The 89,878-nt window shown below is 62.8% G+C and carries 83 protein-coding genes and 2 tRNA genes; 37 read left to right on the forward strand and 48 right to left on the reverse strand.

Annotated elements, in window-relative coordinates; all coding sequences use genetic code 11:
* From Q0R02_RS09375 to sdhC, 3 genes are all read right to left on the reverse strand, one after another.
* Positions 1-137, reverse strand: a 137-nt coding sequence (locus Q0R02_RS09375) for an FAD-binding protein (protein WP_293882933.1), incomplete at its 3' end; no start/stop codon positions are given.
* Positions 137-523, reverse strand: a complete 387-nt coding sequence (gene sdhD, locus Q0R02_RS09380; RefSeq protein ID WP_293882744.1) for a succinate dehydrogenase, hydrophobic membrane anchor protein — start codon at positions 521-523, stop codon at positions 137-139. The genes Q0R02_RS09375 and sdhD, both read right to left, overlap by 1 nt.
* Complete coding sequence (gene sdhC / locus Q0R02_RS09385) at positions 523-918, reverse strand: succinate dehydrogenase, cytochrome b556 subunit (protein WP_293882745.1); 396 nt, start codon at positions 916-918, stop codon at positions 523-525. Before sdhC ends, sdhD begins: the two co-directional genes overlap by 1 nt.
* A 148-nt stretch (positions 919-1,066) precedes the next feature.
* Between sdhC and Q0R02_RS09390 the strand changes: the two genes are divergently transcribed.
* The 3 genes from Q0R02_RS09390 to Q0R02_RS09400 all read left to right on the forward strand — a co-directional run bounded on the left by Q0R02_RS09390 (position 1,067) and on the right by Q0R02_RS09400 (position 4,128).
* Positions 1,067-2,422 (forward strand): methyl-accepting chemotaxis protein, encoded by a 1,356-nt coding sequence (locus Q0R02_RS09390; RefSeq protein ID WP_293882747.1) that lies wholly within the window; start codon positions 1,067-1,069, stop codon positions 2,420-2,422.
* A gap of 106 nt (positions 2,423-2,528) precedes the next feature.
* The gene (locus Q0R02_RS09395) at positions 2,529-3,218 is read left to right on the forward strand and encodes an SDR family NAD(P)-dependent oxidoreductase (RefSeq protein ID WP_293882750.1); all 690 of its coding nucleotides are present in this window, start codon (positions 2,529-2,531) and stop codon (positions 3,216-3,218) included.
* The gene (locus Q0R02_RS09400; RefSeq protein ID WP_293882751.1) at positions 3,208-4,128 is read left to right on the forward strand and encodes a 50S ribosomal protein L11 methyltransferase; all 921 of its coding nucleotides are present in this window, start codon (positions 3,208-3,210) and stop codon (positions 4,126-4,128) included. The genes Q0R02_RS09395 and Q0R02_RS09400 overlap by 11 nt, the downstream gene beginning before the upstream one ends.
* Here Q0R02_RS09400 and phhA read toward each other — a convergent pair.
* From phhA to Q0R02_RS09420, 4 genes are all read right to left on the reverse strand, one after another.
* Entirely contained in the window at positions 4,070-4,924 is an 855-nt protein-coding gene (gene phhA, locus Q0R02_RS09405; RefSeq protein ID WP_293882754.1) for a phenylalanine 4-monooxygenase, read from the reverse strand. The two genes, Q0R02_RS09400 and phhA, sit on opposite strands and share 59 nt — an antisense overlap.
* A gap of 15 nt (positions 4,925-4,939) precedes the next feature.
* Entirely contained in the window at positions 4,940-6,967 is a 2,028-nt protein-coding gene (gene ligA, locus Q0R02_RS09410) for an NAD-dependent DNA ligase LigA (protein WP_293882756.1), read from the reverse strand.
* Complete coding sequence (recN, locus tag Q0R02_RS09415) at positions 6,964-8,610, reverse strand: DNA repair protein RecN (RefSeq protein ID WP_293882758.1); 1,647 nt, start codon at positions 8,608-8,610, stop codon at positions 6,964-6,966. Before recN ends, ligA begins: the two co-directional genes overlap by 4 nt.
* A gap of 298 nt (positions 8,611-8,908) precedes the next feature.
* A complete protein-coding gene (locus Q0R02_RS09420) occupies positions 8,909-9,694 on the reverse strand; it encodes an outer membrane protein assembly factor BamD (protein ID WP_293882935.1) in 786 nt (261 codons plus the stop codon).
* Positions 9,695-9,910: 216 nt separating this feature from the next.
* Between Q0R02_RS09420 and Q0R02_RS09425 the strand changes: the two genes are divergently transcribed.
* Entirely contained in the window at positions 9,911-10,750 is an 840-nt protein-coding gene (locus Q0R02_RS09425; protein ID WP_293882937.1) for a class I mannose-6-phosphate isomerase, read from the forward strand.
* A gap of 74 nt (positions 10,751-10,824) precedes the next feature.
* Complete coding sequence (locus tag Q0R02_RS09430; RefSeq protein WP_293882761.1) at positions 10,825-12,153, forward strand: glycosyltransferase; 1,329 nt, start codon at positions 10,825-10,827, stop codon at positions 12,151-12,153.
* On the opposite strand, the gene Q0R02_RS09435 is transcribed toward Q0R02_RS09430, so the two are convergent.
* From Q0R02_RS09435 to yajC, 4 genes are read right to left on the reverse strand one after another with little or no spacing between them, the layout of a single operon-like run.
* On the reverse strand, positions 12,128-12,478 hold the full coding sequence (locus tag Q0R02_RS09435) for an MTH938/NDUFAF3 family protein (RefSeq protein WP_293882764.1): 351 nt from the start codon (positions 12,476-12,478) through the stop codon (positions 12,128-12,130). The genes Q0R02_RS09430 and Q0R02_RS09435 overlap by 26 nt on opposite strands.
* A gap of 1 nt (position 12,479) precedes the next feature.
* On the reverse strand, positions 12,480-13,451 hold the full coding sequence (secF, locus tag Q0R02_RS09440) for a protein translocase subunit SecF (RefSeq protein ID WP_293882767.1): 972 nt from the start codon (positions 13,449-13,451) through the stop codon (positions 12,480-12,482).
* Positions 13,452-13,466: 15 nt separating this feature from the next.
* Positions 13,467-15,068 (reverse strand): protein translocase subunit SecD, encoded by a 1,602-nt coding sequence (gene secD / locus Q0R02_RS09445; protein ID WP_293882770.1) that lies wholly within the window; start codon positions 15,066-15,068, stop codon positions 13,467-13,469.
* A gap of 2 nt (positions 15,069-15,070) precedes the next feature.
* Positions 15,071-15,409 carry a preprotein translocase subunit YajC gene (yajC, locus tag Q0R02_RS09450; RefSeq protein ID WP_293882771.1) on the reverse strand — a complete coding sequence of 113 codons (339 nt, stop codon included), beginning with the start codon at positions 15,407-15,409 and terminating at the stop codon, positions 15,071-15,073.
* A gap of 160 nt (positions 15,410-15,569) precedes the next feature.
* Between yajC and Q0R02_RS09455 the strand changes: the two genes are divergently transcribed.
* Positions 15,570-15,646 (forward strand) — tRNA-Pro (locus Q0R02_RS09455).
* Positions 15,647-15,798: 152 nt separating this feature from the next.
* Here the strand turns inward: Q0R02_RS09455 and Q0R02_RS09460 are convergent.
* Positions 15,799-16,671, reverse strand: coding sequence for a hypothetical protein (locus Q0R02_RS09460; RefSeq protein ID WP_293882773.1), 873 nt, complete (start codon positions 16,669-16,671; stop codon positions 15,799-15,801).
* 410 nt (positions 16,672-17,081) lie between these two features.
* Here Q0R02_RS09460 and Q0R02_RS09465 point away from each other — a divergent pair, with 410 nt between their 5' ends.
* From Q0R02_RS09465 to hslU, 5 genes are all read left to right on the forward strand, one after another.
* Positions 17,082-17,621, forward strand: a complete 540-nt coding sequence (locus tag Q0R02_RS09465; RefSeq protein ID WP_293882775.1) for a glycosyl hydrolase 108 family protein — start codon at positions 17,082-17,084, stop codon at positions 17,619-17,621.
* Between the two features lie 47 nt (positions 17,622-17,668).
* Positions 17,669-18,082, forward strand: a complete 414-nt coding sequence (locus Q0R02_RS09470; RefSeq protein ID WP_293882777.1) for a holin family protein — start codon at positions 17,669-17,671, stop codon at positions 18,080-18,082.
* 85 nt (positions 18,083-18,167) lie between these two features.
* Positions 18,168-19,364, forward strand: coding sequence for a Yip1 family protein (locus tag Q0R02_RS09475; RefSeq protein WP_293882779.1), 1,197 nt, complete (start codon positions 18,168-18,170; stop codon positions 19,362-19,364).
* 38 nt (positions 19,365-19,402) lie between these two features.
* Positions 19,403-19,972, forward strand: coding sequence for an ATP-dependent protease subunit HslV (gene hslV, locus Q0R02_RS09480; RefSeq protein WP_293882782.1), 570 nt, complete (start codon positions 19,403-19,405; stop codon positions 19,970-19,972).
* Positions 19,969-21,270, forward strand: a complete 1,302-nt coding sequence (hslU, locus tag Q0R02_RS09485) for an ATP-dependent protease ATPase subunit HslU (RefSeq protein ID WP_293882783.1) — start codon at positions 19,969-19,971, stop codon at positions 21,268-21,270. The genes hslV and hslU overlap by 4 nt, the downstream gene beginning before the upstream one ends.
* Positions 21,271-21,324: 54 nt before the next feature.
* On the opposite strand, the gene Q0R02_RS09490 is transcribed toward hslU, so the two are convergent.
* The 24 genes from Q0R02_RS09490 to Q0R02_RS09605 form a co-directional block, all read right to left on the reverse strand.
* The gene (locus tag Q0R02_RS09490; protein WP_293882784.1) at positions 21,325-24,192 is read right to left on the reverse strand and encodes a pitrilysin family protein; all 2,868 of its coding nucleotides are present in this window, start codon (positions 24,190-24,192) and stop codon (positions 21,325-21,327) included.
* Positions 24,193-24,231: 39 nt separating this feature from the next.
* Entirely contained in the window at positions 24,232-25,581 is a 1,350-nt protein-coding gene (locus tag Q0R02_RS09495; protein WP_293882786.1) for a HAMP domain-containing sensor histidine kinase, read from the reverse strand.
* Positions 25,578-26,267, reverse strand: coding sequence for a response regulator transcription factor (locus Q0R02_RS09500; RefSeq protein WP_293882788.1), 690 nt, complete (start codon positions 26,265-26,267; stop codon positions 25,578-25,580). The genes Q0R02_RS09495 and Q0R02_RS09500 overlap by 4 nt, the downstream gene beginning before the upstream one ends.
* A 116-nt stretch (positions 26,268-26,383) precedes the next feature.
* Positions 26,384-27,550, reverse strand: coding sequence for a deoxyguanosinetriphosphate triphosphohydrolase (locus tag Q0R02_RS09505; protein WP_293882790.1), 1,167 nt, complete (start codon positions 27,548-27,550; stop codon positions 26,384-26,386).
* Positions 27,547-29,514, reverse strand: coding sequence for an SPOR domain-containing protein (locus tag Q0R02_RS09510; protein WP_293882792.1), 1,968 nt, complete (start codon positions 29,512-29,514; stop codon positions 27,547-27,549). Before Q0R02_RS09510 ends, Q0R02_RS09505 begins: the two co-directional genes overlap by 4 nt.
* A gap of 145 nt (positions 29,515-29,659) precedes the next feature.
* Positions 29,660-31,075 carry a cell division protein FtsZ gene (gene ftsZ / locus Q0R02_RS09515; RefSeq protein ID WP_293882795.1) on the reverse strand — a complete coding sequence of 472 codons (1,416 nt, stop codon included), beginning with the start codon at positions 31,073-31,075 and terminating at the stop codon, positions 29,660-29,662.
* A gap of 158 nt (positions 31,076-31,233) precedes the next feature.
* Positions 31,234-32,496: a cell division protein FtsA gene (gene ftsA, locus Q0R02_RS09520; RefSeq protein ID WP_293882798.1), complete on the reverse strand. Its 1,263-nt coding sequence runs from the start codon at positions 32,494-32,496 to the stop codon at positions 31,234-31,236.
* A complete protein-coding gene (locus Q0R02_RS09525; RefSeq protein ID WP_293882801.1) occupies positions 32,496-33,428 on the reverse strand; it encodes a cell division protein FtsQ/DivIB in 933 nt (310 codons plus the stop codon). The genes ftsA and Q0R02_RS09525 overlap by 1 nt, the downstream gene beginning before the upstream one ends.
* Positions 33,425-34,348, reverse strand: a complete 924-nt coding sequence (locus Q0R02_RS09530) for a D-alanine--D-alanine ligase (RefSeq protein WP_293882804.1) — start codon at positions 34,346-34,348, stop codon at positions 33,425-33,427. The genes Q0R02_RS09525 and Q0R02_RS09530 overlap by 4 nt, the downstream gene beginning before the upstream one ends.
* Positions 34,345-35,241, reverse strand: a complete 897-nt coding sequence (murB, locus tag Q0R02_RS09535) for a UDP-N-acetylmuramate dehydrogenase (protein WP_293882806.1) — start codon at positions 35,239-35,241, stop codon at positions 34,345-34,347. Before murB ends, Q0R02_RS09530 begins: the two co-directional genes overlap by 4 nt.
* Entirely contained in the window at positions 35,238-36,644 is a 1,407-nt protein-coding gene (gene murC / locus Q0R02_RS09540) for a UDP-N-acetylmuramate--L-alanine ligase (protein ID WP_293882809.1), read from the reverse strand. The genes murB and murC overlap by 4 nt, the downstream gene beginning before the upstream one ends.
* A gap of 13 nt (positions 36,645-36,657) precedes the next feature.
* Positions 36,658-37,797, reverse strand: coding sequence for an undecaprenyldiphospho-muramoylpentapeptide beta-N-acetylglucosaminyltransferase (gene murG, locus Q0R02_RS09545; RefSeq protein WP_293882812.1), 1,140 nt, complete (start codon positions 37,795-37,797; stop codon positions 36,658-36,660).
* Positions 37,794-38,990, reverse strand: a complete 1,197-nt coding sequence (locus Q0R02_RS09550) for an FtsW/RodA/SpoVE family cell cycle protein (protein ID WP_293882815.1) — start codon at positions 38,988-38,990, stop codon at positions 37,794-37,796. The genes murG and Q0R02_RS09550 overlap by 4 nt, the downstream gene beginning before the upstream one ends.
* On the reverse strand, positions 38,987-40,204 hold the full coding sequence (gene murD / locus Q0R02_RS09555) for a UDP-N-acetylmuramoyl-L-alanine--D-glutamate ligase (RefSeq protein ID WP_293882817.1): 1,218 nt from the start codon (positions 40,202-40,204) through the stop codon (positions 38,987-38,989). Before murD ends, Q0R02_RS09550 begins: the two co-directional genes overlap by 4 nt.
* Entirely contained in the window at positions 40,201-41,271 is a 1,071-nt protein-coding gene (gene mraY, locus Q0R02_RS09560; RefSeq protein ID WP_293882819.1) for a phospho-N-acetylmuramoyl-pentapeptide-transferase, read from the reverse strand. The genes murD and mraY overlap by 4 nt, the downstream gene beginning before the upstream one ends.
* Complete coding sequence (gene murF, locus Q0R02_RS09565) at positions 41,271-42,638, reverse strand: UDP-N-acetylmuramoyl-tripeptide--D-alanyl-D-alanine ligase (protein ID WP_293882820.1); 1,368 nt, start codon at positions 42,636-42,638, stop codon at positions 41,271-41,273. The genes mraY and murF overlap by 1 nt, the downstream gene beginning before the upstream one ends.
* Positions 42,635-44,062, reverse strand: coding sequence for a UDP-N-acetylmuramoyl-L-alanyl-D-glutamate--2,6-diaminopimelate ligase (locus Q0R02_RS09570; RefSeq protein WP_293882821.1), 1,428 nt, complete (start codon positions 44,060-44,062; stop codon positions 42,635-42,637). The genes murF and Q0R02_RS09570 overlap by 4 nt, the downstream gene beginning before the upstream one ends.
* The gene (locus Q0R02_RS09575; protein WP_293882824.1) at positions 44,062-45,756 is read right to left on the reverse strand and encodes a penicillin-binding protein 2; all 1,695 of its coding nucleotides are present in this window, start codon (positions 45,754-45,756) and stop codon (positions 44,062-44,064) included. The genes Q0R02_RS09570 and Q0R02_RS09575 overlap by 1 nt, the downstream gene beginning before the upstream one ends.
* On the reverse strand, positions 45,753-46,379 hold the full coding sequence (locus tag Q0R02_RS09580) for a hypothetical protein (protein ID WP_293882827.1): 627 nt from the start codon (positions 46,377-46,379) through the stop codon (positions 45,753-45,755). The genes Q0R02_RS09575 and Q0R02_RS09580 overlap by 4 nt, the downstream gene beginning before the upstream one ends.
* 13 nt (positions 46,380-46,392) lie before the next feature.
* Positions 46,393-47,310, reverse strand: a complete 918-nt coding sequence (gene rsmH / locus Q0R02_RS09585; RefSeq protein ID WP_293882830.1) for a 16S rRNA (cytosine(1402)-N(4))-methyltransferase RsmH — start codon at positions 47,308-47,310, stop codon at positions 46,393-46,395.
* Positions 47,307-47,792: a division/cell wall cluster transcriptional repressor MraZ gene (locus Q0R02_RS09590; protein WP_293882833.1), complete on the reverse strand. Its 486-nt coding sequence runs from the start codon at positions 47,790-47,792 to the stop codon at positions 47,307-47,309. Before Q0R02_RS09590 ends, rsmH begins: the two co-directional genes overlap by 4 nt.
* 353 nt (positions 47,793-48,145) lie before the next feature.
* Positions 48,146-48,406, reverse strand: a complete 261-nt coding sequence (locus tag Q0R02_RS09595; protein ID WP_293882835.1) for a hypothetical protein — start codon at positions 48,404-48,406, stop codon at positions 48,146-48,148.
* A gap of 74 nt (positions 48,407-48,480) precedes the next feature.
* On the reverse strand, positions 48,481-49,470 hold the full coding sequence (locus tag Q0R02_RS09600) for a cysteine synthase A (protein WP_293882837.1): 990 nt from the start codon (positions 49,468-49,470) through the stop codon (positions 48,481-48,483).
* A gap of 46 nt (positions 49,471-49,516) precedes the next feature.
* Entirely contained in the window at positions 49,517-50,722 is a 1,206-nt protein-coding gene (locus Q0R02_RS09605) for a glycosyltransferase family 87 protein (protein WP_293882839.1), read from the reverse strand.
* A 103-nt stretch (positions 50,723-50,825) separates the two neighbouring features.
* On the opposite strand from Q0R02_RS09605, the gene Q0R02_RS09610 reads away from it, so the two are divergent.
* The 7 genes from Q0R02_RS09610 to purQ all read left to right on the forward strand — a co-directional run bounded on the left by Q0R02_RS09610 (position 50,826) and on the right by purQ (position 56,809).
* Positions 50,826-51,206, forward strand: coding sequence for a hypothetical protein (locus Q0R02_RS09610; RefSeq protein ID WP_293882841.1), 381 nt, complete (start codon positions 50,826-50,828; stop codon positions 51,204-51,206).
* Positions 51,207-51,347: 141 nt separating this feature from the next.
* Entirely contained in the window at positions 51,348-52,127 is a 780-nt protein-coding gene (purC, locus tag Q0R02_RS09615) for a phosphoribosylaminoimidazolesuccinocarboxamide synthase (RefSeq protein WP_293882844.1), read from the forward strand.
* An 11-nt stretch (positions 52,128-52,138) separates the two neighbouring features.
* The gene (locus tag Q0R02_RS09620; RefSeq protein ID WP_293882847.1) at positions 52,139-53,035 is read left to right on the forward strand and encodes a diacylglycerol kinase family protein; all 897 of its coding nucleotides are present in this window, start codon (positions 52,139-52,141) and stop codon (positions 53,033-53,035) included.
* A 152-nt stretch (positions 53,036-53,187) separates the two neighbouring features.
* Positions 53,188-54,483, forward strand: a complete 1,296-nt coding sequence (locus tag Q0R02_RS09625; protein ID WP_293882850.1) for a transferrin-binding protein-like solute binding protein — start codon at positions 53,188-53,190, stop codon at positions 54,481-54,483.
* Position 54,484: 1 nt separating this feature from the next.
* Positions 54,485-55,843 (forward strand): porin family protein, encoded by a 1,359-nt coding sequence (locus tag Q0R02_RS09630; protein WP_293882852.1) that lies wholly within the window; start codon positions 54,485-54,487, stop codon positions 55,841-55,843.
* A 67-nt stretch (positions 55,844-55,910) separates the two neighbouring features.
* A complete protein-coding gene (gene purS, locus Q0R02_RS09635) occupies positions 55,911-56,147 on the forward strand; it encodes a phosphoribosylformylglycinamidine synthase subunit PurS (protein ID WP_293882855.1) in 237 nt (78 codons plus the stop codon).
* Complete coding sequence (gene purQ, locus Q0R02_RS09640) at positions 56,144-56,809, forward strand: phosphoribosylformylglycinamidine synthase subunit PurQ (protein ID WP_293882858.1); 666 nt, start codon at positions 56,144-56,146, stop codon at positions 56,807-56,809. The genes purS and purQ overlap by 4 nt, the downstream gene beginning before the upstream one ends.
* A gap of 134 nt (positions 56,810-56,943) precedes the next feature.
* Here the strand turns inward: purQ and Q0R02_RS09645 are convergent, their stop codons facing one another.
* Positions 56,944-57,672: a queuosine precursor transporter gene (locus Q0R02_RS09645; RefSeq protein WP_293882861.1), complete on the reverse strand. Its 729-nt coding sequence runs from the start codon at positions 57,670-57,672 to the stop codon at positions 56,944-56,946.
* Between the two features lie 42 nt (positions 57,673-57,714).
* Between Q0R02_RS09645 and Q0R02_RS09650 the strand changes: the two genes are divergently transcribed.
* Positions 57,715-57,791: transfer RNA gene (locus tag Q0R02_RS09650), tRNA-Arg, on the forward strand.
* An 8-nt stretch (positions 57,792-57,799) separates the two neighbouring features.
* Here the strand turns inward: Q0R02_RS09650 and Q0R02_RS09655 are convergent.
* Complete coding sequence (locus Q0R02_RS09655) at positions 57,800-57,991, reverse strand: hypothetical protein (RefSeq protein WP_293882863.1); 192 nt, start codon at positions 57,989-57,991, stop codon at positions 57,800-57,802.
* 128 nt (positions 57,992-58,119) lie between these two features.
* Here Q0R02_RS09655 and Q0R02_RS09660 point away from each other — a divergent pair, with 128 nt between their 5' ends.
* The 6 genes from Q0R02_RS09660 (at position 58,120) to Q0R02_RS09685 (ending at position 65,988) form a co-directional block, all read left to right on the forward strand.
* Positions 58,120-58,746: a PRC-barrel domain-containing protein gene (locus Q0R02_RS09660; protein ID WP_293882866.1), complete on the forward strand. Its 627-nt coding sequence runs from the start codon at positions 58,120-58,122 to the stop codon at positions 58,744-58,746.
* Positions 58,747-58,787: 41 nt separating this feature from the next.
* Positions 58,788-59,402: a TetR/AcrR family transcriptional regulator gene (locus tag Q0R02_RS09665; RefSeq protein ID WP_293882869.1), complete on the forward strand. Its 615-nt coding sequence runs from the start codon at positions 58,788-58,790 to the stop codon at positions 59,400-59,402.
* Positions 59,403-59,680: 278 nt separating this feature from the next.
* Complete coding sequence (locus Q0R02_RS09670; protein ID WP_293882871.1) at positions 59,681-60,088, forward strand: hypothetical protein; 408 nt, start codon at positions 59,681-59,683, stop codon at positions 60,086-60,088.
* A gap of 2 nt (positions 60,089-60,090) precedes the next feature.
* Positions 60,091-61,359 carry an efflux RND transporter periplasmic adaptor subunit gene (locus Q0R02_RS09675; RefSeq protein WP_293882939.1) on the forward strand — a complete coding sequence of 423 codons (1,269 nt, stop codon included), beginning with the start codon at positions 60,091-60,093 and terminating at the stop codon, positions 61,357-61,359.
* A 24-nt stretch (positions 61,360-61,383) separates the two neighbouring features.
* Positions 61,384-64,557: an efflux RND transporter permease subunit gene (locus tag Q0R02_RS09680; RefSeq protein ID WP_293882873.1), complete on the forward strand. Its 3,174-nt coding sequence runs from the start codon at positions 61,384-61,386 to the stop codon at positions 64,555-64,557.
* A 12-nt stretch (positions 64,558-64,569) separates the two neighbouring features.
* Positions 64,570-65,988 (forward strand): TolC family protein, encoded by a 1,419-nt coding sequence (locus tag Q0R02_RS09685; RefSeq protein ID WP_293882875.1) that lies wholly within the window; start codon positions 64,570-64,572, stop codon positions 65,986-65,988.
* Position 65,989: 1 nt separating this feature from the next.
* Here Q0R02_RS09685 and Q0R02_RS09690 read toward each other — a convergent pair whose 3' ends face one another.
* The 3 genes from Q0R02_RS09690 to Q0R02_RS09700 all read right to left on the reverse strand — a co-directional run bounded on the left by Q0R02_RS09690 (position 65,990) and on the right by Q0R02_RS09700 (position 68,096).
* Positions 65,990-66,205, reverse strand: a complete 216-nt coding sequence (locus Q0R02_RS09690; RefSeq protein WP_293882878.1) for a hypothetical protein — start codon at positions 66,203-66,205, stop codon at positions 65,990-65,992.
* Between the two features lie 195 nt (positions 66,206-66,400).
* The gene (locus Q0R02_RS09695) at positions 66,401-67,741 is read right to left on the reverse strand and encodes a CoA transferase (protein WP_293882881.1); all 1,341 of its coding nucleotides are present in this window, start codon (positions 67,739-67,741) and stop codon (positions 66,401-66,403) included.
* A 172-nt stretch (positions 67,742-67,913) separates the two neighbouring features.
* Positions 67,914-68,096 (reverse strand): hypothetical protein, encoded by a 183-nt coding sequence (locus Q0R02_RS09700; RefSeq protein WP_293882884.1) that lies wholly within the window; start codon positions 68,094-68,096, stop codon positions 67,914-67,916.
* A 157-nt stretch (positions 68,097-68,253) separates the two neighbouring features.
* On the opposite strand from Q0R02_RS09700, the gene Q0R02_RS09705 reads away from it, so the two are divergent.
* From Q0R02_RS09705 to Q0R02_RS09720, 4 genes are all read left to right on the forward strand, one after another.
* Positions 68,254-68,841, forward strand: a complete 588-nt coding sequence (locus tag Q0R02_RS09705) for an SRPBCC family protein (protein ID WP_293882887.1) — start codon at positions 68,254-68,256, stop codon at positions 68,839-68,841.
* A 5-nt stretch (positions 68,842-68,846) separates the two neighbouring features.
* Positions 68,847-70,031, forward strand: a complete 1,185-nt coding sequence (locus Q0R02_RS09710; RefSeq protein ID WP_293882889.1) for a zinc-dependent alcohol dehydrogenase — start codon at positions 68,847-68,849, stop codon at positions 70,029-70,031.
* A gap of 14 nt (positions 70,032-70,045) precedes the next feature.
* Positions 70,046-70,831, forward strand: coding sequence for an SDR family oxidoreductase (locus Q0R02_RS09715; protein ID WP_293882891.1), 786 nt, complete (start codon positions 70,046-70,048; stop codon positions 70,829-70,831).
* A gap of 61 nt (positions 70,832-70,892) precedes the next feature.
* A complete protein-coding gene (locus Q0R02_RS09720) occupies positions 70,893-72,011 on the forward strand; it encodes a glycosidase (RefSeq protein WP_293882893.1) in 1,119 nt (372 codons plus the stop codon).
* Here the strand turns inward: Q0R02_RS09720 and Q0R02_RS09725 are convergent.
* A complete protein-coding gene (locus Q0R02_RS09725) occupies positions 72,008-73,807 on the reverse strand; it encodes an aminopeptidase P family protein (protein ID WP_293882896.1) in 1,800 nt (599 codons plus the stop codon). The genes Q0R02_RS09720 and Q0R02_RS09725 overlap by 4 nt on opposite strands.
* Before the next feature lie 55 nt (positions 73,808-73,862).
* Between Q0R02_RS09725 and Q0R02_RS09730 the strand changes: the two genes are divergently transcribed.
* From Q0R02_RS09730 to phoU, 7 genes are all read left to right on the forward strand, one after another.
* Positions 73,863-75,926, forward strand: a complete 2,064-nt coding sequence (locus tag Q0R02_RS09730) for a S9 family peptidase (RefSeq protein WP_293882899.1) — start codon at positions 73,863-73,865, stop codon at positions 75,924-75,926.
* A 116-nt stretch (positions 75,927-76,042) separates the two neighbouring features.
* Positions 76,043-77,503, forward strand: a complete 1,461-nt coding sequence (locus Q0R02_RS09735; RefSeq protein WP_293882902.1) for a hypothetical protein — start codon at positions 76,043-76,045, stop codon at positions 77,501-77,503.
* 53 nt (positions 77,504-77,556) lie between these two features.
* Positions 77,557-78,591 carry a phosphate ABC transporter substrate-binding protein PstS gene (pstS, locus tag Q0R02_RS09740; RefSeq protein WP_293882905.1) on the forward strand — a complete coding sequence of 345 codons (1,035 nt, stop codon included), beginning with the start codon at positions 77,557-77,559 and terminating at the stop codon, positions 78,589-78,591.
* A 61-nt stretch (positions 78,592-78,652) separates the two neighbouring features.
* Positions 78,653-79,618 (forward strand): phosphate ABC transporter permease subunit PstC, encoded by a 966-nt coding sequence (pstC, locus tag Q0R02_RS09745; RefSeq protein ID WP_293882908.1) that lies wholly within the window; start codon positions 78,653-78,655, stop codon positions 79,616-79,618.
* Positions 79,619-79,620: 2 nt separating this feature from the next.
* Positions 79,621-80,475, forward strand: a complete 855-nt coding sequence (gene pstA / locus Q0R02_RS09750; RefSeq protein ID WP_293882911.1) for a phosphate ABC transporter permease PstA — start codon at positions 79,621-79,623, stop codon at positions 80,473-80,475.
* Positions 80,476-80,516: 41 nt separating this feature from the next.
* Entirely contained in the window at positions 80,517-81,344 is an 828-nt protein-coding gene (locus tag Q0R02_RS09755; protein WP_293882940.1) for a phosphate ABC transporter ATP-binding protein, read from the forward strand.
* Between the two features lie 11 nt (positions 81,345-81,355).
* Positions 81,356-82,057, forward strand: a complete 702-nt coding sequence (gene phoU / locus Q0R02_RS09760) for a phosphate signaling complex protein PhoU (RefSeq protein ID WP_293882913.1) — start codon at positions 81,356-81,358, stop codon at positions 82,055-82,057.
* Between the two features lie 70 nt (positions 82,058-82,127).
* On the opposite strand, the gene Q0R02_RS09765 is transcribed toward phoU, so the two are convergent.
* The gene (locus Q0R02_RS09765; protein ID WP_367271452.1) at positions 82,128-82,517 is read right to left on the reverse strand and encodes an RNase H family protein; all 390 of its coding nucleotides are present in this window, start codon (positions 82,515-82,517) and stop codon (positions 82,128-82,130) included.
* Positions 82,511-82,831 carry a hypothetical protein gene (locus Q0R02_RS09770; RefSeq protein ID WP_293882918.1) on the reverse strand — a complete coding sequence of 107 codons (321 nt, stop codon included), beginning with the start codon at positions 82,829-82,831 and terminating at the stop codon, positions 82,511-82,513. The genes Q0R02_RS09765 and Q0R02_RS09770 overlap by 7 nt, the downstream gene beginning before the upstream one ends.
* Positions 82,832-82,931: 100 nt before the next feature.
* On the opposite strand from Q0R02_RS09770, the gene Q0R02_RS09775 reads away from it, so the two are divergent.
* Positions 82,932-84,962, forward strand: a complete 2,031-nt coding sequence (locus Q0R02_RS09775; RefSeq protein WP_293882920.1) for an amidohydrolase family protein — start codon at positions 82,932-82,934, stop codon at positions 84,960-84,962.
* Here Q0R02_RS09775 and Q0R02_RS09780 read toward each other — a convergent pair.
* The 4 genes from Q0R02_RS09780 to Q0R02_RS09795 form a co-directional block, all read right to left on the reverse strand.
* Positions 84,955-85,851 carry a glycosidase gene (locus tag Q0R02_RS09780; protein WP_293882923.1) on the reverse strand — a complete coding sequence of 299 codons (897 nt, stop codon included), beginning with the start codon at positions 85,849-85,851 and terminating at the stop codon, positions 84,955-84,957. The genes Q0R02_RS09775 and Q0R02_RS09780 overlap by 8 nt on opposite strands.
* A 19-nt stretch (positions 85,852-85,870) precedes the next feature.
* Positions 85,871-86,653: an SDR family oxidoreductase gene (locus tag Q0R02_RS09785; RefSeq protein WP_293882926.1), complete on the reverse strand. Its 783-nt coding sequence runs from the start codon at positions 86,651-86,653 to the stop codon at positions 85,871-85,873.
* 82 nt (positions 86,654-86,735) lie between these two features.
* Positions 86,736-87,269, reverse strand: coding sequence for a glycine zipper 2TM domain-containing protein (locus Q0R02_RS09790; protein WP_293882929.1), 534 nt, complete (start codon positions 87,267-87,269; stop codon positions 86,736-86,738).
* A 161-nt stretch (positions 87,270-87,430) separates the two neighbouring features.
* A partial coding sequence (locus Q0R02_RS09795) for a TonB-dependent receptor (RefSeq protein WP_293882931.1) occupies positions 87,431-89,878 on the reverse strand: 2,448 nt, incomplete at its 5' end.

Consider the following 89,878-nt stretch of genomic DNA (forward strand, 5'->3'; position numbering starts at 1 on the left):
GTCGGGAACACCTTGGTGATGCACGCGGTCCGCAAGCCCGCCTCGGCGCAACCCATCGTTGCGCGCAGGCCCGACCCGCCCGCGCCGACAATCACTGCATCATAGCTGTGATCGATGATCTTATAGGCTTCGGCCATCAGCTCGACGTCCCTGTAAATGCGATCTTGAGTATGGAAAACAAGGCGAGCCCGCCCGCACCGAACGTCCAGATGTGCAGCAAGGCCATGGCAATGATGCGGCTTGCATCATGCTGGTAATCCTCGATCACGACTTGAAGCCCCATCTTGAAATGCCAGAAAGTGTTCAACACGATGAGCGCCATCGGCACCGCTGACAGCGGTGACTGCAACCAGCTATGCACCGTCTCATATTCCAGGTTGGGCAACCGGATCAACGACAGGACCAGCCACAACATCAGAAACAGGTTGCCGAACGCCGTAACGCGCTGTGCCCACCAATGGCCCGCCCCGTGTTTTGCCGACCCCAGGCCGCGAACGCGACCGAGTTCCGTACCCGTACCCATCAGTTTTTCCCCAGCAGGATATAGGCCCACATCACGACCGTCAGCAGGACGGCGGCGGCAATCACTACCCGCGCGCCGGTGCGATTGGTCTTCAGTTCATAACCGGCACCAGTATCCAGGACAAAATGCCTGACCCCGTTACACATGTGCAGGAACAGCGCCGCGCTCAGCCCAATTGGAAAGATCATCATCGGCGGCCACTTCGCCCATGTCATGAATGCGGCATAGCTTTCCGCGCCCATTGCCAGCGCCGTCAACCACCAGACAAAGCCGACCACCCCGACCGTAGCCAGCCCCACGCCCATCACCCGGTGCAGGATCGAGACCAGCATGTGCGGCCCCCATTTCCAGATCGACAAATGCGGCGACAGCGGTCGCGCGGTGTTGCGGCTCATAAAACTTCCCCGGTCAGGTGTCGCGCTGTCCATAACCCATCCAAATGCCGATGCAACAGCGCGCAAAACTAACGTGGTATTTACCATTACGACATACAGCAGGCCCGACACGTGAAGCCCAGTTAATCACAACCGAAACGGCACCCAGATGAGCAACGCCCAAACTTCCGGCAAATATCCCGGCCCGGCGCGCCAGCGCGGCGAACGCAATCCTATCCTGATTGCGGACCGGCTCAGGCATTACGATCAGGACGGCGGACTCGCCGCCGACTGCGCGATCGTCTTCAAGGCGATTAATGGCCGCGTCGATGAACTCGCGCTGGCATACTGGCAACGCTATCACGCGCAGAAGAAAGAGACTGTCCCCATCGATATCGAGGAGGGTCGACGTTACGCCATGCTTAAGTTCAGCAATCCGACCGGCCAGGAATGGGCCGACGTGGCGTGCTACCACGCCGAGGGCGCGTATCTTGCCGGCAAGAACATTGAACTCATCCTCGCTTCGTTCGAGTCAAGTCACGAAAAGGCGCTCGAAATCCTGTGCGAATCGTCCAGCGACGATCTCGACTCGATCAGGGCCGGAGCGCGCGCGATCGTCAGATTGTCGGCACTCGAAGCAGAAATCATGACCACCGCAATCAACCAGGTGAAGGCGCAACAGGCGGAACAGGAGCGCGACCACCGGGCCGATCTTTTCCACGATCGCATCGCCACGGGCGTCGCCGAAACATCCAGCCTGGGTGTGCACCTGCGCGCCCAGGCATCGGGAGCTTCGCAGGCGACCCGCGGCATGCTCGGCAAGGCTTCAGAAGTCGCCGCCGCTGCCGAACAGTCCGCCATCGCGATGCGCGATGCTGCGCACACCGCCGCCGGGCTGATCCGCGCGATCGAGGATGCGCGCAACGAAGTCGAAATCGCCGCTGAGGTGGCAACACGCGCTTCGCGCCAGGCCGGGGAAGCCGTGACGGTATCCGAAACACTTTCCGAAACCGCCAAATCGATCGAATCGATCCTCGGCCTGATTCGCGACGTCGCTGGACAGACTAATCTCCTCGCCCTCAACGCCACGATCGAAGCCGCGCGCGCAGGCGACGCCGGGCGCGGGTTTGCCGTCGTGGCGCAGGAGGTCAAGAACCTTGCCAACCAGACCGCAAGAGCGACCGACGACATTGCCGCAAAGATTTCGGCCATTCAGGCCGCGACCCAATCGACGGTCGCCACGAACGGTTCGATCCGCGACACCGTGGCGGAAGTCCAGGCGTCGGCAGTTCGCATCCGCGAGGCGATGGAAATCCAGGCGCAGACGGTCACCATGATTACCGCAGCGGTCGACGAAACGGCTCTGGCGGCCGACACGATGTCGATGACCATCGCCGCAATCCGCGCCGACACCGAAACCGTGGCAACCGAAATCGACGCGCTGGAAACCGGGTTCAACAGCGTGAATAGCAAGCTGGCCTCGCTCAACGATGCGGCGGGCGATTATGTGAAGCTGGTCGCCTGAGGCCATTGTCAAACCGCTCGCCTTAGCGGACACCTTGTCTCTGCACTGAAGTTTCACCGTGGAGCACGCGCCCTAGCCGTCGCCCGTTTTTCCGATATGGGGGCGCATGGCTATCAACATCCTTCTGACCGGGGCAACGCGCGGCATCGGTGCCGCAATTGCCGCCCGGTTCACCCGCGAAGACGTCAATCTGGTCGGCACCGGCAGTGCCGACGGTGATTTTGCCGACCCCGCCACACCGCCACGCCTATGGGCCAACGCGCTCGCCCGACTCGATGGCCGGATCGACGTTCTCATCAACAATGCGGGTGTCTTTGAAGCCGCGCCGATGGACCTGCCCGATTCCGACTGGTCGGCCTCTTGGAACCACACGATGCAGGTCAACCTGACTGCAAGCGCCGAACTCTGCCGACTGGCAGTGCGGCATTTCCTGGGGCGAACTGGCGGGCGCATCGTCAACATCGCCAGCCGCGCCGCCTATCGTGGCGACAGCCCGGATCACTGGCACTACGCCGCATCAAAGGCGGGCATGGTCGCCATGACCAAGACGATTGCGCGTGGCTATGCCGCCCGCGACATCCTTGCCTTTGCAATCTGCCCCGGCTTCACGATGACCGGCATGGCAGAGGATTATCTATCCAGCCGTGGCGGCGCCCAATTGCTCGCCGACATTCCCCTTGGCCGCGTTGCAGACCCCGCCGAAGTGGCCGAGGTCGCTGCCTTTGCCGCGCTGACTGCCCCACCGTCGATGACGGGCGCAATCCTCGACGTGAATGGAGCCAGCTATGTCCGCTGAAAGTTGGAAGCTGACCCTGCCCTGCACCCGCGCAGAGGCCGAGCAATTTGCCGATGACATTCCCGAATTGGCCGACCTCGATCCAGCGCCAGTGATCGTCGCGACCGAACCCGATCCCCAGCGCCCCGACAACTGGCAGGTCGATGCCTATTTCGAGGGCAAGCCGTCGCGCGATATCCTGCGTCGGGTTGCCGCGCTGGTGCCGAGCGCGAAAGTCCGGGATCCCTCTGCCAAGCCGCTGCCAACCGAGGACTGGGTGACGCTCAGCCAGTCGGGCTTTGAACCACTGGAGGCCGGGCGTTTTCATGTCCGAACGCCCGATCACTCGCCGCGCGCCGACCGGATCGACTTCGTGATCCCGGCGGGGCTGGCCTTTGGGACGGGCCAGCACGCGACCACTTCAGGCTGCCTGGCGATGCTCGATGCCCTGAAGCGACGCGGCGCGGTATTTCGCAATGTCCTCGACCTCGGCACTGGCACTGGCTTGCTGGCCTTCGCCGCCATGAAGCTGTGGCGACACGCGCAAGCCACCGCGTCGGACATCGACCCGGTATCGATTGCTGTGGTGCGCGAAAATGCAGTACTGAACGGCGTCGGCAAGCTGCATCTGGTGGTTGCTGACGGACTGTCGCACCGCGACCTGGTGGCGCGCGCTCCCTATGACCTGGTCATCGCCAATATTCTCGCCCAGCCGCTGATCGACATGGCGCCGGGGATCGCTGCCAGCGTTGCCGGGCGTGGGACCCTGGTGCTGGCCGGGCTGCTCGACACGCAGGCCGCAGCGGTCATCCGGGCCTATCGCCGGCAGGGCATGCGATTGGCACAGCAAAGCAGCGGGGAATGGCCGGTGCTCAGGATGGTTGCGCGCCGGCGAGCTGGTCGGCGGCGTAACGCTGCGTCCCGCGCGTGATGACGCGGTCAGCGGCGATCAGGTCCGCTGGCATCAGGTCGGGTTTCCCTTCCAGCGCATCATAGATCGGGGCGAAGTCGGTCTCGACGGTCAGCCTCAGCAGTTCGTCAAAGCCGGGGATGACGAAATAGCTCTGCTGATAATCGTCAATCCGGTATTCGGTTTGCATGACACGGCTTAAGTCAAAGGCGATCCGGTTCGGGCTTAAATCGTCGAGCGCGAACAGCGACTCGCCCCGGCTCGACACAATCCCCGATCCATAGATCCGCAACCCGCCCGCTTCCTCGATCAGCCCGAATTCGACGGTGTACCAATAGAGCCGGGCGAGCCGCTTCAGTGCGCCGAGCGATCCCGCGCGCTGCCCACCGCGACCATAGGCCGCCATGTAATCGGCAAACACCGGGTCGGCGAGCATCGGCACATGGCCGAACACGTCATGGAAAACATCGGGTTCCTGCAGGTAATCGAGCTGGTCGGCGCGGCGGATGAAATTGCCCGCGACGAAGGTGCGATTGGCGAGGTGATCGAAGAACACGGCATCGGGCACCAGCCCGGGCACCGCGACCACGCGCCAGCCGGTCGCCGCCATCAGCCGTTCGGACAATTCTGCGAAATCGGGAATGCCGGGCTTCGACAGGCGCAAGACATCGACGCCGCGCAGGAACGCATCCGACGCGCGGCCCGGCAACATCGCCACCTGCCGCGCGAACAGCGTATCCCAGACCGCATGCTCGGCTGCGGTGTAATCGCTCCAGTGCTGGGGAATCGTGAAATCGTCGGCGCGTTGGTTGGTCATTGCGGATAGATATGATCAAGCGGTGGCGGCGGCAACTATGGCGGCCCAGGCGGGTTCGTCGATCACTTCGATATTCAGCGCGGCAGCCTTTTTCAGGTTCGACCCCGCCCCGGGACCGGCGACCACCAGATCGGTTTTCGCCGACACCGTGCCTGCGGTTTTTGCGCCCAGCATCTCGGCCTGGGCCTTGGCTTCGTCCCGCGAAAGGTTTTCCAGCGATCCGGTGAAGACGATGGTCTTGCCCGTCAGCGCCGACGCCCGGACGTTGGAGACATAGGGTAGCGGGCTGACTTCGCCGAGCAAATCGGCCCACGCCGCGCGATTATGCTCCTCGTGGAAAAAGTCGACCAGCGCCTGTGCGACGACCGGGCCGATACCCTCGATCGCCGCCAATTCGCTCAGCGCATCGGGGTGCCGGGCCACTTCGGCGACGCATTCGACGGTGCCGAAAGCCCTGACCAGATCCTTGGCCGTAACCACGCCGACATGCCGGATGCCGAGCCCGAACAGGAAGCGCGCCGGGTCGGGACTGCGCCGCGCCTCGATCGCGTTCAGCAGGTTGGCGACGGAAGTTTCCTTCCATCCCGCCCGCGCCGTGATCGCCTGGCGGTGAGACTTCAGGCGAAAGATGTCGGCGGGGCTGTGGACCAGGCCGTCGGCAAAGAACTCGATAATGGTCTTTTCGCCAAGCCCGTCGATATCGAGTGCGGCGCGCGACACGAAATGCTTCAGCCGCTCTATCCGCTGCGCCGGGCAGATCAGGCCGCCGGTGCACCGGATGTCGACCTCGTCATCCTCGCGCACCGCGTCGGAGCCGCACTGCGGGCAGGTGTCGGGAAAGACATAGGGTGGGCGGGTGACATCGCGGGTCAGATTGTCGACGATCTGCGGGATGACATCGCCTGCTCGTTGCAGCGTGACGCGGTCACCGGGGCGGACCCCCAGCCGGCCAATCTCGTCGGCATTGTGCAGCGTCGCGTTGGTGACGACGACGCCGCCGACCGTCACCGGTTCCAGCCGCGCCACCGGGGTCAGCTTGCCGGTCCGCCCGACCTGGATGTCGATGGCGAGCAAGGTTGTCTGCGCGCGCTCGGCGGGGAATTTATGTGCGATCGCCCAGCGCGGTGCCTTGGCGACGAAGCCGAGCCGCGCCTGCCAGTCGAGCCGGTCGACCTTGTACACCACGCCGTCGATGTCGAAGGGCAAGTCGGCGCGGCGGGATTCGATGCTGCCGAATTGATTGAGCATCTCGTTTACACCCCTGGCGAGGTGGAGGTCGGGGCTGACGGGGAAGCCCCAGGATTTTATCGCCATCATTACAGCATGTTGCGTCGATCCGGGCAGCGCGGACGTGTCTCCCCAGCCGTAAGCCCAGAACTTCAGCGGGCGGGCGTGTGTGACTTCGGGGTCCTTTTGGCGCAGCGATCCGGCGGCGGCGTTGCGCGGGTTGGCGAAGACCCGCTCGCCCGCAAGTCGCTGGTTCAGGGCGATAAAGTCGGCCTTGCCCATATAGACCTCACCACGAACTTCGAACACGTCGGGGACGCCTGCGGGTAAAACCTGCGGAATGTCGGAAATCGTCGCCACATTGGCCGTTACGTCTTCGCCGACCGCGCCGTCGCCCCGGGTCGCGGCCTGAACCAGCACCCCGTTTTCGTAGCGTAGCGAGCAGCTGAGCCCGTCGATCTTTGGTTCGGCAGTGACCACGACTTCGGTATCCTCGGGCAGCCTCAGGAAACGGCGCACGCGGGCCACGAATTCGGTCACGTCATCGTCTGAAAAAGCGTTGTCGAGCGACAGCATCGCCCTGGCATGGGCGACCTTCGACAGATGCGAGGACGGCGCGGCACCGACCAGGTTGGAGGGCGTGTCGGCGCGGACCAGATGCGGAAACTGTGCCTCCAGCGCGCCATTGAGGTGGATCAGCGCGTCATAGTCGGCGTCGGTAATCTCGGGCGCGTCGTCGGTGTGATAGGCGCGCGCATGGTGCGCGATCTGGCGGGCGAGGCGCATCAGTTCGTTGGCCGCTTCGGCGTCGGTCATGCCGCCTCTACCAGACGGGCGGCCTGGGCGCGGGCTTCGGCGGTGACGTGTGTGCCCGACAGCATTCGCGCGATTTCCTCTTGCCGGGCCTCGGCATCGAGCGTGCGGAGGTTGGTTCGCGTGACCAGCCCGTCGCTGTTCTTGGCGATCAGCAGATGTTCACCCCCGCGTGCGGCCACCTGCGGGCTGTGCGTGACGACCAGCACCTGCCGCGTGTCGGCAAGCCGGGCGAGGCGCTCTCCGATGGCGGAGGCGACCGCGCCGCCGACGCCCCGGTCGATCTCGTCGAAGATCATTGTCCCCGCTCCGCCTTCCTCAGCCAGCGCGACCTTCAGTGCGAGGATGAAACGTGACAATTCGCCGCCGCTGGCGATCTTGGTCAGCGGCGCGAACGGCGCGCCGGGATTGGTCGAGATTTCAAACTCGACCCGGTCGGTGCCCTGTTCGCTGTCGTGTCCGGACGCGACGGCGGTGCGGAACCGCGCAGCATCCAGCTTCAGCGGCGCCAGTTCGCCAGCGACCGCCCGGTCGAGCCGGAGCGCGGCGACGGTGCGGGCCTTGGTCAGCATTTCGGCGGCGGCGCGATAGGCTTCGCGCGCGGCCTTCGCCTGTGCGGCCAGCCGGTCGATCCCGGCCCCGCCCTCCTCGATGGCGTTCAGCCTGGCGCGCAAATCGGTGGCGAGTGCGGCCAGCGCATCGGGCGCGACGCGGTGCTTGCGGGCCAGTGCGCGCAGGTCGAACAGGCGGGTTTCGTCATCCTCGAGCTGCGCCGGATCGAAGACGTGGAGGGCAGCGGCGCGCTGAAGCTGTTCGTCGGCGACCGTCCCCTCGATAATGGCGCGGTCGACGGCGGCGAGTGCTTCGGCCAGGCTGACGTGTTCGCGCGCCACCCGGTCGAGCGCGCGGGCGGCGGCGCGCAATTTGGAAAGCGCGCCATCAGCCCCCTCGACCAGCGCCATGATGTCGCCGAGTTCACCCGACAGCCGCTCGCCGCGTTGCATGGTGGCGCGGCGGTCGGCGAGTTGTTCCTCCTCGCCGGGCTCGGGCGCGAAATCGTCGAGTTCGGCGACGGTATGCGTCAGCCAGTCACGGTCGCGGGTTGCATCGTCGAGCGCGGTTTTTGCGCCGTTCAGCGCGGCGTCGGCAGCGCGCATTGCCGTGAACGCCTGCGCGATGTGTCCGAGATCGATCCGCCCGAAAATATCGAGCAGCGCGCGGTGCCCGGTTGGCGCGAGCAGGCCACGATCGTCATGCTGCCCGTGTATTTCGACCAATCTGGCCCCGAATTCGCGCAATAACGACCCAGAAACGGGCTGATCGTTGACGAATGCGCGGCTTTTGCCGTCCGATTTGAGGGTGCGGCGGACGATCAGCGGCTCGCTGGAGTCGCACTCGATGTCGTTCTGGTAGAGGATCGCGGCGGCAACGGGCTGATAGTCGAAGGTCGCGGTGACGCTGGCCTGCGCCGCGCCCTGCCGGACCAGGCCCGACGCCGCGCGGTCGCCAAGCGCCAGCCCAAGGGCGTCGAGCAGGATCGATTTGCCCGCGCCGGTTTCGCCGGTGATGACGACCAGCCCGGCGCGAAATTCCAGATCGAGCGCCTCGATCAGCACGACGTCGCGGATAGACAGGGAAAGCAGCACGTCCTGTCATTAACGGGATTTTCGTGGAGCGCGAAGCCCCTGTTTTGTTCCGGGGGGGTGGTTCGCCCGCGCCTTTTAATCCGTCACCCCGGCGCAGGCCGGGGCCTATACGGCTGTCGGGCCGGGAGCGCATCTTTCTGACGTCCGTATAGGTCCAGGCCTGCGCCGGTGTGACGGTGATCGCTAATACCTCTCCGGGAAACGCGACCCGGCAAAGCCGTATCGTCGATCGGCGCGTTGGCGCCGTCGGCCGGCCCTGACGCTAAGGCTGGATTTAGCGTCGCTAAATCCTCGCGCGTCAGGCCGCCGGGTGCTTCTGCATCAGTTTATACGCGCGCTCATACCATTTCGAACCTGGATAGTTCGCGCCCAGGACGGCAGCGGCCTTTTTGGCTTCTTCGGGAATGCCCAGCGCCAGATAGCTTTCGGTCAGACGCTCCAGCGCTTCGGGCGTGTGCGTGGTGCTGTCGTATTCGTCGATGACCTTGCGAAAGCGGATGACCGAGGCCAGCCATTGCGAGCGGCGCTGGTAGAAGCGGCCGATTTCCATTTCCTTGCCCGCCAGATGGTCGCGCACCAGGTCGATTTTCAACCGGGCGTCGGCGGCATAACGGGTCTCGGGATAGCGGCGGATCAGTTCACCAAGCGAATCCAGCGCCTGCTGGGTGATCTTTTGGTCGCGCGTCACGTCGCTGATCTGTTCGTAGTAATCGAGCGCGATCAGATAATAGGCGTAGGGCGCGTCCTTGTTACCCGGATGGATCGACAGGAAGCGCTGCGCCGAATCGATCGACTTGTTATAGTCGCGACCCAGATAATAGCTGTAGGCGCTCATCAACTCCGCCCGGCGCGCCCACACCGAATAGGGATGCTGGCGCTCGACTTCATCGAACAGCGCGGCCGCGGTCCGAAAGTCATTGTGGTCCAGTCGCGTCTTTGCCGCAGTGTACAGTGTGTTGACGTCGCGCGCGATATACGGCGTGTCGCCCTTCGATTTGTTACGGGCGCAGCCGCTGGCCGTCACCAGAACGGCGAGAGCGGCGGAAGTGGCGATCAGACGGGGGGTGAGCCGTGGGGAAATCATACGCATGGGCGGGGGTCTTAGCGTTGTTCCCCCGGGTCGCCAAGTGCGGTTGTTGTTGCATTGCCCGGGGGGGTTGGTGACGCTCCCCATGCCGTCACCCCGGCGCAGGCCGCGGCCTATACTGCCGTCGGATCAGGCGCATATCTTTCGGACGCCCGTATAGGCCGCGGCCTGCGCCGGGGTGACGATGGGTTACGGCTCGGCTATTGCGCGGCCATGCCAGCAACCAAACTCACCACCATCCGCGTCGAAAAACCCTGGGGCCGCACGCAGTTGTGGCCGGGGTTCGACAATCCCACCGCAGCGCAAGTCGGCGAAATCTGGTTCGAGGCCCCTGCGGGAACCGATCCCGACCTGATGGTGAAATATCTTTTCACCAGCGAAAAGCTGTCGATCCAGGTTCATGAGGACGACGCATCGGCGCGCGCCGCCGGGCATGACCGTGGCAAGGACGAGGCTTGGGTGATTCTGGATGCCGAACCCGACGCGACGATTGCGCTGGGGCTGAATCATGTCGTCAGCAGCGATACGCTGCGCGCTGCCGCGCTGGACGGCAGTATCGAGACTCTGGTCGACTGGAAATCGGTCCATGCGGGCGACGTCATCTATTCGCCCGCGCGCACCGTCCATGCCATCGGCGCGGGGCTGACGCTGATCGAGGTGCAGCAGAATGTCGACCTGACCTATCGCCTGTATGACTATGGCCGCCCGCGTGAGCTGCATCTGGACAAGGGGATTGCGGTCAGCGACCCCAAGCCGTTCGAGATCGTCGATAGCGGGCATGACGCGGGCGCGGGACGCAAGATCCTGTGCGAGGGCGGCAAGTTTGTCATGGAACGCTGGTCATGGGCGGGCGCGCGGGACGTGACGATGCCCGATGGCGTTCCGGGCTGGCTGATCCCGATCGCGGGCGGCGGCGTGGTCGATGGTGCGCGCTTTGTCGCGGGCGAATGCTGGATGGTCGACGGCGGCGCGGCGCTGGTCGTGGACGCGGGGAGCGACCTGCTGTTCGCCTATCCGCTGGCCGATGTGGCGCCGGTGCTGTCGGCTGGATGAATATTGGTGCTCCGACGGGGAATTTATAACCAAACTTAGGGTTTTTTAGCAGGCCGCCCGCTAAAGCCCTCAGCATGCTCCGCGTCCTGACCCTCTCGACCCTGTTCCCCGACGCAACGCGGCCGCAGTTCGGGACGTTTGTCGAGCGGCAGACGCTGGGGCTGGCCGCGCTGCCCGATGTCACGGTGCGCGTGATTGCGCCGGTCGGGATCGCGCCGCTGGGCGGGATGCTGGCGCGCTATCGGGTGCTGTCGGGACTGCCGCTGCGCGAGGACTGGCGGGGGCTGACGGTGGAACGACCCCGGTTCGTGCATCTGCCGGGCGTCGGCGGGCGGTTCGATCCGGCGATGCTGACACGGGCGCTGGTGCCGGTGATGCGGGCGATCCGTCACGACTTCGCTTTCGACGTGATCGATGCCGAGTTTTTCTTTCCCGATGGACCCGCCGCCATCGCGCTGGGCCGGGCGTTCGACGTGCCGGTGTCCATCAAGGCGCGGGGGGCCGATATTCACGCCTGGGGAACCGCCGGGCCGACGCGACGACAGGTGGTGGATGCCGGGTGTGCAGCCGATGGATTGCTGTGCGTTTCGGCGGCGATGAAGGCCGATATGGTCGCGCTGGGGATGCCAGCGCCGCGGATCGCCGTCCATTACACCGGGGTCGACCCCGCGCGGTTCGCGGTGCGCGATCGGGCGGCAGCAAAGGCTGCGCTGGATGTGTCGGGACCGGTGCTGGTGAGCGTCGGTGCCCTGATCGCGCGCAAGGGGCACGACCTGGCCATCACGGCACTGGCGGAGGTTCCGGGGGCGATGCTGGTTCTGATCGGGGCGGGGCCGGAGCAGGCCGCGCTGGAGGCGCTGGCGGTGCGCGTCGGGGTGGCGGCGCGCGTGCGGTTTATGGGATCGCTGGGCCAGGACGCGATTGCCGACTGGCTGGCGGCGGCGGACGCGATGGTGCTGATGTCAGCGTCGGAGGGGCTGGCGAATGCGTGGGTCGAGGCTCTGGCGTGTGGCACGCCGATCGTGATCGCCGATGTCGGTGGCGCGCGCGAAGTGCTGGAGGGGCAGGATTACGCCGGACAGAAGGTCGCGCGTGAGCCGGGCGCGATTGCAGCGGCAGTGCGAAGCGTGCTGGCCGCTCCGCCCGAACGCGCAGGCGTGGCACGGGCGGCGGCGCGGTTCGGCTGGGCGGCCAATGCGGCGGCGTTGAAGGCGCATCTGGCGGTGCTGGTGGCGGGCGGGACGGCATCGCCCTGCACGCAAATCTGCACCATCGCGGCGGACGGCGAGAACTGTGTCGGCTGTGGGCGGACGATCGACGAGATCGGCGACTGGCCGGGTGCCTCGAACGATCGGAAACGCGCGATACTGGCGCGGATCAGAGCGCGCGGAGAGCGGCGCTGATCCAGCGACCTTCGCCGCGCAACAGGCTCCACGCGCGGGCGGCGGCGCGCGTGTCCATCGCCTCGATCCCGATGCCGCGCGCTTCATAGGCGGCGACCAGTGCCGGAGCCGGGCGGACGAGCGTCGCGCCGGTGCCTAGCAGGATGAATTCAGGAGGCGTGCTGAGGTTGGCGGCGGCGGCAAGGTCATCCCCGTCCCAGTCGATGGCGGTTTCGGGGGTCAGGATAACCCCACCGGGGCGCGGGTTGCCGTCGATCCTGATCTGCCTGCCCGCAAAGCCGGTGATCAACGGCCCGCCCGGATGGCCGACCTGTTCCAGGTCCACCCTAGCGGTCGCGCTTGGTAATGCGTTCGGCGTTGCCACCGGCGGGGCTGGCGGGCTTGCGGTCGAAATTCTCGGCGCGCAGACCCAGCGCCTGCAACAGCGATGACGACACATAGACCGACGAATAGGTCCCGACGACGATCCCCAGCATCATCGCGGCGGTAAAGCCCTGCAGCACATGCCCCCCGAAAATCAGCAGCGAGCCGAGCGCCAGCAGAATCGTGACCGAGGTCATGACGGTGCGCGGCAGCGTTTCGTTAACCGACAGATCGATCAGCGCGCCGATGTCCATCTGGCGGTATTTGCGCATGTTCTCACGGATACGGTCGTCGATGACGATCTTGTCGTTGATCGAATAACCGATGATGGTCAGCACTGCCGCGACGATGTTCAGGTCGAACTCCAGCCGGGTAATCGCAAAGAACCCCAACGTCATCAGCAGATCGTGGACGATCGCAACGAAGGTCGAGACGCCGAACTGCCATTCGTAGCGCAGCCAGCTGAAGATCGCGATGGCCAGGACAGCGATGAACACCGCCAGCAATCCGTTGCGGATCAGCTCGGTCGAAACCTTGCCCGATACGGTGTCGTAGCGTGAGAAGGTGACGTCCGGATTGGTGGCGGCCAATGCCACCTTGACCTTGTTGACCACCGCATTGGTCGCGCCTTCGTCGGTGCTGGCGGGCAACGGCAAGCGGATCGAGACGGTCTTGGGATCGCCGAACTGCTGCAACGAAACCTCGCCGACGTTCAGCGCGTCGACGGTCGTGCGGACTTTGTCGATGACGGGAACCTGCTGGAACTTGGCCTCGATCATCAGGCCGCCGACGAAATCGACGCCGAGGTTCAGGCCGCGCGTCGCGACTGCGCCGATCGCCAGCAGCGTCAGCAGCGCGGTCAGCCCGAACGCCCAGAAGCGCAGGCGCACAAAGCCGATATTGGTGTTGTCGGGGACGAGTTTCAGCAGGCGCATGTGGTCAGACCCCGATCAGATGTGGAGGACGCTGGGACGCTTGCGCCGCAAATAGCTGACCGCGAGCATCCGCGTGAAGAACACGGCGGTGAAATACGACACGAAGATCCCGATCAGCAGCACGACCGCGAAGCCCTTCACCGGCCCCGACCCCAGCAGCAGCATGACCACGCCAGAGATAAAGTGGACGGTGTTCGCCTCAAAGATCGTGCGGCTGGCCTCTTTATAGCCAAGCTCAACCGACTGCACCGGGTTACGCCCGCGCCGCTGTTCCTCGCGAATGCGTTCGTTGATCAGCACGTTGGCGTCGACCGCGGTCCCGATGGTCAGGACGAACCCGGCGATGCCCGGCAATGTCAGCGTCGCATTGAAGAACGCCATCACCGCCAGGATGATGAAGATATTGATGATCACCGCCAGGTTCGCATAGATGCCAAAGCGGCCATAGGTGACCAGCATGAACACCACGACCGCCAGGGCCGCGATGACCGACGCGATTATCCCGGCGCGGATGGAATCAGCCCCCAGTTGTGGGCCGACGGTGCGTTCCTCGATCACTTTCAGCGCGACCGGCAGCTTGCCCGATCGCAGCTGGATCGACATCAGGTTCGCGGTCTGGACGGTGTAGTTCCCGCTGATTTGCGCCGACCCGCCGAGGATCGGTTCGTTGATGTTCGGCGCGGACAGGACCACGTTGTCGAGGATCATCGCGAACGGTTTGCCGACATTGGCCTGCGTCACGCGCGCGAATTTGCGCGCACCGACGCTGTTGAACTTTATGTTCACGACCGGCGCGTTCGATTGCGGTTCGTTGCCGGGATTGGCGTCGGACAATTCATCGCCGTTGATGATCGCGCGGCGTTGCACCGCGATGACCGGCGCGCCTTGGGGATTGCTGGGATAGGGCAGGATCTGACTGCCCGCGGGCGCAATGCCCTTGGCCACCAGGGCCGGATCAGCGGTCAAATCGACCAGTTTGAATTCCAGTTTCGCCGTCTTGCCCAGCAGCGACTTCAGCGCCTCGGGATTTTGCAACCCGGGAACCTGCACGACGATGCGGTCGTCACCCTGGCGGATGATCGTCGGCTCCTTGGTGCCGAGTTCGTCGATGCGGCGGCGGACGACTTCGGTCGCGACCTGCATGGCGTTTTCGACCGCTGCGTTCAGGCCGGCGGTCGTCGGCGTCATCGTCACGCGGGTCGAATCGACGACGGCGACGTTCCAGTCGCGCTGCCCGGTGACCCCGACCGGATTGGTCAGCGCGCGCACCTTTTCCACAGCGGCGTCAAGCTGCCCCGAGTCACGCACGAAGAATGCCAGTGTCCCGTTCGCGCCCGAAATATCACCGATGTCGATGGCGGGCGAAGCGCGGCGCATTTCCTGGCGGACGCTGTCCTCCATCAGGTCGAGGCGCTGTTTGGCGACATCGCCGGTCTGCGCCTCGAGCAGCAGATGGCTGCCGCCTGACAGGTCGAGGCCGAGGTTGATCCGCGGCAAGCCTCCGAGGCCGAAGCGCTCGGCGGTCGTTTCGGGGATCAGGCTGGGGATCGAGAACAGGATGCCGGTGACCAGCACCAGCATGATCGTCCAGATTTTCCAGCGGGGAAAGTCGTTCATCGTCAGTCGTTCGCGGGTTTTGCGCCGCCCAGGGGCGTGACATCGGTCAACGTCGTCTTGACTGCCTTTACCTTCACCCCGGTTGCGATCTCGATTTCGACATGATCGTCCTCGACGCGCGTGACCTTGCCCATCAGACCACCGCCGGTGACCACGCTATCGCCCTTTTTCACAGCGGCGATGCGTTCGCGGTGCAGCTTTGCCTGGCGCTGCTGCGGGCGGAACACCAGCAGGTAGAAGATCGCGATGGTAAAGATCACGGGGATCAGCGGCGAGACGAAAGCGGCAATACCGCCCGACGCGGCGCCAGCGGTTTGTGCGTAAGCGGGAGTGATGAACATGGAAACCTTTAGCCTGTAAATGGCGAAGGCGCGCGCCTATCAGAGGGGCCGGACGTGCGCAACCTGTGGGCGGGCGGGAGGCCATCGGGTATCCGGCCACAACACCCGCGCCGTGCCGCTTGCCTTTGACCGCCCTTCCCCGTATTGGCCCGCCCTCGGTCGGGACGTAGCGCAGCCTGGTAGCGCATCACACTGGGGGTGTGGGGGTCGGAGGTTCGAATCCTCTCGTCCCGACCAGAAAATGAAGCAGTTAGAATGGTTTAGCGGGCAGCGCAGGTTGCGCTAACTGCCATAAGAAGTTGTGTCTAACGTATGTGTAGCAGCGCCGCTGTTACGCATTAAAAGAACGAGTCAGCGGTTGGTTTTCATCCACCGCTCTCATCAAACCCTCATTCAGCAACATCCGCAGTCTGAAATTCTCCCTTTAGTGTCCCGAACCGCTTGATTCCCAGCTTGTGAAATACGGACAATGGAGCTTCCGTATTTACAACCTGATCCGAGTTCAAACTTTCCCGAAGCTCTGCTTGGTTTATGCCAGCCTCCGACAGGTCCTTGAAGATCGTTCCCATGTAACCCCCAATGACTGATGTAATCTGCATTTTCACGAACTGAGCGAGATCTGCCATCACATGCGGTATTGGACCTGCACAATGAGCAACGTCGCCATTATTCACCCGCATCATCGAAGTGCTCATATGGGAAACTCGTCCCCGTTCAATACTGGTAAGGCTTAAGTAAGTGTAATAAACTCCTATCTTCATTTTTGAAAAATGGAGTTCAAATAACCCTATTCCTTCGCCCCTCAGATTTGGAAAATCTTTCTCTAAAGTTGCAACGGTATAGCTTACAATCAGAGTGCATTCCTGCGCAGAATAAGGAGGAATGTAAACTACGTCATACTTACTTTTCACCACAAATGGCTGGCGCTCTCGGCGAAGCGGAATACTCGCCGCAAAGATTGCAGCTGCAAAGTCCCCAGCACTGTTATCAGCCAACGTTGAATGGTCTACCTTCCATGTCTCATCGTTTTTCAAATGATAAGTATGGTGAATTTGAACCTTTTTCGAATGCTCATTCGGCCACGCGGTGACATGTTCTTCACGAATTGGAAGGTTACGATCTCCATCCTCTAGATTTATCGACGAATATGGAGAGAATATGACACCCTTATCCCCTCTATCTTTCGCACCCACAAGTCGGCAAGGAATTCCATCGATTTTTACCATTAGGGCGACTTGGCTTCGTCTCGGCAGGTTGGTCATCCAGTTGATGATATAGTGCTGCTCACGAGATACTAGCCGAATGAACTAGCATCAGACAGATGCTAACGATGCCACACAGCGCAAGCCTCCCACACCCGCAAGGCGGCAACGATAACAATCATGTCCTCGCTGTCCAGTGCCCCGCTTTCAATGCCAGGCAGAACCTGTGTCTCGACCCACGCGTCGAATGAACCGAACCAGATGGTGAACGGGGATGGCGTTGGCTTCGCTCCAATTTCCAATCGCTGCACGCGACGTTTGATGGTGTTGGTATGCGCCGCCCGAATACCCGATCTCGTGACCCGATACGAGTCCCGCGCGCAACCGGCCCCCTTCGCCCGACGACGAAAACGCTGTCCTACAGCAAACCGTATCGGTTAGTTGCGCGCCATCTTCAGGGGAACAGCGCCATGGACATCGACCAACTGATCGACGACGCAATCGGGCGGGAGGGGGGTTATGTGAACCACCCCGCCGACCGGGGTGGGGCAACGCGGTGGGGGATTACCGAGGCGGTCGCGCGCGCGCATGGCTTTCGCGGCGAAATGCGGAGCTTTCCGCGCGCCGATGCGGTTGCGATCTACACGACGGTCTATTGGCTGCGACCGGGCTTTGCCGAAGTTGCGGAATGTGCCCCGTTGGTTGCCGCCGAACTGTTCGACACCGGCATCAACATGGGACCGGCGGCGGCGGTGGCGTTCCTGCAGCGCGCGCTGAACGCGCTGAACCGGGGGGCGTCCGATTATGCGGATATCGTTGCGGGGCCACGTGTCGACGGAGCGACTTTGGTGGCGTTGCGCGCCTTCCTGAAACAGCGTGCCCCTGGCGGCGAGCGCGTGTTGATGAAGGCATTGGAGGCGTTGCAGGGCGAACGCTACCTCGATCTGGCGGAGCGGCGTCCGGCGAACGAGGCCTTTCTTTATGGGTGGCTGGCGAACCGGATTGGATAGCGGATAATTTGCCGTTGAAGTGTGACACAAGGAACAGGAGACATATCATGGCATTGCTGGATTCAATCGTCGGGCCGATCGCCGGGCTGCTCGACAAGATCATCCCCGACCCGCGCGCGCGGGATTTAGCCAAGCTGGAACTGCTGAAGCTGGAAGGATCACAGGAAATGGATGCGGTGCGGGTGCAGATGACCGCCATCGTGGCCGAGGCGCAATCGGTCGATCCCTGGACCAGCCGCGCGCGTCCCAGCTTTCTCTACGTCATGTACACGATGATCCTGTGGGCAATCCCGATGGGGCTGATCGCGGCGGTCCAGCCGACCATCGCACACGACATCGCCGCGGGCATGAACGCCTATCTGGGCAGCATCCCCGATCCGATGTGGACTTTGTTCGGGACGGGATATCTCGGTTATACGGCGGCGCGGAGTTGGGGGAAGTTTAAGGGGGTCGATAAATAGCGGCCTCCCATTGGATGCGAGGCCGGTCCGGCTTGCAAATCGGGCGATACTATGGCGTTCTGCCCCGACAACGGGGAGAATGACGATGAGCGATATCGGACCACCGCCGGTCGGCCGCCAGAATGCGCTGGTCGATCGGGCGAAAGCCATCCTGCTGACACCGAAGACCGAATGGCCGGTGATCGATGCCGAATCCATCACGGTTGCCGAAATATTCAAATCCTATGTCCTGCCACTGGCGGCGATCGGGCCGGTGGCTCAACTGGTCGGGTCGACAGTGTTCGGATATGGCGTGGTAGGGTTCAGCTATCGCCCGACGTTGGCGGCTGCGATCGGCACGGCGATCGTCGGTTATGTGTTCGCGCTAATCGGTGTGTACCTGCTGGCGCTGATCATCGACTATCTGGCGCCGCAGTTCGGCGCGGCCAAGAACCGGACGCAGGCGTTCAAGCTCGCGGCCTATGCGTCGACTGCGGCCTGGGTGACGGGGATATTCGGCCTGTTGCCCGCGCTGACATTCCTGGCGCTGCTGGGCGGCATTTACAGCCTGTATCTCCTGTATCTCGGCCTGCCCGTGCTGATGAAAGTGACGGCGGAAAAGCTGGTGCCCTATTTTGCGGTGATCATCGTGGTCGCCATCGTGATCCGCCTTGTCCTGTTGGCGTTGACGGTGCCGTTGATCGGGACGTTCGCGATGGCCGGCGGGGCAAGTGCTGTGGACACGGCTTCGGGGACGGTCACCATCCCGGGCGGGGGATCGGTCGATCTGGACCGGATGCAGGCGGCGTCCAAGCGCATGGAGGCGTCGGCGGCGGCCATGCAAAATGGGCAGGCCAAACCGCCGACGGCCCCGGCGCTGTTGCAGGCATTGCTGCCCGCGACGCTGCCCGGCGGCTTTACGCGCACCAGCCTGGAAAGCGCGTCGGCGGGGTCCGGCGGCCTGGGCGGGTCGAACGCCAAGGGGGAATATACCAGCGGCGACCAGATCGTCCGGCTGGAGGTGACCGACATGGGCGCGCTCGGCGGGCTGGCGGCGCTGGGCGGGGCCATGAACATCGAATCGACCAAGCAATCGGCAAGCGGCTATGAAAAGACCGGCAAGGTCGATGGACGACTGACCACCGAAAAATGGGACGCGGCGGGCAAGTCGGGCACCTACAACACCATCGTCGCGGACCGTTTCATGGTCGAGGCTTCGGGGACGGCGCCCTCGATTGACGTATTCAAGAGCGCGGTTGCCGCGATCAACATCGCCCAGATCGAGGCACTCGCCAAGCAATAGCCGTTGCGGCGGCGCGGGGCGGCCCCCATATCGCCGTGATGAATGATCGCACCCAGTCGTCTAGCCCCGCGTGGCACGGCACCACCATCGTTTCAGTCCGCAAGTCAGGGAAGGTCGTCATCGCCGGAGATGGTCAGGTGACGATGGGCCAGACCGTGATGAAGCCCAATGCGCGCAAGGTTCGCCGCATCGGGGACGGCACGGTCATCGCCGGGTTCGCGGGCGCGACCGCCGATGCGTTCACGCTGTTCGAGCGGCTGGAACGCAAGCTGGAGGCGCATGCCGGGCAGTTGATGCGCGCCGCCGTCGAACTGGCGAAGGACTGGCGAACCGACAAATACCTCCGCAACCTAGAGGCGATGATGATCGTCGCGGATAAGGACGTGACGCTGATTCTGACGGGCAATGGCGATGTCCTGGAGCCCGAGGCCGGGATCGCGGCCATCGGGTCGGGCGGCAATTATGCATTGGCAGCGGCCAAGGCGCTGGTCGAATACGAACCCGATGCCGAGGTCCTCGCGCGCAAAGCCATGGCCATCGCAGCGGAGGTTTGCGTGTACACCAACGACCGCGTGACGATCGAAGTGATCGAGGGAGCGGCAGCATGAACGACGCCCTGACCCCCAAGGCCATCGTCGCGGCTCTCGACGCGCACATCGTCGGTCAGCAGGATGCCAAGCGCGCGGTGGCGGTTGCGATGCGCAATCGCTGGCGGCGGCAGCAACTGTCGCCCGACCTGCGCGACGAGGTTTCGCCAAAGAACATCTTGATGATCGGGCCGACGGGGTGCGGAAAAACCGAAATCTCGCGGCGGCTGGCGAAACTGGCCGACGCGCCGTTCGTGAAGGTCGAGGCCACCAAGTTTACCGAAGTCGGCTATGTCGGCCGCGACGTCGAACAGATTGCCCGCGATCTGGTCGAGGAAGCGATCCGGCTGGAGAAAGAACGCCGCCGCGTGTCCGTCAAGGACAAGGCCGAGGATGCCGCGATGGCCCGCCTGCTCGACGCGCTGACCGGCAAGGGCGCGTCCGAAGCGACCCGGCTCGCGTTTCGCCAGCGGTTCGAGGAAGGCTCGCTCGACGACAAGGAAATCGAGATCGAGCTGGATGCAGCGCCGCAGATGCCGTTCGAGATCCCCGGCGGCGGCGGCAATGTCGGCATGATCAACCTGTCCGAAATGATGGGCAAGGCGTTCGGCCAGGGCCAGCAGAAGCGGCGCAAGATCAACGTGCGTTCGGCGTGGGAAAAACTGATTGAGGAGGAAGCCGACAAGCGCCTCGATCAGGACGAGGTCAGCCGCGCCGCGCTCGCCGACGCCGAGGCCAATGGCATCGTTTTCCTCGACGAGATCGACAAGATCGCGGTCAGCGACGTGCGGGGCGGTTCGGTCAGTCGCGAAGGTGTCCAGCGCGACCTGCTGCCGCTGATCGAGGGCACGACGGTCGCGACCAAATATGGGCCGATGAAGACCGACCATATCCTGTTCATCGCGAGCGGCGCGTTTCATGTGGCCAAGCCCAGCGACCTGCTGCCCGAGTTGCAGGGCCGCCTGCCGATCCGCGTCGAACTGAAAGCGCTGACCGAAGAGGATTTCGTCCGCATCCTGAAAGACACGCGGGCGAGTCTCGCCGACCAGTATCGCGCGTTGCTGCTGACCGAGGGGGTGACGGTGACCTTCACCGACGACGGGATCGCCGCCATCGCCCACATCGCGGCGGAGGTGAATGCCAGCCTGGAAAACATCGGAGCGCGGCGGCTGTCGACGGTGATGGAAAAGCTGCTGGAGGATGTCAGCTTCGAGGCCGAGGACCGGCAGGGAACGACGCTGATCGTCGATGCAGCTTATGTCGACGCTCAACTGGCAAGCGTCGCGCGGAACACCGACCTGTCGAAATACGTGCTGTAGTTAGCTAAAAATAGAGACGTCACCCGGCGCAGGCCGGGTGACGAGATGCCCTTGTTACTTCCCCGGCAGCACCGTCATCCGGAACTCACGCCCTGGCACTAGCCAGCGTTTGGCGGTCGCCTGTAATTCGGCGGGCGTGATCCGGGCATAGTCGCTGGACATCGTGATAAGCGCGCGCTCCTTTTCGGGAACCCGCGTGATACCGCCAAGCTGGTTCAGCCAGAAAGTATTGCCGCTTGCCGCGCGGGCGATGAGCTGTCGCAAAGGTCCGACCGATCGCGCCAGTTCGTCCGCGGTTACCGGCTGCGACGCGAATTGGGCGGCGATACTGCTGGTCAGCGCAAAGAACCGGTCGACGCCCTGCGGTTTGACTTGCGAGGTGACGACAAAGCTGCCGCCGCTTGTCAGCCCCATCGGCCACTGGCTCGACACATTGGGTGAATAACTTGCCCCCTCCCCTTCGCGGAGCTGGTCGAACAGCCGGTCATTGAAGATCGCCGCCAGAATGTCGAGCTTGCGGCTTTCATAGACGTCGGCAATCCCGCCCGCCGTTGGCCACGCCAACACCGCCGCTGCCTGGTCGGACGGGCCACGATGCGTGCGCATCACTGGCTTGCGGGTTGGCTTGACCGTCGGTGAGTTCGCGCTGCCGGGGGCGATGACCGCCGCCGGGCGCGGGGCAAGCGCGCCGAAGGTCGCCGCGACTGCCGCCGTCGCCTTGGCCGCGTCGAAATCGCCATAGACCGACAATTCGATCGGCCCCTGCGCCAGCAACGGCTCCCACAGTTTTCTGAAGGTTTCAGGGGTTAGTCCCGCAATCTGTTCGCGCGTCGGCGTCGACCAGCGCGGGTCGCCACCGTGCAACAGGCCCTGCAGGTCACGGTTTATGACGGCGTTGGGTGAGGCATCATTGCTTTCATACCCAGTCGTCATCGCGGCCCGCGCGCGCAGCACCGGCGCCGGATCCCAGCCCGGATGCGCCAGCTTGGCCGCCATCAGCTTCAACTGGTCGTCGAGGTCGGCGGCGCGTGTCACCGACCGCAAGGTGAAACTGTCGTCGTCGACGTCGAAACCGAGATTGATCCGCCGGGCGCTGGTCAGCCGGTCGAGTTCGTCCTGTCCCAGGTCACCGATACCGCCGGCGACCAGCGCAATCGGCGCGGCCCATGCGACCGTCGCCGTGCTTGATGGCAACGCCTTCATCCCCGCCCCGAACCTTGCGGTGACCAGCACCTTGCCAACCTCGTTCGGGTCAGGGTGCAGGACCAGTTTCATTCCATTGGCAAATTCGATGACACGCAGGCCGACGGTCTCGATCTGCGTCGTCTTCACGATCGTGCCGGGTGCGCCGAACTTGGGCAGGCGGTCGAAGCTGACGGGCTTTCCTTCTGCCGCTGACGGACCCGCCGTAATCTCGGCGACGAGTGCTGCATTCAGCAAGGCATCGGCCTTGAGATCGGCGGCGGGCAGAGTCAGCAGCGCGCGCGTCGGGGTTCCCGTCATCAGATGCTGGGTTGCCGCCAGAATCGCCGCCGGAGTCAGGCGGTCGTGCATGATCGCAAAGACATCGCGCGCGACTTCGGGACTGGCCACGGTTTCATGGATGTTCACCGCCTCGACCAGATTATCCGACAGTTCGCCGCCGCTGTCATTGGTCGAAGTCTCGACCGCCTGCTGGAGCGCGGACGCGAATTCGGCGGCCTCGCGGTCGATGTCGGCTTGGCTCGACGGGTGCGTCAGGGCGTCGGCGATGACGCCACGAACGTCGCGAATGGCCGCCTGCCAATCCTGCCCCAACGGCACGATTTGGACGAACGTGCCATCGACCGACCGCGAAATGTCCTGCTGGTCGATGCTCGCCGACAGGAAACTGCCGCCCAGCCGGGCGCGCCGTTCCAGCCGTCGGTTGATCAGCCGCGTGGCGACGGTCTCGATCAGCTTGCCACGATTATATTCGATCGTGTCGTTCTTTTCGGCCCATGGTCGCAGCACCGCGATGTTGACCACCGTCGGCAGGCCGGTTTCCACCAGCACCCGGCTACGTGGCGCATTGGGGTCGGGCTTGCCGAAATCGGGCGCTGTCGTCGATGGCGGAGGTGGCGCCCAATCGCTGAAATACCGCTTGATCAGTGTCTCGAAAACTGTCGGGTCGGCATCGCCTGCGATCACGACCAGCGTATGTTCGGGTCGATACCAGCGGTCGTGAAAGGCCCGCAGCGCGGGGACGGTCGCCGCATTCAGCGACGCGATGTCACCGATCGGCGACCCCTGCCCCAGCCGCTGCCCGGCAAAGAACAGCTGGCGGGTGGCATCGCCAACCCGCTGTTGCGCGCCGCTGCCTTCACGCAGTTCGGCCAGCACGGTCCGGCGTTCGGCATCAACCTCGGCCTGTGTCAGTTCGGGCGCGGCCATCATGCCCGACAGAACCTTGACGCTTTCATCCAGTCCCGCCGCCGTCGCGCTCGGCAAGTCGAGCTTGTAGATCGTCTGCGTCGCGGTAGTCGAGGCGTTGGTGTCAGACCCGAATGTCGCACCCAGCCGCTGCCACAGCCGCTTGGCCTCGCCATCGGGAACATAACGCGAGCCACGAAAGCTTAAGTGTTCGTTGAAATGGGCAAATCCGCGCTCGCCTTCCCGCTCCATCAGCGAACCAGCGTCGATGGCGACGCGAATCGAAACCTGGCGCGGGGGCACGCCGTTGCGGCGGACAGCATAGCGAACGCCGTTGGGCAACTCGCCGAAGATCCATGCCTTGTCGGGGGGAATGTCGCTGCCCCGGTATAGCCACGGAACCGGCGCGATGACGGACTGGGCAGCGGCGGGCTTGGCGACTCGAGCCGGTGCACGCGCCTCCGCAATGCCGGTGAACGCAAGGGTAAGGACGAAAACGGAGCGCAGGACGCGCGACAGGACTGGACGCATAAGGGGGCTCCTACCGGGATGGGCAAGTTCACGCCAGTGTTAGCGTGGCAAGATCAGCGTCGCCCGCAGCCCCGGCGCATTGTCCGCCAGTTCCAGCCGCCCGCCGTGAAGATGAGCGACCGCTTCGGCAAGCGAGAGCCCCAGCCCCGCCCCGGGCTTGCCGCGCGACGTGTCGAGCCGCCCGAAGCGCCGCCGCGCCTCGGGCATGTCGCAGGTAGCGATGCCCGGCCCCGAATCGGCGACCGTCAGTCGCACGTTCCCGCCCGCATCGTGCGCCGACAGCGTGACGTCCCCGCCCGCGCCATAGGACAGCGCATTGTCAATCAGGTTGCTCAACGCCTGGGCCAGCAGTTGCCGATGCGCGGCGACCAGCCTCAGCGGTGCGGCGTCGACCAGCAGTGCCATGCCCTTCTCATCGGCCAGCGGCTCGTACATCTCGCCGAGTTCGGCGATCAGCGCAGCGGGATCAAGTTCGGCGAACTGGCTGCGCGCGGTCTGCGCCTCCGACCGTCCGATCTCCAGCACCGTGGTCAGCATCCGTGTCAGATTGTCGGCCTCTGCCAGCACGCCACCCAGCAACTGGTCGCGCTGTCCCTCGTCGGTCACGGTCAGCGCGCGTTCGATACGGGCGCGCAATCGCCCGACCGGCGAACGGAGGTCGTGCGCCAGCGTGTCGGTCAGCATCCGTAGCTCACCCATCAGCAGCGTCAGGCGATCGAGCATCGTGTTGATCCGCGACGACAACTGGTCGAACGCATCGCCGCTTTCGCCAACCGCCGCGCGCAGCGTCAAATGGCCCGCCCCGACTTCATCGACGACGCGGGCAATCGTCTCTACCCGAGAACCGACATAGCGGGCGATCAATCCCCCGCTGACGACGCCCATGCCGATCGACAACAGCAATGCCAACAGCAGCGAACGCTCCAGCGTGTCCTGCAATTCGAGGTGTGGGTCGAACTGGCGCCCGCTGACGATCCAGTCGCCGCTCGGCAGCGGTCGGATCGTATAGCCGACCGACACCGTGTCGCTGCGCGGCAAGCGGCGGACATCGGCACTCCGGAAAGTAACCGCCGCCAGCCGTGCGGGCAACTGGTCGCGGGTGATGTTGCCCACGACGACGCGGCCCGTCGGATCGACCAGCCCGGTAAAGGCGTGCGGATCGTCATGGACGGCGTCGAGCATTGCCCGGGCCAGCGCCGGACGATTTCCCGAGATCGCAGTGTCACGCAGCACGTCGGCGTCGCTGGCCACGCGCTGGCGCATCGTTGCCATCGCGTCGTCCTGCGTGGCGACGCGAATAAAGGCGAGCAGCGCGAAATTGGTGAGCAATGCCAGCAATATGGAAAGGAGCGCGATCCGCGCGGTGGTCGGCAGCCGCAACCGCTTCAACTGGCGGCGAGCCGGTAACCCGCGCCGCGCACAGTATGCAGCAGGCTGCTTTCGAAGCCGTCGTCCAGTTTCTTGCGCAGGCGACTGACATGGACGTCGATGACGTTGGTCGCCGGGTCAAAATGATAATCCCAGACGCTTTCCAGCAGCATCGTCCGGGTGACCACCCGGTCACTGTTGCGCGCGAAATATTCCAGCAGGGCATATTCGCGCGGTTTCAGGTCGATGGCCTGCCCGGCGCGCTTCACCGTTCGCGACAGCAGGTCGATGTCCAGGTCGCCGACCGTCAGCCGGGTCTCGACCGCGCCATTGCCACGCCCATCGGCGCGACGGAGCAGCGCGTTGACGCGCGCCAACAGTTCGGAAAACGCAAAAGGCTTGACCAGATAGTCGTCGGCACCGCTCTCCAGCCCGGCAATGCGATCGTCGACCGTGGCCAGCGCCGACAGCACCAGCACCGGGGTCACCACGCCCGCCGCCCGCAAAGCGCGCAACACGCCCAGCCCATCGAGACCCGGCAGCATCCGGTCGAGTACGATCAGGTCGTAGCTGCCGTCCGAGGCCATGAACAACCCGTCACGCCCGTCCTCCGACTGGTTGACGACATGCCCATGCTCGCTGAGGCCCTTGACGACGAACGCGCGTGTTTCGGCATCGTCCTCGATGATCAGTATTTTCCGGCCCATGGTCGTCCAGCCTAAGTCATCGCGCGGCGTGCGCAAGTCGGGTGGTTGTCGTCTAGCTTTTCAGCCATCACGCACGGGTTTCGCGCGCATGACGAAAAGTTCATACGGTCGTTCGATCAGAACCCGTCGGGCATCTCGATCGGGCCGACGACCGCGCGGTAGCATTTGATGGCGAACCGGTCGGTCATCCCAGCGATGAAATCCCCGATATGACGGCTGCGGCCCGGCTCTGTGGCGGGCAAGCGCGCGCCCCACCCCTCGGGCAGCAGGGCCGGATTGTCGCAGTAAGCGGTGAAGAGCCCTGCCACGACGCGCGTGGCCTGTTCGGCGACCTCCATCTGCTTTGGATGATGATAAAGCTCGGCGTACATGAACCGCTTCAACATGCGCTCGTCCTGCTGCATCGTATCGGAAAACCCCGCCAGCGTGACCCCGGCGCAGCGCACGTCGTCGGCCGTGGCGATTCGGTGTTCGGCAATGCGCGCGCGGGTCGTCACCAGCACGTCGTTGACCATCGCCCCGATCTGCTGGCGCACCAGTTCGGGCATCAGCCGCCCCTCGGCGACGTCGGGGTAGCGGCGGCGCACCTCGTCCCAGCGCCGCGCCACGAACGGTATCGTCATCAGCGCATCCCGGGCCAGCAGCCCGGCCCGCAGGCCATCGTCGATGTCGTGGTTATCATAGGCGATGTCATCGGCAATCGCCGCGACTTGTGCCTCCAGCGAAGCATGGGCCGTCAGTTCGAGCGGGAACGCGGCATCGGCCTCGGCCAGCGCCCATTGAGGACGGGTAACAGGGCCATTGTGCTTGGCCAGCCCCTCCAGCGCCTCCCAACTGAGATTCAGCCCGGCGTAGCGAGGATAAGGCGAATCGATCGTCATCACCGCGCGCAAGGTGTTGCCATTGTGGTCGAACCCGCCCGCCGCCGCCATTACTGTGCGCAGCGCGTCTTCCCCGGCATGGCCAAACGGCGGGTGGCCGATGTCGTGCGCCAGCGCCAGCGCCTCGGTCAGATCCTCGTCCACCCCCAGCGCCCGGGCCATCGTGCGCGCGATCTGCGCAACCTCCAGACTGTGCGTCAGGCGGACGCGGAAATGGTCGCCATCCGGAGCGACGAACACTTGGGTCTTGTGCCGTAACCGTCGGAAGCTGATCGAATGGATGATCCGGTCGCGGTCGCGTTGAAAGACGGTGCGGGGACCACGGGTTTCGCCCAGAACCTCAAAATGCTGCCGTCCGCGACTGAGCAGCGGGTCGCTCGCATAGGGCGCGCGGGGGGTCACTTGCCGCCGACCCGTGTAACCTCCTGACCGGCCTCGCTGCTGAACATATTGGCCGACACGCCGCCCTTGGCCAGCGTATTCACCAGCGCGCGGGCGTCGGCGGGCGACTTCATCGGGCCGACCAGCAGGCGGTTGGTCGCCTTGAACGGCACGCTCCACGCGCTGCGCCCCTTAAGCGCGGTTTCGTTGTCGTCGCGGATACGGTTCCAGGTCGTGGGCAGGCCGCGCTCGTTGTTGCCGGTCGCGACCTGGACCCACAGCCGGGCGGGATTGCGCCGTGCCTCCGCAACCAGCGCCGCCTGCGCCTCTTTCTGGGCCTTCAGGTCGGCGGCTGTCGCGGCGGCTTCAACGGCCTTGCGCTGCGCCACGCGCCGCGCCGCCTTGGCCTCGGCAGCAGTCGGCAGCGCGACTGCGGCGGACTCCATTTCAGGCGTCAAACCCGCCAGGATCGAGGCGAGCCGCGACATCGGCGCGGGTTTCGGCGCGACCTGCGCGGGCGTCGGGATCGGCGCGGGCGCGGGCAATGGTGTCGGGGCGACCGCCAATGCCGCCGGTGCCGACGCTGTCGGGCCAACGACACGCGGCGTAGTGTGGATCGGTGCCGTCTCGAACGCCGGGATCATGTCGGATACCATCGGGGGCGCGACCTGAACGATCACCGGAACAGGCGTGGCGACGGCGGGCGCTGCAGCACTGGGCGGTGGCAACACTCCACCCGGCACCAGCGTCACTCGTGCCATCTGGCGCGCCGCGGGTACAGCGATTGCTTCGGGCGGCAATTTGGTCCGGTCGACCAGCGCCACCCGTGCACCGACCCGCCGGTCGGGCGCTGTCGGTAGCAGGACTTGCGGTAATATCGCGGGCAAAGGCGCGGGCCTGGGCAAAGGCTTCGCCGGGGCGGCTTCTGCTGTTTTCAGCGGCACCGACCAGGGGGCCGCCATGGTCACCGTTTCGCGGCCCGGCCGACGACGTGGTTCGCGCGACAGCGGCACGGCGGCGCGCGCGGTGCGGGCATCGTCGGGACCCGGACCGAACGGGTCGCCGGTCGGGATCAGGCCGTCCGCAGCCGACCCAGGTTGGCCACCCTGACCACCGCCAATGGCATGGAACGGATCACCGATCTCGACCGACGCCATGTTCGTGCCTGCCGACGGCATGGTCCCGAACGCGACCGCGTGCGCCTTGTCCGCCGCGTTCAACTGCGGCAGTCGGGACAGGAATGGTGCCATAGTCGCGGCAAGATTGGCGGGCATGACCTGGCGGGCAATGCCGTTCGCGCCGGCCACGTCTCCGTTCATCGCAAGGATGAACGCCCGCGCCCGCCACGCGCTCTGGTCCTGCTTCTTGATGAGCGGTTCAAGCAGTTTCAATGCCTGCGCGCGATCCCCCGAGATACCCAGCGACAACGCATATCGCCGGGTCGTCTCGTCATCGGGCGCGCGCTTTAGCACCAGCTGATAGTCACGTTGCGCCCGTCGTGAATCACCGCGCAGGTCATAGGCCAGCCCGCGATCCCGCGCGATCTCGGCTTCGGGGATGCCCAGCGAAACCGCCTGCGCAAACAAGGGCAGGGCGTCGTCAGCGCGTTCCATCATCACCAGTGCGGACCCGAGCCCCGCCTTTGCCCGACCGTTGCGGGTATCGACCTGTTCGGCACGCGCGAAAAAACCGACTGCGGCGTTGGGGTCGCCGACCGCAAGCGCCGCCTCCCCCGCGCCCAACAACGCCGACAGGCTGCGCGGCGCGACCGCCAGCGTTCGCAAATGCATCGAAAGAGTATCGACGGGATCGGTGGCACCTGTCCGGATCGGCATCCCCGCCTGCGACGCGGCAGGCGTCTGCGGCAACACCGGACGGGCGTTGCCGATCGTCTGCGCGTCCGCCTGTGCAGGGAGGAACGTCAGCGCCAGCGACGCAGCGCCCGCCCATAAAAAGGCCGGGCGGAAGATGGACGATACTGTCATGATGCCCTGGAGTTACCGGAGCAGGGCCGGTGGGGGCAAGCACCGTCGGATCGCCCGTGCGTCGGGCCGGTTCGCACTAAAGACGAACCGGCCCGAGATGTTGTTCTTTTTGGCCATTCTTACCGGCCAGTCCTGTCGAACGGTCTTACTGGTTATTCTGGCGGTTGAGGAAACGCGGTATGTCGAGGGGGTCCTTCGACGCTTCGGCTGTCGAATCGACCTTTGCCGAACCGCGAGCGATGTTCGACATCCGTTCGAACAGCGTTCCGCCACCGGGGGTCGGCGCCTTGGCTTCGGGCTCGACTTCGGGGGTCGATAGCCAGCGGCTCGTCTTCGGTGTCTCGTCCAGGTCGGCCAGCGGGTCGCCGGTGACCGCTGCATCCAGCATCGTTCCCGAATCCAGCAGCAATTCGTCTTCCGGGGTCAGGCTGCCATCGACGAACGAGGCGGTCTCGGCAGGGGATTCGGTATCGGCAACGGGTGCCGCAACTTCGGCAACGGGCTCGGCTTGTGGAGCGGCAGCGGGTGCCGCCGCTTCAGGCTTTTTGAAACCGGGAAATGCGAACACGCGCGCGGGTTCAGGCATGACCGACGCTTCGGCTTCGATACCCGTCGCGACGACCGAAACGCGGATCTTGCCATCCAGCGCATTATTGAACGCCGAACCCCAGATGATGTTGGCATCGGGATCGACCAGTTCCTTGATGTGGCTGGCCGCTTCGTCGACCTCCATCAGGCGCATATCCTCGCCGCCGGTGATCGAGATGATGACGCCCTTTGCGCCCTTCATCGAAACGCCGTCGAGCAGTGGGTTGGCAATGGCTTTCTCAGCCGCCTCGATGGCGCGGTTTTCACCTTCGGCCTCGCCGGTCCCCATCATCGCCTTGCCCATTTCACCCATGACGGAACGAACGTCGGCAAAGTCGAGGTTGATCAGGCCGGGCATGACCATCAGATCGGTGATGCCACGAACGCCCTGCTGCAGGACTTCATCGGCCATCTTGAACGCGTCCTTGAACGTCGTCGAAGGGTTGGCGATCAGGAACAGATTCTGGTTCGGGATGACGATCAGCGTATCGACGTGCTTCTGCAGTTCGATGATGCCGGCCTCCGCAGCCTTCATCCGCCGCGATCCTTCAAAGCTGAACGGCTTTGTGACGACGCCGACGGTCAGGATGCCGCGATCACGTGCGGCCTTTGCAATGACCGGGGCCGCACCGGTTCCGGTGCCGCCGCCCATGCCCGCTGCAATGAAGCACATGTGCGAACCTTCGAGGGCCTTTTCGACCTGATCGATGGTTTCTTCCGCCGCTGCCTTGCCGATTTCGGGGCGCGATCCGGCACCAAGTCCCTGCGTAATTTTCAGGCCGAGTTGCAACCGGCGTTCGGCGGCGCTGGTGTTCAGTGCCTGCGCGTCGGTGTTGGCGACGATGAAATCGACCCCCTGCACCTGGCTGGCAATCATGTTGGCAATGGCGTTTCCGCCCGCACCGCCGACACCGATTACACAGATCCGTGGACGAAGCTCATCCACTTCTGGTGGCAAGAATTCGATGCTCATCGAAATATCCCCTTCATTTTGCGCGCCAAAATCTGGCCACTGATTTCTTTTGCACTAAGCGACTCGCCGAATCACCTAAAAAGTTAACGAAATGCGATTTATTTGTGAGAGCGTGCCAAATTGAATCAATTGCCGGTTTGTCGCTGCCAAAACGATGGTCAATATCCGCTCCGAAAGGCCGCCATCAGGCGCTGCACCAGTCCGCCCGCGTTGAGCCGGTGGACCGTCTGTCCGGCGGGCACGATCGCGCGCAGGTCGATCGGGTCGGACGCCGCGTAGTGGATCAGCCCTGCCAGCGTCGCAAAGCCCGGCCCGCTATGCGCCTCTGGCAAACCGACAATCCCGCGGGGACGACCGACCCGCACCGCACGACCCAGCGACCCTTGCGCATAATCGGCGATGCCCTTCAATTCGGCACCGCCGCCGGTCAGCACGACCTGCCGCCCGACCGGCCCTGAAAAGCCCAGGTCCTTCAGTGCCTTGGCTACCTCGCCCATCAGATGTTCCAGGCGCTGCCGGATGACCGCGATCAGAGCCGCGCGCGTAATCCGCGCCGTCTCTCCCTGTTCCTCCTCGGTCGACAGCGGCGCGACCTCGATCATGTCGTGATTGTCCTTCGGGCTGGCGGTTGCCGACCCGAAAAAGCACTTCATCCGTTCCGCCTGGTTGCGCCGGGTCCCGAATGCCGACGCGATGTCGTCGGTGATGTCGGACCCGCCGAACGGTATCGACGCCAGCCCGACCAGAACGCCGCCTGCGAACAGCGAGACGTTGGTGACGCCGGCACCCATTTCGACCAGCGCCACGCCCAGTTCGCGCTCCTCGTCCGACAGGCACGCCATGCCCGTCGCGACGGGCGACGCGACGATCGACTTCACCTCCAGATGGGCCGAGCGGACGCAGAGGTCCAGATTGCGGACCGGCGAACCATCCGCCGCGACCACATGAATGTCGACGCCCAATGTATCGGCATGCAGCCCCAGCGGCTTCTTCACGCCCTGCAACCCATCGAGTGTATAGAGTGTCGGCTGTGCATGCAGCACCATGCGCCCATCGGGGTCGATCGAGCTTCGCCCTGCCGCCAGCAGCGCGTCGATGTCGTCCTGTTCGATGCGATGCCCGCCCAGTTCGACCTCGACTGAGGCAATGTCGCTGACCAGCCCGCCCGCCGAAAAGCTGACCCACACGTCCTCAATGTTGGTGCCCGCGATCCGTTCGGCCTGCTCGACCGCCTCGCGCACCGCCTTTTCGGTCAGGTCCATGTCGGCGATATAGCCGCGTCGCACGCCCCGGCTTTCGCGCTGGCCGGTCCCGAGCACGGTCAGGTCACCGCCCTCGCCACGTTCGGCGATCAGCGCGGACACCTTCCACGACCCGATATCGAGTGCGGTAATCAAATTCTCGCGGCGCGACTGTGCCATTATGCGATGCCCCCTTCATTATGCTGATCGTTGCCGTCGGCGACAGGCTTGTCGATCGTCGCCTTGTCGCGACCGACGCGGACGAACATCTTGGCCGGGTCGCGCATGTCGAACCGGACAAACCCGCGCCCCAGCAGCCGGTCCAGCCCGTCCATTGCCGCAAACTTCGCCAGCGCCTTGGCCGACGGCGCATCCCCTTCGGGAAGCGCGAGCACCTCGCCCGACTGGAACCGCAGGTCCCAGCGCCGGTTGCCGACCCAGGTCGCGCCCGCCAGCATCGGTTTCAGGCGGAGCGCATGGCTCATCAGGTCGGTCAGCGCCGTTGCCTGGATATTCGCGTCGGGTCCGATGACGAGCGGCAGGTCGGGCATGGCGTCGAGCGCCACCGGCTCCAGCACCACGCCCTTGTCATCGATCAGGGATAATTGCTGTTCATGCTGCCAGACGGCCGCAGGCTTGCGTTCGACGATGTCCACGACCAGCGTGTCGGGCAGCCGCCGCGAAACGCGCGCGTCGGCGATCCAGCCATATTGCAGCAATTCGCCACGCACCTTGTCCAGGTCGACGAGCGGCATCGCCCGGCTTTTCTGGTCGAGCGCCACGGCATAGACGGTCAGGCGGTCCATCCGGTCGATGCCGGTCACCTCGACGCGCTTGACCGAAAAGCCCGCGTTTCCGACCAATTCGGCAATCTGCGCCGAGGCATAGGCGGGCAACCCCAGCATCATCGCGATGGCAATCAGCGCCGCACCCGCGACGCCGAGGATCGATACGGTGACAATCCGCTGCATCGCCGCCGCGCTGATCGGGACGGCCGCGACCGTCTTGGCCAGCAGCGAAGGTTTCGGCTTGCCCTTGACCTTGCCCTTGATCGTTGCGCGGGGCTTGCGAACCGCGCCACCGCCGCCGCGCTTGATCGACGCCGCGCTCATGACCTTGCCGACATCAGGGCATCCTCCAGAATCGTCGCGACCAGTTGATCGTAGCTCTGGCCCAGGTATTTCGCCTGTTCGGGGACCAGGCTGAGCGGCGTCATCCCCGGCTGGGTGTTGACCTCCAGCAGATACAGGCCCTCGATCCCGCGTTCGTCGTCCCAGCGGAAATCACTGCGAGAAGTACCCCGGCACCCCAGCACGCGATGCGCCTTCAACGCCATCTCCAGGCAGGCGGCGGCGATTTCGGCAGGGATGTTGGCGGGGCAGACGTGTTCGGTCAGGCCGTCGGTATATTTGGAGTCATAGTCGTAGAAACCGCTTTTCGGCTTCAGTTCGGTAACCGCCAGCGCCGTGTCGCCGACCACCGCCGTCGTCAGTTCGCGACCCTGGATGAACGGTTCGGCCAGCAGTTCGTCGAATTCCTGCCACGGCCCCGCCACGTCGCGCCCGATCGGGTTGCCATAATGACCGTGTGCCGTGACGATGGCCACGCCGACCGACGACCCTTCATTGACCGGTTTCAGGACATAGGGGCGCGGCAGCGGGTCGCTGAGATACAGGCTGTCGGACCTGACGATATGCCCGCCCGGCATGCGGATGCCATGCGGCACCAGTGCCTGTTTGGTTAGCACCTTGTCGATCGCCACGACCGAGGTCGCCAGCCCCGAATGGGTATATTTGAGGCCCATCAGGTCCAGCATCCCCTGCACCGAACCATCCTCGCCGGGGGTTCCATGCAGCGCGTTGAAGACCACATCGGGTTTGGCGTCGGTCAGCCGCAGCGCGACATCACGGCCCATGTCGATACGGACGACCTCATGCCCCAGTCGCTCGAGCGCATCGGCACAGCCCGCCCCGCTCACCAGCGAAACTTCGCGCTCGGCCGACCAGCCACCCATCAGCACCGCGACCTTCATGCCGGGTCTCCAACGCGTTGTATTTCCCACTCCAACTGCACGCCCGAGTGGGCGAGAACGCGCGTCCGGACTTCCTCACCCAACGCCTCGATCTCCGCGCTGGTGGCAGACCCGAGGTTCAGCAGGAAATTGCAATGTTTCTCCGATACCTGCGCATCACCACGGCGCAGCCCGCGGCAACCCGCCGCATCGACCAGTGCCCAGGCCTTGTGCCCTTGCGGATTCTTGAACGTCGAACCGCCCGTCCTACTTCTAAGTGGTTGAGAAGCCTCACGTTTTGCTGCGATCCGGTCCATCTCCGCGCCGATGACCGCGGGCGACCCCGGAACCCCCGCAAAAGTCGCTCCAACAACGATCGCCCCTGGAGGAAGTTCAGAGTGCCGATAGGTGTAAACGAGATGGTCAACCAACTTGGTAACCCGCTCCCCCGACCGCAAAACGATGTCGGCGCTAACCAAAACATCCGCCACTTCCCGCCCATAGGCACCCGCGTTCATCCGCACCGCACCGCCGACCGTCCCCGGTATCCCGCGCAGGAATTCCAGCCGGGCGATGGCATTGTCGCGCGCATAGCTGGCCACCGAAATTCCCGGAGCGCCCGCGCCCGCGGTTAGCGTATTCCCCTCCACCGTGATGCCTGCAAATGCCTTGCCCAACCGGACGGTCACGCCGCGCACGCCGCCGTCGCGGACGATCAGGTTGGAGCCCAGCCCGAGTGGCCAGACCGCAACGTCCGAACGAGTTGTCCGCAGGAAATCCTGGAGGTCGGCGACATCGGCAGGCTCGAACAATTCGTCCGCAGGCCCGCCGGCCTTGAACCACACCAGCGGCGCTAGCGGCGCACCGGCGGTCAGGCGACCGCGCACTTCGACGGGGGTGAGCACGTCGGTCACGCCCGCGCACCGGCTATGGCCGCAGCCAGTCCTGCCGCCCATTTTGTAATGTCGCCAGCACCGAGGCACACGACCATGTCACCCGGCTGCGCCTCGACGGCGAGCGCCGCTGCCAGCGCCCCCGCATCTGCAATTTCCGCCGCCGCCCGGTGCCCGCGCTGCTTTAACTTGTCGACCAGAGCGGCCGCATTGACGCCATCGACCGGAGCCTCGCCCGCGGCATAGACTGGTGTCACATAAACAATGTCGGCGTCGTTGAACGCCTGTGCGAACTCATCCATCAGCCCGCCCAGCCTTGAATAACGGTGCGGCTGGACAACCGCGATCACCCGCGCCGTCGCGCCCTCGCGCGCTGCCGACAGCACCGCGCGGATTTCGACCGGATGATGACCATAGTCGTCGATTACGGTCACGCCCCCCGTCTCGCCGACGTTGGTGAACCGCCGCTTGACACCGCCGAACTTGGCAAACCCCTGCTGGATCGTCGCGTCGTCCAGCCCCAGCTCGATCGCGACCGCGATTGCCGCCAGCGCGTTCTGGACGTTGTGGCGGCCCGACATGGGCAACGCGATATCCTCAATGCTGCGGATCGACCCGTCGCGGCTGCGCACCATCGCCTCGAACCGGTTGCCACCGCTGCCGGGCAAGACATTGACGCCGCGCACATCGGCCTGCGCGCTGAACCCGTAGGTGACAATCCGGCGATCGCGGATGCGCGGCAGCAACGCTTGCACTTCGGGATGATCGAGGCACAAGATTGCCGCTCCGTAAAAGGGCACGTTCTCGATAAACTCGACAAACGCATTCTTGACCGCGTCGAACGAACCGTAATGGTCGAGATGTTCGGGATCGATGTTGGTGACGACCGCGATCGTGCCATCGAGCCGAAGGAAGCTGCCGTCGCTTTCGTCGGCCTCGACCACCATCCAGTCGCTCGCACCCAGCCGCGCGTTCGACCCATAGCTGTTGATGATGCCGCCATTGATGACCGTGGGATCGACCCCGCCTGCATCCAGCATCGCCGCGATCATCGACGTCGTCGTGGTCTTGCCGTGCGTCCCCGCGACCGCAACCGTCGATTTCAGGCGCATCAGTTCGGCGAGCATTTCCGCGCGGCGCACGACCGGCACGCGTGTCTCCAAAGCGCGTTCGACTTCTGGATTGCCGCGCTTGATCGCCGTGGACGTGACCACGACCACCGCGTCACCCAGGTTGTCGGCGTGATGCCCGATCTTCACGTCAATCCCGCGCGCGCGTAGCCCCTCGATCACATAGCCTTCGGAAACGTCCGAACCCTGCACCTTGTAGCCAAGGTTGTGCATGACCTCCGCAATGCCCGACATGCCGATGCCGCCGATGCCGATGAAATGGATCGTGCCAATGTCTGTCGCCACGCCTCTCATGTTGCAGCCTTGGTCATGCAAACGCCGGTTTTAGTTTGATCGGCGCAGGCGGGATCGCGGCGGGCGACAGGCTTTCGACCACATCGGCCAGGTCGCGCCCGGCTTCGGGACGCCCACAGGCCCGCGCGCGTCTGGCGGCGTTCGCCAGTGCCGATGGATCGAGGCCCAGCTTCTGCATCTGCTTGGCCAGTTCGACGGGGGTAAAGTCCAGCTCGGCAATCGAACGCGCGCCGCCCGCCGCGACCATCTCGCGCACGTTGGCGGTCTGGTGATCGTCGGTGGCACTCGGCAGGGGGATCAGGATTGCCGGACGGCCTGCTGCGGTCAGTTCGGCAATCGTCGATGCCCCTGCCCGCCCGATAACCAGATGCGACCAGCTCAGCCGGTCGGGCAAATCGGGCAGATAAGTGGCGAGGTCAGCCGGCACCCCGAGCTGTTCATACCGCTGGCGCACTGCCTCGATATCCTCGGCGCGGCACTGCTGCGTTACCTGCAAGCGACGACGAAAGTTCAGAGGCAACATGCCCAGGCCATCGGGCACGACGCGTGACAGGATGCTCGCGCCCTGACTGCCGCCGGTCACCAGCACGCGAAAGATGCCATTGTCGTCCAGCGGCGGAAAGCCCTGCTGGCGGATCGCCAGTATTTCCTCGCGCACCGGATTGCCGACCAGATGCGTCTTGCCGTTCCATTCGGGCTTCATCCGCGTGACGTTGGGATAGGCGGTCGCGATAGCATCGACACGCGCCGCCAGCAGACGGTTCACCCGGCCCAGCACGGCGTTCTGTTCGTGCACCGCACTCGGCACGCCCGCCTTCAACGCCGCCAGCAAAGCGGGAAACGCTGGGTAGCCGCCGAACCCGATCACCGCCGACGGCTCGAAATCATTATACAAGCGCAAGGCCATCGCGCGGCCCTCATAAATGCCCTTTGCCGCACCGGGCCAGCTCAGCGGGTTTTTCGTCAGGCGACCGGCGGGCAGGATATGAACCTGCGCGCCGTCGAACAGCCCCGGTATTTTTGCGCCGCGCGCATCGGTGATCAGCGCCACCCGGTGGCCGCGCGAGATCAGTTCGGCAGCCAGCGCGTGCGCCGGGATCATGTGGCCGCCGGTGCCGCCTGCTGCGAGGACGAAATGCTTTGTGACCGTCACTTCTTGCTCCAGCGCACAACATAGGGTGAGCGCGTCAGATACGGATTTCGCCGGGTAAATGCCAGCAATAGGCCAAATCCCGCCGAAAGCGCGATCATCGACGACCCGCCATAGCTGATGAAGGGCAAGGTCATGCCCTTTGATGGCGCCAGATTGACATTGACCGCCATGTTGATCAGCGCCTGCACCGCGAACTGGGTGGTCAGCCCAGCGGCGGCAAGAACGATGAAACCATCCTCCTCGTCCAGCAATTTCACGAACACGCGAACGACGATCGCCAGGAACAACAGCGCGATCATGATACAGGCGATCAGGCCGAATTCCTCGCCGATCACTGAAAAGATATAGTCGGTATGCGCTTCGGGCAGGTGAAACTTCAATTCGCCGCCACCCGGCCCGGTGCCGAAAAACCCGCCCGCCGTCAGCGTCGCCCGGGCGCTGTCGGTCTGGTAGGTATCGCCCTCGCTGAACAGGAAATTGTCGATGCGCAGTTTAGCGACCGGGTAGAACAGATAGGCCATGACAATGCCGAACACCCCAGCAAGTCCCAGCCCGCCCATTATTTTCGTCGAGACGCCCGACAGCATCAGCAGCGCCAGCCACATCGTCCCGAACACGATGGTCTGGCCGAAATCGGGCTGCTTCATCAGGAATACCGCGACCAGTCCGGTCAAAAGTCCCGACAGCGGAATGACGGGCAAGGTGCGGTCATGCGCCCGCAGCGAAAGCAACCACGCCAGGCTGACGACAAAGAACGGTTTCAGGAATTCGGACGGCTGAAACTGCGCGATGCCAAACCCGATCCAGCGCCGCGCGCCGTTGGTTTCCGATCCGATCAGCGGGACCAGCACCAACATCACGCTGAAGAACAAGGCGCCGCACAACGCAAAGCGGCGGGCGATTTGGGTCGGCAACATCGACACGCCAATCATCACCGGCAGGCCCAGCCCGACCCAGATCAACTGCCGCCAAAAATAGTGCAGCGGCGCGATGGTGACATTGCCGCCCGAATAGCGCGCCGCAGCGGCCGGCGAGGCGGCGGCGACCGCGACCAGTCCGACCGAGATCAGGATGAAAACGAGCAGCAGCAGAAAACGGTCGATCTCCCAGAACCACAGCCCGAACGCCGACCGGTCCGACCGGCCGAGGCGCGCCGAAACCGATGTCTTGATGCGCGCAGCCGGCGTGCTCACAGCCGCTCGACCAAGGCGCGAAAGGCGTCACCGCGCGCTTCGAAATCGGTGAACTGGTCGAACGACGCACAGGCTGGCGACAACAGCACCGTGTCACCGGGGCGCGCGGTCATCGCTGCACGACGCAGCGCGATGTCGAGTGTCTTGCTCTGGTCGACGGGCATGTGCTGCCGCAGGATCGCCGCGAGCATCGGCCCGTCGCGACCGATGGTGAAGGCGGTCTTCACATGGTGGAAATACGGCGCGCAATCGTCGAGGTCGTCGGACTTGGCCTGCCCGCCGAGTATCCACAGGATACGGGGGTAAGCGGCGAGCGCGGGTGCGGTCGAGGTGGCGTTGGTGGCCTTGCTGTCGTTGACAAACAGGACGCCGTGACGCTCGCGGATGCGCTCCATGCGGTGGGGCAGGCCGGGGTAGGAACGCAGGGCGACCTCGATGATGGAGCGGTCCAGACCGAGCGCTTCGCAAACCGCGATTGCCGCCACTGCGTTCTGGGCATTGTGCGGCCCCTGTAGCGCGGGCCATCGCGACTGATCTAGCACGGGCGCCTGCCCACGGATGGCGGCCATGCCCGCCGACTGCATGGCGAACAGGCGCTCTTTCGAAGCGGCATATGCGGCAAAGTCGTCATAGCGATCCAGATGATCCGGCGTAACATTCAGCAACACCGCGACATCGCAATCGAGCATGAAGGTCAGGTCGATCTGGTAACTCGACAGTTCCAGCACATAGACGCCGCCGCTTGGTAAAGGCTCCTGCCCCAGGATCGGCAGTCCAATATTGCCGCCCATCGTAGTCGGCACGTCCGCCGTTTGCAGGATATGATGCACCAGCGCCGTCGTCGTGGATTTGCCGTTGGTACCGGTGATCCCAACGACCTTGTGCGGGGGCAGTTCGGCGCGGGCCTGCGCAAACAGTTCGATGTCGCCGATCACCGGCACGCCGAATGTCGCGGCATAGGCGGCAATGGGATGGCGGTTGAGGGGAACGCCGGGGGACACGACAACGCCTGCGAATCCGGTGAGGTCGATCTCCACCGGGTCGGCAAAACTCAATGCCGCGTTCGGAGCATACGCGTCCCGCGCCGCCTCGTTGCCATCCCACGCAATCACCTCCGCGCCGCTCGCCAGCAGGGCGTCCACAGTCGCGCGGCCGGACCGTGCCAGCCCCAGCACCGCATAACGATTGCCGCGAAAGGCCGAACTCGTGATCACCGCAGCTTCAGGGTCGCGAGACCCGCGAGCGCCAGCACGAAGCTGATGATCCAGAACCGGATGACCACCGTCGCCTCGGCCCAGCCGAGCTGTTCGAAATGATGATGGATCGGTGCCATTCTGAAGACGCGCTTGCCGGTCCGCTTGTAGAAGAACACCTGGATGATGACCGACATCGCCTCGACCACGAACAGGCCTCCGATGATGCCGAGGACGATCTCGTGATGCGCCGTCACCGCGATCGCCCCGAGTGCGCCGCCGAGGGCGAGACTGCCGGTGTCGCCCATGAACACCGCCGCAGGAGGCGCGTTGAACCACAGAAAAGCGAGCCCTGCCCCCACGATGCCGCCGCAAAAGATGGCCAGATCGCCCGCACCAGGAACATGCGGGATGCCCAGATAGACCGCGAATTTGGCGTTGCCCGCCAGATACACGATGACCATGAACGCGACGCTGGCGATGATGACCGGCATCGTCGCCAGCCCGTCGAGGCCATCGGTCAGGTTCACCGCATTGCCGAACGCGACCATCGTGAAGGCAGCGAAGACGATGTAGAAAATACCGAGGTTGGGGTGAAAGCTGCTGAAGAACGGCACGTAAAGTTCGGTGCCGTTGTTTTTGGCGATGATCCATGCGGCAACGAATGCGATGACGAATTCACCAAGCAGGCGGATTCGGCCCGACACCCCGGCGTGGCTGTTCTTTCGAACCTTGTCCCAGTCGTCCATGAAACCGATCGCACCAAAGCCGAACGTCACCAGAATACAGGCCCAGACATAGGGATTTTTCAGGTCCATCCACAACAGGCTGGACACGCCGAGCGAAGTCAGGATCATCAGCCCGCCCATCGTGGGCGTGCCGACCTTGGCCAGGTGCGTTGCGGGGCCGTCGGCCCGGATCGGTTGCCCTTTGCCCTGTCGAACGCGCAGCCAGCCGATGAAGCGCGGGCCGATCAGCAGGCCAAGGATCAGCGCCGTGGTCACGGCCCCGCCCGTCCGGAAACTGAGATAGCGGAGCAGGTTCAGGACGCCGGGGAAGCCCATCATCTCGGCGAGTACATAAAGCATTAGTTGGCCCTCAAGGCATCGACAATCGCAGACAGTCCAACCCCGTTCGATCCCTTGACGAGGATCGCATCGCCGGGAGCGATGACTGATTCGATCAGGTCGCGCGCGGCGGCGGAGTCGGCCACATGGCGGAACTCGACCCGTCCCTCAAGCGCCTTGCCCAGCGCCGCCATGCCCGGTCCGACGAGAAGTGCGAAATCGACGTTGGCCGACACTACAGGTTCGGCGATGGCGGCGTGCAGGCGTTCGCTCTCGCTGCCCAGCTCGCGCATTTCACCCAGCACGGCGATGCGGCGGGTGGCGGTCTCGCGGCCCAGCACGGCGAGCGTCGCGACCATCGACGCGGCGTTCGCATTATAGCTTTCGTCGATCAGCAAGGCGGTGCCATTCCCTGTGCGAATAGTCGACCGCGCGCCGCGCCCTGCCAGCCCTTCCAGTTCGGCGAGCGCCAGCCCCGCTGTCGCCAGGTCTGCACCCAATGCCTGCACGGCCGCGATGACCGCCAGCGCGTTGGACACCCAGTGGTCGCCCTGCTGCCCGACGGTGAAGCACAGTTCGGCACCCGGCAGGACTGCGGTGATCAGCGTGCCGTTGCGCGTCAGCATTGCTTCGCGCGCGCGGACATCGGCGCCGTCACCAATGCCGAAGGTGACGATCGTTACACCCAGATCGCGGGCGTGTCGCATCAGCCGCTCCCGATGCGGGCTGTCGAACGGGATAATCGCGGTGCCGCCGGGTTCGAGTCCCTGGAAGATTTCCGCCTTCGCATCGGCAATGGCGGCTTCCGAGGCGAAAAATTCGATATGGGCAGGGGCGATCGCGGTGACCAGCGCGACGTGCGGGCGCACCATCCGAGTCAGCGCGGCCAGCTCGCCCGCATGGTTCATGCCCATTTCGAACACCCCGAAATCGCTGTCGGCGGGCATCCGCGACAGGCTCAGGGGCACGCCGGTGTGATTGTTGTAACTCTTGACCGACTTGTGAACCCGGGTGTCGGGCCACCGGCAAAGCGCCGCGGCCAGCGCCTCCTTGGTGCCGGTCTTGCCGACCGACCCCGTGACCCCCGCGATTCTCGCTCGGGTCCTTTGCCGGGATGCGACCCCCAGCGCATTCAGTGCAACGGCGGTATCGGCCACCAGAATGTGCGGGTGCGCGATCGGTTGCGAGACGATCGCTCCCGCCGCCCCGCGCGCAAACGCACCATCGATGAAACGGTGGCCGTCGGTCACCTCGCCGGGCATCGCCACGAACAGGTCGCCCACGCCGATCTCACGCGAATCGAACGCCACTCCGGTCGCAGCGAACGACCCAGATGCAACGCCTCCGGTCGCCGCGGCGATTGCCTCTGAAGTCCACAACGGGCTCACGCCGCACATTCGCGGGCAACCTGCACGTCGTCGAACGGCAGCACGCGCTGTTCGTCCCCGGCCCCGACGACCTGCCCGGTCTCGTGCCCCTTGCCCGCGATCAGGACGATATCGCCCGGCCCGGCCTCCGCGATCGCCGCTGCGATCGCCCGCCGTCGGTCGCCGATCTCGGTCGCCTCTGGGGCCCGCGACATGATCGCAAGGCGGATCGCTTGCGGATCTTCGCTACGGGGGTTGTCGTCGGTGACGATGACACGGTCTGCCATGACTTCGGCGATCAAACCCATCTCGGGGCGCTTGCCCGCGTCGCGGTCGCCGCCTGCCCCCATCACGAGGATCAGCCGCCCGACTGCATGCGGTTTCAGCGCGCTGATCGCCGCCGCCAGGGCATCGGGCGTATGCGCATAGTCGACATAGACCGGCGCACCGACCCGTGTGATGACCGCCCGTTCCAGCCGCCCGCGCACCGGTTGCAGTCGCGCCAGATTGCCCAGCGTCGTCGCCGGATCGCCGCCGGTCGCGATCACCAGCCCCGCAGCCATCAGCGCGTTCGCGGCCTGGTATTCGCCGATCAGCGGCAGCACGATCCGGTATTCCTGCTCTTCGTGCACCACGACGAGCGTTTGCCCCAACTGCGTCGGGATTCGGCCGATCAACCGCAGCGTCGCGCCGCGCGTGCCGATCCCCATCAGTTGCAGGCCCCGCTCCCGCGCCAGGTCGATGACGCGATCCGCAGCCTCGTCGTCCTGCCAGATCACCGCGATTCCGGCGGGATCGACCACTTCGGAAAACAGCCGCAGTTTGGCAGTCAGATAGGCTGCCATGTCGCCGTGATAGTCGAGGTGATCGCGGCTGAGGTTGGTGAACGCCGCCGCCGCGACCGGCAATCCCTCGGTCCGGTATTGATGCAGGCCGTGGCTCGAAGCCTCGAACGCGGCATGCGTCACGCCCTCACGCGCCAGCCCCGCCATATTACCCAGGAACGTCACGATGTCGGGCGTCGTCAGCCCCGTCGTTACCGTTTCGTCGCCGGTCGTCACGCCCAGCGTGCCTATGCTCGCGGCATGATGCCCTGCCATCCGCCACAATTGCCGCGTCAGTTCGACCGTCGATGTCTTGCCGTTAGTCCCCGTCACCGCGACCGTTACCGCCGGGAACGGCGCAAAAAACTGCGCTGCCAGCAGGGCAAAGGCGCGGCGCGGTTCGTCGGCGATCACCGCCACGGCACCGTCGACATCGACCCCCGGGCAGGTCACCACCGCAATTGCGCCCGCAGCGATTGCTGCCGGGATATAATCCTCGCCGTTGAACCGCGCGCCTTTGAACGCACCGAACACTGTTCCCGGCGCGACCTTGCGGTGATCGATGGCAAAGCCGGTCACTTGCTGGGGATCGTCAGTGCTGAGCAGGCTGCCGAGCCGCATCAATTCTCGCCCTTCGCTTTCCAGACCAGTGGAACAAGTGCGCTGATGTCGATGTCCTTGCCACTGTCGGGCATGATGCCGAGGAGCGGCCCGATGCGTGAGATGATCTTGTTAGTCGCCGGCGCCACGACCCAGCCCGCGGTGCGCTGGCCCGCCGATGCCGCGCTGCCCTTCGGTTCGTCGAGCATCGTCACGACCACATATTTCGGCGCGTCCATCGGAAAGGCTGCGGCAAAGGTAGATACCGTCAAATGACGATTATATCCGCCCCCCGCCGCCTTGTCGCCAGTGCCGGTCTTGCCGCCAACGCGCAGCCCGTCGACGTCGGCCTTGCGACCCGTGCCATCCAGAACGATCATCCGCAGCATCTGGCGCATCTTGTCGCTCGTCGCTTGCGAAAAGACGCGCGATCCCTGCGGAGCCTTGCCCGGCGCGATTTTCAACAGGGTCGAGGGGCGAAATATACCGCCGTTGACCAACGCTGCATAAGCGGTTGCCAGATGCAGCGGCGTGACCGCCATCCCGTGGCCATAGCCGATCGTCATGACGGTGGTGCGGCCCCAATAGGCCGGCCAGATCGGGCGTCCGCGTTCCTTCAACTCGATATCGGGGGCGGTATCGAAATGCAGTTTGTGAAACAGGCTCTTGGTCCGCGCCTCGCCCAGTTCATCGGCGATCCGGGCCGTCACGATATTGGACGACAGGATCAGCGTCTCGATGACGTTCAGCCAGCGCCCTGCCGAATGCTCGTCGTGAATCTTGTATTTACCGACCTGCAAAGGCGCGGTCGCATCATAGCGTTTTGACAGCGACGGCACGACCCCGCTGTCCAGCGCATTGGCCACGGTCAGCGGCTTGAACGTCGACCCCAGTTCATAGACGCTTTGCGTCACATTGTTGCGCCGTGCCTCATCGGGGCCCTCGCCGGGCTTGTTCGGGTTATAGACAGGCAGCGACACCATCGCGATGACCTCGCCAGTATGGACGTCCAGCACAACGCCGGTCGCGCCCTTTGCCTGCTGGTCGATCATGGCCGCCGACATTTCGCTTTCCATGATCGCCTGCACGCGCGCGTCGATGGCCAGCGCTACCGGATTGGCCCGCGTGTGGGCATTGGACAGCCGGTCGTTCAACACGCGTTCCATGCCCGACACGCCGCGACCGTCGAAATCGGTATAGCCCAGCACGTGCGCGGCCAGTGTCGTTTGCGGATACAGCCGTTCGGGCTCGCGGGCATAGGCCATGGCAGGTTCACCGATGGCATTCACCTGCGCCACCAGGTCGGGCATCGCGCGGCGGCGGAGATAGGTGAAACGCACCCCCGACTTCAGGATCGCCAGATATTGCGCCTCTGACCGTTCGGGCATCAGCGCGGCAAGCTTGGCCGCGACATCCTCGGGGTCGTTCAGCAATTTATTGGTATGGACGCCGATCGACCAGGCATCGATCGTGCGCGCCAGCACTTCGCCGTTGCGGTCGACGATATCGCCGCGATTGGGCAACAGGCTGGAAACGCCCGCAGCCGCCTTTGCATCGCGCACCACCGACAGCCACACCAGCCGCCCCGCGATCAGGACGATCACGGCGGCAAACAGCAGCATCAGCATCATCAGACGCTGATGTGCGACGACCAGCGACGCCTGTCGCTGGTCCTGGTGGCGTATCCGCGGAGGTTGGGCGACCAATGTCGTCACGGACGTTTGCGGCGCTCCTTGTCGGCTGACTTGTCGATGTCGCGCAGGATTCTGGCATCGAGCATGGCCACCCGCTGAACGTGCGAAATTGCGCGCTCGGGTCGCTCATAGATGGCGCGCTGGAACCCCGCACGAATGCTGGCCGATTCAACCGGCACCCGAGGCTTGCTGAGACGAGGCTTTTTCGTCGTGACCACCACTGTTTCCAACGCAGCAGTGCGGATCGTGGCGACCTCGGTCTTGACGGGCGCGAGCGGCAGCACCGTCGACCCGGAGGAGAACGAGGCATTCATGACCGCTGGCGGCGCATTGGGCGTGCCATCGTCGATTGCGCCCGAACCCAGCGAGGCCAGTTCGGCCTCGCCGTGCAAGAATTGCTGCGCCTTCGGAGCCGACAGCGCCAGAACATCGCCATTCCACTTTTCCAGTTGGCGAAGCGAAGCCCGGGTGCCGAGTTCGGTCTGCAACTGGCGCATGTTGCGCTGGGCTAAGGCAATCTGCCGCTCGACCGACTCCAGCTTGCCGCGTTCGGCGGCGACCTGGAGCGAGACCATGTACAGCGAGACTGCGGCCGTCGTAACTCCGGCAACCCAGCCTAGCGAACGAAAACGCTGCGCGATCATGAGATTTGGCCGATCATGAAATCAAACTTTCGTGGGCAGGCCAAGCGGGCGCTGCGGTGCGGCGGGCGGAACGGAGGGTGGCGGAACGGGCACGTGGATTGCGGGCGACTTCGGCTTCGGTGGCGCGAACGGGCTTGCCGACTGCCTCGAAACTGGGCACGCGGACCGCCGCCACGGCGGGCAAGTGGCGCGATCCCGCAGGTTCAGCGCCCGAGCGTCGGCGCAGGAACAGCTTGACCATGCGATCCTCCAGACTGTGGAACGTCACGACCGCCAGCCGACCACCGGGCTTCAGCGCACGTTCCGCGGCGGCGAGGCCGTCTTCCAGTTCGCCGAGTTCGCGATTGACGTGCATCCGGATCGCCTGAAACGTCCGCGTCGCGGGATCCTTTTTTTCGCCGGGCTTGTGTCCGACCGCACGACGAACGGCGCGCGACAGGTCCATCGTCGTCGCCAGCGGGCGCGCGTCGACGATCGCATGCGCAATCCGCCGCGACTTCTTTTCATCGCCCAGAGTATAGATAATGTCGGCAATCTCGGTTTCGTCGGCGGTGTTCAGAAAATCGGCGGCGCTGGGTCCGGCCTGCTCCATCCGCATGTCGAGTGGCCCGTCGGACTGGAACGAAAAGCCACGGCCCGGCTGGTCGATCTGCATCGAGGACACCCCGATATCGAGGACGACGCCATCGACATCGCCCGCCTGGTCGAGTCGTGAGAAACAATCCTGCACCAGTGTCAGCCGGTCATGCGGGCGCGCCGCCGCAATCGCATCGGGATCGCGGTCGAAGGCGACGACGTCGGCCCCCGCCTTAAGCATCGCGGCTGTATATCCGCCCGCACCATAGGTGCCATCGACATGCCGCTCACCCGGCCCGATCGCGAGCGCAGTCAGCACTTCATCCAGCAGGACGGGGAGGTGCGGCGCGGTCATGCCGCACCCCGCTGTTCGAGGCAGAAGCGGACCATATCCTTCAGGTCCTCGTCCACGCCGGGGGTTTCGATCAGAACGCTGGGGTTCCAGATTTCGAATGTGTCGCCAGTGCCGATGAAGAACGCGAGGTCGTCGAGCTTGCCCTTGCTGCGAAAGAACGGCGGTAGGATGAAGCGCCCCGACGCGTCGAACGGCACTTCATCGACCGCGCCGAACGAGCGGCGCGCGATATTATGGGTATCGACGTCCTTGCCGGCGTCCAGCGCGCGGTTTTCGTCGCGGTCGTTCCGGGCGTGGAGCAGGTCGGACCAGCCGCGATCATAACCGCTCAGGCAAGGGTCGGCGTCATGTTTGGCAATCAGGAGAACACGGTCGCCGTTGTTGCGTTCAATGACCGCGCGCAGGGGTGCCGGGATCGCGACGCGGCCTTTGCCGTCGATCGCCTGTAGCGCATAACCTCTGAACAATCCCCGTTCGGCCAAAGCCTGTTTTCCCTGCATCCACCGAGGCAAAGCTCCGCCGCTCATCCCGCCGCATGTTTTTGCGAGATGCTTGAAATGTCAGCGTGCAGAAACGACCCCGCCTCTTAAGACCGAGACGTATCAGGGGATATCGCGGTTCACAACGGTTTTTGACGGGTGAAACGGGGAAATGACGAATAAAACGTGGTGGTTCCGGCTATGTTCTGATTGTGGCTGGCAGTGCCGCTTCCACAAAGCCGTTTAGGCCCCGGCCTTCGCCGGGGTGACGTTAGAAATCGGCCTACGGAAAATCGTCACCCCGGCGAAGGACGGGGCCTATACGGCTCGCAGAAAACGACTCACCGCAAATCCCATCAATTCCCGCGCTTGCCGCCAGCGGTTCGGCCATCCTTGCGATCATTCGCACCGGGCGCCACGCCAAGCTGCGCCAGTGGCTCGGCATCGGGATCGACCGCCTTGGAACTAACCGACTTATTCTCAACCGGCAGCGAGGCGGTTGCTCCCGGAGCATCAAGACCCGCGGTCCGCCGCACGCTGGTCGCAATGGCGGCCGCCAGCAGGACGATCAGTATAACGGCGGCAAGTCCGGTTACACCGACGCGAATCCGCTGCATCGGCTCTTGCCGGTGATCATGCCGCAACGGGCTTTGGGGACGGTCACGGACCATGAAGCGGAAAATAGGAGCCGCTATCGCTGAAGCCAAGGGAGCACGGGCAACCCTTTCGCCTTTAACCACTCCGCATTGTAAAGCGTTGAGAGATAACGAAAGCCCGTATCGCACAGGATCGTGACGATCGTCTTCCCCGGCCCCAGCTTGCGCGCCAACCTGATCGCGCCCGCGACATTGATGCCCGATGACAGGCCAAGGCACAGCCCCTCGTCACGGAGGAGCGCCGCAACCTGTTCCAGCCCCTCCTCATCGGAGATTCGGAATTGTGTGTCGATCGGCGCGCCTTCCAAATTGGCGGTGATGCGCCCCTGCCCGATCCCCTCGGCCACCGAAGTGCCTTCGGCCTTCAGTTCGCCATGCGCGTAATATTCATAGAGCGCGGCACCGTGCGGGTCGGCCAGTGCGATGACGATCTGCTCGTTCTTTGCCTTCAGCCCCAGGCCGACGCCCGCCAGCGTGCCGCCGGTGCCGACCGCGCAGACGAAGCCGTCGATGCGGCCCTCGGTCTGTGTCCAGATTTCCTCTGCCGTGCCAATAATGTGCGAACGGCGATTGGCGATATTGTCGAACTGGTTCGCCCAGATCGCGCCGTCGGTTTCCTCCGCGATCCGGCGCGAGGTGTGGACGAAATGCCCCGGGTTTGAAAACGGTGCGGCGGGAACCAGAACGAGTTCGGCCCCCAGCGCCCGCAGCGTGTCCATTTTCTCGCGACTCTGCGTTTCGGGCATGACGATAATCGTCTTGTACCCCTTGGCATTGGCGACCAGCGCCAGCCCGATGCCGGTGTTGCCCGCTGTCCCCTCGACGATCGTGCCACCGGGCAGTAGCGCGCCCGATTCCTCGGCGTCGAGGACGATGTGGAGCGCGGCGCGATCCTTTACCGATGCGCCGGGATTCGTGAATTCGCACTTGGCCAGTATCTCGCAGCCTGTCGCTTCGCTTGGTCCGTTCAGCCGGACGAGCGGGGTGTTGCCGATCAGTGATATCGTGTCGCGGGCGATGGTCATGTCCCTCCCTACCCGCGCCGCTTGCCTTCCAGCAAGCAAAGCCCGCTTAACAGTCTGATAGCGGGCGTATGCGCGACCGGCGCAGCGCGATCACGAAAATGGCGACGATCGACATCAGGCCAAGCGGGACCGTGGTCAATTGCATGATCGAGCGGCCGAACAGCGGGACGATCCACACCAGCGCCAGCACCGTCTTTTCATAAGTCAGGAACCCGCGCTCCCGCCCCTCGGCCACCAGAAACGCGATTGCCATGCCGAGCGGCACCAGGTCGTAATCCAGAAGATACGGCGTCGACAGCAATGCCGCCGCGATCACCATCGCATTGCGGACGAACGGGGGCGTTCCGCGTGACACCAGCGCCGCACCTGCGACCGCGATCGCTGTTACCCCGGTCTGTATCCCGTAAGCCAGCGGGATCGATCCGCCCCAGTTGCGAACCGCCGAAAACGCGCTCTGAATCTTCTCCCACCCCGTCGCGCCCTGCTCGATAACGACCGACTGGGTCAGCGGCAGCGAATGGATAAATGCCGCCCATACCGGCCAGCCCCACAGCACTAGCGTCAGCGCGCAGAGAAGCCCCGCCGACGCCAGCGCGCCGCCGATCGCGCGCCAGTGCCAGCCCAACAGCAGCACGACCGGCAGCACCAGCGCGAATTGCGGCTTGTAGATCATGCACCCCAGCAACAGCCCCGCCACGAACGGCCGCCGGTCGAGCAGCAACAGCCCGCCCCCCAGCAAGGCCGCCGTCAGGAAGCCATTGTGCCCATGCCCAAGGCAGACCAGCACGACCGGCGCACCGCAGGCGGCAAGCGTGACGCCCCTGATCGGCAAGATGCGACGCACCGTGGCCAGCGCAATCAGCAGCGTCGTCGCCTGCCACACGATCAGCGCCCAGACATAGGGCATCGTCGCCAGCAGCGCCGCGACGAGGAGGAACGGCGGCGGGTAATGCCAGCCGTAAAAGGGGATGTCGGGCGAGTGATGAACCAACTGCTGCATCGCGAAATGCGCGGGCCAGTTCCAGGCCAGCGGCGCGCGCCCGTCGAGCGCCATCCGCCCCGCCGTCCATACGTTCGAAAAGTCGGTGCCGAGCGGACGCCCGAACGAATCGACTGTCCCATGCGCCGTTGCGAACAGGTAAACGACCATCGCCACCGTCGCGCACAACGACAGAATGGCGAACATTTGCATCCGGGCTGGCGTCAGCCACGCTCCGCGCACCAGTGGATTCGCTGTGTCGATGGCCTTCATCGGGACAATCCTAATCGAAAGCAGCGCAAAAAGTGGTTAATGGCGGTTCCATTGGGTCAATTCACTTGACGCGCAATGCTGCACCCGCGAAATCAGCGGCCCTATGAACAAAGCCCCCGCCCTCGCTGCCCTTGCGGCCCTCCTTTCCCTTGCTGCGTGCAACGGTAAGGCCACTCCCACCGCCGAACAGAACGCCGCCGACGCAGCCAATGCTGTCGAAGCCGCCAAGCCTCCGGTCGAGATGCCACCCTCGGTTGTCGCGACCAAGACCTTCCGCTGCGACGACAACAGCGTCGTCTCGGTTGAATTCTATGTCGGCGACAAGCAGGCCAATCTTCACCCCACTGAAAAGGGTGCGGCCGTCATGCTGCGTGTCGACGAAGCCGGCAAGCCTCTGATTGCAGAGGGTTATTCGCTCGCCGGTGACCAGAAAAAGATCACGCTGGCCATGCCTGCCAAGCCCAGCCAGACTTGCACCAGCTGAACCTGAACGACCGTCCGGCGACCGTGGTGCGTTGCGCACGGTGGCCGGATTGATTATATCGCGGTCAACCGCCCCGGCAGCCGCATCGACCAATCGGTGCGCGCTCGACCGGGGCGTCGCTCTTTATGACGTGAGATGCCGATGACACGCCGCCGCCAAATCTACGAAGGCAAGGCCAAGATCCTTTACGAGGGTCCCGAGCCGGGCACGCTGATCCAGTATTTCAAGGACGATGCGACCGCGTTCAATGCCCAGAAAAAGGGTACGATCAACGGCAAGGGCGTGCTGAACAATCGGATTTCGGAGCATATTTTCACGCTGCTCGGCACAATTGGCATCCCGCACCACTTCATGCGCCGGCTCAACATGCGCGAACAGTTGATCCGGCAGGTCGAGATTATCCCGATCGAAGTCGTGATTCGCAACGTCGCCGCAGGCTCGCTGTCAAAGCGCCTCGGGATCGAGGAGGGGCAGCAATTGCCCCGCACCATCATCGAATATTATTACAAGGACGACGCGCTGGGCGACCCGCTCGTCACCGACGAACACATCGCCTGCTTTGGCTGGGCCAGCCAGGAGGAAATGCATGACATCGCCGACATGGCGATTCGCGTGAACGACTTCATGTGCGGATTGTTCGCCGGGGTCGGCATCAAGCTGGTCGATTTCAAGCTGGAATTCGGTCGTTTGTGGGAAAACGAATACGCCCGCGTCATCCTTGCTGATGAGATCAGCCCCGACGGCTGCCGCCTGTGGGACATGGTCACCAGCGAGAAACTCGACAAGGACCGCTTCCGTCGCGACCTTGGTGGCGAAGTCGAAGCCTATCAGGAAGTCGCACGGCGCCTCGGCCTGTTGCCCGAAGGTGCCGATAACGTCGTCCTCGACCTGGAAACCCAGCGCAAGAAACGCGGCCGGTAGCGCCGGACTTTATGCCGGCGCGCAAACCCCTCACCGTCATCGTCAACAAGGGCGGCGGGGCCGCATCGCGCGCGGGTGATGCGCTGGTCGATCAGGTCGAAGCGGCCTTTGCCGCCGCCGACTGCCCCGTCACCGTCGCAGCCGTCGCGGGGAAAGACATCGCGTCCTGCGTTGAAAAAGCCGCCAAATCGGGCACGGTCGTCGTCGGTGGGGGCGACGGCACCTTGGGGTCGGCCGCAGCGCTGCTTGTCGATACCAAGACGACACTGGGCATCCTGCCGCTGGGAACGCGCAACCACCTCGCCCGCGAACTCGGGATTCCGATGGACCTGCCCGGAGCGGCAAGGATCATCGCCGACGGTCATAAACGCCGGATCGACCTGTCCAGCGTCAATGACCACATTTTTGTCAACAATGCGTCGATCGGGCTGTACCCGGCCATGGTCCGCGCCCGTGAGGATTTGCAGGAGCGTCACGGCCTGCCCAAATGGATCGCCAATCTGCCCGCCGGCTGGCACACGCTCGGCACGCTGCGCCACCATCGGCTGCGCGTTGCGATGGACGGAGCCCCCCGGCCGATCCGCACGCCGCTGCTGTTTGTGGGCAACAATGTCTATTCGCTCGATCTGGGCAAGGTGGGCCAGCGCGATGCGCTCGACGACGGCAAGCTGTCGGTCTTTGCGGTCGCCCCGAACAGCCGCGCCGGGCTGATCGGCTTCGGCCTGCGCGCCATGATTGGCAGGACCGAACCTGGCCGCGATTTCGCCACGGTCGGCGTGTGCGAGACGATGACGCTGTCGGCGCGCGCCAACACGATCGAGGTCGCGACCGATGGCGAGATCCTGCGATTAAAGACGCCGCTGACCTTCAAGGTGCTGCCGCGCGCGCTCGAGGTTTTTGCGGCCTGAGTGGTGCGGCTAACATGGCCCTCGATCGTTAGGCCGCATCGCCCCCGCCCCCGCCCCAAAACCAAATACCGTTTACACGGCCTTAACCATTCCCCGTCTATTCAGAGCCGGAAGACAGTTTTCCGTAAATCAACTCTTGGAGTGGCGATCCCATGCGCATTTATCTGGCCCTTTTGGGTGCAACAGCATTAACCGCATGTGGCGGCAGTGGTCCGACGACGATTGGTGGTACAGCGATCAACAGCGGAGCGGGTGCCGTCGACACATTCGTCACGCCGACCACGCCCAAAACCTATACGGCGCAGGGCGCATTTCAGACTTATAGCTATAATTACACTGAGCGCGTTCACTACAACAAGACGCAGGCCACCGACCCATTGACCGGGATGCCGATGGTCGATGCTTCAGGAAACCCCATTCTCGCGATTGATCCCAACTCGCGGACGATCCTTGGCGTAGCCCAGCAGAACCAGCTTTATGCGGGCAATGCCAGTACCGTGCGCAGCCCCGCGGTGACGGTCACCTACGATCCCCGCAATGCCCAGTTCACGCTGGCGATTGTTGATTATGCCGTTAACCAGTCCATCGTGTTCCAGGATCCGTTGCATCGTACCGATTTTAGCGGCGCACGGACACCGCAGATCGGTGTGCCCAACCTTGAGGTCGGCGACCCGTCGACTTGGCGAACCAAGGGCGTTCAGTATCTGGAGGTCAACAGCGGCGGCACCGCGACGGTCGTCGACAAGACCACCTTTTTCTACGAATTGCCCGGCACGACGACCCAATATGTCACCTATGCCGGCTATGTCCGCAATCATTTCGACGACCCCGTCGAAACCATCGTGGCCGATTCGCCCACGCAGCAGATCGCCGACATCCGGCGGGCGACAAAGCTCGACCGCGGTGCCTTCGTCTTTGGCCAGGTCACGCCGAACAGCTCAGTTCCGACCACGGGATCGGGCACCTTCAACGGCAACATGATCGCATCGATGGTCAATAACCCGGATTTCGACACCAACCGCGCGGCAATGACCTATTTCCAGTGGATTTCGGGAACCGCCAACGTCAACGTCAACTTCCAGTCGGGCGCCGTCACCACGACGCTCAGCGGCACCGTCGGCGCGCCGCTGATCGATCCGTCACCGATCAAGCCATCAACCAACAGCTTCGTCCCGCCGCCGAGCGCGATCGCAGCCGGATCGACCTTCACCGCCACCTCGGCGGGTCGAATCGACCTGGTGACGACGGGCGGCTTTACTGGCACCTTCAACGCAGCCGGCTTCACCGGAGCGGGCGCGCCCAAGCCCGTGGACATCGCCGGAAGTTCGCTCGATGGCGCCTTCTATGGCCCGGCGGCAAACGAGGTCGGTGCATCGTTCCGCATCGTCGGCGGCATCCCCGACCAGCGTGTCGACATCGTCGGTTCGTTCACAGCCAAGGGACCCTGACATGAAGCAGGCCGCCAAGGGCCTGCTACTCGCCGCGACATTGTTCTCACCCGCCCTGGCCCATGCCGAGGCGGTGGCGGGTCACTGTGTCGACGGCGTGTGCCGGGTTACACTCACCGCCGACCAGTTGCTTGCCAAGGCATCGCAACTGGTTGCCGAACGCCAATTCGACCAGGCCCGTCCGATGGTCGCCGCGCTTTCCAACGTTGCCGCGTTCCGAATGCAGACGCATTTCCTGACCGGATTCATCGCGGTTGAAACCGGCGATACCGAAAGCGCGGTTCGCGAATTTCGGGCCGCGCTCGTCGGCAATCCGGGGCAGACACGAATTCGTCTGGAACTCGCCCGCGCGTTGATGATGCAGGGCAACCGCGACGCCGCCGACTATAATTTCCGCCTTGCCGAACAGGATGCAAAGCTTCCGCCGGAAATCCAGGCGACGATCCGCGCGTCTCGCGGACTGCTGCGCGACGGTCGTGACAAGCATCTGTCCTTCGACTTCGGGATCGCGCCCGACACCAATATCACCAACGGCACCAACGCGCAGACCGTCGACCTGGTTTATGGCAACCAGACCGTACCGCTGACGCTCACCGGTAACGCGCGGTCGCGTTCGGGCATTGGCCAGACCGCCAGCCTTTCGGCGGGCATCCGGCACCATGTCGCGGAAAACATCGCGCTGCTGGCCGACGTCGATGGTCAGGGCGTCAATTACAAGGGCCAGAGCGCCGACGATTTTACCGGACAATTCTCGGTCGGACCCGAAATCAAGCTGTCCGATCGCACCGTGATCAGCCTCCAGGGCATCGCCAGCCAGCGCTATTATGGCGGGGAACGGGCGGCGACCCAATTCGGCGGGCGCGCCAATGTCGAACATACCCTCAACGCCGGGCAACGGGTCGGGCTGACAATCGATTCGCGTCATACCGCGTCGGGGTTCAGTCCCGATTATAACGGGTGGACGACGGGTGCCTATGCCACCTACGAACGCGTCGTCATGCGCTCAATGGTCGCCAGCGCAAGCCTGTTCTACCGCACCGAGCGGCTGAAATCGAAAATCTATTCCGATGACGAGATCGGCCTGAACCTGGGCATCGGTGGTGAATTGAAACACGGCATCAATGCCGGCATCTCGGGCGGGATCAGCCACGCCAGCTACAAGGCACCGCTTCTGTCGCTTTCGGCAAATCCTCGTGCCGATTGGCGCTACAATGCCCGCATCTATGCCGGGTTGCGCTCCGTTCGCGTGCTTGGTTTCTCGCCGAGCGTCGCCTATACCTACTCGCGGATCGATTCGTCGATGATCCTGTATCAAAGCAACCGCTCGCGCCTGTCCTTTAATCTGGCCCGCTATTTTTAAGTCGCGCTGGACTTAATCCCACACAAGCCTTGCGGCGACCCTTTGCAAAAGCCATAGGGTGGCCCCCATGAAAACACGCGTCTTCGTGACTCTCAAAACCGGTGTGCTGGACCCGCAGGGCAAGGCCATTCATCACGCCCTTGAAGGGCTGGGCTTTACCGGCGTCAACGACGTTCGACAGGGCAAACTGATTGAGCTCGACCTTGCCGATGGCACCAGCAATGCCGAAATCCAGGCAATGTGCAGCAAATTGCTCGCCAATACAGTGATTGAAAATTTCAGGATCGAGACCGACCAGGCATGAAGTCGGCAGTCATCGTTTTTCCCGGATCGAATTGTGATCGCGACCTTGCGACCGCGCTTCGAGACATTACCGGTGATGCGCCCGCGATGGTGTGGCATGGCGACGCGGTGCTACCCGACGGGCTCGACCTGATCGCGGTACCGGGTGGCTTTTCTTACGGCGACTATCTCCGTTCGGGCGCGATGGCGGCGCGCTCGCCCGTCATGCGCGCCGTGGTCGATGCCGCCGGACAGGGCCGTGCCGTGCTCGGCGTCTGCAACGGTTTCCAGGTGCTGACAGAGGCTGGCCTGCTGCCCGGAGCGCTGATGCGCAATGCCGGGATACGCTTTGTCTGCCGCGATGTCCTGCTGACCGTGGCGAACGCGGAGACCGCTTTTACCGGCCGCTACGAACCGGGCGAACGCATCACCGTCCCCGTCGCGCACCACGATGGCAATTATTTTGCCGATAACGAAACGCTCGATCGGCTGGAGGGCGAAGGCCGCGTCGCGCTGCGTTATGCCGAACCGGTCAACGGCTCGGCGCGTGACATTGCAGGAATCGTCAACGACGCGGGCAATGTGCTCGGGATGATGCCGCACCCCGAACGCGTAGTCGAAAATGCGCATGGCGGCACCGATGGTCGCCGCCTGTTCGAGGGACTGGTCGCCGCGCTGGGCTGAGCCTGTCCTACAGCGCACGGAAAGCCTATTGGGCGTCGATAGCTTTTTTTGGGCCACAGCGTTCGCTAATCCAAACAACCGATAATTTCCGTCTCGCGACCTTTTATTACCGATTTGCTGCGATTCCTGTGACTCTAGACCCGCGCACGGAATGGCGTGAAATCGGTGCCTTCGTCGAAAACATCCACCCCCTCGCTGCGCTTCAGATATCCGACCACGGCATAGGTCAGCGGGGTGAGCAAAATTTCCCAGGCAACTTTCAAGGCCCAGTTGGTGACCATCACCGTCAGCACCAATTCGTGCGTCCACCCCTCGGCGCCCCAGAATGCCAGCGGATAGAAGATCAGGCTGTCGACCCCCTGCCCCACTACTGTCGAACCGATCGTCCGACTCCACAAATGCTTGCCCCGTGTCGCGACCTTCATCTTTGCCATAACGAACGCATTGACCAGCTCGCCCGCCCAGAACGCCGCGCACGACGCCAGCACGATTCGCGGAACCTGGCCGAACACCGCGTCATAGGCTGGCTGGTTGGTCCACCCGGGTGCGGGCGGCAGGCTGGTCACCACCCACGACATGAACGCCATGAAGACCACCGCCGCGAACCCCGCCCACACGCACCGCCGCGCGCGGGCAAATCCATAAACCTCGGTCAGGACGTCGCCGATCAAATACGACAAGGGAAAGAACAAGATTCCCGCACCGAAACTATAGCCCCACAGTGTCGCGACCTTCCCGGCCCCGATGACATTGGACAGCAACAGGATCGCAACGAACGCCGCCATGACGAAATCGAACCAGCGAAACCCGTCGCGTCCGATGGCGGCGGCGCTGATCGCGACGGTTTTACGGGGATCGTTCATTGCAGTAGAGCCTATCGCGTTTTCCCGCTAACGCAAAGCAACGCGCCCGTAGCTCAGTTGGATAGAGCACGAGACTTCTAATCTTGAGGCCAGTGGTTCGAATCCACTCGGGCGCACCAATATCCGGCTAGATTTCAAGCGGCTGAACCGCCTCCTTCAGGAGCCGCTTGACCTGGCGCACGACCGATGGAGCCATCAGGTGTTGATGGACATGTTCATAGCCCTCGCGGACCAGCGCCGTGCGGATTTCGATGGAGGTCCGGCAAGTGCCTTCACGCGCGAGTTCGAAGGCGCGGGCCAAAATGGTGGGCTTTTGCATCTCGGCGCTCCTTTGCTGGGTTTCGCCTTCCTAAAAAAACGGTAAGCACTTGCAACGATTGATTCTGTCCGGTTCCAGACTAAACAAATCGGCTGCTCGCGCGTTCGCGGCTCATGTCTTTCGATTCTATGAACCAAGTCGCGGCCTGGCTCGCCCCTGCTGCGACCATCATCGCAGCCGTGATGACTGCGGCCAACCTCGGCGCGCGGGTAACCGGCTGGGGTTTCATCGTCTTTACCATCGGTTCGGTCTGCTGGAGCCTGGTCGCGATAGGCACCGGCCAGCAGAACCTGCTCCTCACCAATGGTTTCCTGACGCTGGTCAATGGGCTCGGCATCTGGCGCTGGCTTGGGCGACAATCTCGCTACGAAGAAGGCGGGGCCGATGCCGCACGGCGCAGCGCGGTGGCACCGGTGCCGACACTGATTGCGCTGGGATCAATTGCCGGTCGCAAGCTGGTCGATGAAAATGGCGAGGCGCTGGGCACAATCATCGACGGCATGATGCGCTGCTCGGACCGGTCGCTTGCCTATGTTGTCGTCAGCGAAGGAGGCGTCGGTGGGGTCGGAGAACGTTTGCATGCCCTCGACCCTGCCTACCTCACTTTTCGAGATGACAGGATTACGTGCACCCTTGACGCTACGGCGTTGGCAGCGTTGCCAGTCATACCAGCGGGAAAATGGCCAAAGGCAATCGCGACCGCAACGGAAAATCTCCCTGAAATCAGCGACGTACCTGCAACCTATCGGAGTTGACCCCTAGACGTTGGCGGAAAACACGCTATATACCGTTCGGTATGGAACAGGATGTCTGCATCGCATTGCCAAAGGGCAGGCCACGGGAGTTCTGCCTTGATCAGGCCTTGGCCGCGGCGTTGATCGTGTTCTGGCGTCGTGGATACGAGGGCGCGTCGATGACCGAATTGACGGCGGCGATGGGCATTACCAAGCCAAGCCTTTATGCCGCCTTTGGCAATAAAGAAGCATTGTTTCACAAGGCTCTCGATCTTTATGAGCGCGAGAAGCTGGCATATGTCGGTGCAGCGCTGGAGCAACCCACGGCGCGCCTGGTTGCCGAAAAACTGATGCTCGGCACGCTTGAAATGCAGTCTGGCACGTCGGATCCCAAGGGGTGCTTGGCGGTCATCAGTTCGGTAGCCTGTTCCGCCGAGTCGGAATCGATTAAGGCGGACGTCGCGAGCCGGCGTGAATCGTCCACGGCCGCTCTGGTCGCTCGGTTCCAGACGGCGCAGGATAATGGCGAGTTACCCGACGGCCTGGATGCCCGGTCGCTGGCCCGCTATTTGTTAGCCTTGATGCAGGGCATGTCGATCCAAGCCAGCGGGGGCGCAACCTGTGCTGAACTTCGCCAGTTGGTGGACACCATCATGATCGTTTGGCCGACCCGCTAAATTTAATTACTGACCGGTACAAATATCGGTTGACGCAGCGCAATATCTTAATCTATACCGACTGGTATTGAAGTTGCACTCGCCATCGGGTGCGACAGACAAAGGATCTACGTTCATGGCAACACCAAAAACCTGATCCTTCGCGGGGCGTCATAGCCTCCGCTGACGACATAACTGCCAGTGAAGACGTGGCAGCCAATCATCTCAGCCTGAAGAGGGCCCTTTCCAACCTGCCGGTTCGGGAAGCCGATCTTTTGGGTCAATTTGGGGAAAATCACATGGCTTACATGGACACCAGCAACGCCTTCGCCATACCCACGGCTTCGTCAGACCGCGGCAACGCGGTCAGCTTTGCCGATGTCGCGCGATCGACCTTTACGGCACTGGAGTGGAGCGTCATCGCCCTTGCCCGACGGGACAGCCTGGCCAGTCTGAAGACACCGGGTCGCGTGGCCCGGGCGATGGGCTCGCTGTTCGGGCGGGGCACTCAATCCCGCCTGGCGGATCCAAAGCTGGAGGCACTGCGCCGTCTGGCCATTCACGCCTGGCGTCGTGGGTTTGCGCTGCCCGTGTCCGAACTTGAGGAATTCGTTGCCGCGGGTCTCACGATGGACAAGGCCGAAATACTTATTGCCAGCGTCGCCGGTGATCGCATCGCGCCACCCACGCGGAGGAAATCGGCATGAATATGGAAACTCATATCGAGGCCGACCACGATGCCGAGGTCAGGCCCGCGATCGGCAGGTTCAAGCGCCTGTCACCCTGGCAGCGCGTGACGCTGGTCGCGTTGCCGGTCGTCCTCATCGGCACAGTCGGTGCAAAACTCATCAGCGCTCCTGCGCCCGTGGCCGCCCCCCCTCCCCCGATGGTCACGGTCGCGGCACCTCTCATTCGCCAAGTCAGCGAATGGGATGACTATGTCGGTCGCTTTGCCCCCAGCCGCACGGTCGAGATTCGACCGCGCGTGGCTGGCGAAGTGACCGGCATCTTTTTTCATGACGGCGATATCGTTCGCAAGGGGCAGTTGCTGTTTACCATCGATGATCGTCCGTTCGCGGCGGCGGTGGCAGAGGCACGCGCCAATGCGGCCAGCGCATCGAGCGCCCTGGCACTGGCGCGAACCGACCTTAGCCGGGCTAACCGCCTGATCGGCGACGAGGCAATTTCTGCGGGTGAAGTTGATTCGCTGCGGGCCAAGGTGTCGGCTGCCGTTGCCGCGCTTGCCGCCGCGAACGCCCGGGTCCGGGCAAGGTCGCTTGACGTCGAGTTTACCCGGGTGCGCGCGCCGATCGGGGGCCGGATTTCGGATCGTCGCGTCGATGCAGGCAACCAGGTCGCGGGCGGCGAAGGCACCGGTGGGACGGTATTGACCACGATCAACGCACTCGATCCGATCTATTTCAACTTTGACGGGTCGGAAGCCCTATACCTGAAGAACCAGCGCGCCAGACAGCCGGGGGCCATCCCGGCATCGGTCGAAATCCAGTTGCAGGATGAAACCGAACACCGGTGGAAGGGAAAGCTCGACTTCACCGACAATGGTCTCGACCAGCGGTCGGGCACGATCCGGGGCCGCGCCATCCTCGCCAATCCCGGTTATTTCCTGACGCCTGGTATGTTCGGCAACATGCGCCTAGCCAGCGGCGCGAAGTCCGATGCCCTGCTGGTCCCCGATGCGTCGGTCCAGACCGACCAGGCGCGAAAGGTCGTACTGACTGTCGATTCGAAGGGGCAGGTTGTCGCCAAGCCAGTGACTACCGGTCCGGTCGTCGACGGACTGCGCGTCATTCGTTCGGGGCTGAACGTCAATGATCGGATCGTGATCACCGGTATCCAGTTTGCCGCACCGGGTTCCCAGGTCAGGACTCGTGTCGGCAAATATTCTGCCGAAGCTGGTCCCGCCGCCAGCGGTGCATCTGTGCCGACCCCCGGCGAAGCCACGCTCGGCGCACGCTAACTCCTCTACCCAAGGGATAACCCGATGCGGTTCTCACGCTTTTTCATCACGCGGCCCATTTTTGCCGCGGTGATCGCGATTGTCATCACGATCATCGGTGCGGTGGCCTATTTCACGCTGCCGATTTCGCAATATCCCGACATCGTGCCGCCAACGGTCACGGTTACGGCAGGTTATCCCGGTGCCTCCGCCGAAACCGTTGCAGAAACCGTGGCTGCCCCGATCGAGCAAGAAATCAACGGCGTCGACAACATGCTGTACCAGTCGTCGAACTCAACCGGCGATGGCAATGTCACGATCACGGTGACGTTCAAGATCGGCACCGATCTCGATGCGGCGCAGGTCCTCGTCCAGAACCGCGTTGCCATTGCGGTGCCCCGCCTGCCCGAGGAAGTTCAGCGGCTCGGCATCGTCACGCGCAAGACTTCGCCCGATTTCCTGATGGTCGTCAATCTGGTGTCGCCCGACAACTCGCTGGATCGCGGCTATGTCTCCAACTATGCGCTGACCCAGGTGCGCGACCGCTTGAGCCGCATCGACGGTGTCGGTGACGTTCGCTTGTTCGGATCGCGTGACTATTCGATGCGGGTCTGGATCGATCCGGGCCGCGCCGCCGCCCTCGACCTGACGGCTGGTGAAATCGTTGCCGCCCTGCGAGCGCAGAATGTCCAGGTGTCGGCGGGCACCCTCGGCCAGCCTCCCTATGCCACCGGCAACGCGTTCCAGGTCAACGTAGAGACCCAGGGTCGCCTGACCGACCCCGCTCAATTTGCCGATGTCGTCATACGCACCGACGCTGATGGGCGGCAGGTGAAGGTTTCCGATGTTGCCCGTGTCGAACTGGGATCGCAGGACTATAACGTAAACACCTATCTCAGTGGCAAGCCGACCGTCGTGCTCGGGGTGTTCCAGCGCCCGGGATCGAATGCGCTGGCCGCAGCTGCGGGTATCAACACCGCCATGGAGACCATGTCGAAGCGTTTCCCCAAGGGCCTCGCTTATTCGGTGATCTACAATCCGACCGAATTCATCTCCCAGTCGATCGATGCGGTGAAGCATACCTTGTTTGAGGCCGTCATCCTGGTGGTGCTCGTTATTCTGGTCTTCCTCCAGAAATGGCGCGCGGCGATCATACCGGTCATCGCCATCCCGGTTTCCCTGATCGGGACCTTCGCCGTGCTGTCAGCCGCCGGCTATTCGCTCAACAACCTGTCGTTGTTCGGCCTGGTGCTCGCCATCGGCATCGTTGTCGATGACGCGATCGTCGTGGTCGAAAATGTCGAGCGCAATCTGGAAGGGGGCCTGTCCCCGCTCGAAGCCGCGCGCACGTCAATGGACGAGGTTTCGGGCGCACTTGTCGCAATTGTGCTGGTGTTGTTCGCAGTGTTCGTGCCGACGATCTTCCTGACCGGCCTGTCGGGCGCCTTTTATCGTCAGTTTGCCGTGACCATTTCGACCGCCACGGCAATCTCGCTGGTCCTGTCACTGACACTGTCACCGGCACTGGCCGCGATCTTGCTGAAGCCGACCGAACACGCCGACACCGGTGGCCCAATCAAGCGCTTCTTCCGCCGGGTCGGTGACAGGTTCAACGATGGCTTCGAGCGCCTGGGACACAGCTATGCCCGACTAACCCGCCGGCTGGTCAATGCGCCCCGCAAGATGATGACCGCTTATGCCGCACTGATCGCGCTGACTGCGGTAATTTTCATGATTACGCCCAGTGGCTTCGTGCCAGCGCAGGACCAGGGGTATTTTCTGACGATCATCAAACTGCCCGCCGGTGCCTCGGTCGAGCGGACCGATGCCGTCATGCGAAAGGTCGCCAAGCGCATCCTGCCGCTGGCCGGCGTCAAGGGAGCGGTCATGCTCGCCGGGTTCGATGGGCCTTCGCAAACGCTCGCCCCGAATTCCGCAGCCGCCTATATTCCGCTCAAGAGCTTTGAGGAGCGCGCCAAACTGGGTGTAACGCTCGGCAGCATCATGGGGGAGGCGGAGAAGGCCACCTCCGATATCGACGAAGCCGTTCTACTGCTGGTGCCACCACCGCTCATTCAGGGCATCGGCTCGGCGGGTGGTTATCGCATGATGCTGCAGGACCAGTCCGGCAATGGTTATGCCGCGCTCAACAAGACCGCGCAGGACCTGATCGCAAAGGCCAATCAGACCAGGGGTCTGGCGAGGATCTATACTTTCTTCGAAGCATCGACGCCGCGCATCTTTGCCAATATCGACCGGGCAAAGGCCAATTTGCTGGGTGTACCGCCTGAACGCGTGTTCGAAGCGTTGCAGGTCTATCTTGGGTCGGCATTCGTCAACGACTTCAACCTGCTGGGTCGAACCTATCGCGTGACGGCCCAGGCCGATGCTCCGTTTCGCAACACGACCGCCGACATCGCAAACCTGAAGACCCGGTCGAATTCGGGGGCGATGGTGCCGATCGGTTCGGTCGCGACATTCAGCGATAAGACCGGACCGTATCGCGTCGAGCGTTACAATCTGTCGCCTGCGGTCGACATCAATGGCGACACCGCGCCCGGTTTCTCGTCAGGACAATCGCTGGCAACGATGGACAAGCTGGCCGACGCCACCCTGCCCAGCGGATACAGTCACGAATGGACCGACATCGCCTATCAGCAGCAGGCAGCGGGCAGCACGGCCGGCCTGGTCTTCCTGCTGGCGGTGGTGTTCGTCTTCCTGGTGCTGGCGGCGCAATATGAGAGCGTGACGCTGCCGCTGGCGATCATCATGATCGTGCCGATGTGCCTGCTGGCGGCGATGACCGGCGTCAATTTGCGCGGGATGGACAACAACGTCCTGACGCAGATCGGGCTGGTGGTGCTGATCGCCCTGGCCGCCAAGAACGCCATTCTGGTGGTCGAATTTGCCAAGCAGGCCGAGGAAGAGGACGGTATGTCGCCCGTTGAAGCCGCCATCCACGCGGCACAGTCGCGCCTGCGTCCGATCCTGATGACCAGCTTTGCCTTCATCCTCGGCACGTTGCCGTTGGTGATCGCGACGGGGGCCGGGTCCGAACTGCGCCAGGCACTCGGCACAGCAGTGTTCTTCGGGATGATCGGCGTCACCGCGTTCGGACTGTTGTTCACGCCGACATTCTATGTGGTCTGCCGCGCTCTCGGTTTGCGTTTTGCGCGCAAGCCCAAAGTTCAGCCCGCCATTCTTCAGCCCGCCGAATAGGAGCGGCCCGTTATGAAACATACATTCTGGCTCACATCGCTGTCGGCACTGGCACTATCGGCCTGCGCCGCTGGTCCTGATTACGTGGCACCCCTGCCCGCGCCCAAGTCGGCCGGTCCGTTCATCGGGGCGGCAAACCCGGCGGTTGCCGCCGGGCCGACAACCGAACTCTGGTGGCGGCTCTATGACGACCCGGTCCTCGATGGGCTGGTCAGCGATGCCCTGGCGGCAAACACCGACATTCGCGTGGCCGTCGCCCGGCTCGACAAGGCGCGCGCTTCGCTGCGCGGGGCGCGGTCGGAGCGGCTGCCACAGACCAATATCGGCGCAAGCGGAACGCGCGGGCGAAACGCTGAGGAACAGACCTTTCCGGGGGCCGACCGCAATGGGTCGTCGTTCGATGTCGGGCTCGACATTTCCTATGAACTGGATTTGTCGGGCCGGGTCAGCCGCAACATCGAGGCTGCGCGCGGTGACGTGAAAGCCGCCGACGCCGACGCCGATGCGGTCCGGGTCGCCATCGTCTCGGCAACCACGCGCGCCTATGTCGATGCCGCCTCTTCGGCAGAACGACTGGGCGTCGCCAATCGGGTCGTAGCGCTGCTCGACAAGTCGGCCACGCTGACGGCCAAGCGGGCCGATGCCGGGCGCGCATCGCGGCTGGAGGTGGTCCGGACCCAGACCCTACGCGACCAGCGCACCGCCCTGGTCCCGGCGATCGAGGCCGAGCGCCAGGCGTCGCTGTTCAGGCTCGCCACGCTCACGGGCCGGACGCCGCAGGAATTGCCACTCTTGGCATCGGCTCGGACGACGACGCCGCGCATGGGGCAACCGATACCGGTCGGCGATGGCGCGATGCTGCTCATGCGACGCCCCGACGTCCGCGCCGCTGAACGCCGGTTGGCCGCCGCAACCGCGCGGATCGGTGTCGCCACGGCAGACCTCTACCCGCGTATATCGCTGGGCGGGTCGGTCGGATCAAACGCATCGAGTCTGGGCGACCTGTTCGGCGGCGGCGCGCTGCGATTCCTGATCGGCCCCCTGATCAGCTGGTCGTTTCCCAACGTCAGCGCCGCCCGCGCACGGATAGCAGCAAGCGAAGCCGATGCGCGCGAAGCCCTCGCCCGTTTCGACGGGGTGGTGCTGACCGCGCTCGAGGAGACCGAAACTGCTCTGTCCAACTACACGCATGAGATCGAGCGACACGCGGCACTCCAGGCGGCACAAGACGGGGCTGCCACGGCGTCGCGCATTACCCATGCCCGTCAGCGCGAGGGACAGATCGATTTCCTGAATGTGCTGGATGCCGACCGGACATCTGCCGATGCCGAAGCCGATCTAGCTGCGTCCGATGCCCGGATCGCGCAGGCGCAAGTCGAATTGTTTCGCGCGCTGGGTGGCGGTTGGGAAAAACACCCAACCGCGTCCTGATCTATTTCATCTTGGTCGAGCTGGTCCGGCGAACCGGACCCGTCAGGACCTTCGATCCATAGGCCTTGGCAACTGCGGCTGCGCCTTCGCCATTCATCAGAACGACGCGCGTGCCGCCCGAAAGCAACTTTTCGATCGCGCTGATCGTGGCCTTTTGCTTGGCGCACGTGGCGACGACATGGTCGTGATCGGCGTCGATGTTGAGTGCGCGTGACATCAATGTTTTCCTTTTCCGTCGTTATTGAGATTATCTTCGACGCGACCGGATTGGCCCGTCTCCGCTATCGCAGCGTTTAACACGGCAGCGTTATAGAGTTTCTTCACGATAGTCGCGCCCTGAAGCGTTTTGGCCAGGCAGGTTCTGGGTATCGGTTCCACATTTAACGGACTTTCAGAATGATCATGGCTTTGTTCAGTTTACCCATGTCGGCGAGTGCGAGCCCAGCGCCACCGCCGGGCTGTCCCAACTCAATATCGAGCCATCAACGGCGATGGGTGAGCGCATCCTGAGCGCCGGTCCCCAAGTGGTGCGCTCAACCTCGTCGCCTAAATCTCCTGCATCGTCTTTGCGAAACTCATTTTCGCTAGGATTGGCTCGGTTGCTGCACAACAAATGCGCCGTTCGTGCCAGCGAAAGGCTTGCCTGCAGAAGCGGTTCGCCGCGAAGTCTCGCGGCCACACCTCGGATTGCGGCCGCGGCCATGAGATAGCCAGTAGCCTGATCAAGCGCCTGAACTGGCAGCGATATCGGCGCGTCCGAGGAACGCCACGCCATGCCTTGGGACGTAATACCGCAGGAAAACTGCACAAGACTGTCAAACCCGCGCCGCGTCGCATATGGCCCCGAATGGCCATAAGCATTAAGTGATACGTCGATGAGACCGGGGCGTATGGCTTGCCGTGCGCTGGTTCCCAGCCCAAGCCGCTCCAGTGCATCGGCGCGATAGCCGTGAACCAAGATATCAGCTTCAGATAGCAGCCGCTCAAATGTGCTGCGTCCTTCTACATCGTGCAGGTCGAGCCGAGCGCAGCGTTTGCCGACAGTGACTTCAGGGATCACCCCCGGCTCGTCCCAGCTCGGCGGATCAATCCGCAGGACCTGTGCCCCGTATCCCGCGAGGAAGCGCGTCGCGACTGGCCCAGCCAACACCCTGGTCAGATCGAGGACGCGAAGTCCCGCCAACGGACGCTCACGGCTTGGTCGCCATTTGAAACTCGGACTTACCAGCGGTGCACGATCCCAGAGGACCAACGGTTCGGAGGAGACGGCGCGGCCTTGCGGATGTGTCAGCCACTCCTCACCCGTTCGCAGCATCGCGGCACAGCCGCCTTCCGCCACCACGGAATGCTCAAGATCGCTGCCGGTCCATCTATGAACGGCGCTGACAACTCCGTCGCGATCTTCGGCGCAGCCCAGCACGCGAAGCGCCGCCGCTTTGTGATGTGGGGCATTGGTATGTAATTTAATCCATCCATCGCGCGTGCGATAGTCACCGGCGATTGAGTCCCAAGGCGAGGGGAGGTCCCATCCCTGAGGGCGGATTGAAAAGCCGAACCACAATGATGCCAAGCGAGAGTCGATGGTGACATCTGCCAGTTTCCCGGCGGCACTCATAAGGTCAGCTAGTGCGAGGCCCGCCGCAGAGATAGACGCCACCGCAAGTTCGGTGACGGGAAAGCACGATGGTAGAGTGTATTCGCCAATGAAGCGCGAACGGCCAACAATATCTGAGCCTAGCCCCAAAGCCGCCACAATCTCGCTCTGCATCGCCCGTGCTGCGTCTCTATCCATTACGACCGTGAGACCAGTTCGCCGACCTTGAAGTGCTTATTCAACCGTGGACCGGACATCCTATTTCCTCAAGGACGATGGCTATTCCCTCAGGGACGATGGTGGCCGAGTGCGATCCACCGACCGACCGCGGTTATTGTCCCTTTGCAGCCTTATTGACGGCGGCGCGCTCCGACGTGTCTTCAATCTGGAAAGCCATCGTGTCCCACGCTTCGGCAGCGCGTTCGTGCATCGCGCGGCGCTGCGGGAGAGTCGTTGCAGCGGCGGCAGCGCGCTCGGCGGTGGCGCGATCGCGAAGAATAGTGGCTTGGTCCAAAGCAAACTCCATTCGTGTGAGTTGTGAATTTTCGGCAGTCAAGCAGTTCCATACAGGTTTGTCGCAAAAATGCCACGGCAATTGTCTGTGAATATTTACCGGCGCCGGGAACGCTATCGCAGGCTCGCGGTTAAATCTTTGTTCTCAGGAGCTTATCATGTCCGACCACGAATTCCACGCGTTCGACGACGCGCCTCCCTCGACGTCCAAAAAACTCGACGGGCAGGACGCTGCGACTGCTTCGCTAATTGAGCCCAAGGGTAGTGCCATCCTTGGACGAGCGGCGACGATCAACCGACCTAGTGCTGAACTTTATGCCTATTGGCGTGATTTCTCCAATCTTGCGATGTTCATGGAAAATGTCGAGCGCATCGACGTGCTAGACGCCAATCGATCACACTGGGTCGTCAAGGCTCCCGCCGGCAAGACCGTCGAATGGGATGCACTCGTCACCGAAGATATCGAGGGGCAGGCAATCGCCTGGGCCTCTGCCGAGGGCGCCGATGTCGCCAACAGCGGGCGCGTCGAATTCGCCGATGCCGGACCCCGTGGAACGGTTGTCAATGTGACGATCAACTACGACCCGCCCGCAGGAACGATCGGCAAGATCATTGCCAAGATGTTCCAGCGCGAGCCTTTCATCCAGGCACGTCGCGACCTGCGCCGTTTCAAGCAGCTGATGGAAACCGGTGAAATATCGACCAACGTTCGCAACTTGGCGACGCTCGAAAAAGAAAAGGACTGACTGCGATGCGCGCACTTGCCTGGCACGGAAAGCACGACGTTCGCGTCGATACCGTCGATGATCCCGACATTGTTAATCCTCGCGACGCCATCATCAAGGTCACGTCGACTGCCATATGCGGTTCCGACCTGCACCTTTACGACGGGTATATCCCGACGATGAAAGCAGGCGACATTCTTGGTCATGAATTCATGGGCGAAGTTGTCGAGGTCGGCCCCAAATCCACGTTGCAAAAGGGCCAGCGCGTCGTCGTGCCTTTCACCATTGCCTGTGGCACCTGCTACCATTGCGGCAAGCAGCAATATTCGGCGTGCGACAACGGCAACCCTGCCGACAATCAGGATATTGCCGAAAAGCTGTACGGCCATCCGATGTCGGGACTCTTCGGCTATAGCCATATGACCGGCGGCTACTCGGGTGGCCAGGCGGAATATGTGCGCGTCCCATTTTCCGATGTCGGCCCGATCGTGATTCCCGATGGCATCGACGACGACAAGGTGCTGTTCCTGTCGGACATCCTGCCGACCGGCTGGCAGGCCGCCGAGAATGCCGATATCGAACCGGGTGATACGGTTGCGGTCTGGGGTTGCGGTCCAGTTGGGCTGTTTGCGATCCAGTCGGCATTCCTGCAGGGCGCGGACCGCGTCATCGCCATCGACCATTTTCCACGTCGGTTGGAACTGGCGCGCAACTTCGGCGCGGAAACGATCAACTTCGAGGAAACCGAAACCTACGAGGCACTTATGCAGATGACTGGCGGCGTGGGGCCGGACGCGTGCATCGACGCCGTGGGCCTGGAGGCGCACGGCTTTTTCGTCGACAACGTCGTCGACCAGATCAAGGCATCAACCTTCCTTGGCACCGATCGCATTCATTCGATCCGCCAGGCAATCGTTGCCTGCCGCAAGGGCGGCCGCGTCTCGATGCCGGCGGTCTATGGCGGTATCGTCGATAAATTCCCGCTTGGTGCCTTCATGGAAAAAGGCCTGACGATGAAGACCGGCCAGACCCATGTGCAGCGTTACCTACCTGCGCTGCTGGCTGCGATCATCGATGGCAAGATCGATACGACCTTCCTGATAAGCCACCTCCTGCCACTCGAGCAGGCCGCCGAGGGCTACAAGATTTTCCACGACAACCAGAATGAGGCCACAAAGGTTGTGCTGAAACCCGGCATGGTCTCGGTCTGACAGGAGAACGAACAATGACCGAGAAATTTGCAATCATAACCGGCGCGTCGACCGGGATCGGTTTTGAACTTGCCCATCTCGCGGTCGACAACGGCTATGAACTGCTGGTCGTTGCCGACGAAGCCCTGATCAACGATGCCGCCGCCGACTTCAGGCGCAAGGGGGCCGAGGTGCAGGCAATCGAGCTCGACTTGTCGACGATCGATGGCGTCGACCAGCTTCTGGCTGCCGTCGACGGCCGTCGGGTCGACTTGCTCTGCGCCAATGCCGGCCATGGCCTGGGCCACGCGTTCCTCGATCAGGACACCGACGATTGGCGCCACGTCATCGACACCAATATTACCGGAACGCTCTATCTCGTGCAGAATGTCTTGAGGGACATGATCGTCCGTGACGACGGCAAAATCCTTGTCACCGGATCGATCGCCGGGTTTATTCCGGGTAGCTTTCAGGCCGTGTATAACGGATCAAAGGCGTTCGTAGATAGCTTCACTGATGCCCTTCGCAACGAAATCAAGGAGGCCAAGGGCATTACCATCACAACGTTGATGCCGGGCCCGGTCGAAACCGAATTTTTCGAACGTGGCGATATGCTCGACACGTCGGTTGGCGCAAATCCTAGCAAATCGGACCCCGCCGACGTTGCCAAGGATGGCTGGGACGCGCTGTTTGCCGGCAAGGCCAGCGTCGTCTCAGGCTGGAAAAACAAGATTCAGGCCGCGCTTGCCCATGTCACTCCGGCAGCGATCCTTGCCGAGCAGCACCGCAAGATGGCCGAACCCGGCACGGCCAACGATTGATGACTGAAGGTTCAGGCGTGTTATAGCGACCGAAGATTGGTATTAGGATGCAGGACAAAGCGTGAAACATCAGGTTGATCGCCTCATCCTTGTTCCCGACGATATCGACCTATCGCGCTCTCCGCTCGCCGGACATCTCGGTGTCGAGACTTATGTGCTTGGCGCGTTCAACCCGGGGCTAACGCGGCTCGCCAATGGCAATTTGCTGATAATGGTGCGCGTGGCAGAGACGCTCCGTCAGCCAATCGTCGACGGCAACGTCCATGCGATTCGCTGGGAGGCTGGCAGATACCTTCGCGACGCGTGGCCGCTCGCCCTTGCCGACACCGCCGACCCGCGCAAGTTCATGCTTGATGGTGGCGGCTGGAAAGTGATGGCGCTAACGTCGCTGTCATGGCTGCTTCCGGTCGAACTCAGCCCCGATGGTCTAGAGCGCGTCGCCATCCACTACGACCGAGCCGTCGCGCCCGCTTATGATTTCCAATGCTATGGGCTTGAGGACGCGCGCATCAGCCGGGTCGATGGCAAATATCTGATGACGACCTGTTCGGTCAGCCCGGAACGTCATTCGACGACACTCTACAGTTCGGAAAATGGGCTGGACTGGCAGTTCGAGGATATCGTCCTGGATCACCAGAACAAGGACATGCTGATATTCGAAGGTTTGATCGATAAGCAGTTTTGGGCGCAAACCCGGCCGCTCGGGGACCTGTATTTTACCTATCCGCCCGGGAGCGAGTGGCGCTCGGGGCCGTCGATAAACCTTGCGGTTTCCCCCGACGCGCATTTCTGGAAGCCTTATCGTAAGCCCGGCATCCGCCCCGCCGCCGGGACCGTCGCCACTGCGCGCATGGGCGGCGGCGCACCGCCGATCCTGACTGATGAAGGCTGGCTTACGCTCTGGCATGGCGTCGAGCCCAACGGTATTGTCGGCATTTATCGCACTTACTGGTCGATCCTTGATCGCACCGATCCGAGCATCGTCGTCCGCACCCAGCAACAACCATTACTGGAAGCCAACGCTGACCTGACGCAGCCGATCGACCACCAGATGTATATCCGTGACGTCGTCTTCACGACCGGCATTGCGGATGCCAAGGACTATTATGTCGTGGCTTCGGGAGAGGCCGACCTGGCATGTCGGATCACGCATATCCATAAGGATGTATTTAGAACTTAGAGCGGCGCGCAAACCTCGGCCAACCAGACCGCGGCGTCCCCATCGAGCTGTGATCCCACGATCGCCAGCACCTGCGCATGATAGCCGTCGATCCACGCCCGCTCCGCGCCGGTCAGCATCGTGATATCCATCATGTTCCGGTCAATCGGCGCAAAGGTCAGCGTCTCGAAACCCAGCATGGTCATGTCGCCATCGGGGAAGTGACGCGTTTCGACCAGCACCAAATTCTCGATCCTGATCCCGTAAGCATCGGGTTTGTAATAGCCCGGCTCGTTCGACAGGAACATACCCGCGCGCAATGGCTCCTCGGTCCCGGCCTGCCCGCCGCCGGGCTTGGCGATCCGTTGCGGCCCCTCGTGCACCGCCAGAAAGGCACCGACGCCATGCCCGGTGCCGTGGGCGTAATCGAGACCCGCTGCCCACAGGAATTGCCGCGCAAAGCCGTCGAGCTGGCTACCGCGTGTTCCCTCCGGAAAAACCGCCGTCGCCAGGGCAATGTGACCTTTCAGCACGCGGGTAAAACGATCGCGAACGTCCGATGGGGCCGCACCCGGCCCGACCCAGATCGTCCGGGTCACGTCGGTTGTACCGTCGGCATATTGGCCGCCGGAATCGCAGAGATACACCGACGATGGCTCGATCCGTCGGTCGGTGGTTACATCGGCCTTGTAATGCATGATCGCTCCGTGCGGCCCCGCGCCCGAAATCGTATCGAAGCTGAGGTCGACCAACTTGTCCGAACCGCGCCGGAACGTCTCCAGCTGATCCGAGGCTGAAATTTCGGTCAGCCTGCCTGTGGGTGCTTCCACCGAAAGCCAATGAAGATAACGGGACAGTGCCGCACCATCACGGGCGTGGGCGTTGCGCGACCCGACCTGCTCGGCATGATTCTTGATCGCCTTGGCCAACACGGCCGGATCGCGCACTGCCACCAGTGTCGCGCCACCCTTTTCCAGCGCGTCGAATACCGCTGCCACCGCCCGCTCCGCATCGACGGCAACCCGCTGGCCTGCCAACCCCGAAAGGGCAGTCGCGAATTCGGTGCGGTCATGCAATCGCACGCCATTGCCCAAATGCCCCCGCACCGCATCGTCAATCTTGTCTGGAGCGATAAACAGGTCAGCTGTCGCATCCGCGTTAAGGATTGCAAATGCCAACCCGACCGGAGTGTGAGTCACATCTGTGCCGCGCACGTTAAACGTCCACGCAATCGAATCGAGCGCGGTCATCACCGTTGCATCAAGGCCCTCCTTGGTCAGCCAGTCGGCAATCTCGGCACGTTTGTCCGCCGACGACCGTCCCGCCAGCGCGGTCTCCTGCACCGAAATCCGCGCCTGCGACTGGACGGGCTGATCATCCCAGACGGCGTCGATCGGGTTGGCGGTCACCGGCACCAGCTCGACACCCTTGGCGTTCAGCGCGGATTTCGCCGCCGCTACCCAGTCGCGCGTGTGCAACCATGGGTCATAGCCGATCCGGCCGCCCACCGTGGCATGCTCGCGCAACCAGTCTGCGATGCTGGTCTGCGGCACGCCCATATAGGCCCAGTCGTCCCCCGACACCTGCGCGCGGACCTGCAAGGTATAGCGCCCGTCGACGAAGATCGCCGCCTGTTCGGGCAACACCACCGCCGCGCCTGCCGACCCCTTGAACCCCGTCAGCCATTCAAGTCGCTTGGCATAATCGCCGACATATTCGGACATATGCTCGTCGGTGAGAGGCACCACAAAACCGTCGAGTTTTTGCGTGGCAAGCTGGGCACGAACTGCGGAAAGGCGATCGGCGTAGGTGGACATGGCGGCGATCTTTGCTTCTTAGGGAGCGGACAACCAACATAGGTATCATTCGCCGATGACTCCACCCCTTGCCGCGCGCCGCCCGTCCACCACGATCCACCACGGCACTGCCCTGTCAGACGACTATGCCTGGCTGCGCGATCCGGGGTATCCAGAGGTAACCGATCCCGAAATCCTCGATCATCTAAAGGCCGAAAATGCCTATTTCGAGGAGCAGATGGCCCCGCATCAGCCGCTGATCGAAACGCTGTTTCGGGAGATGAAGGGCCGCATCAAGGAGGACGACGCGTCGGTTCCAGCCAAGGACGGCGCATATTTGTATTGGCGCGCGTTCGAGATGGGCGGACAATATCGCAAATGGTGGCGCAAACCCATCGCAGACGGGCCCGACGAACTCATCCTCGACGAGCCCGCACTTGCCGAAGGCCATGAATATTTCCGGGTTGGCGCAGTCTCGCTGACTGAAGACGGGCGCTTCCTCGTGTACGCGGTCGATGACGACGGGTCGGAACGTTACACCGCGCGCGTCCGCGACCTGCAGTCCGGCGAACTGCTGGCCGACACGGTTGTCGGGACGATGGGTGCGCTGGTTTGGAATGCCGATGGGTCGGCCTTCCTCTATGGCCAGGTCAACGAACAGTGGCGCGTCGATACGATCCGGCTCCACCGGATCGGCACTGCCGTTGCCGAAGACGTGAAGATATTTCACGAGGAAGACATCGGGTTTCAGTGCGGTGCAGGAATGACGCACGACCGCAAATGGATCGCGATCGCAACGGGCGACAACACCACCAGCGAAGTCCACCTTCTGCCAGCGACCGACCCGCTTGCAGAACCCATCCTCGTGCGTGCGCGCCAGGCGGGTGTGGAGTATGACGTTGAGACACATGACGACCAGTTGTTCATCGTTACCAACGACACCGACACAAACTTTCGCCTTGCGACGGCGACATTGTCCGTGCCCGCGGAATGGCGTGAACTGATCGGGCCTCGCCGCGACTTCTACCTGACCGACGTGTCATGCTTTGCCGGCTTTTTCGTCGTCGAGGGGCGTGAGAACGGCCTCGATCAGGTCGAGATCCATGATTATGCGGGCGGCCCACCCAAGCGCATCGCATTTCCTGAAACAAGCTACGCCGCCGGCCTGGACGAGAATGCCGAATACGCAACCGGCACACTGCGCTTGTCGTATGAATCGATGATCAGCCCCGACCGCGTGATGGCTTATGATGTGGCCTCCGCGACGATGACCACGCTGAAGGAGCAGATCATTCCTTCCGGGTACGACCGTGATCGCTACGCGACCGAACGACTGGAGATCGTCGCCCGCGACGGCACCCGCGTGCCAGCGTCCGTCGTCTTTGCAAAGGACTTCCCCAGGGACGGCTCTCGTCCGCTGTATCTTTACGGCTACGGCGCGTACGGCATTGCCATACCCCCGGGCTTCTCGCCGCTTCGTCTCAGCTTGCTCGATCGCGGATTTGCCTTTGCGGTCGCGCATATTCGTGGCGGCGATGACCTCGGCCAGCAGTGGCAACTCGACGGCAAGCTGGAAAAACGCTGGAATGCCTTTACCGATTTCGTCGATGTCGCGCGCGGGCTGTGCGACTTGGGCTTTACCTCTCCCGGGAAAGTCTGCGCCGCGGGCGGCTCTGCTGGCGGCGAACTGATGGGGGTCGTGATCAACACCGATCCGGACCTGTTCGGATCGGTCGCCGCGCACGTCCCGTTTGTCGATGTCCTGAATACGATGCTCGACGATACGTTGCCGCTCACGCCCGGCGAATGGCCCGAATGGGGTAATCCGATTGTCGACAAGGCGGCTTTTGATCTGATTCGGAGTTATTCGCCCTATGATAATGTATCGGCGCAGGCTTACCCGCCAATGCTGATAACCGCAGGACTGAACGACCCGCGCGTTACGTACTGGGAACCCGCAAAGTGGTGCGCCCGGCTTCGCGAACTGAAGACCGACGACAGCGTCCTGCTGTTAAAGACGAACATGGGCGCAGGCCATGGCGGTAAGTCGGGCCGCTTCGAGTCGTTGCGCGAGGCAGCGGAGGAGTTTGCGTTTTTTCTTTGGCAAATGAAGTGCGGAGAAGCACACCCGACCCCTTGAGTCATATAGTTGTCATATATCTGAAATACAGGTGTCATGCGATCAGCGTTCGGCTGTCATAATCGGCGCTTAGGAAATTAATTCTAGGTGGTCGCTTTGGATAACGAGGGATTCCAATGCTTAAGTCTCGCCTGCTGCTCGGAGCAGTAAGTTTCTCTACGCTCGTCATGACAGTTCCTGCCGTTGCCAAGCCAGCCAAACACGCTGCCGCCTCAAGCAGCGCCGCCGAGCTCAAGGCGCTGCGTGAACAGATCGAAATTCTAACTGCTCGTCTCGACGCCCAGGAAGCGGCAACGCTGCAGACGCAAAGTACGACGCGCGAAGTCCAGGCCCAGGCCGCCACAGCACAGGCCCAAGCTGAAGCGGCTACTGCAGCAACGGCGACCGTTCCTACCCAGGTCAAGACTGCCATGGCCGCAAACGCGCCAAAGGCTGCCGCTGCCGCATGGTTCAACGACACGTCGATCTCTGGTCGCATGTATTTCAATGCGTCGAACATCAATCAGCAGCTGAATGGCGCAAAGACCGCTTCGACGGGCACGGGTTTCAACATCAAGCGCTTCTATCTCGGCGTCGATCACAAGTTCGATAAGATGTTCTCGGCCAATCTGACGATGGACGTAAGCAACGTCGTCGGGCGCACGTCGAGCGGAAACTTTTCGGGCAACACAGTCGGCGTAACTCTGCCCCCCGTGGGCGCGCCAGGCGCCCCACAAACCGCCGGAGTAACGCAGAGCGACTATGGTCTGGTCGGCAAGGGCTTTTACATCAAGAAAGCCTATCTGCAGGCCAAGTTCGATCCTGCTCTCACGGTCCGCCTCGGTGCTGCCGATATGCCTTGGGTTCCTTATGTCGAGGGTATCTACGGGTATCGCCACATCGAGAACACGCTTGCCGATCGTACCAGCTTTGCAACTTCGTCCGACTGGGGCGTTCACGTTCTTGGCGACCTCGCCGACGGGATTGTTTCGTACCAGGTATCGGTTGTTGACGGCGGCACCTATCGCAACGTCAAGGTCACCAGGAGTGTCGATGTCGAAGGCCGCGTGTCGGTTGCCTACAAGGGCTTTTTTGGCGCGGTCGGCGGCTACACCGGCAAGCTCGGCAACAATGTCCAGAGCGTTACGACCACGCCCACCACATTCCGTACAGCAAGCCGGTTCGATGGCTTGATCGGATACAAGAACAAGCTGTTTACGATCGGTGGCGAATATTTCTACGCCAAGAACTACGCAAGCAGCAATACACCGAACTACATTACCTCACCAATTCTGTCCGACAAGGCCGAGGGTTACTCGGGCTTCGCTTCAGTAAACTTCATGCCCCAGTGGAGCGCGTTCGGTCGCTACGACCATCTAAAGCCTACTAAGGATGTCATCCCTGGCCGCAAGGATGACTATTTCAACGTCGGTGTCCAGTATAGCCCGGCCAAGATTGTTGACCTGGCTCTGGTCTACAAACGCGACACGGCAAACGGCGGCGTGATCAACACGTCTAACGGCAGTATTGGCGCTGCCGGTGTCAACAACCGCGGTACTTACGACGAATTCGGTCTTTTCGGCCAATTCCGCTTCTAAGATTAACTAACTGTCCACAGCGGCGATGCTGCCGCTAACAATGGGAAATATCCATGTATAAGAAATTCGTATTGGCATTTGCAGGACTGGCAGTTGCCGGTGCCGCAGTTGCAGGTGACATCGCCGGCGCTGGCGCTTCGTTCCCGGCTCCCGTCTACGCACGCTGGGCTGAAATGTATCGCGCGACGTCGGGCTCAAAGCTGAACTACCAGGCAATTGGTTCGGGTGGCGGCATCAAGCAGATCAAGGCAAAGACCGTCGATTTCGGCGCAAGCGACAAACCTTTAAAGCCTGCAGACCTCCAGGCTTCCGGCCTGTATCAGTTTCCAACGGTTGTTGGCGGCGTCGTTCCGATCATCAACCTGCCCGGCCTCGCCGCCGGTCGTATCAAGTTGACCGGCGCTCTTCTGGGCGACATCTTCCTCGGCAAGATCACCAAGTGGAACGCGCCCCAACTCCAGTCGATCAACCCACAGTTAAAGCTGCCTGGCACGCCGATCACAGTCGTCCATCGTTCGGACGGTTCGGGGACGTCGTTCCTGTTCACCAGCTATCTGGCGCTTAAGAATCCTGAATGGGCGGCCAAAGTCGGGGGCAACGATGCGGTCCAGTGGCCAGTCGGTATCGGCGGCAAGGGCAATGACGGTGTCTCGGCTTTCGTCAAGCAGACCGTCGGTTCGATCGGCTATGTTGAATATGCGTATGCCAAGCAGAACAAGGCAGCCTATGCCTTGGTCGGCAACAAGGCCAACCGTTTCCCACCACCAGTAACTGCCAGCTTCTCGGCAGCCGCTGCTGGCGCGAAATGGGCTCAGGCTCCCGGTAATTATCTCCTCCTGCTCGACCAGGCCGGTCCAAACGCTTGGCCTATCACGGGTGCCACGTTCATCCTGATCCACAGGGAGCAGACGAACGCCGAAACTGGCGCTTCGGTTTTGAAGTTCTTCGACTGGGCTTACAAGACGGGTGACGCCTCGGCTCTCGCGCTTGACTATGTCCCGCTGCCAGCAGCCGTGAAGGCGCAGATGCGTCGGCAGTGGGCGACTAACGTTATGTCGGGCGGCAAGCCTGTTTACGTAGCGAAATAAAGCGACCGGACGGCGCGGCGGAGCATTTATCTCTGCCGCCGCGCCTTTCTCGCGACAAACCATGACAGCTACCAGCCTCCCCGCCGCGCAGGTTTCCGGTTTTGCAACGAAAGCACCCGGAGCGACCAGTGAAATGCTTTTCCGCTGGGCTTGCGCTTCCGCAGCGACGCTGCTGCTCGCCACCCTTTCGGGCGTCGTCATCAGCCTCGCAATCGGGGGGTGGCCCGCGTTCCGCACCTTCGGCTTCGGCTTCCTTACCTCCACGACCTGGGATCCGGTCGGCGACGTCTACGGCGCCGCCGGTCCCATCGCCGGAACGCTCATCACGGCTTTCCTGGCATTGTTGATGGCCTTGCCGCTGGCGATGGGCGCGTCGATCTTCCTGGTGGAATTCGCTCCTGCGCGCCTCTCAAAACCGATTGCCATGGCGATCGAACTGCTCGCGGGCATCCCTTCGATCGTTTACGGCATGTGGGGCCTGTTCGTGTTTGCGCCCTGGTTCGCCGAACATGTCCAGATGCCGTTGATGATGTCCGCAACGCCGGGAAGCTGGCTCGAAAGCATCGTTCAAGGCGTCCCCAACGGCGCAAATATCTCCACCGCATCGATGATCCTGGCAATCATGATCCTGCCCTACATGGCGGCGGTTTTCCGCGAGTTGCTCCTGACGGTTCCGGCGCAAGTCCGCGAAGCTGGCTATGGTCTCGGCTGCACCCCCTTCGAAGTCATGAAGTCCGTCACGGTTCCCTATGTCGGACAAGGGATGATCGGCGTCATCATGCTCGGCCTGGGCCGCGCCCTGGGCGAGACGATGGCGGTCACCTTCATCATCGGTAACGCCCACAGCTTTCCCAAATCGATGTTCGACTCCGGTTCAACGATCGCCTCCACGATCGCCAGTGAATTCGCCGAAGCCTCCAGCGAAGCGCATATTTCAGCGCTGATCGGCCTCGGCTTCGTGCTGTTCGTGATCACCTTCATCGTCCTGGCAATTGCCCGTCTCCTCCTTGCAAGATCGAAGCACTAGAGATGGCCAAGGAATTCGGCATCGCGCGCGCGCGCAATCGACGCATCGTCAACGGTATCTTTGTCGGTGCCTGTGGCATCGCGACATTCATCGCCCTTGGCGCGCTCGTCATGATTCTCTGGTCGCTGGTTATCCAGGGCATCGGCGGACTTGATGCAAAGATCTTCACGATGAGCCAACCAGCACCGGGGTCCGAAGGCGGCCTGTCCAATGCCATTACCGGATCACTGATCATGTGCGGCCTCGGCATGGCAATTGCCTTGGTCGTCGGCATCCTCGCCGGGACATGGCTTTCGGAATATGGCGGCAAGACCCGCTACGGCCACATCGTTCGCTTTATGAACGACGTCCTGCTGTCGGCCCCGTCGATCCTGATAGGCCTGTTCGTCTATGGCGTATTGGTCGCGCCGTTCCATGGCTTCTCGGCGCTTGCCGGTGCCGTCGCACTTGCGATCCTTGCCGTCCCGGTTGTTACCCGGACAACCGAGGATATTCTCAATCTCCAGCCGAATACGCTTCGCGAGGCGGGTATGGCGCTCGGTGCAACGCGCGCGTTCGTCACGCGGAAAATCGTCTGGCGCGCGGCCGCTGCGGGACTCGTCACGGCGGGCCTTCTCGGCTTCGCCCGGATATCCGGCGAAACCGCACCATTGCTGTTCACGTCCCTCGGCAACCAGTTCTTCAGCGTAAACCTCAGTCAGCCAATGGCATCCTTGCCCACGACAATCTTCCAGTTTGCCCTGTCGGCCTATGACGACTGGCGCCGCCTCGCATGGGTCGGGGCGCTCCTCATCGCTTCGGCGGTTCTCTCAATCAATATCATTGGGCGCATATTGTCCCGGGAAAGTCACCGCTGATGAACTTCGACATCCAATCCGTGGATACGGACGAGCCCGTCATGGTCGCCCCAACCGGCGAACTGATTCTTGAGACCAGAAACCTAGATTTCTTTTACGGCAAGACCCAGTCGCTGTTCGGCATAAATCTTCCCGTCGAGCGCAACCGGATCACGGCGCTGATCGGCCCATCGGGTTGTGGCAAGTCGACGCTGTTGCGTGCGCTGAATCGCATCTACGACCTCTACCCGGGCCAGCATTCAACCGGTCGCGTATTGCTCGAGGGCGAAGACGTCCTGACCGACCGCGCCAGCATTGCCCGCCTGAAAGCGCGTGATGGCTCAACCGATGTGGTCCAGTCGAACATCGACCTCGCCCGCCTTCGTGCGCGGATCGGGATGGTGTTTCAGAAACCGACGCCGTTCCCCATGTCGATCTATGACAATGTGGCGTTCGGCGTGAAGCTGTACGAGCGCAAATCAAAGGCCGACATGGACGTTATCGTCGAACGCTCGCTGACCCGCGCGGCGCTCTGGGGTGAAGTAAAGGACAAATTGTCGGCATCGGGCCTCAGCCTGTCGGGTGGACAACAGCAGCGACTGTGTGTTGCGCGCGGGATTGCTGTTGAACCCGAAATCCTACTCCTCGACGAACCCGCTTCGGCGCTCGATCCGATCTCGACGGCAAAGCTTGAAGAAACGCTGATGGCGCTGAAGTCCGATCTGACGATCGTGATCGTGACGCACAATTTGCAACAGGCGGCACGTTTGTCGGATCATACCGGCTTCATGTTCCTCGGCAAAATGATCGAGTTCGGGCCCACGCCCGACCTTTTTTCCAATCCGCGCGTCAAGCGGACCCGCGATTATGTCACCGGCCGATTCGGTTAAGGAACATCCATATGAGTGATGACACCCGCCACACACTTCACGCGTTCGATGACGACCTCGACAGCCTCCGTGCTTCAGTCAGCAAGATGGGTGAACTGGTAGAGGCATCGATTTCCGCGGCCATGAAGGCCATCGAATCCGGAAACGCCGATGGTGCAACGCAGATCATCACCAACGATCTTGTGATCGACCAGCTCCAGCTTGGTATCGAGCGCGATATTGTTCGCTTGCTCGCAATCCGTGCGCCAATGGCCGACGATCTCCGCGACGTTGTCGCTGCGTTGAAAATCGCAAGCGTCCTCGAACGCATCGGTGATTATGCAAAGAATATTGCCCGCCGTGTTTCGGTCATTGGCGATCTCGGTGCAATCGACAGTCGCGGGATCGTAGCCAGCATGGGTAGGGCGGCATTGTCACTCGTCGTCGACGCCAATTCTGCGTTCTCGAAGCGCGATGCCGAGGCCGCCCGGGACATCGGGGAACGCGACCAACAAATTGACCAGCTATTCAACGAGCTCTCGCTTGCGCTCGTTGCACAGATGATGAAAAATCCAAAAACTATCGCTGCCTGTACGCATTTGCTGTCGGTCGCCAAGGGGCTGGAGCGCATCGGCGATCATGCCACCAATCTTGCCGAAATGGTTTATTTCGCAGCAGTCGGCACCGAGATGCCCGATCGTATTCGCTGGCCGGCTTCGGAAAGAGTCGGTTAACACCGCTCTTTCGCTTTAGAAGGAAGGCATCAGAAAAAGCCTTCCCCGCCGCAGCGGGCGAGGGCGACTCCTAGCGCTCGTGCGTTTTCGCCAAGGCGATCCCAGCCAGGTTTTGCGACCGTGCAATCTTGCGAATACGCGGCCACTCGCGGTCGCCCACCTTCGCTGCGAAGGCATCAAAATGCCGCTGCATGTTCGCGCCACGGCATTTCGCCACGCGCAAAGCCTGCGCCACGACGATCGCCGAATCTCCGAGCAATACGAAGTCATCCGCCCCTGAATCCAGGGCCACATCCACAGCGAGTATCAGCGCAACCCACTCGGCATCGCAGTTCGTGCCCAGCCCGAGGTCTGTCAAAATATGCACCGTCCCCGCGGTAACGACGGCCGCCTCCATCTTGCCGGGATTGGGACGACACCCTCCATCGAAATAGACTTTTCGGCGGCGGGCAGTCACCACCCCTCGATCAACGACCGCAATTCAACGAGACTCGGCGCCGCAAGCAGTATCCCGAAAGCCACGTCAAACGTCCGCACCGCCCTGACGCGCTGTCCCCGCCGATGGTTCCTGACATCGATCAGTGTCATGACGAGTATCGACAGCCCACAAAACGCGGCGACCGCTAACGCAAGGGCCAATGGTGCGACCATCAGCCGTTCAAACGAAGCCCCACCGAACACGCCGTGGATCGCCCAGAGCAAAAGCGCCGCTCCCGCCGCCACCGTGCCGGTTCCCGTCGCTCGTTTTAGTGTCCAGGCCCAGATGAGCTGCATTTCCGCTCTGTGGCGCATCCCACGATCCGGCGCATCAAGTTTCCGGTGGCGAAGAGAAGAAAGCTTACTTAACTCGAGGGTATCAACAGGGAAATCAGACATGAGAATCGAATTCCTCGGAGCTCTCGCGCTCGTCACAATTACCGTTTCTCCGGCGACAGCTGGAACCGAACAGTTTTCAGTCATCTCGGGTGGCAAGAAGGTTGGTCACCTCACCGCCAGCAGGACGGGCAACAAAATCGTCATCGACTATGACGTGAAGAACAACGGGCGCGGGCCAACGATCGCGGAAACGGTCAGCGTCGATCTCCGGGGTTTGCCGACCGCATGGACCGTTACCGGCACGACGACTTTCGGCAGCAAGGTCAACGAACAATTCGCTCTTTCCCGCAACACGGCCAGCTGGAATGACTCGACCGGCAAAAGCAGCGTTACGGTCCGCGAACCCAGCCTCTACATCGCGCAGGGAGCCAGTCCTTACGCGTCGGGCCTCTATGCCAGCGCGCTGCTGAAAGACCCCGACATGGCGATGGCTGCGCTTCCCGGTGGTGTCATTCGACTCGAAAAAGGTGAGGCCGTCGCAATTGCGGGAACGACCGGCACGCTGGCGGCGACCGCCTATACGATCAGCGGGGTCGACCTGACCCCGGACACGGTCCTGCTCGATGGCCGGGGAGCGATGGTCGGATATGTCACGCCCGATTTCATCATGATCCGCGCTGGTTTCGAAGGCGAGGAGAAGCGCCTGCGCGGGTTGGCCGCCAAATGGTCGACCGACCGCTATGTCGCTATCCAGCAACAGGTGGCGCATAACTACGTCGGCCCCGTTCGCATTAGGAACGTCCGCATCTTCGATCCCGTAACCTCTGCCCTCACCGCGGCCATGTCGGTGATCGTCCGGGGCAAGGAGATTGTGGCAGTTGAATCTCTGGACAGTCCCGCCACACCGGGCGAAGTGACGATTGATGGCGCGGGTGGCACGCTGATAGCGGGCATGGTCGAGGCGCACGGCCACCTTGGTCAGGACGATGCCTTGCTGAACCTGATGGCGGGCATCACCATTGTGCGTGACATGGGCAACGATAATGCCGTGCTCGACACACTGATCGACAGCATGGACAGTGGCACGATCGGGGGGCCGCACGTCGTTCGCAGCGGCTTTATCGAGGGCAAAAGCCCGTTCAGCGCCAACAATGGTATCCTTGTGGACAGCCAGTCTGCCGCCATCGACGCCGTTCGCTGGTATGGCGCGCGCGGCTATTGGCAGATCAAGATTTATAACAGCATGAACCCCGCCTGGGTGCCGGCGATGGTTGCCGAAGCCCATAAGCTGGGGATGCGCGTCGCCGGACATGTTCCCGCTTTTTCGACTGCCGACGCCATGATCGCGGCGGGGTATGACGAGATGACTCACATCAACCAGTTCATGCTCGGCTGGGTTTTGAAACCTGGCGAGGACACGCGAACTTTGTTTCGCCTGACCGCCCTCCGTCGCCTGCCCATGCTCGACCTGGCCAGCGCGCCGGTCCAGCACACCATTCAGTCAATGGTGGACGGTCATAAGGCGATCGATCCCACCGTCGGCATCCATGAGCAGCTGACCCAGAACCGCGATGGCATCGTCCCGCCGGGAGACGTCGACTTCTTTGACCACATGCCTATCGGGTATCAGCGCAGTGCCAAAAAAGCATTGATCGATGTGTCGGCCCCGGGTGACGACGCCGCCTATCGTGGTGCCTTTGAAAAGATCATGGCCACCATCGCGATGCTCCACAAACGTGGCGTGTTCATCGTTTTCGGCACCGATACTGGCGGATCCTTTAGCTATCATCGCGAGCTTGAGCTTTACCAGAAAGCCGGCATGACCCCCCGCGAAATCCTGAAGCGTGCAACCTATGAGAGCACGCAATACCTGGGCATGGACCAGCGCATGGGGTCGATTGCCAAGGGCAAGCTTGCTGATTTCTTCCTGGTTCCCGGCGACCCCACGAACGACCTGAAAGCGATCAAAACAATCCGGATGGTCGTAAAGGACGGCACGTTTTACTACCCGACCGAAGTCTATCCGAAGTTTGGTATCAAACCGTTTACCACCGTCCCGGCGATCACTATGCCCCGGCCGCTCAGGTAAACCGCCGCACCACCGCACGTTCCAGCGTTCGGTCGGCCAGCGAATAGTAAAGGTGGGAACAGTCCCCGGCCTCCACCACGGAAGCTGCGAATGCGATGTCGGCCGCCGCCCGCTCCAACTGCGGCGGCGGCACGATCAGCGGCTCGATACAGCGGTCGACAACAGCGGTGCAGTCCCGGTCGAACGCAACCCACCCGATCCGCCAGCGCGCATCCTGGGTGGCGCCGTTATAGAACATCACCGGCACATCGGGGTTGCTGGTCAGCATCGGTCCGGTCGACAAGTGCCATGAGTCCCACTCCCCCGCGCGCGGCCCGAAGGGGGCCGGCTGCTCCACCCACGGCCCCGCGACATCGGTCCCGATTGCCAGCCCGATCAACGACGCCTGGTCCCGCGCAAATTCATAGAACAGTCGCCAGCGCCCGTCCGCCGTCCGCTCGATCGTCGCCTCCTTGGTATTACCCTCGGTCTTGGACGACGCCAACGCCACGCCCTTCTTGACCAGCGACCGCAAGTCCGACCCTTCGGCATACAGCATCTGCCCCGACGACCGCGTCGCATCGACCCCGGTGTAATAAACCACCCAGCGCCCATCGATCAGCACCGGCGTCGGGTCTTCGCACCCGCCGATGTCCAGCGCGTCGGGCCCCGGCACCAGCACCGGCGCATCGTCCATAGTAAAGCTCAGCCCGTCTGCGCTCTCGCCATACCAGATCGTGCCCGTATCCTGCTCCGCTGATCCCGCCCGCGGCACCGCCCGCACCAGGATAGCAAACCGCCCGCCATCGAGCTGCCAGACATAGGGGCTCATCAAATCCCGCGTCGCCAGCACACCGCTCGCAACCAAGGTCACCGCGTCGATCGCCTCGACATTGAAATCCAGCGCCATCGCCTAAGCCCTCCCCAATCTACGCCCCTTGGGCCAGCACCAGCGACAGGCCGCCATCGATCGTCACGGTCGTCCCGGTAATATAGGTGGCAGCCGGTGACGCGAGGTATACGGCCAGTGCCGCCACCTCCTCCGCCGTCCCCGCGCGCTTCACCGGAATCGCCGCTTCCAGCATCGCGCGATACGCCGCATCCGCCTGCGCCTTGGCATTCATCGGGGTCAGGATCATGCCCGGCGCAATTGCGTTCACCGTGATCCCGGCCCCCGCACATTCCAGCGCCATCGTCTCGGTCAGCTTTTTCAGTCCACCCTTTGCCGAACAATAATCCGCCGCTCCCACGCGGACATCCTCGGCATGGATCGACGATATGTTGATGATGCAGCCCGGTCCGCCCGCCTTCACCCGCTCACGCACGAACCGGCGCGAAGTCAGGAACGGTCCGGTCAGGTCACTCCCGATCAACCGCTGCCACTGCGCCAGCGTCATGTCCGCAACCGTCACTCCCGACTGGTTCAGCCCCGCCGAGTTCACCAGAACCGTCGGCACGCCCAGCGCCCCGATCACTTTATCGAACGCCGCTTCGACCGCGCCCTCATCGGCAACATCGGCCCGCACCGCGACCGCGCGACCACCCGCCGCCGTCACCACGGCCACCGTACTGTTCGCGGCATCAATGTCGTGAAAGTAGAGCACGGCGACATCATGGCCAGCCGCCGCAAGAGCACCCGCGCACGCAGCGCCGATGCCCGATTCAGCACCCGTGACGAATGCTATTGGTCGAAAACTCGGGGACTCACTCATAGCTTCGTCTTTCGCAAACGATGGGCGACGTGGCTGGTCCCTCCACCACGTCGCCCGATTTCAAATCGGTATCAAGCCGATGTTAGCGGCACCGTACCTGGCTATTGTTCTGGTCAACCGCGCGGCCCGCAAGTGCGCCGATCCCGGCACCCAGCAACGTGCCCACCGTGCGCGAACGCCCGCCGTCGATCACATTGCCCAACACGCCGCCACCAACCGCGCCGACGATTAGGCCGGTCGTGCCATCATTGCGCTTGCAATAATATTTGCCGTCATTGCCCCGATAAACGCGGTCATCCGACGCCAGCACGCGTTCCTGATAATTCGGTCCATCGCGGTAATAACGCGATGGCTCATAATTGGTCTCGACCCGCTCGTCGCTGTAATAGCCGCGCGGATCGGGTCGATAGTTCTGATCGCGATAGCCATTGCCGCGAGAGTTGCGCGCAGCAACATAACGGTCCACTTCGGCCCTATATGACTGATATTCATTATCGTAGCGACGCTGTGCCGCATTGAAGCGCGCATCGTCCTGCGAACTCTGTGCTAGAACGGGCGTCGCCAGTGAAAGGCAAGACGTCGCGGCAATCACGGCCAGACGGGTAAATCGGTTCATTTCAAATATCCTGTCCTGTTACGTTAGCAGAACGGCGGTGATGGCGGATTGTTGCATAACCCGCGATGTATGAAATGTTGCCGATTGTTCAGAAAGCGATGCCTTTCGCGTTACGGACAAGGGCGCCGCTTGCGCACGCGCCCTTGTCGCTTTTCATCAAATTAGAACTTGACCGAAGCCTCGATACCAAATGTCCTCGGGGCGTTGAAATTGCCGTAGTCGCCGAGGACGTTGTTGATACTACCCGATGTGACGCTGGTCGTCGGCGCGCCGGGAAGGCTGTTCGACGGATCGCGGCGGAAGATATATTGATAGTCGAACAGGTTCCGACCCCAGACCGAGAGCGTCAGGCGGCTGCCGCCGAGTCCGCCCGAAATGTCGGCCAGCGCGACGCGCCCGTTGACGATGAACGACGAGTCCGCCTTGGTCTCGAACTGATCGAACGCCTGCGTCGCCTGGGCGTAGTTGGCATCAACGTGCAACCGCAGCTGCGTACCATTGTCGTTGACCGGAACCGAATAATCAATCGCGCCACTCGCCGCATTGCGCGGAGTAAAGACGATGTAGAAGTTCTGATAGACATTCGTCTGGTTCACGCCAGGTGCAGGCAAAGCAACCGTGTTGGTGTTAGTGATCAAGACCGGCGGAATCTTGGTGTAAGTGTAGGCGTATGACCCCGTCAGCGTCAGACCTTCGACCGGGTTGATCGTCAAATCGGCCTCGATTCCGCGGATCTTGGTGATACCGGGCGCATTGATCGTCTTCAGAATGTTAATGTTGGAGTTCGTCGCCGTGTCGGTCTGGATCGAGCTGATGTCGACCTGGCTGTTCTTGCGGTCCATGATGTAGGCCGCGACGTTCAGGCGCGCTTTATGGTCGAAGAAGTCGGACTTGAACCCGATTTCGTAAGACTTGATGTCCTCAGGGTTGAACGGCTGATAATTCGCGGTGCGTGAGCTCGCGCCACCGGCACGGTAACCTGTCGCATATTTGGCATAGAGGTGAACTGTCTGGCTCGCATCGAATGCGATCGTCGCAGTCGGGTTAAAGCGGTCCCAGGTCTTATCCAGCGGTGCATAGCCATTATTGGTCGCGACCGTCGGATTTGTGTCATAATTCACGTTTCGGAAGTAGTGTAGCACTCCCCGCTTCTTGTCGTGGGTATAACGCCCACCGACCGTCAGGTGGATAGCATCGGTCGCGTTCCAGGTAGCCTGCCCGTAAGCCGCGTAGCTTTTCGAATAGACTTCCGAAGCACGGTCGACCGAGCAACCATTGACGGCTTGGCCAACAAACAGCGGCGTGCTGGCAGTGCAGAAGGCAATCGGCACGTAGCTGTAGCTCGAAACGGTGGGCACGCCGCCGACAGGTGTCGTGGTATTGGCAACGATGCCAATCGAGTTCGGTGTAGCCGCGTTGTCGCTCACATGCTCATTGAAATAATAGAGGCCAGCGACGTAATCGACCGGACCAACCGTTCCGACAGCCTGGAATTCCTGGCTGAACTGGTTCTGGTGGAGATCAGCCAAGCTGTAACGGCTGAAACCACAGGGTGCCGCCGGAGTACAGGTAGTCGGGTTGGTCGCGCCGATCGCGGGGAGCGTGACGACGGGGACACGGTGCGCGCCGCCCGAGTTGTCCCACTGCGTTGCATTCACACCGCGCCACGCGGTGATCGAACGCAATTCGAGCTCAGGCGAAACCTTGTACTTGAGCGAGTTCGTAAAGCCGTGAGTCTTGTCGACGCTTGGCTGCTGCGGGACGCCGATATCGGCATCATTCATGCGGCTGGTCCCGTTGACGACAACACCTGGGAGGATCGGCTTAACCGTACCGGTGATCGTCGTGTAGGCGGTGCCGGGTAGATAGCAGAACGGAGCGGCGGACTGTGCGCCTGCGACGCAGCCGTTCGGATTGACATTCAGCAGCTGGCTGTAAAACGGCGTGTTCTTGTCTTGTGCGACGTCGTACGAGAAATCCTCGGTGATTTCGCTCGTCGGCTGCCAGCGCACGGCAGCGCGGAAGCCCTGGCGATCGAAATAGTTCCAGCCGGTCGAGCCGGGATATGGGTCTTTGGTAGTGGCGTTTTGATATTGCTTCACGCCGTCGAGCTTGATGCTGAAACCCTTGTATTCAGGAAGGTCCAGGTGGATTTCGCCGTTGTAGGCACCGTAGTTGCCGGTACCGGCGCTCGCACGACCACCGAATTCACCGCTTGGGGCGCGTGTCACGATGCTGAGCGCGCCGCCTTCGGTGTTGCGACCGAACAACGTACCCTGCGGACCCTTCAGAACTTCGATCCGTTCGACGTCGAACAGAGCGGCGTTCAGGCCATGCTGGCGCCCCAGATAAACCCCGTCGATATAGATGCCGACGCCTTGTTCACGCGCGGGCTGGTTGGCATCGAGCGGCACGATGCCGCGAATGCCGACGGTCAGCGCGGACTGCCGCGCTTCGAAGGTCGCGACACGAAGCGATGGAACCGCGCCATCGGCCAGGTCATAAAGGCTCTGAACGTGCCGATCCTGAAGTGCCTGCGTGCTGAGCACGTTGATAGCGATAGGGGTTTGCTGCAAATTTGTTTCACGCTTGGTCGCGGTGACCACGAT

The sequence above is a fragment of the Sphingomonas sp. genome (assembly GCF_025353885.1).
GTDB lineage: Bacteria > Pseudomonadota > Alphaproteobacteria > Sphingomonadales > Sphingomonadaceae > Sphingomonas_O.

Bases quoted from the DNA above. Each gene is read 5' to 3' on its own strand.
- Q0R02_RS09475 (WP_293882779.1), top strand. From the start codon at position 18,168: ATGAGCGATATCGGACCACCGCCGGTCGGCCGCCAGAATGCGCTGGTC.
- Q0R02_RS09625 (WP_293882850.1), top strand. From the start codon at position 53,188: ATGCGCATTTATCTGGCCCTTTTGGGTGCAACAGCATTAACCGCATGT.
- Q0R02_RS09510 (WP_293882792.1), bottom strand. From the start codon at position 29,514: ATGACAGTATCGTCCATCTTCCGCCCGGCCTTTTTATGGGCGGGCGCT.
- Q0R02_RS09430 (WP_293882761.1), top strand. From the start codon at position 10,825: ATGCTCCGCGTCCTGACCCTCTCGACCCTGTTCCCCGACGCAACGCGG.
- yajC (WP_293882771.1), bottom strand. From the start codon at position 15,409: ATGTTCATCACTCCCGCTTACGCACAAACCGCTGGCGCCGCGTCGGGC.
- Q0R02_RS09460 (WP_293882773.1), bottom strand. From the start codon at position 16,671: ATGACCAACCTGCCGAGACGAAGCCAAGTCGCCCTAATGGTAAAAATC.
- Q0R02_RS09660 (WP_293882866.1), top strand. From the start codon at position 58,120: ATGAACCAAGTCGCGGCCTGGCTCGCCCCTGCTGCGACCATCATCGCA.
- Q0R02_RS09780 (WP_293882923.1), bottom strand. From the start codon at position 85,851: ATGGCGCTGGATTTCAATGTCGAGGCGATCGACGCGGTGACCTTGGTT.
- Q0R02_RS09580 (WP_293882827.1), bottom strand. From the start codon at position 46,379: ATGATCGCGCAGCGTTTTCGTTCGCTAGGCTGGGTTGCCGGAGTTACG.
- Q0R02_RS09525 (WP_293882801.1), bottom strand. From the start codon at position 33,428: ATGAGCGCGGCGTCGATCAAGCGCGGCGGCGGTGGCGCGGTTCGCAAG.
- Q0R02_RS09775 (WP_293882920.1), top strand. From the start codon at position 82,932: ATGAGAATCGAATTCCTCGGAGCTCTCGCGCTCGTCACAATTACCGTT.
- murC (WP_293882809.1), bottom strand. From the start codon at position 36,644: ATGAGAGGCGTGGCGACAGACATTGGCACGATCCATTTCATCGGCATC.
- pstC (WP_293882908.1), top strand. From the start codon at position 78,653: ATGACAGCTACCAGCCTCCCCGCCGCGCAGGTTTCCGGTTTTGCAACG.
- Q0R02_RS09470 (WP_293882777.1), top strand. From the start codon at position 17,669: ATGGCATTGCTGGATTCAATCGTCGGGCCGATCGCCGGGCTGCTCGAC.
- Q0R02_RS09705 (WP_293882887.1), top strand. From the start codon at position 68,254: ATGTCCGACCACGAATTCCACGCGTTCGACGACGCGCCTCCCTCGACG.
- sdhC (WP_293882745.1), bottom strand. From the start codon at position 918: ATGAGCCGCAACACCGCGCGACCGCTGTCGCCGCATTTGTCGATCTGG.
- Q0R02_RS09490 (WP_293882784.1), bottom strand. From the start codon at position 24,192: ATGCGTCCAGTCCTGTCGCGCGTCCTGCGCTCCGTTTTCGTCCTTACC.
- hslV (WP_293882782.1), top strand. From the start codon at position 19,403: ATGAATGATCGCACCCAGTCGTCTAGCCCCGCGTGGCACGGCACCACC.
- Q0R02_RS09605 (WP_293882839.1), bottom strand. From the start codon at position 50,722: ATGAAGGCCATCGACACAGCGAATCCACTGGTGCGCGGAGCGTGGCTG.
- Q0R02_RS09665 (WP_293882869.1), top strand. From the start codon at position 58,788: ATGGAACAGGATGTCTGCATCGCATTGCCAAAGGGCAGGCCACGGGAG.
- Q0R02_RS09680 (WP_293882873.1), top strand. From the start codon at position 61,384: ATGCGGTTCTCACGCTTTTTCATCACGCGGCCCATTTTTGCCGCGGTG.
- Q0R02_RS09685 (WP_293882875.1), top strand. From the start codon at position 64,570: ATGAAACATACATTCTGGCTCACATCGCTGTCGGCACTGGCACTATCG.
- purC (WP_293882844.1), top strand. From the start codon at position 51,348: ATGACACGCCGCCGCCAAATCTACGAAGGCAAGGCCAAGATCCTTTAC.
- phoU (WP_293882913.1), top strand. From the start codon at position 81,356: ATGAGTGATGACACCCGCCACACACTTCACGCGTTCGATGACGACCTC.
- Q0R02_RS09710 (WP_293882889.1), top strand. From the start codon at position 68,847: ATGCGCGCACTTGCCTGGCACGGAAAGCACGACGTTCGCGTCGATACC.
- secD (WP_293882770.1), bottom strand. From the start codon at position 15,068: ATGAACGACTTTCCCCGCTGGAAAATCTGGACGATCATGCTGGTGCTG.
- Q0R02_RS09670 (WP_293882871.1), top strand. From the start codon at position 59,681: ATGGCTTACATGGACACCAGCAACGCCTTCGCCATACCCACGGCTTCG.
- rsmH (WP_293882830.1), bottom strand. From the start codon at position 47,310: ATGACCGCGCCGCACCTCCCCGTCCTGCTGGATGAAGTGCTGACTGCG.
- mraY (WP_293882819.1), bottom strand. From the start codon at position 41,271: ATGCTTTATGTACTCGCCGAGATGATGGGCTTCCCCGGCGTCCTGAAC.
- Q0R02_RS09600 (WP_293882837.1), bottom strand. From the start codon at position 49,470: ATGACCATCGCCCGCGACACGATATCACTGATCGGCAACACCCCGCTC.
- Q0R02_RS09630 (WP_293882852.1), top strand. From the start codon at position 54,485: ATGAAGCAGGCCGCCAAGGGCCTGCTACTCGCCGCGACATTGTTCTCA.
- Q0R02_RS09400 (WP_293882751.1), top strand. From the start codon at position 3,208: ATGTCCGCTGAAAGTTGGAAGCTGACCCTGCCCTGCACCCGCGCAGAG.
- secF (WP_293882767.1), bottom strand. From the start codon at position 13,451: ATGCGCCTGCTGAAACTCGTCCCCGACAACACCAATATCGGCTTTGTG.
- Q0R02_RS09500 (WP_293882788.1), bottom strand. From the start codon at position 26,267: ATGGGCCGGAAAATACTGATCATCGAGGACGATGCCGAAACACGCGCG.
- ftsZ (WP_293882795.1), bottom strand. From the start codon at position 31,075: ATGAGCATCGAATTCTTGCCACCAGAAGTGGATGAGCTTCGTCCACGG.
- hslU (WP_293882783.1), top strand. From the start codon at position 19,969: ATGAACGACGCCCTGACCCCCAAGGCCATCGTCGCGGCTCTCGACGCG.
- Q0R02_RS09675 (WP_293882939.1), top strand. From the start codon at position 60,091: ATGGAAACTCATATCGAGGCCGACCACGATGCCGAGGTCAGGCCCGCG.
- sdhD (WP_293882744.1), bottom strand. From the start codon at position 523: ATGGGTACGGGTACGGAACTCGGTCGCGTTCGCGGCCTGGGGTCGGCA.
- Q0R02_RS09395 (WP_293882750.1), top strand. From the start codon at position 2,529: ATGGCTATCAACATCCTTCTGACCGGGGCAACGCGCGGCATCGGTGCC.
- Q0R02_RS09735 (WP_293882902.1), top strand. From the start codon at position 76,043: ATGCTTAAGTCTCGCCTGCTGCTCGGAGCAGTAAGTTTCTCTACGCTC.
- Q0R02_RS09530 (WP_293882804.1), bottom strand. From the start codon at position 34,348: ATGAAGGTCGCGGTGCTGATGGGTGGCTGGTCGGCCGAGCGCGAAGTT.
- Q0R02_RS09390 (WP_293882747.1), top strand. From the start codon at position 1,067: ATGAGCAACGCCCAAACTTCCGGCAAATATCCCGGCCCGGCGCGCCAG.
- Q0R02_RS09715 (WP_293882891.1), top strand. From the start codon at position 70,046: ATGACCGAGAAATTTGCAATCATAACCGGCGCGTCGACCGGGATCGGT.
- purS (WP_293882855.1), top strand. From the start codon at position 55,911: ATGAAAACACGCGTCTTCGTGACTCTCAAAACCGGTGTGCTGGACCCG.
- Q0R02_RS09645 (WP_293882861.1), bottom strand. From the start codon at position 57,672: ATGAACGATCCCCGTAAAACCGTCGCGATCAGCGCCGCCGCCATCGGA.
- Q0R02_RS09620 (WP_293882847.1), top strand. From the start codon at position 52,139: ATGCCGGCGCGCAAACCCCTCACCGTCATCGTCAACAAGGGCGGCGGG.
- purQ (WP_293882858.1), top strand. From the start codon at position 56,144: ATGAAGTCGGCAGTCATCGTTTTTCCCGGATCGAATTGTGATCGCGAC.
- Q0R02_RS09655 (WP_293882863.1), bottom strand. From the start codon at position 57,991: ATGCAAAAGCCCACCATTTTGGCCCGCGCCTTCGAACTCGCGCGTGAA.
- Q0R02_RS09420 (WP_293882935.1), bottom strand. From the start codon at position 9,694: ATGATTTCCCCACGGCTCACCCCCCGTCTGATCGCCACTTCCGCCGCT.
- Q0R02_RS09785 (WP_293882926.1), bottom strand. From the start codon at position 86,653: ATGAGTGAGTCCCCGAGTTTTCGACCAATAGCATTCGTCACGGGTGCT.
- Q0R02_RS09690 (WP_293882878.1), bottom strand. From the start codon at position 66,205: ATGTCACGCGCACTCAACATCGACGCCGATCACGACCATGTCGTCGCC.
- Q0R02_RS09425 (WP_293882937.1), top strand. From the start codon at position 9,911: ATGCCAGCAACCAAACTCACCACCATCCGCGTCGAAAAACCCTGGGGC.
- Q0R02_RS09755 (WP_293882940.1), top strand. From the start codon at position 80,517: ATGGTCGCCCCAACCGGCGAACTGATTCTTGAGACCAGAAACCTAGAT.
- Q0R02_RS09595 (WP_293882835.1), bottom strand. From the start codon at position 48,406: ATGCAGCGGATTCGCGTCGGTGTAACCGGACTTGCCGCCGTTATACTG.
- Q0R02_RS09725 (WP_293882896.1), bottom strand. From the start codon at position 73,807: ATGTCCACCTACGCCGATCGCCTTTCCGCAGTTCGTGCCCAGCTTGCC.
- ligA (WP_293882756.1), bottom strand. From the start codon at position 6,967: ATGACCGACGCCGAAGCGGCCAACGAACTGATGCGCCTCGCCCGCCAG.
- Q0R02_RS09465 (WP_293882775.1), top strand. From the start codon at position 17,082: ATGGACATCGACCAACTGATCGACGACGCAATCGGGCGGGAGGGGGGT.
- Q0R02_RS09730 (WP_293882899.1), top strand. From the start codon at position 73,863: ATGACTCCACCCCTTGCCGCGCGCCGCCCGTCCACCACGATCCACCAC.
- Q0R02_RS09570 (WP_293882821.1), bottom strand. From the start codon at position 44,062: ATGCGGCTCGGCAGCCTGCTCAGCACTGACGATCCCCAGCAAGTGACC.
- ftsA (WP_293882798.1), bottom strand. From the start codon at position 32,496: ATGGCACAGTCGCGCCGCGAGAATTTGATTACCGCACTCGATATCGGG.
- pstS (WP_293882905.1), top strand. From the start codon at position 77,557: ATGTATAAGAAATTCGTATTGGCATTTGCAGGACTGGCAGTTGCCGGT.
- phhA (WP_293882754.1), bottom strand. From the start codon at position 4,924: ATGACCAACCAACGCGCCGACGATTTCACGATTCCCCAGCACTGGAGC.
- Q0R02_RS09790 (WP_293882929.1), bottom strand. From the start codon at position 87,269: ATGAACCGATTTACCCGTCTGGCCGTGATTGCCGCGACGTCTTGCCTT.
- Q0R02_RS09610 (WP_293882841.1), top strand. From the start codon at position 50,826: ATGAACAAAGCCCCCGCCCTCGCTGCCCTTGCGGCCCTCCTTTCCCTT.
- Q0R02_RS09770 (WP_293882918.1), bottom strand. From the start codon at position 82,831: ATGCAGCTCATCTGGGCCTGGACACTAAAACGAGCGACGGGAACCGGC.
- pstA (WP_293882911.1), top strand. From the start codon at position 79,621: ATGGCCAAGGAATTCGGCATCGCGCGCGCGCGCAATCGACGCATCGTC.